We start from the raw sequence: 108,072 nt of genomic DNA, 5'->3' as shown, positions 1-108,072 counted from the left end.
CGCGGCCGGGTGAGCCCGGGGGGGGGAGGCTGGCGCGGGTGGGGGGTGGGGGTGCCCACCACACGGCGCGCGGGGGCGGGGGGGGGGGGGGGGGGGGGGGGCCCCCCCCCCCCCCCGTCGGGGTGTTACTTGATGATCTTGGTGACGCGACCGGCGCCGACGGTGCGGCCACCCTCACGGATGGCGAACCGCAGGCCCTCCTCCATGGCGATCGGCTGGATCAGCTCGACCGTCATCTCGGTGTTGTCGCCCGGCATGACCATCTCGGTGCCGGCCGGCAGCGTCACGACGCCGGTGACGTCGGTCGTCCGGAAGTAGAACTGCGGACGGTAGTTGTTGAAGAACGGCGTGTGACGGCCACCCTCGTCCTTCGAGAGGATGTAGACCGAACCCTCGAAGTTGGTGTGCGGGGTGATCGAGCCGGGCTTCACGACGACCTGGCCGCGCTCCACGTCCTCGCGCTTGATGCCGCGCAGCAGCAGACCGACGTTGTCGCCGGCCTGGCCCTGGTCGAGCAGCTTGCGGAACATCTCGACGCCGGTGACGGTGGTCTTGGTCGACGACGGACGGATGCCGACGATCTCGACCTCCTCCGACACCTTGACGATGCCGCGCTCCACGCGACCGGTGACGACGGTGCCGCGACCGGTGATGGTGAAGACGTCCTCGACCGGCATGAGGAAGGGCTTGTCGACCTCACGCTGCGGCTCGGGGATCGCCGTGTCGACGGCGTCCATGAGCTCCATGAGCTTGTTGCCCCACTCGGCGTCGCCCTCGAGGGCCTTCAGCGCCGAGACGCGGACCACGGGGACGTCGTCGCCCGGGAACTCGTACTCGGACAGCAGCTCGCGGACCTCCAGCTCGACGAGCTCGAGGATCTCCTCGTCGTCGACCATGTCGGCCTTGTTCAGCGCCACGACGATGTAGGGGACGCCGACCTGGCGGGCCAGGAGGACGTGCTCCTTGGTCTGCGGCATCGGGCCGTCGGTCGCGGCGACCACCAGGATGGCGCCGTCCATCTGCGCCGCACCGGTGATCATGTTCTTGATGTAGTCGGCGTGCCCGGGGCAGTCGACGTGCGCGTAGTGACGGTTCTCCGTCTGGTACTCGACGTGGGCGATCGAGATCGTGATCCCGCGGGCCTTCTCCTCGGGCGCCTTGTCGATCTGGTCGAAGGCCGACGCCTCGTTGAGGTCCGGGTACTTGTCGTGCAGCACCTTGGTGATCGCCGCGGTCAGCGTGGTCTTGCCGTGGTCGATGTGCCCGATGGTGCCGATGTTGACGTGCGGCTTGGTCCGCTCGAACTTGGCCTTGGCCACTGGGTTCCTCTCCTCGTGGTCTCGCGTAGTGCGCGAACTCTGGGGTGGGCTTGCTGGGGGTGCCGGGCGGGGACGTGCCCCGCCCGGCGGGTCACTCGCCGGTGGCCTTGGCGATGATCTCCTTGGCCACGTTCTGCGGGACCTCGGCGTACGAGTCGAACACCATGGTGTAGCTCGCCCGCCCCTGGGTGCGGCTGCGCAGGTCGCCCACGTAGCCGAACATCTCCGAGAGCGGGACCAGGGCCCGGACGACGCGGGCGCCGGAGCGCTCCTCCATCGCCTGGATCATCCCGCGCCGGGAGTTCAGGTCGCCGATGACGTCACCCATGTAGTCCTCGGGCGTGACGACCTCGACGGCCATCATCGGCTCGAGCAGGGCCGGGCTGGCCTTGCGGGCGGCCTCCTTGAAGACCATCGAGCCGGCGATCTTGAAGGCCATCTCCGAGGAGTCGACCTCGTGGTACTGGCCGTCGACGAGGGTCGCCTTGACCCCGACCATCGGGTAGCCGGCGAGGATGCCGTACTGCATGGCGTCCTGCATGCCCTGGTCGACCGAGGGGATGTACTCCTTCGGGATGCGGCCACCGGTGACGGCGTTGACGAACTCGTAGGTCGGGCCGTCACCGCTGACCTCGAGCGGCTCGATGCTGACCTGCACCTTGGCGAACTGGCCGGACCCACCCGTCTGCTTCTTGTGGGTGTAGTCGACCTTCTCGACCGCCTTGCGGATGGTCTCGCGGTAGGCGACCTGCGGCTTGCCGACGTTGGCCTCGACGCGGAACTCGCGCCGCATGCGGTCGACCAGGATCTCCAGGTGGAGCTCGCCCATGCCGGAGATGACCGTCTGGCCGGTCTCCTCGTCGAGGCGGACCTGGAAGGTCGGGTCCTCCTCGGCCAGCTTCTGGATGGCGGTGCCGAGCTTCTCCTGGTCGCCCTTGGTCTTCGGCTCGATGGCGACCGAGATGACCGGGGCCGGGAAGGTCATCGACTCGAGGATCACCGGGTTCTGCGGGTCGCAGAGGGTGTCACCCGTGGTCGTCTGCTTCAGGCCGACGACGGCGACGATCTGGCCGGCGCCCACGCCCTCGCGCTCCTCGCGCTTGTTGGCGTGCATCTGGTAGATCTTGCCGATCCGCTCCTTGCGGTCCTTGGTGCTGTTGAGCACCGGGGACCCGGAGTTGAGCCGGCCCGAGTAGACCCGGACGTAGGTCAGCTTGCCGAGGTGCTGGTCGGTCTGGATCTTGAAGGCCAGCGCCGAGAACGGCTCGTCCTCGTCGGCGTGCCGCAGGACCTCGGTCTCGCCGTCGAGGGCGGTGCCCACGATGGCCTCGATGTCCAGCGGGCTGGGCAGGTAGTCGACGACCGCGTCGAGCAGGGGCTGCACGCCCTTGTTCTTGAACGCCGTGCCGGTGAGCACCGGGTTGATCTGCGCGGCGATGGTCGCCTTGCGGATGGAGGCCTTGAGCTGGTCGACGGGGATGTCCTCGCCGCCCAGGTAGGCCTCCATGATCGCGTCGTCGGTCTCGGCGATCGTCTCGAGCAGCTTGTCGCGGTACTCGGCGGCCTGGTCGGCGAGCTCGGCGGGGATCTCCTCGATGGCGTAGTCCTCGCCCATCTTGGTCTCACCGCGCCAGGTGAGCGCGCGCATCTGCACCAGGTCGACGACGCCGATGAAGTCGGCCTCGGCGCCGATGGGCAGCTGCAGCACGGCCGGGTTGGCGCCGAGCCGCTCGACCATCATGTCGACGCAGCGGAAGAAGTTCGCGCCGGTCCGGTCGAGCTTGTTGACGAAGCACATGCGCGGGACGCCGTACTTCTCCGCCTGCCGCCAGACCTGCTCGGTCTGCGGCTCCACGCCGGCGACACCGTCGTAGACGGCCACGGCACCGTCGAGCACGCGCAGGGACCGCTCCACCTCGACGGTGAAGTCGACGTGCCCCGGGGTGTCGATGATGTTGATGTCGTGGTCGTTCCAGGAGCACTTCGTCGCGGCGGACGTGATGGTGATGCCGCGCTCCTGCTCCTGCTCCATCCAGTCCATCGTGGCCGCGCCGTCGTGGACCTCACCGATCTTGTAGTTGATACCGGTGTAGAAGAGGATGCGCTCGGTCGTCGTGGTCTTGCCCGCGTCGATGTGCGCCATGATCCCGATGTTGCGGGTCCTGGCGAGCTGGGCCTTGGGGTCGGCCATTCCTCACTCCTCTTTGTCTCTGGTCCGCGTGCGGGGTCCGGGGGTGGCCCGGCGTTCCCGCCGGCGGGTGCTGGTGGACGGGGGTGTCACCAGCGGGGGTGCGACTACCAGCGGTAGTGCGCGAAGGCCTTGTTCGACTCGGCCATCTTGTGGGTGTCCTCGCGGCGCTTGACCGCGGCACCGAGGCCGTTGCTGGCGTCGAGCAGCTCGTTCATGAGGCGCTCGGTCATCGTCTTCTCACGGCGCGCCCGGCTGTACTGGATCAGCCAGCGCAGGCCGAGGGTGGTGCTGCGGGAGGCGCGGACCTCGACCGGGACCTGGTAGGTCGCGCCACCGACGCGGCGGCTGCGGACCTCGAGGGCCGGCTTGACGTTGTCCAGCGCGCGCTTGAGCGTGACCACCGGGTCGGTGTCGGTCTTGGCGCGGCAGCCCTCCAGGGCGCCGTAGACGATCGACTCGGCGACCGAGCGCTTGCCGTCGACGAGGACCTTGTTCACCAGCTGGGTGACCAGCGGCGACTGGTAGACCGGGTCGTTGACCAGCGGACGGCGCGGCGCGGGGCCCTTGCGCGGCATGTCAGCTCTTCTCCTTCTTCGCGCCGTACCGGCTGCGAGCCTGCTTGCGGTTGCGGACACCCTGGGTGTCGAGCGACCCGCGGATGATCTTGTAACGCACACCCGGGAGGTCCTTCACGCGGCCGCCGCGCACGAGCACCATCGAGTGCTCCTGCAGGTTGTGGCCGACGCCCGGGATGTAGGCGGTCACCTCGATGCCACTGGTGAGGCGGACGCGAGCGACCTTGCGGAGCGCCGAGTTCGGCTTCTTCGGCGTCGTGGTGTACACGCGGGTGCACACGCCTCGACGCTGAGGGGAGCCCTTCAACGCCGGGGTCTTGGTCTTCTCGACCTTGTCCTCGCGGCCCTTGCGGACCAGCTGGTTGATCGTGGGCATGGGTGGCCTGGATCTCCTACCTGCGCTGGGTCGTGCTGTGGACGGTGCTGCTGTCGTGTCGCCGGTGCCGGTCCTGCCGGGGTCGTCCGCCCTGGTCGCGAGCCACTCACCGGTCCCCGCGGTCGGGCGTGTCGCCTTCCCCAGGACCGGCCGGCGGTCGTACCGGACAGGTCGCCCCCCGCGACTCGGCGCCGCCACCTCCGGACACCGTCCTCCGTGGACGGCCCACCGGGGCGGACCCGCGGCCTGGAGGCGGACCTCCGGACACCCAGGCGCACCGCGAACGGGAGCAGGCCCAGGGCACCCTGGGCACGGCTGACCACGATACCCGCGTGCTGGGAGGCGGTCAAAGCCGGGTCCCGGGAGCCGAGCGGGCAGGGTCTGCCTGCCACCCGGGCCCGTTCGACGGGGACAACGACACGGGCGCGCCGGCCATTCCCGGCGGCCGCGGGGACCGTGCCGCACGGCCCCGGGGGGAGGCCGCACCATACCGCGGCCGGGCCGGCGCGCCAGGGGACGACGCGTGCCGGCAGGCCCCCGGTGGGCGCGCGACTGTCAGCCCCTCCCCCTACCGTCGGTCCCAACAAGACCACTCACCGCTACGGAGGTCCTGGTGCTGATCGACACGGCGCGCGAGCTCAAGGCGCGGCTGTCCGCCCGCATGGCCGAGGGCTTCCCCCCGGTCCGGGCCAGCGACCTCGGCGGCCGCGTGTGGACGCGGCCGGCCATCGGGCTGGCCCCCGTCGCCCCCGGGCGGGTGCACCTGGCGATCCGCGTGGCGGCCGAGGCCGACGCCCGGGTGCTGCTCACCGACCTCGCCGACGCGGTGCGCGCGGAGATCGACGTCCGGGTGACCGGGCCGATAGTGCCGCTGTCCTCCCCCACCCCGGCCGAGCTCCAGCAGCGCACCCGCCCGCTGCACCCCGGGCTGTCGGTGGCCCACCCCGCCGTCACGGCCGGGACGCTGGGTGGCTTCGTCCGGGTGGACGGCCGGCTGGCGATCCTGTCCAACAACCACGTCCTCGCCGCCAGCGACGCCGGCGCGGTCGGCGACGCGGTGCTGCAGCCCGGACCGGCCGACGGCGGCGTCCCGGCCGACCGGGTGGCCACGCTGACCGCCTTCGAGCGCTTCACCGCGGGCCGCAACAGGGTCGACGCCGCCGTCGCCGTCCTGGACGCGGGCATCGAGGCCGAGCCGGGCCGGGTCCCCGGCGGCCCGCTGGCCGGCACCGTGGCCGACGGGGAGGAGGTGGAACCGGACGAGGAGGTCGAGAAGGTGGGTCGCACCACCGGGCACACCCGCGGGCGGGTCACCGCCGTCGAGGTCGACGGGGTCGCCGTCCAGTACGACGACGGCGTGCACGTCTTCGACGACCAGATCGAGATCGAGGGCCTGTCGGGGCCCTTCTCCGCCGGCGGGGACAGCGGGTCGGTCATCTGGCGCAGCGCCGACCGCGTCCCGCTGGGCCTGCTGTTCGCCGGCAGCGACCAGGGCGGCAGCAACGGCGCCGGGCTGACCTTCGCCAACCCCCTGGCGACCGTGCTGGCCACCCTGGGAGCGGAGTGGGTCGCCTCCTGACCCCCTCCTGAGGCCGTCCCCCAGGTCAGGGGGATGTCGCTCCGGGCGGGAACGAGGCACCATGGGGAGGTGACCGAGCCCGCACGGCCGTCCGGGACCTCCCTCGTCCCGGGCACCCGGCGCGCGGGCGTCAGCGAGGAGACCTCGTGACCGACCGTGCCGCCGCCCGTGCCGCCAAGGGCGTCCTCGCCCACCAGCTCTCCGCCCAGCCGGGGGTGGTCGGCATCGGCCTGGCCCGGCGGGACAGCGGCTACGTCGTCAAGGTCGACGTCGCCGACGCCGACGCGGCCGGCCTGGTCCCCCGCGACGTGGACGGCGTCCGGGTCGTCACCGAGGTCGTCGGGGTGATCCGCCCGCTGCGCAGCCGCACCGCCTGAGCCTCGGGCCCGCCCGCGCGCACCCGCTACGGTCGCCGGAGGCGCCGACGCGGGCGCCGCCGACCAGAGGAGTGCAGGTGCGCATCGGCATCCAGGCCAGTTACGCGGGGGGATTCCAGGAGACGGCGGCGGAGATCGTCGACCTCGAGGCCGCGGGGCTCGACCTCGCGATGTGCGCGGAGGTCTACACCTTCGACGCCGTCAGCCAGCTCGGGTACCTGGCGGCCGTCACGCAGCGGGTCGAGCTGATGAGCGCGATCCTGCCCATCTACAGCCGGACGCCGGCCCTGACGGCGATGACCGCCGCCGGGCTGGACTTCGTCTCCGGCGGGCGGTTCACCCTGGGCCTGGGCGCCTCCGGCCCGCAGGTGATCGAGGGCTGGCACGGCGTCCCCTACGACGCCCCGCTGCAGCGCACCCGGGAGGTCGTGGAGATCTGCCGGCAGGTGTGGCGCCGCGAGCGGCTCGTGCACGAGGGGCCGAAGTACACGGTGCCCCTGCCGGCCGAGCAGGGCACCGGCCTGGGCAAGCCGCTGAAGCTGATCAACACCCCGGTGCGCGAGCGCATCCCGGTGATGCTCGCCGCGCTCGGTCCCAAGAACGTGGAGCTCGCCGCCGAGATCGCCGAGGTGTGGGAGCCGATCTGGTTCATGCCCGAGCGCGCCGACGACGTCTGGGGCGACTCGCTGCGGGCCGGGAAGGCCAAGCGGGACGCCGCGCTCGGGGACCTGCAGGTGATCTGCGGCGTCCCGGTCGCGATCGGCGAGGACGTCGACCACCTGCACGACCTGGTGCGGCCGCAGCTGGCCCTCTACGTCGGCGGCATGGGCGCCCGGGGCAAGAACTTCTACAACGACCTCGCGCGCCGCTACGGCTACGAGGAGGCCGCCACCACCGTCCAGGACCTCTACCTGGACGGCAAGAAGGACGAGGCGGCCGCGGCACTGCCCGAGGAGTTCGTCCGCAAGGTGTCGCTCATCGGGCCGGAGTCCTACGTGGCCGAGCGGGTGGCCGCCTACGCGGAGGCCGGCGTCACCACCATCGCGCTGCAGCCCCTCGACGACAGCCGCGAGGGTCGGCTGCGGACGGTGGAGACCATGCGGAAGCTGGCCGACCGCTAGCCCGGCGTTGCGTCACGTGACGCAGCCGCTCCACTGACACGCGGAAGGGCCCCGCAGATCTCACGACCTGCGGGGCCCTCCTCATGTGCTACCGGGGATCAGCCCCGCCAGTCGTACTCCTCGAGGCGCACGGCCTCACCGGAGCCCGACCCGAAGACGTCCGGGCTGTAGTACTGCCCGTCGTCGTACCCGGCCATCGTGTAGACGGCGGCGCGGGCCTCCTCGGTCGGCTCGACCGTGATGTTCCGGTAGCGGCTGATGCCCGTACCCGCCGGGATCAGCTTGCCGATGATCACGTTCTCCTTGAGGCCGAGGAGCGAGTCGCTCTTGCCCTGGATGGCGGCGTCGGTGAGCACCTTGGTCGTCTCCTGGAAGGAGGCGGCCGACAGCCACGACTCGGTCGCGAGCGAGGCCTTGGTGATGCCCATGAGCACCGGACGGGCCGAGGCCGGCTCGCCGCCCTCGGCGACGACGCGGCGGTTCTCGGTCTCGAACAGCGTCCGCTCGACCAGCGCACCGGGGAGGAACTCCGTGGCGCCCGAGTCGATGATGGTCACCCGCTTCAGCATCTGGCGGATGATCACCTCGATGTGCTTGTCGTGGATCGACACGCCCTGGCTGCGGTAGACCTCCTGGACCTCGCGGACCAGGTGCAGCTGCACCTCGCGTGGGCCCATGATCCGCAGCACCTCGTGCGGGTCCACCGCCCCCTCGGTGAGCTGCTCGCCGACCTCGACGTGGGTGCCGTCCTCGACCCGCAGCCGCGACCGGCGCGACAGCTTGTCGTAGACGACCTCGTCGGAGCCGTCGTCCGGGGTGATCGTGAGCTTGCGGAACTGCTCGCCGTCCTCGATCCGGACGGAGCCGGCCAGCTCGGCGATCGGGGCCTTGCCCTTGGGGACGCGGGCCTCAAAGAGCTCCACGACACGCGGCAGACCGTGGGTGATGTCCTCACCCGCGACACCACCGGTGTGGAAGGTGCGCATCGTCAGCTGGGTGCCGGGCTCACCGATCGACTGGGCGGCGATGATGCCGACCGCCTCGCCGACGTCGACGAGCTTGCCGGTGGCCAGCGACCGGCCGTAGCAGGTGGCGCAGGTGCCCAGCAGGGACTCGCAGGTCAGGACGCAGCGGACCTTGACCTCGGCGACGCCGGCATCGACCAGCTGGCCGATCAGCACGTCACCCAGGTCCTGGCCGGCCTGCGCGATCAGCGTGCCGTCCTCGGCCACCACGTCGGCGGCCAGGGAACGGGCGTAGACGCTGGTCTCGACGTGCGCGTCCCGGGTCAGGACACCGTCGACGACGGTCGCGATCGGCATGATCACGCCGCGCTCGGTGCCGCAGTCCTCCTCGCGGATGATGACGTCCTGGGAGACGTCGACCAGCCGGCGGGTGAGGTACCCGGAGTCCGCGGTCCGCAGCGCGGTGTCGGCCAGACCCTTGCGCGCACCGTGTGTGGAGATGAAGTACTCCAGCACGGACAGACCCTCCCGGAAGTTGGCCTTGATCGGCCGCGGGATGATCTCGCCCTTCGGGTTGGCCACCAGGCCGCGCATGCCGGCGATCTGGCTGATCTGCATCATGTTGCCTCGGGCGCCCGAGTTGACCATGACCCAGACCGGGTTGGTGGTCGGGAAGTTGTCCACCATCGCCTGCGAGACCTCGGCCCGCGCGCGGGTCCAGATCTCGATCAGCTCGCCACGGCGCTCGGCGTCGGTGATGACACCGCGCTCGTACTGCCGCTCGATGCCGCGCGCCTCGGCCTCGTGCCGGTCGAGGATCTCCTGCTTGGCCGGCGGGGTGACGACGTCGTCGATGGCGATCGTGACGCCCGAGCGGGTGGCCCAGCGGAAGCCGGCCGACTTGAGGGCGTCCAGCGTCGCCGCGACCTGCACCTTGGGGTAGCGCTCGGCGAGGTCGTTGACGATCGCCCCGAGCTCCTTCTTCGGCACCTGGTAGTTGACGAAGCGGTAGTCCTCGGGCAGGGCCTCGTTGAACAGCACCCGGCCCAGGCTGGTCTCGACCAGCGCCGGGGCACCCGGGGTCCAGTCCTCGGGCTGGGTCCAGGGCTCGTTGACCTTGCCGTTGTCGACGCCGAACACCTCGTCGAGGCGGATCAGCGCGCGCTCCTGCAGGGCCAGGGCGCCCTTGTCGAACGCCATGATCGCCTCGGCCGTCGACCCGAAGGCCGCCGGACGGCCACCGTCGGCCTGGTGCCGGCTCGGCACCAGGGTGGTCAGGTGGTACAGGCCCAGCACCATGTCCTGGGTCGGCGCGGTGATCGGGCGACCGTCGGCCGGGCTCAGGATGTTGTTGCTGGACAGCATGAGGATGCGGGCCTCGGCCTGCGCCTCCGCCGACAGCGGCAGGTGGACCGCCATCTGGTCACCGTCGAAGTCGGCGTTGAAGGCGGTGCAGACCAGCGGGTGGATCTGGATGGCCTTGCCCTCGACCAGCTGCGGCTCGAAGGCCTGGATGCCCAGGCGGTGCAGCGTCGGCGCCCGGTTCAGCAGCACCGGGTGCTCGGTGATGACCTCCTCGAGCACGTCCCAGACGACGGGACGGGCGCGCTCGACCATGCGCTTGGCGGACTTGATGTTCTGCGCGTGGTTGAGGTCGACCAGCCGCTTCATGACGAAGGGCTTGAACAGCTCCAGCGCCATCTGCTTGGGCAGGCCGCACTGGTGCAGCTTCAGCTGCGGGCCGACGACGATGACCGACCGGCCGGAGTAGTCGACGCGCTTGCCGAGCAGGTTCTGCCGGAACCGGCCCTGCTTGCCCTTGAGCAGGTCGGACAGCGACTTGAGCGGGCGGTTGCCCGGGCCGGTGACCGGACGGCCGCGGCGGCCGTTGTCGAACAGCGCGTCCACGGACTCCTGGAGCATCCGCTTCTCGTTGTTAACGATGATCTCGGGCGCGCCGAGGTCGAGCAGCCGCTTGAGCCGGTTGTTCCGGTTGATGACCCGGCGGTACAGGTCGTTCATGTCGCTGGTGGCGAAGCGGCCACCGTCGAGCTGCACCATCGGGCGCAGGTCCGGCGGGATGACCGGGACGCAGTCCAGCACCATGCCCATGGGCGAGTTGCGGGTCTGCTGGAACGCCGCGACGACCTTGAGCCGCTTGAGGGCCCGCAGCTTGCGCTGGCCCTTGCCGTTGCGGATGGTCTCGCGCAGCGAGGCGGCCTCGGCGTCGAGGTCGAAGTCGGCCAGCAGCTTCTGCAGGGCCGCGGCACCCATGCCGCCCTCGAAGTACTCGCCGAACCGGTCGCGCAGCTCCCGGTACAGGCCCTCGTCGGCGATGAGCTGCTTGACCTCGAGCTTGCGGAAGGTGTCGAGCACCTCCTCGAGGCGGTCGATCTCCCGCTGGGCGCGGTCGCGCAGCTGGCGCATCTCGCGCTCGCCGCCCTCGCGCACCTTGCGGCGGACGTCGGACTTGGCGCCCTCCGCCTCGAGCTCGGCCAGGTCGGCCTCGAGCTTCTGCTGGCGGGCCTCGACGTCGGCGTCGCGCCGGCTCTCGAGGTTGTGCTTCTCCGCGCTGATCTCGGCCTCGATGGTCGGGAGGTCGCGGTGGCGCGCCTCGTCGTCGACCGAGGTGATCAGGTAGGCGGCGAAGTAGATGATCTTCTCGAGGTCCTTGGGCGCCAGGTCGAGCAGGTAGCCCAGGCGCGAGGGGACGCCCTTGAAGAACCAGATGTGGGTGACCGGCGCGGCCAGCTCGATGTGGCCCATCCGCTCGCGGCGGACCTTGGCCCGGGTCACCTCGACGCCGCAGCGCTCACAGATGATGCCCTTGAAGCGGACGCGCTTGTACTTGCCGCAGTAGCACTCCCAGTCCCGCGTGGGACCGAAGATCTTCTCGCAGAAGAGACCGTCCTTCTCCGGGCGCAGCGTCCGGTAGTTGATGGTCTCGGGCTTCTTCACCTCACCGTGCGACCACTGGCGGATGTCGTCGCCGGTGGCCAGACCGATGCGGAGCTCGTCGAAGAAGTTGACGTCGAGCACTGAGTGGACCCCTTTCCCGGGGCTCGTTACTGCACTTCTAGTCGTTGGCTGGGGACGCCGGCCGGCCCGTCACGCAGAGGGCCGGCCGGCCGCCGATCACACGTCCTCGACGCTGGAGGGCTCGCGGCGGGACAGGTCGATGCCCAGCTCCTCCGCGGCCCGGAACACCTCGTCGTCGGTGTCGCGCAGCTCGATCGCCTGCCCGTCGCCGGAGAGGACCTCGACGTTGAGGCAGAGCGACTGCAGCTCCTTGAGCAACACCTTGAACGACTCGGGGATGCCCGGCTCGGGGATGTTCTCGCCCTTGACGATGGCCTCGTAGACCTTGACGCGGCCCAGGATGTCGTCGGACTTGATGGTCAGCAGCTCCTGCAGCGCGTAGGCCGCGCCGTAGGCCTGCATCGCCCAGCACTCCATCTCACCGAAGCGCTGGCCACCGAACTGCGCCTTACCACCCAGCGGCTGCTGCGTGATCATCGAGTAGGGGCCGGTCGACCGGGCGTGGATCTTGTCGTCGACCAGGTGCAGCAGCTTCAGGATGTAGACGTAGCCCACCGAGATCGCCTCGGGGAACGGCTCGCCGGAGCGGCCGTCGAACAGCCGCGCCTTGCCGGTCTCCTGCACCATCCGGTTGCCGTCGCGGTTGGGGATCGTCGAGCCGAGCAGGCCGATGATCTCCTCCTCGCGGGCGCCGTCGAACACCGGCGTCGCGGTCCGGGTCCCCGGCTCCGCCTGGCGCGCCTGCTCGGGCAGGTTGGCCGCCCACTCCGGCGTGCCCTCGACCTGCCAGCCGGACTTGGCGATCCACCCGAGGTGGGTCTCCAGGACCTGGCCGACGTTCATCCGGCCCGGGACACCGAGCGGGTTGAGGACGATGTCCACCGGGGTGCCGTCCTCGAGGAACGGCATGTCCTCCTGCGGCAGGATCTTCGCGATGACGCCCTTGTTGCCGTGGCGCCCGGCGAGCTTGTCGCCGTCGGAGATCTTGCGCATCTGGGCGACGTAGACCCGGATCAGCTCGTTGACGCCGGCGGGCAGCTCGTCGCCGTCCTCGCGGGAGAACACGCGGACGCCGATGACCTTGCCGGACTCGCCGTGCTTGACCTTCAGCGACGTGTCGCGGACCTCGCGGGCCTTCTCACCGAAGATCGCCCGCAGCAGCCGCTCCTCGGGGGTCAGCTCGGTCTCGCCCTTGGGCGTGACCTTGCCGACGAGGATGTCGCCGGGGACGACCTCGGCACCGATGCGGATGATGCCGCGCTCGTCGAGGTCGGCGAGGACCTCCTCGGAGACGTTCGGGATGTCCCGGGTGATCTCCTCGGCACCGAGCTTGGTGTCGCGGGCGTCGACCTCGAACTCCTCGATGTGGATCGAGGACAGGACGTCGTCCTGCACGAGGCGCTGCGACAGGATGATCGCGTCCTCGTAGTTGTGGCCCTCCCACGGCATGAAGGCGACGAGCAGGTTCTTGCCCAGCGCCATCTCGCCCTGGTCGGTGCACGGCCCGTCGGCGATGACCTGGCCGACCTCGACCCGCTGGCCCTCGTCGACGACGGGGGTCTGGTTGATCGAGGTGCCCTGGTTCGAGCGGCGGAACTTCAGCAGCCGGTAGGTCTGCCGGGTGCCGTCGTCGGCCATGACGGTGACGTAGTCGGCGGTCGAGTCCTCGACGACACCGGCCTTCTCCGCCACGACGACGTCGCCGGCGTCGACGGCGGCCCGCAGCTCCATGCCGGTGCCGACCAGCGGCGCCTCGCTGCGCAGCAGCGGGACGGCCTGACGCTGCATGTTCGCGCCCATGAGCGCGCGGTTGGCGTCGTCGTGCTCGAGGAACGGGATCATCGCCGTCGCGACCGAGGTCATCTGCCGCGGCGAGACGTCCATGTAGTCGACCTGCTCGGGCGACAGGTAGTCGACCTCGCCGCCCTTGGTGCGGACCAGGACGCGCTCCTCGGCGAACCGGCCCTGGGCGTCCAGCGGCGAGTTGGCCTGGGCGACGACGAAGCGGTCCTCCTCGTCGGCGGTCAGGTAGTCGATGTGGTCGGTGACGACGCCGTTCTCGACCCGCCGGTAGGGGGTCTCGATGAAGCCGAAGGCGTTGACCCGGCCGTAGGCCGACAGCGAGCCGATCAGGCCGATGTTCGGGCCTTCCGGGGTCTCGATCGGGCACATCCGGCCGTAGTGGCTCGGGTGCACGTCGCGGACCTCCATGCCGGCCCGCTCACGGGACAGACCACCCGGGCCCAGCGCCGACAGGCGGCGCTTGTGGGTCAGGCCCGCGAGCGGGTTGGTCTGGTCCATGAACTGCGACAGCTGGCTGGTGCCGAAGAACTCCTTGATGGAGGCGACGACCGGCCGGATGTTGATCAGGGTCTGCGGCGTGATCGCCTCGACGTCCTGGGTGGTCATCCGCTCGCGGACGACGCGCTCCATGCGGGAGAGGCCGACCCGGATCTGGTTCTGGATCAGCTCGCCGACGGTGCGCAGGCGGCGGTTGCCGAAGTGGTCGATGTCGTCGACGCCGTGGTCGGGCTCGCCGGCGTGCAGCCGCACGACGTACTCGATGGTGGCGACGATGTCGTCCTCGGTCAGCGTCAGGGTGCCCTGCGGGACCTCGACGCCGAGCTTCTTGTTCACCTTGTAGCGGCCGACCTTCGCCAGGTCGTAGCGCTTCGGGTTGAAGAAGAGGTTCTCCAGCAGCGCCTGGGCGCTCTCCCGCGTCGGCGGCTCGCCCGGCCGCAGCTTGCGGTAGATGTCGAGCAGCGCCTCGTCCTGCCCGGCGATGTGGTCCTTCTCCAGGGTGGCGAGGACGGTCGGCGACCACTGGAAGTGCTCGCGGATGCGGTCCTCGGTCCAGCCCAGCGCCTTGAGCAGCACCGTGACCGGCTGGCGGCGCTTGCGGTCGATGCGGACGCCCACGGTGTCGCGCTTGTCGACGTCGAACTCCAGCCACGCACCACGGCTGGGGATCACCTTGGCGCTGAAGACGTCCTTGTCGGAGGTCTTGTCCAGGGTCTTGTCGAAGTAGACGCCGGGGCTGCGCACGAGCTGCGAGACGACCACGCGCTCGGTCCCGTTGATGACGAACGTGCCCTTGTTCGTCATGATCGGGAAGTCGCCCATGAACACCGTCTGGCTCTTGATCTCGCCGGTGGTGTTGTTCATGAACTCGGCGGTGACGAACAGCGGCGCCGCGTAGGTCATGTCCTTGTCCTTGCACTCCTCGAGGGACGCCTTGACGTCCTCGAAGCGCGGGTTGGAGAAGGACAGCGACATCGAGCCGCTGAAGTCCTCGATCGGGGAGATCTCCTCGAGGATCTCGGCCAGGCCGCCGACGGCGGTCGCCTGCTCCTCGGGCGAGAGGGTGGCGCGCCACTCGGGGCTGCCGACCAGCCAGTCGAAGGACGCGGTCTGCAGGGCGAGCAGATCCGGCACCTCGAGGGGCTCGGAGATCTTCGCGAACGAGACCCGGAGCGGAGCGCCGGGGATCTTCTGCTGGTCGGCCTCTCCGGTGCGGGGGCCGGCCTGGGGAGTCTGGTTCTGCTGGCCGAAGCCGCCGGACTCGGTCGTGCTGGGGGAGATGCTGGTGGGGCGAGAGCCTGCCAAGATGCGTCCTTCCAAGGACCTCACGACGTGCGGGCGGTGGGTGCGGGTTCGTCCTGGGTCGTCGTCGGTGATGGCGGGGCTGTCCGCGGCGTCCGGCCCGCTCGGGGAACGGGTGTCGCCCAGGTGCCGGGAGGGGATCCCGGGCAGCCCAGGTGACCCGTCTCGGCGGGCAGGCAGTCAGGGGGCAGCGCAACAGAGAACCCTACCCCTGCTCGCGCACGCTGTCCACGTCGGGGGTGGGGTGACGCTGACCCCACTCCCGGGAAGGACGGCGTCCGGCAGACCGGGCGGCGTTCCGCGCGGCCATGATGCCAGCCCGGGGGCCCCGCTGTCTCCGCCACGCCGCGGGGAACGCGGGCCGGCCCGGCCCGCGGCCCCCGGATCAGCTGGTCGTGAGCAGGGAGAGGTCGCTGATCTTCCAGTCGCCGTCGACCCGCGCGAGCTGCACCTGGACGGTCTGGGTGCACGACTGCGCGCCCTCCGGGGTGACCGTGCACTCGGAGCCCTCGGGGGCGGGCTGGGTCCCGCTGTTGACCGACTCGACGACGTACTGGCCGAACACGACGACGGTCGCGCTGTCCTGGTCGTCGGAGACCTGCTGCAGGCCGACGTCGAGCACCTCGTACCGGGTGGTGGCCGACACCTGCTCGTAGGTGTCGACGATCCCGCCCTGGGACAGGTCCTGCTCGTACTGGTCGCGCAGGTCGCCGGTCAGGACGTCGAGCTTGCGCTGCACGCTGCCCTCGGAGTCCCGGTAGTCGTACGCGTAGAGGGCCTCCACGTCCTCGCGCGCCGCGGCGAACACCGACGGCGAGACGGACGCGGGGTCCAGCCGCTGCCAGGCGAGGAAGCCGACCAGTCCGGCGGCGAGCACGCACAGCAGCGCGAGGGCCGCCACCACCGGCAGCCGGCGACGACGTCGCGGCGACGGCCCCGCGACGGTCCGGGCAGGGCGCCCGGCGCGGGCACGGCGGGCTCCGTGCCGGGCGGGCGCGTCCTCGTCGGCGGTCCCGGTGCCGCCGGTCCCGTCCGGAGCGGGAGCCGGGGTCCTGGCCGGCGAGACGGCCGCGGCGTCGCCGCCCACCGGGCCGGAACGGGCCCGGCGCCGGCCGGCGGTCGCCGCGGTGAGCGCCCCCTCCGCCGGCGTCACCGCCGCAGGGGCCTCGGTGACGGGGACCTCGGCGACGGGGACCTCGGTGACGGGGGCCTCCGCGATGGGGGCCTCCGGTGCCGCCTGGGCGCGGGGTTCCTCCCGGTCCCGGCGGCTGCCGGCCACCCTGGGGCGCGGGGACGGGCGGGGGCGGTCCGCGCGCGGGCGCGGCGTGGGGCGGGGGCGCTCCCCCGGGGTCTCGCTCACGCCGGTCACCTCCCCGAGATCCCGGACAGCAGCCAGCGGCCGTCCTCGCGCACGAGCTCCACCTGGATGCGGTAGCGCAGCACCTGGGCCTGCGGGCCGGCCGTGCTCCGCTGGGTCGACTGGATGACCAGCAGCACGGTGCCGGAGTCCTCGTCGGCGCTGACCACGCCCGCGCCGACGACCTCGGTCTGCACGACCGCCTGGGCGTCGACCAGCTCCTGCCGCCGGTCCTGCAGCTGGGCCAGGGACTCGTCGCGCAGGTCGCCGGTGGCCACGCGGCGGACCTGCTCGATGTCGTCGTCGATGGTCACCGCGTCGAAGGAGGTCAGGTCGACGATCCCCGAGCGGGCCGCCTGCAGCACCTGCACGTAGCTGTCGGTGCGCACCGGCGACCCGTCCTCGCGGGTCAGCCACAGCCACCCGGCCGCGGCGAGCAGCAGCACGAGCAGCACCGCGAGGACCGGCACGAGCGGGACCGACAGCCGGCGGCGGGCGCGCGGCGGGGTGTCGCCGGCGGCGTCGCCGTCGTCCGGCGACTCCGCGGGGGACCCCGCGGGGGTGGCGTGGCGGGCCCGCCGCCGGCCGCGCCGGCCGGCCCGCGCGGCCCCCGCGGGGGGGGCGGCCGCGGTGCCCTCGTCGGGGGTCGTCCCGGTGTCCTGCCCGGCGCGCGTCACCGCGTCCTCCTCTCGGCCTGTGCCGTGTCGAGTGCTCTGGGTGATGAGCATGACGTACTCAGCCCGCCGTCCGTGCGAAGGGGCGGGCACCGAGCAGGTCGCCGAGGACGTCATCGACCACCGACGCCACCGGCGCGCCGACGCCGGCCTGGCCCTGCGGGCCGGGCGAACCGACGCCGCCGTCGCGGCCGATGTTCTGCTCGCCGCGGATGTTCGAGCCCGACTCGTCGACGCCGTCGCCCGGGGTCGGGTCGGCGCCGTTCACGACGTCGCAGCGGACGGAGTCGACGTCCAGCCCGGCGACCGACGCGGGGCCGGACAGCTGACCGGTGGGGACGTAGCCGCTGGTGCAGGCGCGCGGGTCGTCGCTGTTGAGCACGAGGCCGAAGTGCGCGCGCATCGTGCCGCCGTCGTCGCGGACGACGCTGAACCCGCCGCTGACGGCGTCGGGGTAGGTGACCAGCATCTGCTCGACGCCGTCGAGGCGCGGGATGGTGACGCCGTTGAGGACGTCGAGGTGGCGCACCAGGGAGCCCAGCCCCGGCCCTGCGTCGTCCACCAGGTCCTGCAGCGCCGCCCCGGCGTCGGGTGCGTTGACGACCAGGCCGCGCAGGTCGGGGTCGATGTCGACCAGCGTGTCGCTGACCGCGCGCAGGTCGGCGGCCCACTGCTCGATCGCCGAGCGGCTCCCGGCCTGCGTCCGCAGCACGGTCTGCCCGTCGGTGATTAGCTGCAGCGTCTGCGGCAGCGACTCCTCGGCGCGGGCCAGCAGCAGGTCGCCGTTGTCGATGAGCCGGGCCAGGTCGTCGCCGGCTCCGGCGAAGGCGCGGCCGAGCTCGTCGACGACGACCCGCAGGTCCTCCGGGTCGATCGAGGTGACCAGCTGGTCCACGTTGAGCAGCAGCTGCTCGACCGGGATCGGGATGGCCGTGCGCGACTGCGGGATGACCGCGCCGTCGGCCAGGTACGGCCCGTCGGCGGTGGCCGGGCGCAGGTCGACGTACTGCTCGCCGACCGCGCTGCGGGTGGCCACGACGGCGTCGGTGTCGGCCGGGATCGGGTCGGCGTCGGGGTCGATGGTCAGCGTGACCCGGACGCCGTCGTCGGTGAGCTGCATGTCGCTGACCCGCCCGACGGCGACGCCGCGGTAGGTGACCTCGGCGTTGACGAAGATCCCGCCGGAGTCGGCGAAGTCGGCGGCGACGTCGTAGCCGCTGCCGAGCAGCACCCGGTCGAGGCCGACGTAGTTGAAGCCGACGTAGGAGATGCCCAGCAGCGCGACCGCGGTGAACGCCAGCAGCTGCAGCTTGACCTTGCGGGTGATCACGGCGTGCCTCCCGTCGGGATGCCCGGCAGGCCGGGCGGGCCGGCCGGCGCGCCGCCGCCGCCGAGGACGGTGCCGGCCAGCCCGCCCAGTCCCGGGGCGAGCGACTGCGCCGGCGAGGACGAGCCGGTGCCGGTGCCGGTGCCGCCGGAGTTGGCCGGCGGGGTGCCGGCGCTGCCGCAGGTGTCGCCGGCCAGGTCCTGCGGGTCGAGGGTCTCCAGGCCGCCGGTGACCGGGTCGACGACGTAGCGGCAGAGCAGCTCGCGCAGGTCGAGGTTCAGGCTGGCGGTCATGTTGGTGAACAGCCCGTAGCCGCCGGTCCGCGCGTCGGGCCGGTACTGCAGCGCCGACAGCGAGCTGGCCGGGAACGGGTAGGTGAGCAGCAGGTCCAGCGACTCGGCGAGGTCGGGACCCGCGGCGGCCAGCTGGGTGAGGATCGGCTGCAGCAGCTGCAGGTCGGCCACGGTGTCCGCGCCTGCCTGGTCGATGACCCGCGTGCCGACGTCGCCGAGCCGGGACAGGCTGTCGAGCATCGAGACGAGCAGGTCACGCTGCTCGGTGACGACGTCGAGGCCCGGTCCGATGGTGTCCAGCGCCGTCTCGATGGTCTCCGTGCGGGCGGCGAGGGACTCGGCCAGCGCGTTCACGCTGTCCAGCGCCCGGCCGATCTCGTCGCGCTGCTGGTCGAGGCCGGCGATGAACGTGTCGAGCTGGGTGAGGGTGGCGCGGACGGCGTCCTCGCGGCCCTCGAGGGCGTCGCCCAGCTCCCGGCTGATCGTCTGCAGCTGCGCCAGCCCGCCGCCGTTGAGCACCAGCGACAGCGCGCCGAGGAGCTCCTCGACCTCGACGTTGCGGTTGGTGCGGTCCAGGCCGATGAGTGCGCCGTCGGTGAGCTCGCCGGTGGGCGTCTCGGTGCCCGGGGCGGCCAGCTCTACGTACTTCTCCCCCAGCAGCGAGGACTGCTGGATCATCGCGACCGCGTTGGCCGGCAGGTCGACGTCGCCGTTGATCTCGACGGTGACCAGGGCGGTCCAGTCCTCCCCCAGCGACACGTCCTCCACCCGGCCGACCGGGACGTCGGCGACGCGGACGCCGGCCTGCGGGACGAGGTCCAGGACGTCGAGGAACTGGATCTGCACCGTGTAGGGGTCGTCGCCGACGTCGGCGCCGCCGGGCAGGTCGAGGGAGTAGGCGCCGCGGAAGCCGCACCCGGACAGCAGCAGCACCCCGGCGCCCAGCGCGGCGGCCCGCCGGCCGAGCCCGGTCACGGCTGCGCCCCCGGCACCAGCGGCAGGCCGACCAGCGGGGTGCCGCCGGCCTGCGGGGCGGCGCTGCGACCGAACAGCGTGCCGAGCAGCTCCTGCAGGTCGGGCACGCCGTTGCCGTTGAGGTCGTCGAGCTGCCCGTCGTTGCCGGGGTCGCCCGAGAGCAGCCGCAGGCAGATCTGCTCGGTCGGCGGCAGCTGGAGGAACGCGCTCAGGTCGGTGAGGCTCACGCCGGTGATCTGGAGCCGGCCGGCCTGGGCCAGCAGCTGGCAGACGGTGACCTCCGGGTTGGCCGCCCCCAACGAGTTGTCGCGGGTGTCGAGCGTGCCGTAGTCGGGGTTGTAGGCGTGCGCGACGTTGCCCAGCGCCGCGGGGGCGACGTCGAGCACCTCGGCCAGCGCCTGCCGCTGCTGGACCAGGGTGAGGGTGACGTCGGCCAGCCGGTCGACGTTCGTCGTCAGCAGCGCGGTGTTGGTCTGCACGAACGTGGCGATCTCCCCCAGCGCCTGGGACAGCAGCTGCACCGCGGCGGCGAGGTCCTCCCGCTCGCCCTCGAGCTGGGCGGCGACCGCGGCCATGTTGTCGTTGAACTGGCCGACCTGGGTGTCGATCGTGGCCAGCGCCGAGGTGAACGCCTGCAGGTTCTCCACCGAGCCGAACAGGTCGTCGCGGTTCTCCGACAGCGTCTGCACCGCGGTGGAGAACCCGGTCAGCGTCCGGTTGAGCGCGTCGCCGTTGCCCTCGAGGTTGTCCGCGCCGGTGGCCAGCAGGTCCTGCAGGGCGCCGTCGGCGTTGGCGCCGGTCGGGCCGAGGGCGGCGGAGAGCTCGTCGAGCGCGCCGTAGACCGCGTCCAGCTCGACCGGGGTGGCGGTGCGCGACAGGTCGAGCTCGGCGCCGTCCTCCATCGTCGGGCCCCCGTCGTAGACCGGGGAGAACTGCACGTACCGGTCGCTGACCAGCGACGGCGCGAGGATGACGGCGTCGGCGTCGGCCGGGATGTCGTACTCGTCGTCGACGAGCATGTCGACGCGCACCCGGTCGCCCATCGGGACGACGTCGGTGATCTCGCCGACGTCGATGCCGAGGACCCGCACGTCACCGCCGGGGTACACGCCCACGGCCTGGCCGAAGTACGCGGTGACCCGGATCTGGCCGGCCGGCCGCAGGACCGTCCAGCCGACCGCGCCGACCAGCACGAGCGCGGCGGCCAGCGCCACGCCGCGCTGCAGGGACCCCGTCACTGGCCCTCCTCGCAGGAGACGAGACCCCCGGGCACCTGGGCGGCGCCCCCGCAGAGCACCGACCCGACGGCGCCGGGCAGCAGGTTCTCGACGAAGCTGTCGAACCAGCGGCCGTTGCCCAGGGTGTTGGTGAAGACCCGGACGAAGGGCGCCAGGTTGGCGACGGTCTCCCCGAGGGCCTGCCGGTTGCGCGACAGGATGTCGGTGACGGCCGCCAGCTGCTGCAGCGCCGGGGTGAGGGCCTCGCGGTTGTCCGCGACCAGCCCGGTCAGCTGCTGGGCCAGCGTCTGGGTGTTGGTGAGGATCGAGTCGATGAGCGCCCGGCGCTCCTGCACCTCGGTGAGCAGCGTGTTGGAGTCCAGGATCAGCTGGGTGAACTCGCCGTTGCGGTCGGCCAGGACCTGGGTCACGTCCCGGGTGGCCGACAGCAGCTCGCGCAGCTGGGCGTCCCGCGAGGCGATGGTGTCCGACAGCCGGGCCAGCCCGTCCAGCGAGGTCCGCACCTCGTCGGGGGTGTCGGCGAAGGTCTCCGACAGCACCTGGAAGGAGCTCGCCAGCTGGGCGGTGTCGATGTCGTCGACGGTGGTGGACAGGTCCGCGAAGGCCTCGACGACGTCGTAGGGGGAGGCGGTGCGCTGCAGCGGGATGCGCTGCTCGGGGTCCAGCGGCGTCGCGCCGCGCGGGACCAGTGCCAGGTACTTCGCCCCCAGCACCGTCTCGATCCTGATGGCCGCCTCGGACCGGTCGCCGACGAACGCGTCGCGGACGCGGAACTCGACGGTGACCGCGCCGTCCTCCAGCGCCAGGCTCTCGACCTGGCCGACCTTGACGCCGGCGACGCGCACCGGGTCGTCGGGCCGGAGGCCCGCGGCCTCGGAGAACTGGGCGCGGTAGACGGTGCCGCCGCCGATGAGCGGCAGCGACTGGGCGTTGAAGGCGAGCAGCACCAGCAGCGCGATCAGCGAGAGGCTGACCGCCCCGATGACGACCGGGTTCCGGTCGCGGAACGGCGTCGCCGGACGGCGGGCCATCAGCACCCCCTCGCGCCGGAGGACAGCCCACCCGCGGGGATGGTGCTCGGCTCGCTCGCGCCGGGCAGGGTGACCGTCCCGGACGCCCCGCACATGTAGAAGTTGAACCAGCTGCCGTTGACGGCGGTCCGCGTGATCAGGTCGATCTTGGTCGGGGCGAGCTGCAGGAAGTCCTCCAGGACGTCGCCGGTGTCGGCGAGGTTGCCGGCCAGGTCGCCGAGGCCCTCGATGTCCGCGGCCAGCGGCGCGCGGGCGTCCTCGAGCAGCCCGGCGGTGCTGACCGCCAGACCGTCGATGGTCTGCAGCGAGTCGAAGATCGCGTCGCGGTCCTCGCTCAGCCCGGAGACGAACTGCTGCAGCGAGACGACCAGCGACGACAGCTGCTCGTCCCGGGCGGCGACGGTGCCCATCACCGAGGTCAGGTTGTCGATGACGCTGCCGATGACGGCGTCCTTGTCCGCCAGGGACGACGTCAGCGAGCCGACGTGGCCGAGCAGGCTCTCCACGGTGCCGCCCTCGCCCTGGAACACCTGGATGATCTCGAAGGACAGCCGGTTGACGTCCTGCGGCGACAGGGCCTGGAACAGCGGCCGGAACCCGCCGAACAGCGTGGTGAGGTCCAGCGCCGGCGTCGTCTGGGCCAGCGGGATGGTGTCGCCCTCCTCGAGGGTGCGCCCGGCCGACCCCTCTCCCTCGGTCAGCGCGACGTACCGCTGGCCGACGAGGTTGCGGTAGCGGATGGTCGCCAGCACCGAGGTGGGCAGCGGGACGTCGGCGTCGACCGCGATGGACACCTCGGCCACCGGCCGCTCGGCCTGGTCGGACAGGCCGATGGCGGTCACCTGGCCCACCCGGACACCGGCGATGCGCACCTCGTCGCCCTCCACCAGGCCGGCGACGTCGGCGAACTGCGCCCGGTACTCCAGCGGCTCGCCGTAGCCGGCGTTGGTGATGGTGCTGACCAGGACGTAGCTGGCGAGCACGGTGACCAGCGCGAAGACGGCCAGCTTGGTCAGCGGCGCGGCGAGCCCCCTCATCGCAGCGCCACCTGGGTCCCGCGCAGCAGCGGCGCCATCGTGGAGGCGGCCAGGTCGGAGACCTCGCCGGGGTCCACGCCGGTCTGGTAGCCGAGGATGCTGCGCACGAAGTCCAGCTCCGCCGTCGACCCGGCCAGCTGCCCCGGCACCGAGTTCCCGAAGGCGGACAGGTCGGTGGTCACGTTGCCGTCGGGCTCGCCGGCGCCGGCGGGGACGTCCTCGGGTCCGCGGCCGCCCAGGCAGTTGGGGTTGCCGCTGTACGGGTTGTCCACCGAGTCGACGCCGTCCACCGGCGGCACCGGGCAGTAGTACTCGCCCCGGTCGGCGGCCGCGATGATCGCGTCGATGTCGTCCAGGCCCTGGCAGTCGGGCCCGGACCGGTCGAGGTAGGCCGGCTGGTCGCCGGGCTGGTACGGGTTGCGCGGCGGCAGCGTCACGGTGATGTCCAGGTTCAGCGCGGGGTCGCCGTCGCCGCCGAAGGCCTCGGTGATCATCGGCTTGAAGCGGGCCAGGCCGTCGAGCAGGCACGGGTACTCGGGCGAGTACTCGGCGAACAGGCCGAGCACCGGCCGCGAGGTGGCGGCCAGCGAGATGAGGCTCTGCTCGTTGGTCTCCAGGAAGCCGGCCGCGGTCGCCGACGAGGCGCCCACGACGGTGAACGTGCGCCGCAGCTGCTCGGACTGGTCGACCAGCGTCCGCGAGGTCACCGCCAGGTCGTCGAGCACCGCGAGCAGGTCGTCGGCGGCCGAGGTGTAGGTGTCGGCGACGTCGGCCAGGCCGCTGATGTCGGCCTGCAGCTCGGGCAGCACGGTGTTGAGCTCGCCGACGTAGCTGCCGATCGCGGCGAGGTTCTCCCCCAGCCGGTCGCCGCGGCCGCGCAGCGCCGAGGCCACCGCGCCGAGGGTGTAGCTGAGGTCCTGCGGCTGCACCGCCCGCAGCAGCGGCAGCAGGTCGTCGATGACCCGCTGCAGCTCGACGGCGTTCTCGGTGCGGTCCTGGCCGATCTCGTCGCCGTCGGCCAGCCGCTCCCCCGAGGGCTGCTCGGGCACCACCAGCGACACGTAGCGCTCGCCGAACAGCGTCTTGGGCAGCAGCCGGGCGGTGACGTCGGCGGGGATCCGGTCCAGGTACTCGGGCCGGATGGCCAGCTCGATCGTCGCGCCGTCGGCCCCGGCGTCGACCGAGCGCACCTCGCCGACGATCACCCCGCGCACCCTGACGTCGGAGGCCTCCTGCAGCTGGTTGCCCGCGGTGTCGGCGTGCAGCACCACCCGCGCGGTGTCGGTGAACGCCTTGGTGTAGAGCGCCACGGTCAGCGCCAGCAGCATCACCAGGACGACGAGGAACGCCACGCCCTGCAGCCGACGGCGCACCACCGCGCCCCTGCCCCCGCTCATCGCCCGCTCACCCCGCGATCCGGACGGTCGTCGTCGAACCCCAGATGGCCAGCGACAGGAACAGGTCGATGACCATGACCGCCACGATCGAGAAGCGCACCGCCCGGCCCACGGCGAGGCCGACCCCGGCCGGGCCGCCGCTGGCCCGGTAGCCGTAGTAGCAGTGGCTCAGGATGATCACGACGGCGAAGACGAGCACCTTGACGAACGACCACAGCACGTCCTGCGGTGGCAGGAAGAGGTTGAAGTAGTGGTCGTAGGTGCCGGCCGACTGCGCGTACGCCTCGGTGGTGATGGTCCGGGTGGCGAAGTAGCTGCTCAGCAGGCCGATGACGTAGAGCGGGACGACCGCGACGAACCCGGCGACGATGCGGGTGGTCACCAGGAACGGCAGCGAGGGCACGCCCATGACCTCGAGGGCGTCGATCTCCTCGTTGATCCGCATGGCGCCGATCTGGGCGGTGAAGCCGCAGCCGACGGTGGCCGACAGCGCCAGGCCGGCGACCAGCGGGGCGATCTCCCGGGTGTTGAAGTACGCCGAGAGGAAGCCGGTGAACGCCGAGGTGCCGAGCTGGTCCAGCGCCGCGTAGCCCTGCAGGCCGACCTCGGTGCCGGTGAAGAACGACAGGAACGCGATCACGCCGACCGTGCCGCCGATGACCGCCAGCGCGCCGGTGCCGAAGGTGACCTCGGCCAGCAGCCGGAACGTCTCCCGCTTGTAGCGGCGCAGCGTGCGCGGCGTCCAGCCCAGCGCGCGGCCGTAGAAGGACAGCTGGTCGCCGAGGTCCTCGAGGGTGTCCATCGGGCGGCCGTAGACGCGGCGGACCAGCCGGCGCGCGCCGACGCGGACCCGGTCGACCGGGGAGAGCAGCGCCATCGGGTCACTGCCCCTTCGGCGGGACGAGCTGGAAGTAGATCGCCGTCATCACGAAGTTCACGGCGAACAGCAGCAGGAAGGTGATGACCACCGACTGGTTCACCGCGTCGCCGACGCCCTTGGGCCCGCCGCCGGCGCGCAGGCCCTTGTAGGAGGCGACGATCCCGGCGATCAGCCCGAACACGAGGGCCTTGATCTCCCCGGACCAGAAGTCCTCGACCTGCGCGAGCGCGCCGAACGACGCCAGGTAGGCGCCCGGGGTGCCGCCCTGCAGGACGACGTTGAAGAAGTAGCCGCCGGCCACGCCGACGACGCTGACCAGGCCGTTGAGCAGGGTGGCGACGACCATCGCGGCCAGCACGCGCGGGACCACGAGGCGCTGGACCGGGTTGATCCCGAGCACCTCCATGGCGTCGATCTCCTCGCGGATCTTGCGGGCGCCGAGGTCGGCGCAGATGGCCGAGCCCCCGGCGCCGGCGATGAGCAGCGCGGTGACGATCGGGCTGGCCTCGCGCAGCACGGCCAGCACCGAGGCCGAGCCGGTGAACGACTGGGCGCCGAGCTGGCGGGTCAGCGAGCCCAGCTGCAGCGCGATGACCGCGCCGAAGGGGATCGCCACCAGCGCCGTCGGCAGGATGGTCACGCTGGCGACGAACCAGGTCTGCTGGACGAACTCGCGCAGCTGGAAGGGCCGCCTGGGCAGCGCGCGGAAGGTGTCGAGCGCGAAGGCGAACAGCGTGCCGCTGGCCCGCAGCGGCCGGACCGGGGAGAGCTTCCCGTCGAGCAGGCCCGGCGCCCGCGGCTTCCCGGTGGCCGTCACCGGCCGTCCCGCGGGCCGGGCAGGGCGCCGCCGGCCGCCGTCGCGCCGACGACCTGCGAGGTGTCCCGGTGCCGCCCGGTGGCGTCCGTCGTCGGCGCGAACACGCCGGCGTCGACCTGGGCGAGCAGGTCCTCGGGCAGGGAGGCGCGGATTGCCGTGGCGGTGGCCGGGTCGAACTGGTGCAGCATGCGGGCCACGCGCTCCTGGCGGCGGCGCTGGGCGCGCCGCTCGGGCAGGCCCGGGGAGGGGTCCAGCTGCGGCGGGACGGCGTCGCCGCCGACGGCGCCCTTGGGCCCGACGCCGTTGTGCCGGTCGCCGCCGCGGGCCTGCAGGGCGGCCATCTCGGCCTCGACCTGCGCGACGTCCTTCTCCTCGCTCATGCCGATCGGGCCCTCGCGGCGGCCGTTGAGGAACTGCTGGACCACCGGCTCCTGCGAGGTGAGCAGCTGCTCGCGCGGGCCGAACATCGCCAGGTGCTTGCGGTAGAGCAGGCCGAGGTTGTCGGGCACGGTGCGGGCGGTGCCGATGTCGTGCGTGACGATGAGGAAGGTGGCGTCGATCTGCGCGTTGAGGTCGACGATCAGCTGGTTGAGGTAGGCGACGCGGACCGGGTCCAGGCCCGAGTCCGGCTCGTCGAACAGGATGATCTCGGGGTCGAGCACCAGCGCGCGGGCGAGGCCGGCGCGCTTGCGCATGCCGCCGGAGATCTCGCCGGGCAGCTTCCCCTCGGCGCCCTGCAGGCCGACCATGTCCATCTTCTCGAGGACGATGCGGCGGACCTCGGACTCGCTCTTCCTCGTGTGCTCCCGCAGCGGGAAGGCGATGTTGTCGAAGAGGTCCATCGAGCCGAACAGCGCGCCGTCCTGGAACAGGACGCCGAACAGCTTGCGGACCTCGTACAGCCTGGCCTCGCCGCACCGGACGATGTCGGTGTCGGTGATGACGATCGAGCCGCGCTCGGGCTTGAGCAGCCCGACCAGCGACTTGAGGAAGACCGACTTGCCGGTGCCCGAGGGGCCCAGCAGCACGGAGATCTCCCCCGGCGGCAGCGTGAGGGTGACGTCGCTCCAGATGTTCTGGCTGCCGAAGGACTTGGTCAGCCCCTCGACCTGGACCGCGACGCCCACCGTCGACCTCCTCGCCCGTGTCCGGGGCCCGCGCGCGGCGGGAGCCCCGGGACCGCGTCCCGTCGCGGGTCCCCGTGCGCCGGGGACACCGCCTCCTCGTACTCACGGGTAACGAGGACCGGAGGGGGAGGTTACGTGGGTCACTCGTCGGACGTGACACCGGTCGCTGTCACACCACCCCACCGAGGGGGGCGGACGCGACAGGGGCCGCCCTCCCGGAGGAGAGCGGCCCCTGTGGCGTGCTGGGTGGTGCTGGCCCCCGGCTCAGGCCGGGGACGGCGTCACTTGATGGTGACGGTGGCGCCGGCGCCCTCGAGAGCGGCCTTGGCCTTCTCGGCGGCGTCCTTGGCGACCTTCTCCAGGACCGGCTTCGGCGCGCCGTCGACCAGGTCCTTGGCCTCCTTGAGGCCGAGCGAGGTCAGGCCGCGCACCTCCTTGATGACCTGGATCTTCTTGTCGCCGGCGGCCTCGAGGATGACGTCGAACTCGTCCTGCTCCTCGGCGGCGGGGGCACCGCCGTCACCGGCACCACCGGCGGCCGGGGCGGCCGCGACGGCGACGGGGGCAGCCGCGGTGACCTCGAAGGTCTCCTCGAACTGCTTCACGAAGTCGGACAGCTCGAGCAGCGTCATCTCCTTGAACGCGTCGAGCAGCTCCGCGGTGGACAGCTTGGCCATGATCTCTCCTTCTGGGGTCAGTCGGTGCTGGCCGCGGTGTCCGCGGCGTCAGCGGAGTCGGTGGTGGTGTCGGCAGCAGCGGTGTCGGCGGCAGCGGAGTCGCCCTCGGCGGGCTTCTTCTCCTGCAGCGCGGCGGCCAGGCGGGCGACCTGGGACAGCGGGGCCTGGAACAGCCCGGCGGCCTTGGTGAGGTTGCCCTTCATCGCGCCGGCCAGCTTGGCCAGCAGCACCTCGCGGGGCTCGACGTCGGCGAGAGCGGTGACCTCGGCGGGGCCGACGGTGCGGCCCTCGACGACGCCGCCCTTGACGACGAGCAGCGGGTTGGCGCGCGCGAAGTCGCGGATGGCCTTGGCGGCCTCGACGACGTCGCCCTCGATGAAGGCGATCGCGGTCGGGCCGTTGAGCAGCGGGGCCAGGTCGGTGTGGCCGACCGAGTCCGCCGCCCGCTTCGTCAGGGTGTTCTTGACGACGGCGTAGCTGCTGCCCGCACCGAGGGAACGCCGCAGCTGGGTCAGCTGCGACACGGTCAGCCCGCGGTACTCGGTGAGCACGGCCGCGCTGGACTTCTGGAACCGCTCGGTGATCTCGTCGATCACAGCGGCCTTCGCCTGCGTGGGCATGGGCCTCCTCTCGTCGGACGGGTGACCACCCGTGCGTCGTACGAGAGCGGGCGATCGGGGCCCGGAGACGAGGAACGCCCCGGCGCAGGGCGCACGGGGCGAGGGACGCGGGCACGGGGCGCCGCGGCGATCGAACCGTCCTCCTGCGCGGGCCGCCCGGGGATCCGGGACCTTCGATCGCACGCGGGCGTGCGACGACCAGCGGTCGTGGGGGGAACGTCGACCAGCGTACACGGTGCCGCGCGGGCGCCGCTGTCGCCGTCCTCACCCGCGGCCGGGCCCGGCGACCTCCGTGGGTGGCCCCCTCGCAGGGCCCCGCCGCGAGCGTGCGAGCGGTGGGGGGCGAGGGGGTCCTCCATCAGGCGGTGGGCTCGTCCACCGTCAGGTTGCGGGTGCGGTTCGGGTCGACCGGGATGCCCGGGCCCATCGTGGTGGAGATGGTGACCTTCTTCAGGTACCGGCCCTTGGCCGCGGCCGGCTTGGCGCGCAGCACCTCGTCGAGGGCGGCGGCGTAGTTCTCGACGAGCTTGGCCTCGTCGAAGGAGGTCTTGCCGATCACCAGGTGCAGGTTGGCCTGCTTGTCGACGCGGAAGTTGATCTTCCCGCCCTTGATGTCCGCGACGGCCTTGGTGACGTCGGGGGTCACGGTGCCGGTCTTCGGGTTCGGCATCAGGCCACGGGGGCCGAGGATGCGGGCGATCCGGCCGACCTTGGCCATCTGGTCGGGCGTGGCGATCGCGGCGTCGAAGTCCAGGAAGCCCTCCTGGATGCGGGCGATCAGGTCGTCCGAGCCGACGACGTCGGCGCCGGCGGCCTCGGCCTCGGCGGCCTTGTCGCCGGTCGCGAAGACGATGACGCGGGCGGTCTTGCCGGTGCCGTGGGGCAGGTTGACCGTGCCGCGGACCATCTGGTCGGCCTTGCGCGGGTCGACGCCCAGCCGCATGGCCACCTCGACGGTGGCGTCGTAGGTGGTCGGCGAGGTCTCCTTCGCCAGCCCCGCCGCCTGCAGCGGGCTGTACAGGGTCTCGCGGTCGACCTTGGCGGCCGCCTCGAGGTACTTCTTGCCGTGCTTCGCCATGGTGGTTCCTCTCCCCCGCCGCGGGTGCGGGGATCGCGTGGTGTGCGGGCCTGGCGCAGGCCCTCCCACAGGTGCACGGGGCTCGGACGGGCCCCGGGTGGTGCAACGCCGCCGGTTCCCGGCGGCTTCCGTCAGCCGGTGACGGTGATGCCCATCGACCGGGCGGTGCCGGCGATGATCCGCTCGGCCTCGTCCAGCGAGTTGGCGTTGAGGTCGGGCATCTTCGTCTGCGCGATCTCGCGGACCTGGTCGCGGGTGACCGTGGCGACCTTGGTCTTGTGCGGCTCGCCCGAGCCCTTCTCGACACCCGCGGCCTTGAGCAGCATGCGGGCGGCCGGCGGGGTCTTGGTGACGAAGGTGAACGAGCGGTCCTCGTACACCGAGATCTCGACCGGGACCACGTTGCCGCGCTGCGACTCCGTGGCGGCGTTGTACGCCTTGCAGAACTCCATGATGTTGACGCCGTGCTGGCCGAGCGCCGGACCCACGGGCGGCGCGGGGGTGGCCGCACCGGCGTTGATCTGGAGCTTGATGACCGCGGTCAACCGCTTCCTGGGGGGCATGACTTCCTTCTCGTGTGACTCAGGCTCGAACGGCCGGGGTGGTGCTCGGGCGCACTCAGATCTTGGCGACCTGGGTGAACGACAGCTCGACCGGCGTCTCCCGGCCGAAGATGGAGACCAGCACCTGCAGCTTCTGCTGCTCGGCGTTGATCTCGTTGATGGTCGCCGGGAGGGTGGCGAACGGGCCGTCCATGACGGTCACCGACTCGCCGATCTCGAAGTCGACGACGGCGGTCGGCGCGGACGCCGCCGCGGGCGAGGCCGCCTCGGCCGCCTTGGCCGCCTGCGGCGGGGCGTCGGGCACCAGCAGGTTGACGACCTCGTCGATCGACAGCGGCGAGGGCCGCGAGGTGGCACCGACGAAGCCGGTGACGCCGGGGGTGTTGCGGACCGCGCCCCAGGACTCGTCGTTGAGGTCCATCCGGACGAGCAGGTAGCCGGGCAGCTTCTTCCGGTTGACCTGGGTGCGCTTGCCGTTCTTGATCTCGGTGACCTCCTCGGTGGGCACCTCGATCTGGAAGATGTAGTCCTCCATGTCCAGCGACTGGATGCGGGACTCGAGGTTGGTCTTCACCTTGTTCTCGTAGCCCGCGTAGGAGTGGATGACGTACCAGTCGCCGAACTGGGTCCGCAGGGTCCGCTTGAGCGTCTCGCGCGGGTCCTCGTCCGCGGCCTCCGCCTCGGCCAGGGCCTCGGTCACGACCGGGTCGTGGTCGGGGGCCGGCGCGGCCAGCGGGTCGCCGACCAGGCTGTCGCGGCCGCCGCCCTCGACCGCGGGGGTCACGTCGGCGACACCGGTGGCGGTGTCCTGGTCGGCGGTGTCGACCGAGCCCTCGGCGGAGCCGGCCTCGTCCGCGCCGGTCTCGAGGTCGACGCTGCCGCGGACGTCCATCCGCTGGTCGTCGAGGTCGATGGCCTCGACGTCGCTGTCGGTGTCGAAGGGCTCGCGGGGGTCGGTCACGGGGTCTCTTCCTTGTCGGGTGCGGTCAGGCGCAGGGGGCGGTCAGCCGAAGACGGCGAGCACGCCCTGCGCGAAGAGGACGTCGAGGCCCGCGACGAGCGCCACCATGAACGCCACGAAGAGGATGACGACGGTCGTGTAGGTGATCAGCTCCCGGCGCCCGGGCCAGATGACCTTGCGGAGCTCGGCGACGACCTCGCGCAGGAACCGGCGCAGGTTGCGCTTCTGCCGGACCTCCTCGGCGCGCGCCCGCTGCGCGGCGGCCCGGGACCGGGTGCCGGAGCCCTCGGCGGCGCGACCGGCGGGACGGCTGCCGGTGGCCTTCTCGCGGGCGGGGCGCCGGGTGCGCGGGGCGGCCGGCTCGTCGTCCTCGTCGTCGCCGGTGGTGATCCGGCCGCCGCGGCGGCGGGCCGGGGCGCTGACGACCTTGTCCTCGTCGGCCTCGGCCTCGGCGGCGACCTCGGCCTCGGCGGCCTCCAGCTCGGCGGCGTCCTCGACGCCCGGGGCCTCGCGGTCGAGCTGCTCGTCGGACAGCTCGGCGTCGGAGGCGGTGCGGGGGTCCTCCCCGCGGCCCGGCTTCTCGCTCACTGCGCCTCGCTCGCGTCGTGGTTGGTGGCCGCTGCTGTCGGGCCGTCTGGTGTGGTGCTCGCCGGCCGGCGACCGCGTCCGGGGAGCCGGTGCGCGGTCGTGCCGGGTCGTGCTGCCCGCCGGCACGGGCCGGCGGCACGGGCAGGGGTGACAGGACTTGAACCTGCAGCCTGCGGTTTTGGAGACCGCTGCTCTGCCAATTGAGCTACACCCCTTGGCGCCCGGGGCCGGTGACCCCGGGCTGCCCCGGGACGGTCGGGCCGCGCCCTCGGCACGCCGGTCCCGGGAGGATCCGGGGCACGCCGGTGGCGGGGTCGAACGCCCCAGGGTTGCCAGTGTACGGGACCGCGGGACCGGTCCGTGACCGCGCTCCGGAGGACCTCCCGCGCGGGGGTCACCGGGGCGGCGCCGTCGGCGGTGGTACCGCGGGCCGTGCCGCGGAGGACCGGGAACTGACGGGCCCCGGCGGCGTGGCGCCTGACACGATGGACCCATGACCGCCGTCTCCCCGTCGGAGTCCGCCCTCTCCCCCGCCGAGCGCCGCGTCTCGCGGCGCATCGGGTCCATCGCCGAGTCCGCCACGCTCGCGGTGGACGCGAAGGCCAAGGCGCTCAAGGCGGCGGGCAAGCCGGTCATCGGCTTCGGCGCCGGTGAGCCGGACTTCCCGACGCCGGACTACGTCGTCGAGGCGGCGATCGCCGCGGCCCGGCAGCCGGCGATGCACCGCTACACGCCGGCCGGCGGCCTGCCCGCGCTCAAGGAGGCGATCGTCGCGAAGACGGCGCGCGACTCGGGCCTGACCGTCACGCCGGCGCAGGTGCTGGTGACCAACGGCGGCAAGCAGGCCGTGTACGAGGCGTTCGCCACGATGCTCGACCCCGGCGACGAGGTCCTCGTGCCCGCGCCCTACTGGACCACCTACCCGGAGGCGATCCGGCTGGCCGGCGGCGTGCCGGTGCCCGTGGTCGCCGACGAGGACAGCGGCTACCTCGTCTCGGTCGAGCAGCTCGAGGCCGCGCGCACCGAGCGCACCAAGGTGCTGCTGTTCGTCTCGCCGTCCAACCCGACCGGCGCGGTCTACCCGCCCGACCAGGTCGAGGCCATCGGCCGCTGGGCCCTGGAGGCCGGGCTGTGGGTGCTCACCGACGAGATCTACGAGCACCTGACCTACGGCGGGGTCACCGCGCCGTCGATGCCGGTCGTGGTCCCCGGGCTCGCCGACCGCTGCGTCGTCGTGAACGGGGTGGCCAAGACCTACGCGATGACCGGCTGGCGGGTCGGCTGGATCGTCGGCCCCGCCGACGTCGTCAAGGCCGCGACCAACCTCCAGTCGCACGCCACCTCGAACGTCGCCAACGTGTCCCAGGCGGCGGCGGTGGCCGCGCTGACCGGCGACCTGTCGGCGGTGGACGCGATGCGGACGGCATTTGACCGGCGCCGGAAGACGATCGTGTCGATGCTGCGGGAGATCCCCGGCATCACCTGCCCCGAGCCGCAGGGCGCCTTCTACGTCTACCCGTCGGTGAAGGGCCTGCTGGGCCGGCCGATCAACGGCCGCACCGCGTCGAGCAGCGCGGAGTTCGCCGAGATCGTGCTGGAGGAGGCCGAGGTCGCCGTCGTCCCCGGGGAGGCCTTCGGCACGCCGGGCTACGTGCGGATGTCCTACGCGCTCGGCGACGACGACCTGGCCGAGGGCGTCGGCCGGCTGCAGCGCCTGCTGAGCTGACTCAGTCCGGCAGGTCGTCCTCGTCGAGGGCGCCGGCCGCCACCAGCACCTCGGTGGCGGCCGGGAGGTCGGCCAGCGCCTGCGCCAGGTCGGCGGGCGTGGCGATCCTCCACGCGTTGACCTGCACGTAGCAGCGCAGCGCCGCGTCGAACTCCGCGGCGCCGGCGGCCTGCCGGGCGGCCAGCAGCGCGGCGCCGCCCTTGCCGTAGACGACGTCGAAGTAGCTGCCGGTGTCGGAGAACTCGTCCATCGCCGCGCCGACGTCGCCCGGTGCGGCCAGCGTCGCGTCGAGCCGCTCCTGCGGCACGTCACCGTCGCTCTCGGCGTAGGTCGCGAAGGCCTCGTCGAGCCACGGGTCGCGGAACTGCGAGCCGCCGACCATGCCGTAGAACCACATGTGCGCGACCTCGTGCTCGAGCACGACCCGGCTGGCGCCGGCGAGCAGGATCGAGCTCGGGTACTCGATGCCGCCGCCCGCGTCGGGCAGCAGCGGCACGGTGAGCGTGTCGTACGGGAAGGGGCCGAACCGGTCGGCGAGGGCGGTCACGTCGTCGCTGGTCCAGTCGGCGAGCTCGCCCGGGCCGGTGCGCGAGTCCGGCAGCACCCCGGTGGTGATCTCGACGCCGTTCGGCGAGGTGAGGGTGGCGGTCCGGAAGTCCCCGGCGGCGACGCTGACGTCGCGGGCGACCGGCTCGTGCGAGGTCCAGGTGCGCCGGCCGTCCTCGGGCGCGGAGGGCTCGTCCTGGTCGCCGGTCATGAGGACGACGAGGTCCTCGGGCGCCGAGACGCTGACCGTGGTGTCGGCGACCGGGCTGGTGGCGGTCTCGCCGAGGATGCCGACGAACGGGTCGCGCGCCCAGCCGACGCCGGGCTCCCAGGCCAGCAGCGGGAAGCCGCTGGCCCACCAGGACACGTCCTCGGCCGTGCCCAGCCGCTCGAAGCCGCTGCCGCCGAGGGAGACGGTGAAGTCCAGCTCCACCTCGGTGGACGCGCCGGCCTCCAGCTCGCCGTCGAGCTGGAGCACGTAGAGCCCGCCCGGGCCCTCGGCGCCGGCGTCCTCGTAGCCGGCCTGGTCGACGTCGTCGCCGCGGACGTCGTCGACGGTGATCCGGTTGCCGAGCTCGGCCGCGCCGGGGCTGTTCGGCACCAGCCGGAACACCATCTCGTCGGTGGCGCGGTCCGGGGTGAAGACGACGTTCTCGGTGCCGGTGACGGTGCGCCCGTCGTCGGAGAGCCGGAACTCCAGGTCGACGACCGGGCGGTCGGGGTCGGGCTCGGCGCGCTCGGCCGGGCAGTTCGGGGCGTCGTCCCCGCCCTCGGACGACCCGGGCGACGACGGCGCCGCCGACGGGGACTCCTCGGCGGCGAGCGTCTCGGTGAAGGAGGTGCCGCAGCCGGCCAGCAGGAGCAGCGCCGCGGCCGCGGCCGGCAGGGCTCTCCGGGGGGTCATGCCAGTGCGACGGTGGCGCGGGCGAGGGACAGCACCTTCTCGCCGCCGCTGGTGACCGTGAGGTCCACGCGCACCCGGTCGCCGTCGAGGACGGCACCCACCCGGCCGCGGACGGTGACCTCGGCGCCGGTGTCGTCGTCGGGCACGACCACCGGGCGGCCGAAGCGGACCTGGTACTCGACGACGGCGCCCGGGTCGCCGGCCCAGTCGGTCACCGCGCGGGCGGCCAGGCCCATCGTGAGCATCCCGTGGGCGATGACGCCGGGCAGGCCGACGCCGGTGGCGACCCGGTCGCTCCAGTGGATGGGGTTCAGGTCGCCGGAGGCGCCCGCGTAGCGGACGAGGTCCGCGCGGGTGACCCGGTGCGTCTGCTCGGGCAGCTCGGTACCGACGGCGACGTCGGCGGCCCGCAGCCGGGCGCTCACGCCGTCCCCCGGGCCACGAGCATCGAGGTGGCGGTGCAGACGGCCTCGCCGTCCTCGGTGGCGACGTCGACGCGGGTGGTGAGCAGGTCGTTGCCGGCCACGCTGCGCACCGCCTCGATCGTCGTGGTGCTCACCAGCCGGTCGCCGGCGCGGATCGGCCGGTGGTGGGTGAACCGCTGCTCGCCGTGCACCACCCGGCTGTAGTCGAGGGCCACGTCGGGATCCTCCAGCACGACGTCGGCCGCGCCCAGGGTGACCACGATGGCGAAGGTCGGCGGCGCGACGACGTCGGGGTGCCCGAGCGCGCGGGCGGCGTCGGCGTCGGTGTGCACCGGGTCGGCCGCACCGACGGCGGCGGCGAACTCGGCGATCTTCGCGCGGCCGACCTCGTAGACGGCGGAGGGCGGGTAGCTGCGCCCGACCAGTCCTGCGTCCAGCGCCACTCCCGCCCTCCCTCGCTCCTCGCGGACCGGCGTCAGCGGGTCTCGCGGTGGACCGTGTGCTTCTTGTCCCGCGGGCAGTACTTCTTCAGCTCGAGCCGGTCGGGGTCGTTCCGCCGGTTCTTGCGGGTGATGTAGTTGCGGCTCTTGCACTCCTGGCAGGCCAGGGTGATCTTCGGACGGACGTCGGTGGCTGCCATGGGGCACTCCTCGCCTTGTGCGGACCGGCCCGGAGGCCGGGGACCGTGGCGGCGGGTGCCGACACGGCGACGGACCCCGGGGTACGGGGTCCGTCTGGGGTAGCGGTGACCGGATTTGAACCGGTGACACAGCGATTATGAGCCGCTTGCTCTGCCAGGCTGAGCTACACCGCCGGGAAGACCGCGCGGCCCGGTCTCGCGACAGGACCGGTGGGTCGGAGCCCCTTTACGGAATCGAACCGTAGACCTTCTCCTTACCATGGAGACGCTCTGCCGACTGAGCTAAAGGGGCGTGCTCACTGAGCCGGAGGGAACTCTACCCCACCGTCTCCGGCGGTCTCGCACCCCCTCCGGGGTGTGCCGGACGACTGTAACAGTCAGGCGCGGACGAACAGACGGCGGTGCTGGGCGCCGGGCGCGGCGGACCGCACGCCGGTGCGCGCGAGCAGCCACTTCTCCAGCATCTCGTCGGCCAGCGGCCGGCTGACCAGGAAGCCCTGGAGCTTGTCGCAGCCCATCTCGGTGAGCAGCTTGCGGGTCAACTCGTCCTCGACGCCCTCGGCGACCACGCGCAGGCCGAGGTTGTGCGCGAGCTCGATGATCGAGCGGGCGATGAACGACTCGCCCTGGCTGGTGGACATCCCCAGCACGAAGGACTTGTCGATCTTGACCTCGTCGATCGGCAGCTGCCGCAGCTGGGACAGCGACGAGTAGCCGGTCCCGAAGTCGTCCATCGACAGCCGCAGGCCCAGGGCGTGCAGGTCGGTGAGGACGGTGCCCGAGCGCACCGAGTCGTCGACGACGCTGCCCTCGGTCAGCTCCAGGATGAGCAGCTCCCCCGGGACGCCGTGGCGGCGCAGCGCCCGCTGCACCCGCTCGACCAGGTCCGGCTCGGCCAGGCAGCGGGCGGAGAGGTTCACCGCGACCGACAGCGCGATGTCCTGGTCCAGCCACCGCCGGCAGCGGGCCAGCGCGAGGTCCAGCACGTGGTCGGTGAGCGGGCCGATGCGGCCGATCTGCTCGGCGAGGTGGATGAAGTCGTCCGGCGGGATCGCGCCGAAGCGCGGGTGCGCCCAGCGGACGAGGGTCTCCACCGAGACGATGTCGGAGGTCCGGGCGTCGATGATCGGCTGGAAGACGACGCTGATCTGCCCGTCGGCCATGGCCTGCTCGAGCTCGGTGCCCAGCTGCAGGCGGCGCAGGCTCTGCTGGTCCAGCACCTGGTGGTAGCTGGCGACGCCGCCGCTCTCGGAGGCGGCCGCCAGCAGCGCGACGTCGGCCCGCTGCATGAGCGTGCCGGAGTCCGTGCCGTGGACCGGTGCGGCCGCGACGCCGACGGTCAGCGTGACCTCCAGGTCCAGGCCGGCGACCCGCGCCCGGGTGGAGGTGGCCTCGCGCAGCCGCCGGGCGGCCCGCTCGGTCGCCGGCAGGGACAGGCCGGGCAGGAGGACGGCGAACTGCTCGCCCTCCATCCGCGCGACGAGCGCGTCCGGCGGCGCGTGCTCGCGCAGCAGGCCCGCGGTGACCAGCAGCAGCTCGTCGGCCGCGGCGTGGCCGAGGGTGTCGACGATCTCGGTGTGGTTGTCCAGCGCGGCGAGGACCAGGCCGGCCCGCGCCCCGACCGGGTCGGCGCCGAGCATCTGGTCGATCTCGGCGGCCAGCCGCTGCCGGTTGGGCAGGCCGGTGAGCCGGTCGTGGTCGGCGTCGTAGCGGATCTGGGTGAGCAGCTGCTGCTGGCGGATCGCCGCGTTGACGTGGGTCAGCATCGAGTCCAGCGCGGAGCGGTCGCTGCCGGAGAAGGACACGACGTCGCTGCGCCGGTCGCACACCTCGAGGTAGCCGGGCTCGCCGGCCGCCGTCGCCACGGGGGCACCGAGGACCTCCTGGGCGCCGCGGCGGGCCAGGGCGGCGGACTCGGCGGGCGTCGCGCGGCCGGCGGCCACCAGGACCGGCTCGGAGGACCCGGGCGTCAGCACCCGCTGGCGCAGGACGTCCTCGGGGTCGGCCGGTCCGTCGTACCAGGTGACGCCGCCGTCGCCGGCCACGACCAGCCGCGGCGGCTCGTCGAGGTAGGGCGGCAGCCACAGCGCGACCTTGTCCGCGTTGAGCAGCTCCTGGACGGCCTGGACGATCTGCATCGGGCCGTCGGCGTCCGGCCGCACCTGCTCCACCCGCCGGGCGAACTCGTAGACCTGCTGCACGGTCCGCCGCTCACGCAGCGCCGAGGCCGAGAGCCGGAACACCGCGATCATCGCAGCGAGGACGGGGAGGAGGAGCAGCCAGGCCCAGCCGTTGGACCGAGCCAGCAGCAGAGCCCCCACCCCTGCGGCGACGCTCAGCGGCCCGACGACGAACTGCGGCACCAGCGCGCCGATCCAGAACCGACGGTCGAGCCGGCCGTCGGTTAGCGTGATGATGGCGGCGACGCAGAGGGCCGACACGACGTCCGCGATCGTGACCGCCACGATGAGTGCCGCCCACGTGAGGGGCGAGTCGATGTCCGACGTGGGGAAGAGGCGGAGCACCGCCACCGCCGCGGTCACCTCGAGAACGGCGAGCGCGACGTTGAAGACCGTCTTCATCGGCGCGTAGCGCTGGCGGACGAGGACGAGGAGGACCGCGGCACCGCGGGCAACGGCGGCCCACAGGCCTCCGACCTCGACCAGTGCGATGACGACGACCAGCTCCATGGGCGTCACCTGGAAGGTCTGACGCCGGACCTCGAGGTCGAGTTGCACCGACTCGGTGATGACGAAGGAGACGAACACCGCCACCAGCCAGACCACTGACGGGATCTGCCAGGTGGACGGCAGGACGAGAGCGCCGAGGGCCAGGGCCAGTGCAGCCATGGCGCCAATCGGCACCCACGGCTGGGGAGTCTTGATGGCAGGCTGCGTCGGAGCGGGAGCCACGGGCTCGCAGCGCTCGACGGCATGGGCCTGGGGCTCGGCCAACGTGACCCTGTCTGCTGGATGGGGCGGGCGTCGGCAGAGGCTAACAGCGGACGATGTGTGCGTCCTCACCCTTCGGGGGCGGTCGCCGGAGATCGGCGACCGCCACCCGCGAAGAGCACCTAGCGGTCACACACCCCAGCGGTTCCCGCGACCCCAACGGTTCCCGCGACCCCAACGGTTGCCGCGACCCCAACGGTTGCCACGCGCAGACAGGACCGTGGACGTGGTGGTGCCCATGACGCCTCCTCAGGCTTGGAAAAAGACAGCTGTCAGCTGCGGCTGTCACCCAGGCGCGGGGGCAGAGCGTCGTTCGAGTACGGACCGCGCCCGGAACCTTCGTTTCCCTCACTCGGGCGAGGCAAGCACGGAGCATCACGAACGGGTGACGGCCCGTAGTGTCACTACAGAATGTAGTTGTTGATCAGCGGTTCGTCACCGGCACGGGTGACAGGTGGTGCCCGTGTGATCGACCGGGTCTGTGGACGACCGTCCGCCCGAGGCGCGCCACACCTACGCTGCGCGCCGTGCGGGGAGGCGGGCGGCCGGGCGGCGGCGAGGCGGAGCGCGGCTCCGCGATGCCCTTCGTCCTCGTCTGCTGGCTGGTCGCCGCGTTCATGGCGCTCGGCGCCGTCGCCGCGTCCGACGCCTTCCTCGAGCACCAGGACGTGCAGGCGGTGTGCGACGGCGCGGCACTGGCCGCCGCCAACCGGGCCGACGACGGGCGGATCTACGCCACCGGCGTGGGCGCGGCGCTGCCGCTGACCGGCGAGACGGCGCGGGCCGCCGTCGCCGACCACCTGGCCGACGGCGGGACCGCGCTGGACGCCTGGTCGGCGGAGACCGACGGCACCGAGGTCACGGTCCGCTGCACGCGGTCGGTGCGGATCGCCTTCGGCTGGCTGTTCCTCGGCGGGCGGCCGCTGGAGGTCACCGCGGTGGCCGGCGCGCAGGCCCCGACGCTGCCCTGAGGCCGGCCCCGGACCCGGAACGCGGAACGGCCCCCGACCTGCTGGTCGGGGGCCGCTCTGCGAGGGGTGGCGGGTGAAGGATTCGAACCTTCGTAGGCTAAGCCGACGGATTTACAGTCCGCTCCCATTGGCCACTCGGGCAACCCGCCGTGGACCCACGGGGAGAGCGTACAAGACGGGCCGGCGACGGCCCGACGAGGTCCCGTCGCGGGTCCTCCGCGCGGGGTGAGGAGCAGACATGGCCGACTCGTCCTTCGACGTCGTGAGCAAGGTCGACCACCAGGAGATCGACAACGCGATCAACCAGGCGGGCAAGGAGCTCGCCCAGCGCTTCGACTTCCGCGGGACCAACGCCAGCATCGCCTGGGCCGGGGAGAACGGCGTCCTCCTCCAGGCCGACACCGAGGAGCGGGTCAACGCCGCCCTCGACGTCTTCAAGGACAAGCTCGTCAAGCGCGGCATCTCGCTCAAGGCCCTCGACGCCGACGAGCCGCAGTCCTCCGGCAAGGCCTACAAGCTGTCGGCGCGGATCAAGCAGGGCATCGAGTCCGACGTGGCCAAGAAGATCGCGAAGATCATCCGCGACGAGGGTCCCAAGGGCGTCCAGGCCCAGATCCAGGGCGACCAGCTCCGCGTCAGCGGCAAGAAGCGGGACGACCTGCAGGAGGTGCAGCGGCTGCTGCGCGCGCAGGACCTCGACGTCGCCCTGCAGTTCGACAACTACCGCTGATGCATCGCACCGTGGCGGGACGATGACGGGCCGAACCGCCGCTGCCGCACTCCTCCGCGCGGTCGACCCGCAGGTCGGTCACGCCACCGAGCCGGTGTGCGCGCCGGTCGGCCTCGTCGTGGGGCGGGTGCTCGGGCTGGTCGCGGCGCCGACGACGCCGGCGAGTCCACGCTGCTGCAGACGCCCGTCGGGCTTCTCCCGCACGGGGTCGGCCATCCCGAGTCGGTCGTCGGCCGAGGTGGACGCCTTCGGGCCGACCGGCCGCGTCGACGCGTTGCCGTCTCGGTCGTCCTCCGGTCGGCGGCGCCGCCCGGCGCTGGCGGCCCCGACCCGGCGTGCCCGGATGCCGGTGGTCGCCCGGCACCGCGGTGCGGGCACCCGACGTGACCACCGACAGGGCCGGGTGATGCGGTCCCGCCCGGGGGCCGCGGCCCCCGACGTCGAGCGCGGTCAGGACGTCGTGTACTCGACGTGCAGGACCGGGGCGCGCGCCGCTCCCCCGTCGAACGACTCGGCCACCCGGGTACCGGTGCCGGTGACGACCAGCACGAGTGCGTTGCCGCTCGCCCAGCCGGGGCGCGCCACGACCTCCTGCACGATCGGCCTCAGACTCGGCGTTCGCTGGTCGGCCGCGCGGGCGCCCACCGTCGGCCACGACGCGGGCGCCCACGTCACGGTGGCAGTGGTCTTGCCCCGCGAGGAGATGGTGCGCGCCGTGGTGGTGAACGCCGCGGCGTTGTCCGCCGCCTCCCCCGCCACGGTGAGACTCGCTCCCGCGGTGGAGGCCTCGTCGACCTGGAACTGCACCCAGGCGTCGGTGATGGTCGCTCCCCGGGGCACGGTGACCCCGGTGAACCGCATCGCCACCGTCTGCGCCGCCGTGCCGTCCTGGCCGAGGTTGAGGTCGCCGCTGGTGAGGGACACCGCGCCGGTCGAGGTCCGCTCCTCGGCGTCGTCGGTGCCGGCCCGGACGGGGACGTCGAGCACTGCGGAGCCACCACCGCCGCCGCCGGACGACGCCGTCACGGTGACGGTCACGTCGTCGGAGGCCGTGAGCTGCCCGTCGCCACCCGTCAGCCGGAGGACGTACGTCCCGGCCGCCGAGAAGGTCGCGGTCGTGTCCTGCGCAGCGGCGTTCGCGAACGTCACGGTGCCCGGGCCGCTGACCCTCGACCACGCCGCCGTCACCGCGGCCCCCTCCGGGTCCGTGATCGTCCCGTCCAGGGCGGCCGGTGCAGGCAGCGTGACGGCGAGGTCGGGGCCGGCGCTCACGGTCGGCGGGGTGTTCGCCGGCGGGGTGCCACCACCGCCACCGGTGAGCCCGGGGATGGCGATCTCGTACAGCCGGCCGTCGTTGAAGGTGTCCTGGTTGGTGTCGTTGTCGACGCCACGGTCGACGATGTAGGCGTTCTGGCCGCTCGAGCCGTTGCTCGGCGGGGCGAGGGCGATGCCCGCTCCGCTCTTCATCGTGAAGGGGAGCTTGACGATGTTGAGCAGGTTGCCCGCCAGGTCGACCTCGTAGAGCTGGTTGCTCGGGTCGTCCAGCACGAACATCGTGTCCCGGAACGGGTTGTAGGCGATGCCCTCGGGGTCGCCCGCGCCCATGTTGCCGACGTTGATCTGGCGTACCACGGTGTCGCCGGTTCCGTTGAACACGCGGTCCGGGCCCGGGTCGTAGACGAAGACCCGCTTGCCCTTGCCGTCGACGAGCAGCAGCTGCCCGTTCCGCGTGGGCTCCAGGTCGACGGCCACGTCCTCTGCGTCGTTGCGCGGACCGAGGTCGAGGAAGGAGACGGAGGAGGACGTCTGCGAGTCGTCAGCCGTTCCGTAGCGACCGTCGCCACCGCGATCCACCTCGAAGACCCGGGCCTGGTCGTCGTCGGTGACGAACAGCCGCTCGGGGAGGGAGGAGGCGGGCCGGAAGCCGACGCCGGTCGGCTCGTTCGAGTACGCCACCGTGTTGCTGCCGGTCTCCAGCAGAGCGCCGCCGAGGCCGGCGACGAAGAGGTTCGTGCCCTGCCACACGTTCTTCGGGTAGGCGGTCCCCCTCTCCTCCACCTCGCCGTCGCTGATGATCAGCCGACCGGACCGCGAGTTGTAGGTGATCCCCGACGGGTCGGGGCTGGGGTGGACCCAGGTGGAGTTGGGCCCCCCGGTCCACGTGGTCTTGACCAGCGTCGCGTTCACCACGGCCGCCTGAGCGGGGGCAGCCGGTGCGGCGGCCAGACCGCCCAGGACGAGGGCGGTCACGAGCAGGATGCGCGCCGTGCGGTCAGGGGTCACTTCGATCACCCCGTACGGTCGACTACAGCCGACGAGGGTCCGTCGGCACCGGAACGGACGTCAACGGACCCGCGCGGCCTCAGGGGGGTCTGTCGCGACGCGCCGACGAGCAATGCACACCGTCGCGGTGCCGGGTCGAATCGGTCGGGACGACCACCTGCGGGAGCACTGGTCGTCCTCGTCCTCCTGGTGGAGACGTCCGGAGGGCGGAACACCGCAGCGGGACAGCCGGGCGGGCCGGTGCCGGGCTCCAGCCGCTCGGGCGCCGGGTGCGGGGCACTGCGCCACGGGCGAGCCCGTCGCAGGACCGGCCGAACCGCGGACGGCGACCGCCCCGATCGGGCGGTCGCCGTCCGCGGGCGTACGACCCTCCGGCGGGGCCGGTTACCGTGGAGGGGATGGTCCTCCACGGGAGCCGGCGGACCGGTGGGGAGTCCGGGGACGGCGCAGCGCGCCGCGACGGCTCCGCCGCCGCCGGCCACGACGCAGACGCCGCGGGCTCCCTGCCGCCCGCGGGCACACGGCACGACGCGCTCGTCTACGACTCGGCCTCCGACGTCGCCGCCGCGGCCGCGCCGTGGCTGCTCGAGGGCCTGGCGGCCGGGGACGCGGCCGTGATCGCGACCGGGCCGGAGACCGCCGGCCCGCTGTGGGAGGCCGTCGGCCGGGACCCGCGGGTGGTCGTCGTCGAGCGGGGCGAGCTGTACCGGTCCCGCACCCCCACGGCGATCACGGCCTTCCGCCGGTTCGCCGAGCGGCACGCCGCGTCCGGCCGGCTGGTCCGGTGCGTCGGCGAGGTCGACTTCGGCGCCGGCCCGGCCGACTGGCGCGAGTGGCAGGCCTACGAGTCGGTCATCAACGACGCGTTCGCCCCGCTGCCGCTGTGGGGGCTGTGCGTGTTCAGCTCCGCCCTCCCCGACCCGCTGCTGGCCTCCGCACTGCACACGCACCCCGGCGTCGTCACCCCCGACGGCCGGGCGGCCAACCCCGAGTACGTCGACCCGGCCGCCTACCTGCGGGCCCTGCCGGTGCCCGACGAGCCGCTGGAGGCCACCGCCCCGGCGCTGGCCGACGACGACATCAGCGACTACGCCGGCCTGCGGCACGCCGTCCGCGCCCGCCTGGACGCCGTCGACGGGCCGGCCGACGTCCTCGAGGACTTCCTCATGGCGGTCGACGAGATGACCTCCAACGCGGTCCGGCACGGCTCCCCGCCGGCGGGGCTGCGGCTGTGGACGGCGCCCGGGCGGCTGGTGGCCACGATCCGCGACTCCGGCCGCGGCCTGGACGACCCGTTCGCCGGCTACGGGCCCGCGCACGGGGAGGACCTGTCCCACGGCGGGATGGGCCTGTGGCTGGCCCGCCAGCTGTGCGACCACGTGGCGATCCGCCGCGACGACGCGGGCACCAGCGTCCGCCTGTCGACGTCCTGGGCCTGAGGCCGGCTCAGCCGCAGCCGGACTCCCCCGCCATCCGCTCCAGCCGGGCGATCCGCTGGGCCATCGGCGGGTGGGTGGAGAACAGCGCCGCCAGCCCCGCGGCGCGGACCGGCGCCGCGATCATGAGGTGGCTCTGCGCGACCAGCCGGTCGTCGGCGGGCAGCGGGCGGGCCGTGGCGCCGGCGGAGATGCGGCGCAGGGCGCTGGCCAGGGCCAGCGGGTCCCCGCTGAGGCGGGCGCCGTCGGCGTCGGCCTCGTACTCGCGGCCGCGGGTGACCGCCAGCCGCACCAGCCCGGCGGCCAGCGGGCCGAGCAGCACCAGCAGCAGGGTCCCGAGGACGCCGCCGTCGCGGTCGTCGTCGGAGCGGCCGCCGAACAGCGTGGCGAACGTGGCCAGGTGCGCCAGGTAGGTGACGACGCTGGCCAGGGCGCCGGCGACGCAGCCGACCAGGACGTCGCGGTTGCGGACGTGCGAGAGCTCGTGGGCGAGCACCGCCCGCAGTTCCCGGCGGTCGAGCAGCTCGAGGATGCCCTGGGTGCAGCAGACGGCGGCCCGGCGCGGCGTGCGCCCGGTGGCGAAGGCGTTGGGCTGGTCGGTGGGGCTCACGTAGAGGCGCGGCATCGGCTGGCGGGCCTGGGTGGCCAGCTCGCGCACCATCGCGTACAGGCCCGGCGCCTGCGTCTCGGTGACCGGGAAGGCCCGCATCGCGCGCAGGGCCAGCCGGTCGGAGGAGTACCAGGCCCAGCCGTTGACCCCGAGCGCGACGACGAGCGCCACGAGCAGACCGCCCTGCCCGCCCACCAGTGCCCCGGCGGCGAGGGCGAGACCGGCCACCAGGCCGAGGAGGAGCGCCGTCCGCACCCCGTTGTCCCATCGCCGCACGCCCCGGTGAACGGAACGGCCGCGACCGCCGTTCCCGGCCCCGCGCTGCGACCCCCGTCACGGACGGGAGTGGAGCGGAACACCGGTCCGTCGGGGAGGGTTGGTGTCGAGAGTGCCGCACTCGGCGACGGGTCCCGTGAGCTGCCTCACAGGACCGGCACGGGAACCCGGCCCGTAACCTGAGCCGTCGGAGGTAAACCTGATGACCGTCACCGGATCGCCCCTCACGCCCGGCAGCTCGGCCCCCGGCGGGCTCGTCAAGAGCGTCGTCGAACTCGACCGCGTCGTCATCCGGCTGGCCGGCGACTCGGGCGACGGGATGCAGCTGACCGGGAACCGGTTCACCAGCGAGACGGCGGCCTTCGGCAACGACCTGTCGACGCTGCCCAACTTCCCCGCCGAGATCCGCGCGCCGACGGGGACCCTGCCAGGCGTCAGCTCCTTCCAGCTGCACTTCGCCGACCACGACATCATGACGCCGGGCGACGCCCCGGACGTGCTGGTCGCGATGAACCCCGCGGCGCTCAAGGCCAACCTCTCCGACCTGCCCGGCGGCGGGCTGGTGATCGCCGACAGCGACGAGTTCACCCCGCGCAACCTGGCGAAGGTCGGCTACGCGACCAACCCCCTCGAGGACGGCTCGCTCGACGGCTGGCAGGTCGTCGCCGTGCCGCTGACCTCCATGACCCTCGAGGCGCTCAAGGACTCCGGGCTCGGCAAGAAGGAGGCCGAGCGGAGCAAGAACATGTTCACCCTCGGCCTGCTGAGCTGGATGTACCACCGGCCCACCGAGGGCACCGTGCGCTTCCTGGAGCGGCAGTTCCGCCGCAAGCCGGAGATCGCCGCGGCGAACATCGCGGCCTTCCGCGCCGGCTACAACTACGGCGAGACGACCGAGGCCTTCGCCGTCTCCTACGAGATCAAGCCGGCCCCGATGGCGCCGGGCCGCTACCGCAACATCTCCGGCAACCAGGCGCTGGCCCTCGGGCTGGTCGCCGCCGGGCAGCGGTCGGGCCTGCCGGTCTTCCTCGGCGCCTACCCGATCACCCCGGCGTCGGACATCCTCCACGAGCTGTCCCGGCACAAGGCCTTCGGCGTGCGCACCTTCCAGGCCGAGGACGAGATCGCCGGCATCGGCGCGGCGCTGGGCGCCTCGTTCGGCGGCGCGCTGGGCATCACGACGACGTCGGGCCCCGGTGTCTCGCTGAAGTCCGAGACCATCGGCCTGGCGGTCATGACCGAGCTGCCGCTGGTGATCGTGGACGTGCAGCGCGGCGGGCCGTCGACCGGCCTGCCCACCAAGACCGAGCAGTCGGACCTGCTGCAGGCGATGTTCGGCCGCAACGGCGAGGCGCCGCTGCCGGTGATCGCGCCGCGCTCGCCCGCCGACTGCTTCGACGCCGCGCTCGAGGCGTCGCGGATCGCGCTGAAGTACCGGACGCCGGTCATGCTGCTCTCCGACGGCTACCTGGCCAACGGCGCGGAGCCGTGGGCCATCCCGGCCGCCGACGAGCTGCCGGACCTGCGGGTGGAGTTCGCCACCGAGCCCAACGGCGCCACCGCCGACGGGACGCCGGAGTTCCTGCCCTACCTGCGCGACCCCGAGACCCTGGCCCGGCCGTGGGCGGTCCCGGGCACCGCGGGCATGCAGCACCGCATCGGCGGGCTGGAGAAGGCCGACAAGACCGGCAACATCTCCTACGACCCGGCCAACCACGACCTCATGACCCGGCTGCGGCAGGCCAAGGTCGACGGCATCGCCGCCGACATCCCGCCCACCGACGTCGACGACCCCGACGGCGACGCGCGGGTCGCGGTCATCGGCTGGGGCTCCACCTACGGGCCGATCGGGGCCGCCTGCCGGCGGATCCGGCGCTCGGGCCGCAAGGTCGCCCAGATCCACCTGCGGCACGTCAGCCCGATGCCGGCCGACCTCGGCGAGGTGCTGAGCCGGTACGACCGGGTGGTCTGCCCCGAGATGAACATGGGGCAGCTCGCGCTGCTGCTCCGCGCCAAGTACCTCGTCGACGTCCAGAGCCACACCCAGGTGCGCGGGCTGCCCTTCCGGGCCGCCGAGCTGGCCGGGGTGGTCCAGGACGTCATCGACTCCACCACTCCGACCGCCAGCACCGGAGGCCTGCAGTGACCACCTCCCCGCACGTGCACGACCTCGGCATGCCGGGGACGCCGATCGACGACCGCATCCAGCAGGCGATCGCCGACTCGGTCGCCAGCCAGGGCGAGAAGCAGACGGCCCTCAAGGCCAAGGACATGAAGACCGACCAGGAGGTGCGCTGGTGCCCCGGCTGCGGTGACTACGTCATCCTCAACGCCGTCCAGAGCTTCCTGCCCTCGCTCGGGATCGCCCGCGAGGACATGGTCATCGTCTCGGGCATCGGCTGCTCCTCGCGCTTCCCGTACTACATGAACACCTACGGGATGCACTCGATCCACGGCCGCGCCCCGGCCATCGCCACCGGCCTGGCCGCCTCCCGGCCGGACCTGTCGGTGTGGGTCGTGACCGGTGACGGCGACGCGCTGTCGATCGGCGGCAACCACCTGATCCACGCGCTGCGCCGCAACGTCAACATGACGATCCTGCTGTTCAACAACCGGATCTACGGGCTGACCAAGGGCCAGTACTCGCCGACGTCCGAGGTCGGCAAGGTCACCAAGTCCACGCCGATGGGCTCGCTGGACCACCCGTTCAACCCGGTCTCGCTGGCCATCGGCGCCGACGCCACGTTCGTCGGCCGGGCGATGGACTCCGACCGCAAGGGCCTCACCGAGGTGCTGCGGCAGGCGGCCGAGCACGAGGGCACCGCGCTCGTGGAGATCTACCAGAACTGCAACATCTTCAACGACGGCGCCTTCGACCTGCTCAAGGACCCGGCCACCGGCCCGATGTGGACGATCCCGCTGGTCCACGGCGAGCCGCTGGTGTTCGGCCCGGACGGCGCCTCGTGCGTGGTCCGCGACGACTTCGGTGGCCTGCGGATCGCCGAGACCAACCAGGTCGACGCGAGCGAGATCGTCGTCCACGACGCGACCCGCCAGGACCCGTCCTACGCGTTCGCGCTGTCGCGGCTGTCCAGCCAGGACCTGCGGTACACGCCGATGGGCGTCTTCCGGTCGGTGCGCAAGCCCACCTACGACCGGATGATGCTCGACCAGCTCGAGGAGGCCCGCACCGGCGGCGCCGGTGACCTCGACGCGCTGCTGGCCGGCAACGACACCTGGACCGTCTCCGCCTGAGGCGCCTCCGCCGGGCCCGTCTCCCTCAGGGGAGGCGGGCCCGACGCGTCTCCGTGAGCACCCCGGCGAGGACGGGGAGGGCCCTGGTGAGCCGGTCGCGGGACGGGGCGGCGAAGCCCAGGACCAGGCCGGCGGCCGGGTCGTGCGGCCCCGGGCCGGTCAGGTGCCGGGCCAGCCCGTCGACGGCGAGGCCGCGGGCGGCCGCGGCGGCGACCACCGCCTCCTCGGCCGCGCGGTCCGGCAGCGGGACGAACACGTGCGCGCCCGCCGGGTCCCCGGCGACGGCCACGCCCGCCGCGGCCAGCGCCTGCACCACGAGGGCCCGCCGCTCGGACAGCTCCCGGCGCAGCCGCCGCAGGTGCCGGGCCAGGTCGCCCGAGGACGCCAGCGCCGCGAGCAGCCGCTGCCCGGCGCGGGCGGGACGGGTGCCGGTCGCCGTGCGGGCGGCCACGAGCTCCGCCCGCAGGCCCGGCGGCGCCACCAGCCAGCCGGTGCCGAGCGTCGGGCTGACGACCTTGCTGCTGGTGCCGAGGTGCACCACGACGTCGGGGGCCAGGGCGGCCAGCAGCGGCAGCGGGGCGACGTCGTAGCGCAGCTCGCCGTCGTAGTCGTCCTCGAGCACCCACCAGCCCTCGGCCCGCGCGCGGGCGACCAGCGCCACGCGGCGGCCCGCCGACATCCGCCGGCCCAGCGGCCACTGGTGCGCCGGCGTGCAGTAGACCGCGGCCAGCCCGTCCGGGACGGCGTCGACGACCAGGCCGTCGTCGTCGACCGGGCAGGGCACCACCTCGACGCCGGCCGCGCGCAGGGCCCCGGCCGCCCGCTGGTACCCGGGGTCCTCCACGCCGACCCGGCTGCCCGGCGGGAGCAGGCGGGCGACCTCCGTGACGGCGGCGGACGTGCCCGCGGTGGCGAGCACGTCGGCGGGGTCCACCGGCAGGCCGCGGTGCCGCAGCAGGTGCCCGGTGACCGCGGCCTGGAAGGCGGGGTCGGCCGCGGGCTCGGGCGCGGCGTCGGGAGGCTCGTCCCCGGCGGCCCGCCAGGCCCGGCGCCAGGCGGCGCGGTCGAGCACCTCCAGGCACGGCGACCCGGCGCGGAGGTCGACGGCCGCGGGTTCCGGCCGGGTCCGGTCGGCGCGCGGCGCGGGCACCGGCGTCCCGGCGGGGGCGGTGCCGACGACGAAGGTGCCCGCGCCGCGGCGGCCGGCGGCCCAGCCCTCGGCGAGGAGCTGGTCGTAGGCGGCGGCGGTCACCGTGCGGCTGACCCGCAGGGCGGCGGCGAGCTCGCGGGTGGACGGCAGGCGGTCGCCGGGGCGCAGCACCCCGCCGGCGGCCGCGCTGCGGAGGGCGTCGGCGAGCTGCACCGCCAACGGGCGGGCGGAGGTGCGGTCGAGGACGACCGGTGGCATGTCCACGGGCACCTCCGTGCGCGAAGTGGCCTGGTCGATCGGCAGCGTACTGGCCCTTCCGGGAGGCCAATCGGCGCCGCAGGGTGGTCACGTGAGCACCGCGCCGCCGCTGTCCCCCACCGCCCGCAGCACCGTCCGCCGGGGTGCCGGGCGTGCCCGCACCGACCGCGCCGAGCTGCACGCCGTCCTCGACGCCGGGCTGGTGGGCCACCTGGGCGTCGTCCTCGGCGACGCCCCGGTCGTGCTGCCCACCGGCTACGGGCGCCGCGGCGACACCCTCTACCTGCACGGCTCCACGGGTGCGGCCACGCTCCGCGCCGCGGCCGCCGGGGCGCCGGTCTGCTTCACCGTCACCCACCTCGACGGCGTCGTGTACGCCCGCTCGGCGTTCCACCACTCGGTGAACCACCGCTGCGCCGTCGTCCACGGGACCGCGCGCGTGGTGACCGACCCCGAGGAGCGGCTGCTCGGGCTGGAGGTGCTCACCGAGCACCTGGCACCGGGGTCCTGGGCGGCGACCCGGCGGCCCACGCGCCGGGAGCTGGCCGCGACGGCGCTGCTGGCCCTCGACCTGACCGAGGCCAGCGTCAAGGTGCGCACCGGGCCGCCGGTCGACGACGACGAGGACCTGCGCCTGCCGGTCTGGGCCGGCGTGCTCCCGCTGCGCACCGTCGTCGGGGAGCCCGAGCCCTGCCCGCTGCTCCCGGTCGGGACGCCCGTCCCCGACCGGGTGCGCAGCCGGCGGGTGTGACGCCATGACATCGTCGGCCTACCGGCCGACACCGCGGCCAGGTGCCGTCCCGGCCTGCACTGAGCCGGACCCGCCGCCCCTGCGCGGACCCCTCCGGGGCCCACTCGGGGCGGCGACCCGCTATGCGGGTGTCACGCGCAGCAGCAGGTCCTCGCCGCCGCCGTTGTCGGTGGTGACGTACAGCGCGCCGTCGACGCCGAGCCGCGGCGTCCGGATCCGGCCGAAGCGGTCCTCGAGCACCGGCACCCGGAACTGCTCGGTCAGCCGCCCCTCGTCGTCGATCCGCAGCGCGAGCACGCCGGTGTCCTTCTGCACCCCCACGAGCAGCAGCCCGTCGTAGCCGCCCCACGGGGTCCCGCTGAGGAAGTCGGCGCCGCTGGTGGCGATGGTGGGGTCCCCGGACGACCAGACAGCGGGGACGGCGCCGGGCAGCCCGGGGTCGGTCATCGGGACGCTCTCGTCGTAGGAGCCGTCGGCGCCGTCGGGGTCCCAGCCGTAGTTGCCGCCGGGCACCGACCGGTTGACCTCGTCGTCGCGGTCGGGGCCCTGTTCGACGGTGTAGACCTCCCCGGTCCCCGGCCGGACGGCGATGCCCTGCACGTTCCGGTGCCCGTAGCTGAGCAGCAGCCGGGTGGCCGGGTCCGGGTCGCCGGCGAACGGGTTGCCCGGCGCGGGCCCGCCGGTGGCGGCGTCGACCCGCAGGACCTTGCCGGCCAGGGTCGAGCGGTCCTGGGGGTTGCTGCCGACGGCGTTGTCGCCGGTGCCCACGAGCAGCGCGCCGTCGGGCGCGAAGCGTACGCGGCAGCCGCCGTGCCGTCCGGTGCGCTCGTTGACCGGGATGCCGCCGACCAGCGGGTCGGCGACGCGGGTCGCGCGGGTCCAGCCGGCGTCGACGGTCCAGGCGATCACCTGGATCTCCGCGCCGCCGTCCTCCTGCACGCCCTGGCAGGTGTAGAGCCGGCGGTTGACGGCGAAGGCCGGGTCCAGGGTCAGGCCCATGAGGCCGGTCTCGCCGTCGGCGAAGAGGTCGGAGAAGTCGGCGTCGAGCTCCCGGGCGGTGCCGTCGGGCAGCACCGCGGTGAGGCCGCCGCCGCGCTCGTCGAGCAGCAGGGTGCCGTCGGGCGCCTGGGCGACGTCCCAGGGGTGGTCGAGCCCGTCGAGGACGGTCTCGACCTGCAGCTCGGGCAGGCTGCCCGGCGCGGTCACCCCGGCGTCGGGGGCCCCGGTGGCGGCCTCGTCCTCCTGCGCACCAGGCAGGTCGCCGGCCCCGTCGGCTCCGTCGGTCCCGGAGCAGCCGGCCAGCACCAGGACGGCGGCCAGCAGCACGACGCGGGAGGACCTCACGGCGCCGAGCATCCCCGAGCGGCGGGGGGGGGGGGGGGGGGGGGGGGGGGGGGGGGGGGGGGGGGGGGGGGGGGGGGGGGGCGCGCGCCCCCCCCCCCCCCCCCCCCCCCCCCCCCCCCCCTGCTCCCGGTTCCACCCTAGGCGGCGGGCTCGTCGTTGTCCGTCGTGCGCGCGATCGCCACGATCGACACGTCCTCGGGCAAGTTCATGAGCTTGACACCCATGGTGGCCCGGTCCTTGTTGTGCCGCACGCCGTTGACCGGCGTCCGGATGACGCCGCCGCCGGAGGTGATGGCGTACAGCTCGTCGCCGAGCCGGACCGCCAGCGCCCCGACCAGGGCGCCCTTGCGCGCCTTCGGGTCCGCGGTGAGCACGCCCTTCCCGCCGCGGCCCTGCGGCGGGTAGTTCTCGATGCCGGTCCGCTTGGCGAAGCCGCGCTCGGTGGCGACCAGGACGTCGACGCCCTCCTCCACGACCATCATGGACAGCAGCCGGTCACCCGGCGACAGCGAGATGCCGCGCACGCCCTCGGTGGCCCGGCCCATCGGCCGCAGCGTGGCGTCGTCGGCCTTGAACCGGATCGACATCGCCGAGCGGGTGACCAGGAGCAGGTCCTGCTCGGGGTCGATGAGCGCCGCGCCGACCAGCTCGTCGCCCTCGCGCAGGTTGATCGCGATGACGCCGCCGCTGCGCGGGGAGTCGAAGTCCGACAGCCGGGTCTTCTTCACCTGCCCGTTGGCGGTGGCCAGGACCAGGTACGGCGCGACGCCGTAGTCCTTGATCTGCATGACCTGGGCGATCCGCTCGTCCGGCTGGAACGCCAGCAGGTTGGCCACGTGCTGGCCGCGGGCGGTGCGGTTGGCCTCGGGCAGCTCGTACGCCTTGGCCCGGTAGACCCGGCCCTTGGTCGTGAAGAACAGGATCCAGTCGTGGGTGGAGCCCACGAAGAAGTGGTCGACGATGTCGTCCTGCTTGAGCTGGGCGCCCATCACGCCCTTGCCGCCCCGCCGCTGCGACCGGTAGAGGTCGCTCTTGGTCCGCTTGGCGTAGCCGGTGCGGGTGATGGTGACGACGACCTCCTCCTCCGCGATGAGGTCCTCCATCGTCACGTCGCCGTCGTTGGCGACGAACTTGCTGCGGCGGTCGTCGCCGTACTTCTCGACGATCTCCTCGAGCTCGGAGCGGACCAGCTGCCGCTGCCGCTCCGGGGAGTCGAGGATCGCCTGCAGCTCGGCGATGCGGGCCTCGATCTCGGCCAGCTCGTCGAGGATCCGCTGCCGCTCCAGCGCCGCCAGCCGGCGCAGCTGGAGGTCGAGGATCGCGGTCGCCTGGACCTCGTCGACGTCGAGCAGCTCCATGAGGCCGGTGCGGGCGGCCTCGGCGGACTCGCTGTTGCGGATCAGCGCGATGACCGCGTCGAGCTGGTCGAGGGCCTTGGCGTAGCCGCGCAGGATGTGCGCGCGCTCCTCGGCCTTGCGCAGCCGGTACCGGGTGCGCCGGACGATGACCTCGATCTGGTGGTTGACCCAGTTGCGGACCAGCTCGTCCAGGCGCAGCGTCCGCGGGACGCCGTCGACGATCGAGAGCATGTTGCAGCCGAAGGAGGTCTGCAGCTGCGTGTGCTTGTACAGGTTGTTGAGCACGACCTTGGCCACGGCGTCGCGGCGCAGGGTGATGACCAGCCGGCGGCCGACGCGGTCGCTGGACTCGTCGGCGATCTCGCTGATGCCCTGCAGCCGGCCGTCCTTGACCGCCTCGGCGATCGCCTCGGCCAGGTTGTCCGGGTTGACCTGGTAGGGCAGCTCGGTGACGACGAGCTGCACGCGGCCGCGGCTGTCCTCCTCGACCGTGACGACGGCGCGCATCTTCACCGAGCCGCGGCCGGTGCGGTACGCGTCCTCGATGCCCTCGCGCCCGACGATCAGGCCGTGGGTCGGGAAGTCGGGGCCCGGGATCGCCTTCATGCAGGCGGTGAGGGCCTCCTCCGCCTCCGCGTCCGGGTTGTCGAGCATCCAGTAGGCGGCCTCGGCGACCTCGCGCAGGTTGTGCGGCGGCATGTTGGTGGCCATGCCGACGGCGATCCCCGCCGAGCCGTTGATCAGCAGGTTGGGGATGCGCGAGGGCAGGACCAGCGGCTCCTGCGTGCGGCCGTCGTAGTTGGCCTGGAAGTCGACGGTCTCCTCGTCGATGCCGGCCAGCATCTCCATGGCCAGCGGCGTGAGGCGGCACTCGGTGTAGCGCATGGCGGCCGGCGGGTCGTTGCCCGGCGAGCCGAAGTTGCCCTGGCCGTCGATGAGCGGGTAGCGCATCGACCACGGCTGGGCCAGCCGCACGAGGGCGTCGTAGATCGCCGAGTCACCGTGCGGGTGGTAGTTGCCCATGACCTCGGCGACCGGCCGGGCGCACTTGACGTAGCCGCGGTCGGGGCGGAAGCCCTGGTCGTACATGGCGAAGAGGACGCGGCGGTGCACCGGCTTGAGGCCGTCCCGCACCTCGGGCAGCGCGCGGCCCACGATCACGCTCATCGCGTAGTCGATGTAGCTGCGCTGCATCTCCTGCTGCAGGTCGACCGGCTCGACGCGGTCGCGGGCAGGGGTCTCGGTCACTGGTCAGATCTCCACGGGTGAGTGCACAGGAGTGGACGAACGCGCTGGTCAGGCGCCGTTTGGGGGGCCGGGGGGCGGGCGTCGGACGCCGTTTCCCCGGCCCCGGTGCGGCGGCTAGACGTCCAGGAAGCGCACGTCCTTGGCGTTGCGGGTGATGAAGCTGCGGCGGGCCTCGACGTCCTCGCCCATGAGCACGCTGAACAGCTCGTCGGCCGTCGCGGCGTCCTCGAGGGTGACCTGGCCCAGGAGGCGGGTCTCCGGGTTCATCGTGGTCTCCCACAGCTCGCTGGCGTTCATCTCGCCGAGGCCCTTGTACCGCTGGATCATCTCCTCGCGGACCTTGCGGCCCTCCTCCTTGCCGGCGGTGAGCAGGGCATCGCGCTCCCGGTCGGAGTAGGCGTACTGGTCACCCCACTTGCCGCCCCACTTGATCTTGTAGAGCGGCGGCCGGGCCAGGTAGACGTGCCCGGCCTCGACCAGCGGCCGCATGAAGCGGAACAGCAGGGTCAGCAGCAGGGTGCAGATGTGCTGGCCGTCGACGTCGGCGTCGGCCATCAGCACGATCTTGTGGTACCGGAGCTTCGACAGGTCGAACTCGTCGTGGATGCCGGTGCCGAAGGCGGTGATCATCGACTGGACCTCGGTGTTCTTGAGGACCCGGTCGATGCGCGCCTTCTCGACGTTGATGATCTTGCCGCGGATCGGCAGGATCGCCTGGAACATCGAGTCGCGGCCGGACTTGGCCGAGCCGCCGGCCGAGTCGCCCTCGACGATGTAGATCTCGGAGTTGCGCGGGTCGGTCGAGCGGCAGTCGGCGAGCTTGCCCGGCAGCGAGTTGTTGCTCAGCAGGTTCTTGCGGGCGAGCTTGCGGGCGTCCTGCGCGGCGCGGCGGGCGCGGGCGGCCGAGGCGGCCTTGGTGATGATGGTCTTGGCCTCGGTCGGGTTGGCCTCGAACCAGTGCGAGATCTGGTCGTTGCAGACCTTCTGCACGAAGCCCTTGACCTCGGTGTTGCCGAGCTTGGTCTTCGTCTGGCCCTCGAACTGCGGGTCGCCGATCTTGACCGAGACGATCGCGGCCAGGCCCTCGCGGATGTCCTCGCCGGTGAGCTTCTCGTCCTTCTCCTTGAGCAGCTTCTTCTCGACGGCGTAGCGGTTGACGATCGACGTCAGCGCCGCGCGGAAGCCCTCCTCGTGGGTGCCGCCCTCGTGCGTGTTGATGACGTTGGCGAAGGTGTAGACCGACTCGGAGTACGCGTCGGACCACTGCATCGCGACGTCGACCGACATGCGCATGTCGTTCTTGCCGGTGCCCTCGGCGCTGAAGCTGATGACCGAGCGGTGGATCGGCGTCCGCTTGGCGTTGATGTGACCGACGTAGTCGATCAGGCCGCCCTCGTAGTGGTAGGTGACCTCGGTGGCCTCGAAGGCCTCCACCTCGGCACCGGGCTGCGGGGCGACCTCGGCGACCGACACCTCCTCGGCCACGCCGGTCTCGGCCTTGCCCTGGCCGGGCCGCTCGTCGCGCAGGACGATCTTCAGGCCCTTGTTGAGGAAGGCCATCTCCTGCAGCCGGCGGCTGATGGTGTCGAACGAGTAGGTCGTCGTCTCGAAGATGCCGCCGTCGGCCCAGAAGGTGATCTGGGTGCCCTGCTTGGAGGTCGGGCCGACCTCCTCCAGCGTGCCGGGCTTGGCGAACTCGTAGGCCTGGTGCCACTCGCGGCCGTCCCGCCAGATGCGGACGTCGAGCGCGGTGGACAGCGCGTTGACGACGGTGACGCCGACGCCGTGCAGACCGCCGGAGACGCCGTAGCTCTTGCCGTCGAACTTGCCGCCCGCGTGCAGGACGGTCATGACGACCTCGACGGTCGGCCGCTTCTCCACGGGGTGCACGTCGACGGGGATGCCGCGGCCGTTGTCCTCGACGCGGACGCCGCCGTCGGCCAGCAGGGTGACGCGGACGGTGTCGCAGAAGCCGGCCAGCGCCTCGTCCACGGCGTTGTCGACGACCTCCCACACCATGTGGTGGAGGCCGCGCTCACCTGTGGAGCCGATGTACATGCCGGGCCGCTTGCGGACCGCCTCGAGCCCCTCGAGGACGGTGATGGAGCTGCCGGAGTAGGAGTTCTCGGTCTTCGGTCGAGCGACCACGTGGGGCCCTTCTGTCGCGCTCCCGGCATGCGGGCACCTCTCCTCCGAGAGGGGCCCCGGGGGCGCACAGCGCCGCTCAGCCGGATGCTGGGGATTCCTGTCCTCCATGTTACCGGGTCCACCGACAGAAACCGCGTCGCGCGGGCCCTCAGGCCGCCCCTGCGCCACTCGCGGCTCGCGACGTACCACCGGTGTTGCCCCCGGGGTCGACACGCCCGCCCAGGGGCCGCTGGGCCGGTCGACCGGACGGCACCGTCCGCCGGCGACTCCCAGACTGGTCGACATGCAGCCGGCAGCGCGGCCCCTCACCTGTCTGGTCACCGGTGCGACCGGTTACGTCGGCGGCCGGCTGGTCCCGGAACTGCTGGCCGCCGGCCACCGCGTCCGGGTGTTCACCCGCTCGCCGCGCAAGCTGCGCGACGTCCCCTGGCGGGACCGCGTCGAGGTCGCCGAGGGCGACGCCGCCGACGCCGACGCCGTCCGCCGCGCCTGCGAGGGCGCCGACGTCGCCTACTACCTCATCCACGCGCTGGCGATCGGCCGCGAGTTCGAGGAGCGGGACCGGCGCACGGCACAGGTGATGGCCGACGCGGTGCGGGAGGCCGGCGTCGGGCGGCTGGTCCACCTGGGCGGGCTCGAGCCGCAGGACGAGGAGCTGTCCCCGCACCTGCGCTCGCGCGCGGAGGTGGCCCGCATCCTGCTCGGCTCCGGCGTGCCCACCGTCGTGCTGCGGGCCGCGGTGGTCCTCGGCTCGGGCTCGGCGTCGTTCGAGATGCTGCGCTACCTCACCGAGCGGCTGCCGGTCATGGTCACGCCCCGCTGGGTGCACAGCCGCATCCAGCCGATCGCCATCCGCGACGTGCTCCGCTACCTGGTCGGCTGCGCCACGCTGCCGCCGGACGTGCACCGCTGCTTCGACATCGGCGGCCCCGACGTCATGGACTACGCGCACATGATGCAGCGGTACGCCGAGGCCACCGGGCTGCCCCGGCGGCGGATCCTGCCCGTCCCGGTCTTCACCCCGTCGCTGTCGAGCCACTGGGTCGGGGTCATCACGCCCGTGCCCGCGTCGATCGCCCGGCCGCTGGTCGAGTCGCTGCGCAACACCGTCGTCTGCGCCGAGCACGACATCGCGCGGTACGTGCCCGACCCCCCGGAGGGCCTGCTCGGTTTCGACGAGGCGGTGCGCCTGGCGGTGCAGAAGGTCCGCAACAACGCCGTCGACACCCGCTGGACCGGCGCCTCGGTGCCAGGGGCGCCGTCGGACCCGCTGCCGTCGGACCCGGACTGGGCCGGAGGCAGCCTCTACGTCGACGAGCGCACGCGGGAGACCGACGCCTCACCGGACGCGCTGTGGCGGGTGGTGGAGGGCATCGGCGGGGAGACCGGCTGGTACAGCTTCCCGCTGGCCTGGGAGGTGCGCGGCTGGCTGGACCGCGCCGTCGGCGGGGTCGGGCTGCGCCGCGGCCGGCGCGACCCGTCGGACCTCTACGTCGGGGACGCGCTGGACTGGTGGCGGGTGGAGGAGCTCGAGGAGGGCCGGCTGCTGCGGCTGCGCGCGGAGATGCGGCTCCCCGGCCTCGCCTGGCTCGAGTTCCACGTGGAACGTGCCGACGACGGCCGCACCCGGCTGCGGCAGAAGGCGACGTTCCACCCGTTCGGCCTGCTCGGGCAGCTCTATTGGTGGGGCGTCTCGCCGTTCCACGGCGTCGTCTTCGGCAGCATGGTCCGCAACCTGTGCAAGGCCGCGGAGGCGCAGGAGGCGCAGGGCGCGTCCGCCGCCGGCCGCACGGCTGCCTGAGGCAGGACGCGACGTCCTGGCTCACCAGAACGCGTCCTGGCTCACCTCCGACGCCGAGCCAGGACGCAGCACGATCAGCCCGACTGATCCACCGCACCGTCGGCCCACAGGACGCGCCCGCGGTCAGACCAGGAGCTGGGCGGAGGCGAGCTCGCGGTAGAGGGGGCTGGTCTCGACCAGCTCGGCGTGCGTGCCGCGGGCGACGACCCGGCCGCCGTCGAGGACGACGATCTGGTCGCTGTCGAGCACGGTGGACAGCCGGTGGGCGACGACGAGCAGCGCCCGGTCGGCGGCCGCGGCGGCCAGCGTCTCGCGCAGCAGGTTCTCGTTGCGGGCGTCGAGGCTGGCGGTCGGCTCGTCGAGCAGCAGCAGCGCCGGGCGGGCCAGCAGCGACCGGGCGATCGCCAGCCGCTGCCGCTCCCCGCCGGACAGCAGCACGCCCTCGTCGCCGACCGGCACGTCCAGCCCGCGGGCCGAGCGCTGCACCACGCCGGTCAGCCCGACGTCGGCGAGCACCGCCCACAGCTCGTCGTCGCCGGCGTGCGGCGCGGCCAGCAGCAGGTTCTCCCGCACCGTCCCCGCGAGGACCGGCGCCTCCTGCTCGACGTAGCCCAGCTGCCCGCGCAGCGCGGCCCGCGGCAGCTCGCGGACGTCGGCGCCGGCCCACCGGATCGCCCCCCCGGTCAGCGGGTAGAAGCCCTCGACCAGGGCGAGCACCGTGGACTTGCCCGCGCCGGACGGGCCGACCAGCGCCACCCGGCTGCCGGCCGGCACGGTCAGCGACACCCCGCGCAGCACCTCGGTGCCGTCGGGGTAGGCGAACGAGACGTCGTCCAGCTCCAGCAGCGGGACGCCGGGGGCCGGCGCCCGCGGGGCGGTCGTCGCGCCGCCGACCTCGGCGACGGCGTCCCGCTCGGGCTCGAGGACCAGCACCTCCTGGATGCGGGCCAGCGCGCCGAGCCCGGTCTGCAGCTGGGTCCACGCCGAGACCGCCTGGCCCAGCGGCATGACCAGCAGGAACAGGTAGAGGATGAACGCGACCAGGTCGGCGACGGCGATCGAGCCGGTGGCCACCCGGTACCCGCCGAGCCCCAGGACGGCGAGGAACGCGCCCTGCACGGCGATCGACCCGGCCGGCGCGACCAGCGCCTGCACCTTGGCCACCGAGACCCCGGCCCGGTAGGCCCGCGCCGCGCTCTCCCCCACCGCGTCGACCTCGCGCGCGGTGGCGCTGCTGGCCCGGATGGTGCGCACCGCCGACAGCGCCCGCTCGACGGCCGCCGTCATCGCGCCGACCTCCTCCTGGGCCCGCCGCGAGAGCCGGCGCACCCGCCGACTGGTGCTGACCACCACTGCCATCCCGACGGCGACCGCGGCCAGCGTGACCAGCAGCAACCAGACGTCGACCAGCGCCATCGCCACCAGCGCGCCGACCCCGACCACCGCGGAGCCGGCCACCTCCACGACGCCGGAGGTGACGGTGGCGCGCAGCAGCGTGGTGTCGGCGCCCACCCGGGACATGAGGTCGCCGGTGCGCCGCCGGTCGTACTCGGCCACCGGCAGCCGCAGCAGCCGGTCGGCCACGGTGCGCCGGGTGGTGAGGACGACGCCCTCCCCGGTGCGCTGCAGCAGGTAGGACTGTCCCGCGTTCAGCACCGCCCCGGCGACCAGGACCAGCACCAGCGCGGCGACGGCGGGCAGCAGCGGCCGGCCCGCGCCGACGGCGGCGATCACCCGCCCGGTGAGCGCCGGCTGGGCCAGCGCCGCGGCCGCGCCGACCAGCGACAGCCCGGCGGCCAGCAGCAGGGGCCGCCGGTGCGGGCGGAGCAGGGGCAGCAGGTCGCGCAGCCCCGCCGCGGCCGGTGGGGCGGCGGCCTCGGCGGCGCTCAGGAGACGCCGGCCAGGGCGGCGACCATCGCGCCCAGCAGACGGGCGTGGTGCTCGATCAGCTCGGGCCGCTGCCCGTCGGGGCGGACCGCGGCGAGGTGGCCGGCGGCCGTCCAGAACTCGTCGCCGTCGTCCGAGGCCATCAGCAGCCCGCGCACGGCCGGGTCGCCGACCAGCCGGCGGACCGCCTCGCCGTCCTCGGCGGTGAGCAGCACCCAGCGGGCGTCGAAGGCCTCGTCGCCGCTGGGCACATGCAGCAGGCCGCCGGTGCGGTGCCGCCAGAACCGGGCCGGGGACAGCCGCAGGCCAGGCAGGGGCAGCAGCACCGGCGCCGCGGTGACCGCCCACTCGGGCACGGTGTAGCGCTTGTCGGTGAAGACGACGTCGAAGGCGACCAGCTCGAGGGTCCCGGCGCGCCCGCGCATCACCCCGGCCGGCCGGTGGTCCTTCGTCGCGCGGACCGGGGCGGTGGTGACCAGCTCGGCGAGGACGGCGTCCTGGGGCGCGGTGCCGTCGGAGATCTCCCAGCCGTGCTGCAGCGCCCAGCCCTGCGCCCCGACGGTGTCGCCCTGGTAGCGGAACACCTGCTCGACGACGCCGGGCGTGCGCTGCCGCGGCGCGGGCGGCGCCCAGGAGACCACCGGTCCGGGGCGTGCCGGCTCGGGGTCCCGGTCGCCGTCGCCCGTCCCGCCCTCACCGAGGTGGGCCGGCTCCTGCCAGCCGTCCCGGTCGCGCGGGTCGTCGTCGCGGGGTCGGTCGTCGTGCGGGCTGCTCATCGGGGCACCGTCCTCATCCGTACGTGTCGCGAGGCCCCCGCCCGCGGACCGACCGCGGACCCTTCTTCCAGCTGGGGGCCGTCGGTCCGACAACGCGCAGCCGGGTCACCACGTCCCCGCCGACCTGGGCGCGCAGCCGGGCGAGGATCGTCGGGGCGAGCAGCCGCAGCTGGGTGGCCCAGGCGGTGGACTCCGCGACGACGAGCAGCTCGCCCTCGGTCAGCGTCTCCGGGCGGCAGTGCGCGGCGATGTCGGGGCCGACCAGCGCCGACCAGCGGCCGAACACCGCGCCGACGCGGGTCTGCTCCGACCAGTCCTGGGTGCTGACCAGCGAGTCGACCAGCCGCGCCAGCGGCTGCGGGTCGTCGTCGCCGGGGCGCGGGCCGGTCCACCGCCGCCGCGGGCCGGCCACCCGGCGGCGGGTGGGCGCCGGGCGGGCCGCCGACGCGGCCCGGGCCGCCTCCAGCGCGGCGCGGGCGATGTCGCTGGGCCGGGCCGGCCGCTCGTCAGCCACCGTGGACCTCCTCGCCGGTGCCGGCCGCCTCGACCAGCGTCGCCGTCCCCTCGCCCACCTCGACCCGGGCGCCGCGGAGCTCGTCGGGCACGTCGTCGAGCACGGCGGCCGTGATGAGCGTCTGCTCGGCACCCCGGGCGACCTCGGCCAGCGCCGCCCGCCGGCCGGCGTCCAGCGTGGCGAAGACGTCGTCGAGCACCAGGATCGGCTCCTCGCCGTCGGCGCGCAGCAGGCCGAAGCAGCCGAGCTTGAGGGCGAGCGCCAGGGACCAGGACTCGCCGTGGCTGGCGAAGCCCTTGGCCGGGGCGGGGCCCAGGTGCAGGACCAGGTCGTCGCGGTGCGGGCCGACCAGGGTCATCCCCCGGTCCACCTCGTCCCGGCGCCGCTCGGCCACCCGCTCGCGCAGCGCCGCCGACAGCTCGGCCGCCGAGGGCGTCGCGGCGCCCTCGGCCAGCGGGGCGCCGTCGCCGGCCAGCGGGACGGTGCTCGCGTAGCCCAGGCCCGCGACCGCCGCACCCGCGCCGGCCACGGTGGCGTAGGCGCGGGCGACGTGCGGCGCGAGGTCGGCGACCAGCGCCAGGCGGGCGGCCAGCAGCTGCCCGCCGAGCTCGACGAGGTGGGCGTCCCAGACGTCGAGGGTGGCCAGCGCGTCACCGCGGGCCATCCGCGCGGTCTTGAGCAGGGCGTTGCGCTGCTTGAGCACCCGCTCGTAGTCGCTGCGCACACCCGCCAGCCGCGGCGTGCGGCTGACCAGCAGGTCGTCGAGGAACCGGCGCCGCTCGGCCGGGTCGCCGCGCACCAGCGCGAGGTCCTCGGGGGCGAACAGCACGCTCTTCACCACCCCGAGGAGCTCCCGCGGGCGCGGCAGCGCGGCCCGGTTCACCCGCACCCGGTTGGCCCGGCCCGGGTTGACCTCCACCTCGACGAGCAGCTCGCGGTCCTCCCGGCGCAGCGCGGCCCGGACGACGGCCTGCCCCGCGCCGTGGCGCACCAGCGGCGCGTCGGCGGACACCCGGTGGCTGCTCATGGTCGCGAGGTAGCCGACCGCCTCGACGAGGTTGGTCTTGCCCTCGCCGTTGCGGCCGACGAACACCGTCGGGCCGGGCCGCAGCGCCAGGTCGACCTTCTCCCAGCTGCGGAAGTCGACCAGCTGTAGGTGCCGGACGTACACCTCAGCCCCGGCCCGGCGGTGAGGTGCTGGAACGGCCGCCCTTCAGGGGCCCGCGCCGAGCGTGCGAGGCGTGGGGGGAAGGGTGGTCCTTCTTCACGCGGGCCGCTCGACCTCCTGCGCCTTGACGGCGTGCACCGCGTGCCCGCCGAACTGCTGGCGCAGCGCGGCGACCGCCTTCATCGTGGGCGAGTCGTCCTGCCGCGAGACGAACCGGGCGAACAGCGACGCCGCGATCGTCGGCATGGGGACGGCGTGGTCGATGGCCTCCTGGACCGTCCACCGGCCCTCCCCGGAGTCCTCGGCGTAGCCGCTGATCTTCTCCAGCTGCGGGTCCTCCTGGAGCGCGCGGACCAGCAGGTCCAGCAGCCACGAGCGGATGACGGTGCCCTGGGTCCAGCTGGCGACGACGCCCGGCACGTCCTCGATCAGGTCGACGGCGGCCAGCAGCTCGTAGCCCTCGCCGTAGGCCTGCATCAGCGCGTACTCGATGCCGTTGTGGACCATCTTCGCGTAGTGGCCCGCCCCCACCGGGCCGGCGTGCACGAAGCCCGCGCCCGGGATCTCCTCCCCCGACGCGTCGGTCGGCGACGGCGGCTTGAGCGCGTCGAACACCGGCTGCACCTTGGCGACGTCGTCCTTCGAGCCGCCGACCATCAGCGCGTAGCCGTTCTCCAGGCCCCACACGCCGCCGGAGACGCCGGCGTCGACGTAGCCGACGCCCTTCTCCCCGAGCATCTCGGCGTGCACCTGGTCGTCGGTGAAGCGGGAGTTCCCGCCGTCGACGACGACGTCGCCCGGCTCGAGCAGCTCACCGAGCTGGCGCACCGTCTCCCGGGTCGGCTCGCCGGCCGGGACCATCACCCACACCACGCGCGGCGCCGACAGCGCGCCGACCAGCGCCTCGAGGCTGTCGACGTCGCGCTTGTCCGGGTGGTGGTCGAAGCCGACCACCTCGTGACCGGCGCGGCGCAGCCGCTCGGCCATGTTGCCGCCCATCTTGCCCAGCCCGATCAGCCCCAGCTGCACGGCTCAGTCCTTCCCTCGCGGTCGTCATGGCACGGGCGCACGCGACGGTGCGGGTGCCCGCGGTGTGCGGTGCCCTCCCCGGCTGCCCGGGACACCTCGTGCGACGTCAGCCCGGCAGACGCACCGGCATGATCAGGTACCGGTAGCTGCCGGGACGCTCCACCGGGCGGTCGCCGCCGTCCTCGTCGTCGGTCGCCGGGTCCTCGACGCCGGAGAGCACCGCGGGCTTGAGCGGGCTGGTGAAGTCCATCCGCGCCCGGCCGGTGTGCACCGCGGCCAGCCCGTCGAGCAGGAACGTCGGGTTGAAGCCGATGGTCAGCGGGTCGCCCTCGAACTCGACGTCGCAGCGCTCCTCGGCCTGGCCCTCGTCGTCGCTGCCGCCGGCGCGCAGCGTCACCTGGCCGGGGGTGAACTCGCAGCGCAGCGGCGTGCCGCGCTCGGCGACCAGGGCGACGCGCTTGGCGGCGTCGGTGAACTGCACGACCGGCAGCGTGGCGTGCGCGGCCGACTCGCTCGGCATGATCGCGCGGTACTTGACGAACTCGGCGTCCAGCAGCCGGGTGGTGGTCTGCCGGTCCTTGCCGGACAGGCCGAGGATGCCCTCGCCGGACCCGGTGGAGGACAGCGAGACCACGATCTCCGGGCCGCTGGTCAGCGTGCGGGCGGCGTCGGCGAGCGTGCGCGCCGGGACCAGCACCGCGGCCGAGATGCCGGGGGTCTCCGGGCGCCAGGCGAACTCGCGCACGGCCAGCCGGTAGCGGTCGGTGGCGGCGAGGGTCACCCGGTCGTCGTCGATCTCCAGCCGGACGCCGGTGAGCATGGGCAGCGTGTCGTCGCGGCCGGCGGCGACGGCCACCTGGCCGACCGCCTCGGCGAACACGTCGCTGTCGACCACGCCGGCCGACGACGGCATCGCCGGCAGCGACGGGTAGTCCTCCACCGGCAGCGTCGGCAGGCTGAACCGCGCGTTGCCGCAGGTGATCGCCAGCCGCGGGCCGTCGGCGCGGACGTCGACCGGCTGCGGCGGCAGCGCACGGGTGATCTCGGCGAGCAGCCGGCCCGGCACCAGCACGCGGCCGCTCTCGCCCGCCTGCACGTCGACCTCCGCGCGTGCGGACACCTCGTAGTCGAAGCCGGAGACCGACAGCTGGCTGCCGTCGACCTCGAGCAGGATGCCGGCGAGGACCGGCACCGACGGCCGCGGCGGGAGGCTGCGCGCCGTCCACGCGACGGCATCCGCGAGCACCTCGCGTGTCACCCGGAACTCCATGACCGACCCACCCCAGCTCTGCACGGCCCACTGCTGTCGTCTGCGCACCCCGGCGCCCGGCGTCCGTGCGGACCGGGAACGGGGCTCTGTGTCTGTTGCGTCGTTCATCGTGCCCGTCGGGGTGTGGATGGGGGAACCCGGGACCCGATCAGGTGGCCGCTCCTGGCTCCCTGCTGCTGTCCCGCTGCGGCCCCGGAGCTCCTCCGGGTCGCAGCGTCCCCACCCCTACTGGGGTTCGAGAAAACCTCGATCTATCTCCCTCATCTCCGTCATCACCGGTGTGGAAGCTGGGGATCGAGGCCCTTCCCGCAGGTCAGCGCCCAAGTCGACATGTTGGCTCGCTGTGGGGAACTCACGTGCGGTTGTTGTCGACACGTGGACATCTCGACGGCCGTGCACAGCCACCGTCGTCCGTCCACGCCGAGTCCCCGCTCCACCCCCCGTCTGTCCCCAGTCCGTGCCCAGGCCGTCGGCGGGCGCGCCGGCCTGCGACGGGTGAGGATGGGGACGACGGCCCGCAGGCGGCACGAAAGCGCAGGTCACCACGGCGGAACGTCGCTGCATGCACACACTGGGGAACCACCTGGGGACGACACCCGGTGCCACTGCTCCCCCGGCCGGTCCGGTCCCGCCGGGATCACGATCTCCCCAGGGTGTGCACATCCCTGGGGACAACTCGTCGCGATGTCGACACCGCGGAGGCCGGTGACCGCCCGGCAGCCGCGCGACGACGGGCGACGACCGGTCCCCGTCGCCGTCCTCCGGCTGTGGACAGCCGGCCCGGTGTCTCCACCGCGGGCCGGGACGACGACGGCCGCCGGGGCCTCGCGTGAGGTCCCGGCGGCCGTCGGAGGGCCTTGGGGCTACTGGCGGGCGCGGCTCTTGATGCGCGCGGTCAGCTCGGTGACCTGGGTGTAGGTCGCCCGGCGCTCGCTCATCAGGTTGGTGATCTTCTTGACCGCGTGCATGACCGTGGTGTGGTCCTTGCCGCCGAAGGAGGCGCCGATCCGCGGCAGGGACAGCTCGGTGAGCTCCCGGCACAGGTACATCGCGATCTGGCGGGCGTTGACCAGCGTGCGGCTGCGGTTGGAGCCCTGCAGCTCCTCCATCGTCACGGAGAAGTACTCCGCGGTCGCGGCCATGATGATCGCCGCGGTGATCTGCGGGCCCTGCTCGTCGCTGATGAGGTCCTTGAGCACCAGCTCGGCCAGCGGCAGGTCGACCTGCTGCTTGTTGAGGCTGGCGAAGGCGGTGACCCGGATCAGCGCGCCCTCGAGCTCGCGGATGTTGGTCTGCACCTTGCTGGCGATGAACTCCAGCACCGGGTCGGGCACCTGCAGCCGCTCGCCGTAGGCCTTCTTCCGCAGGATCGCGATCCGGGTCTCCAGGTCCGGCGCCTGGACGTCGGTGATCAGCCCCCACTCGAACCGCGTGCGCAGCCGGTCCTCGAGCGTCGTCAGCTTCTTCGGCGCCCGGTCGGAGGTGATGACGATCTGCTTGCTCGCGTTGTGGAGCGTGTTGAAGGTGTGGAAGAACTCCTCCTGCGTCCGCTCGGCGCGCTCCAGGAACTGGATGTCGTCGATGAGCAGGAAGTCGATGTCCCGGTAGCGGCGGCGGAAGTCCTCGGCCCGGCCGGAGTGCACCAGGTTGATGAACTCGTTGGTGAACTCCTCGGTACTGACGTAGCGCACCCGCACGTTGGGGAACATCCGCGCCGCGTAGTGCCCGATCGCGTGCAGCAGGTGCGTCTTCCCCAGCCCGGAGTCGCCGTAGACGAACAGCGGGTTGTAGGCCCGCGCCGGGGCCTCGGCGACGGCGACCGCCGCGGCGTGGGCGAACCGGTTGCTGTTGCCGATGACGAAGCTGTCGAAGACGTACTTCGGGTTCAGCCCCGGGTCCAGGCCGGCCGGCGGACGGCGGTCACCGAACAGCGGCACCGCGGTGCCGGACGTGCGGCCGGGGGACCCGCCGCGCTGCGGCCCGGGCTCGTCGGCGCCGTCGGGGACGACGTCCCCGAGGTCGAAGGGCAGCACCTCGGCACCCTCCCCGACGCGCGGGCCGCGGCGGCGGCCGGTCCGCCCGCGGCTCGCGGGGCTCCAGTCGGTGCCGCCCCACTCCCCCACGCCGTCACCGGCGGGCGGCGGGACGTCGGCCGGGGACGGCGCCTCCCGGCGCGCGGCGTCCCGGCGGGCGGCGTCGGCCCGGCCGGCGTCGTAGGGCTCGAAGGGACCGGCCTCGTACGGGGCCGGCTCGTAGGGGCCCGGCTCGTACGGCGCGGGCTCGAAGCCGGCGCGGTCGAGCGGCCGCGCGTCGCTGCGCACCCCGAAGGCGCTGCGGCCGTCGTCGGCCCGCTCGCGGTCCTCGTCGCTGGGGCCGGCGTCGACCGGCGTCCACGGCCGGCGGGTCGGCGGCTCCTCGGGCGCGGGCGCGGAGGCGGGGGTGTCCTCGAGCTGGATGGCGACGCCGATGTCCCGGCCGAGCTGCTCGGACAGCGCCTCGGCCAGCACCCGGCGCATCCGCGACTCGAGCACGGTCTGGGTGAACTCGTTGGGCGCGGCGAGCACGGCGGTGCCCCCGACCAGGCCCACCGGCCGGGTCAGGTTGAGCATCGCGTTCTGCTGCCGGGTGAGGCTGGTCGCCAGCCGCTCGCGGACCGAGTCCCAGACCTCCGCCAGGTCCACCGTGGCATCGGCCATGACCGTGTCCTCCCCTTGCAGTTCGTCCCCGCTGTACGACCTCCGGCGTCCCCAGGAGCCGGCGTCCCCGGTGCCACGGCTGCCCGGGAAGTGGACATCCTGGACACCCGGGTTCCACACCAGTGTCCACAGGCTGTGCACGACCGGCGACATGGCGCCGTGTCGACCTGTGGATGTCCAGGTCGCAGCGGTGTCGTCGCTGGTCGGGAGGGAGGTCGTGATACGGCTCGAGGCGGACTGCGGTCAGGTCGACCGGGTGGTCGGCCCCCGTGCCGGGCGGTCTGCCCGGACCGGAGCGACGGCGACGCTAACAGCCCCGTCCACAGCCCGGCAACGACGTCCGGGGACGCCTGGGACGGCCGGTGTGCGTGTCGTCCGGCGTGTCGCCCCCGGGCGGTCGGCGTGCCGACACCGACCGTCCGCCCGGAGGGTGCAGCCTGGCGGGTCGCCGTCGGCGAGCCGGTCGCGTGACCGGGACCGCGGGATCGGCGTCCTCGGGCGCCGCCGTCCTCGGTTATGCTGGTCGGAGTCTGTGGACCGGGCCGCTGGCACCGGGATCCGCAGCGCCAGCCTCGCGGGGTCCCGCGGAGTGGCCCCGCCGCCTCTCCCGGAGCCCCGCCGCGTGCCTGCCCACCGGCCGGCCGCACCACCGATGTCCTGCCGTAGGAGTACCCCGTGAGCAAGCGCACCTTCCAGCCGAACAACCGCCGCCGGTCCAAGACCCACGGCTTCCGGCTGCGGATGCGCACCCGCGCAGGCCGCGCGATCCTCGCCGGCCGCCGCCGCAAGGGTCGCGAGAAGCTCTCCGCCTGAGGTGCTGCCCGCGCAGGCCCGCCTGCGCCGGCGTCCGGAGTTCACCGCGGTCGTCCGGTCGGGCCGGCGTGCCGGTCGGCCGACCATGGTGCTCCACTACCTCCCCGTCCGACCCTCGGCCCGCACGGCCGGGGGTCTCGGCGTGCCCGGGGACGGCGCGCCCGCCGGGCCCCGGGCCGGGTTCGTGGTCGGCAAGGCGGTCGGCAACTCCGTGGTCCGGCACCGCGTGACCCGGCAGCTGCGCGCCGCCGTGCGCGAGGAGCTCGGCCGGCTGCCCGCCGGCGCCGACCTGGTCGTCCGGGCCCGTCCCGACGCCGCGACGGCGACCTCCGCGCAGCTGCGCCGCGACCTGGCCGCCGGCCTGGACCGGGTGCTCGCCGAGCGCTCCCGGCCGGCGACCGAGCGGACGCGGTCCTCGTGAGCGCCCCCGCGACCCGGCGTCCCGGACCCGTGGCCCGCGCGCTGCTGGCCGCCGTCGGCTTCTACTCCCGCGCGATCAGCCCCGCGCTGCCCCCGCGCTGCCGCTTCGCCCCGACCTGCAGCGCCTACGCCGCCGAGGCGGTCGCTGTCCACGGCGCCGCCCGCGGGTCGTGGCTGGCGCTGCGGCGGCTGCTCAAGTGCGCGCCCTGGCACCCCGGCGGCTACGACCCGGTCCCCGCGCCGCGCGCGGACCGGACACGCCCCGGAACCGGCGGCGACGGCCGCACGTCGATGACAGCGGCACCCGCGGCGCCCGCCGCCGGCGTGCCCGCCCCCGACGGTGCCCGTCGCCCCGCCCCCGAGACCCCGCCGGCGTCCAGCCGGGCCCCGCAGGAGGAGTCCTCCGTTGCTTGACTGGCTCTACACCGCCATCGCCTTCGTCATGAAGACGTGGCACTCGGTGTTCTCGACGTTCCTCGACCCGGCCGCCGGCATCACCTGGGCGCTGTCGATCGTGTTCCTCGTCGTCACCGTCCGGCTGCTGCTGTTCCCGCTGTTCGTCAAGCAGATCAAGAGCCAGCGGGCGATGCAGGAGATCCAGCCGGAGATCCAGAAGCTGCGCAAGCAGTACGGCGCGGACCGCCAGGGCTTCAGCCAGGCGATGATGGCGCTGCAGAAGGAGCGCGGGGTCAACCCGCTGGCCGGCTGCCTGCCGATCCTCCCGCAGATCCCGGTCTTCCTCGCGCTGTTTCACGTGCTGCGCCGGCTGCAGCCCGGTGCCCAGGGCCTCTACAGCTGGAGCGACGAGCTCACCGACCAGGCCGCCAAGGCGGAGCTGTTCGGGGTGGCGCCCATCTCGTCGTCGTTCAACATGACGGGGGCCAAGGCCGAGGCCGTCCTCGCGCTGCCCGGTGTCACCCAGGCCGGTATCCGCACGGTCGCGCTCATCCTCATGGTGGTCATGTGCGTGACGACCTACGTCACGCAGAAGCAGATCATGAAGCGCTCCGGCCCGGTCGAGGGCCAGGCCGCGATGGTGCAGAAGCTGCTGCTCTACGGCATGCCGATCAGCCTCTTCGTCACCGGCTTCTTCTTCCCCATCGGCGTCCTCCTGTACTGGATGACGAACAACCTGTGGACCCTGGGCCAGCAGTTCTTCATCCTGCGCAAGATGCCCCCGCCCGGCAGCCCCGCCGCCAAGGCGAAGGCCGAGGCCGAGAAGCCCGCGATCGACCCGAAGACGCTCGCCCCCAAGCCCGGCGCCAAGCCGGTGCGCGGCAAGGGCGGCCGGCCGGCGGGAGCCGGCGTCGAGCTGACCAAGGGCGGCACCGACGGCGCTGCGGCGGACGGCGCCGCGGCGGACGGCAGCACGGCCGGCGGCACCGCGAACGGCACCGGCAGCGTGAACGGCACAGGCGGCAGTACGGCCGGCGGGGCGACCGCCGCGGGCGGGACCGCCTCCGGCGGCCGCCCCGGCGGGAACCGCACCCCCCGGCCCGCGAACCGCGGCCCGCACGGCCGGCCCGCCGGCACCGGCGGCAAGCGCAAGCGCCGCTAGACCCCGGTCCGCGGCGACGGCGTCCCCGACGCCGGCCGCCGCGGACTCGCCGCGAGGAGCAGCGACCCCGCGCCCTCCGGCCTCCGACCTCCGGGCCCGCCCCGGCTGCCGCACCGACTGGAGGTACCTCCGTGAGCGTCCCGAACCACACCGCACCGGCCGAGACCCCCGACCTCCCCGACGCCGACGACGACAGCACCGACGCCGTCCTCGAGCCCACCGACGAGGTCGCGCCCGCCCCCTCGGGGAACGGCCGCGCCGCCACCGGCACCGACCTGCTCGTCCGCGAGGGCGACGTCGCCGGGGACTACCTCGAGCGGCTGCTCGACATCCTCGACGTCGACGGCGACATCGACCTCGACGTGGAGGGCGACCGGGCCTCGGTCGCCATCGTCGGCGGGGACCTCGACGACCTCGTCGGCTCCGACGGCTCCGTCCTGGAGGCGCTGCAGGAGCTCACCCGGCTGGCCGTCGCGCAGGCCACCGGCGTCCGCAGCCGGCTGATGCTCGACATCGGCGGCTACCGGGCCCGGCGGCGCGCGGACCTCACCTCCAAGGCCGCCGAGGCCGCCCGCCGGGTCGCCGGCACCGGGCAGCCCGAGCGGCTGGCGCCGATGAACCCCTTCGAGCGCAAGGTCGTCCACGACGTCATCGCCGGTGTCAGCGGGGTGCGCAGCGAGTCCGAGGGCGAGGAGCCCAACCGCCGCGTCGTGGTCCTGCCGGAGCGGTGATCGGCACTCCCGTCCCGTCCGCCCCACCCGCCCCGGAGGTCGCCGCCGCCGTCTTCGGGGCGGGGCTGCCCGGCGCCGAGCGCTACGTCGCCCGGCTCGCCTCCGACGGCGTCACCCGCGGGCTGATCGGCCCGCGGGAGGTCCCGCGGCTGTGGGAGCGGCACGTGCTCAACAGCGCGGCCGTCGCCGAGGCCGTGCCCGAGGGGGCCCGGGTGGTCGACGTCGGCAGCGGCGCCGGCCTCCCCGGGATCCCGCTCGCGCTGGCCCGGCCGGACCTGCGGATGACCCTGGTGGAGCCCATGGCCCGCCGGGTCGAGTTCCTCGAGGAGGTCGTCGCCGAGCTCGGCGCCCCGTGGCGGGTGGTCCGCGGCCGCGCCGAGGAGCGCTCGGTGGCGACCACGGTCGGCCCGGTCGACGTCGTCACCGCCCGGGCGGTCGCCGCGCTGCCCCGGCTGGTCGGCTGGAGCCGCGGCCTGCTGCGGCCGGGCGCCCAGCTGGTGGCCCTCGTCGGCGCCCGCGCGGTGGAGGAGCTGCCCGCGCTGCTGCCCGAGCTGGAGGCCGCGGGCATGCGCGACGTCCACGTCCGGGCTGTCGGCGCGGAGCTGGGGGACGCTGCCACTACCGTGGTGGTGATGACGCGGGGCCGACGGTGAGGCCCCGCGGGACGACGACGGCGTTCCACGTGGAACGCGTCCAGGTACCCGTCCCGTTCCACGTGAAACGGGTCGGCAGGGAGGACCCGCGATGACCGACCCGGGCCAGCGGCTGCGCAGCAGCCTCGCGGCCGACTCGGCGGCCCACTCCGGCGGGGACTTCGACAGTCCCATCGCGATGGAGGCGCTGCGGGCCACCCGGGTGCTGCACGCCGCCGACCAGGAGCCGTTCCCCGCACCCGGACGCATCCGGGTCATCACCGTCGCCAACCAGAAGGGCGGCGTCGGGAAGACCACCTCGACGGTCAACCTGGGCGTGGCGCTGGCGCTCTACGGCCTGCGGGCGCTGGTCATCGACCTCGACCCGCAGGGCAACTCCAGCACCGCCCTCGGCGTGGAGCACACGGTGGGGACGCCGTCGATCTACGACGCCCTCGTCGGGGACAGCTCGCTGGCCGACGTCGTCCACCCGACGACGGCGAGCCCGAACCTGCGCTGCGTCCCGGCGACGATCGACCTGGCCGGCGCGGAGATCGAGCTGGTCTCCGTCGTCGCCCGCGAGTACCGGCTGCGCCGGGCGATCGAGGGGTACATCCACGGCCTGCCCGAGGACCAGCGGCCGCACTACGTCCTCATCGACTGCCCGCCGTCGTTGGGCCTGCTGACGCTCAACGCGCTCGTGGCCGGCGACGAGGTGCTCATCCCGATCCAGTGCGAGTACTACGCGCTGGAGGGCCTGGGCCAGCTGCTCAACAACATCGAGCTGGTGCGCGCGCACCTCAACCCGGGGATCGCCGTCCGCACCATCCTGCTGACGATGTACGACGGCCGGACCAAGCTCGCCGACCAGGTCGCGGAGGAGGTCCGCAGCCACTTCGGGGACCTGGTGCTGGCGACGGTCATCCCGCGCAACGTCCGGGTGTCCGAGGCGCCGGGGTACGGGCAGTCGGTGCTCACCTACGACCCGGGCTCGCGGGGCTCGACCAGCTACGTGGAGGCCGCGCGCGAGCTCGCCGAGCGCGGTGTCGGCCTGGAGCCGATCGACGTCCGGCCGATGGGCCCCCCGCCGCCGCCTCCCGCGCCGGCGACCGCGCCCATGCCCGCCGTCCGGCCGGGCGCCGCGCGGCCCGCCGACCCGGCGTTCGCCGGCACCGACGCCGCCGTCCTGCCCGTTCCCAGCTCCGTCGACGAGGAGACCCGATGAGCAAGCGTGGCGGCCTCGGCCGGGGTCTCGCGGCGCTGATCCCCACCGCCCCGCCGGTCGAGCAGCCGACGCTGCCCGAGACCGACGGCCCGGCTCCCGCCGCCTCCGAGGCGGGCGGGACGCCCGGGGCGGGTGGGGCGCCGGCACCGGTCACCCTCCTGCCACCGGCGGCGCAGGCGGCCGCCACCGTCGCCGCGCAGGCCGCGTCGTCTCCCGGCACGGCGGCCGTCGGCGTCCCCGGCGCGCAGCTGCGCGAGGTCGCCGTCGGCGACGTCGCCCCCAACCCGCGCCAGCCGCGGCAGGTCTTCGACGACGAGGCGCTCGAGGAGCTCACCCACTCGGTGCGCGAGTTCGGCCTGCTGCAGCCGATCGTCGTGCGCGAGCGCACCGACGGTGACGACGGGGCGCCCTACGAGCTCATCATGGGCGAGCGCCGGCTGCGGGCCGCCCGGGCAGCCGAGCTGGAGACGGTGCCGGCGATCGTCCGGGACACCGAGGACGACGCCCTCCTCCGCGACGCGCTGCTGGAGAACATCCACCGCGTCCAGCTCAACCCCCTGGAGGAGGCGGCGGCCTACCAGCAGCTGCTCGAGGAGTTCGGCGCCACCCACGAGGAGCTGGCGCAGCGGATCGGCCGCAGCCGCTCGCAGGTCACCAACACCATCCGGCTGCTCAAGCTGCCGGTGAAGGTGCAGACCCGGGTCGCCGCCGGCGTCATCTCCGCCGGGCACGCGCGGGCGCTGCTGGGCCTCGACGACGCCGAGGCGCAGGAGGCCCTGGCCGCCCGGATCGTCGCCGAGGGGCTGTCGGTGCGGGCCACCGAGGAGGCGGTCGCGCTCGCCGTGGCCGAGCAGCCGGCCTCCCGCCGCCGCGCCCGCCGGATCAGCGCGCCCGGCGTGGAGGACCTCGCCGGCCGGCTCTCCGACGTCTTCGAGACGAAGGTGAAGATCCAGATCGGCCGGGCCAAGGGCCGCATCGTCGTCGAGTTCGGCTCGGTGGACGACCTGCAGCGCATCATCGGCCAGATGGCGCCGGACCTGACCGGCCGTCGCGAGGAGCAGTAGGACCCACAGACACGAGAGAGGCCGGTTTCCGTCACCGACGGAAACCGGCCTCTGTCGCGTCGGTTCAGCGGGCGCTGCGGGCCCGGCGGGTGAGCAGCCCGGACAGGACCTCGCCGAGATCGTGCCCGGCGGCCTCGACCGCCATGGGGAACATCGAGGTCTCGGTCAGCCCCGGGGAGACGTTCACCTCGAGGAAGTGCACCTCGCCGTCGGGCGAGACGATCGCGTCGGTGCGGGACAGGTCCGCGAGGCCCAGCGCCCGGTGCACCCGCACCGCGACGTCGGCGGCGCGGGCCGCGACCTCGGCGGACACGCGGGCCGGCGCGTGGTACTCGGTGAGCCCGGGCGTGTAGCGGGCGGTGTAGTCGAAGACGCCGGACTCCGGGACGATCTCCACCGCGGGCAGCGCCTGCGGCCCCTCCCCCAGGTCGACGACCGACAGGGCGAGCTCCACGCCGTCGACGAACCGCTCGACGAGCACGGTGTCGCCGTAGGCGAAGCAGCTGACCATCGCCGCGGGCAGGTCCTCGACGCGCGTGACCTTCTGCGCGCCCAGCGCCGAGCCGCCCGAGGCCGGCTTGACCATCAGCGGCAGCCCGAGCCGGGCGACGATGAGGTCGAGGACGGCGCCGGCACCCAGCTCGCGGAAGGTGCTGTGCGGCAGCGCCACCCAGTCCGGCGTCGTCACCCCGGCCGTGCGCACGACCGACTTGGCGGCGGGCTTGTCCCAGGCCAGCCGGCAGGCCGCGGCCGGGGAGCCGACGTAGGGGACGCCGGCCAGGTCGAGGACCGCGCGCAGGGCGCCGTCCTCGCCGGTGGCGCCGTGCAGGGCGATGAACACCGCGTCGGCGGGGGCGGCGGCCAGACCGGGCAGCAGCTCGGCATCGGCGTCGCGCAGCTCGGCGTCGACACCGACGCGGGCCAGCTCCTCCACCACCTGGGTGCCCGAGGACAGGCTGACCTCGCGCTCGAAGGTCAGGCCCCCGGCCAGGACGACGGCGCGCAGCGGGGTCTCTTCGACCTCGGGGGCGGCCGGTGCGGCGGGGTCGGTCACGGGTTCGGTCACGTCAGTCCTCGATCCGGTCGCTGCTGGCGGGGCCGACGATGGTCTCGGCGGTGCTGCCGGTCCGGCCGACGGCGCGGAAGGTGCCGGTGTCGACGGCGTCGAAGGTCGAGTGCAGGTCCAGCTCGGCCTCGATCACCCGGGCCAGCCGGCGCACGCCCTCCCGGATCTGGTCCGGCTCGGGGTAGCAGTAGGACAGCCGCATGTACTCGCGGCCCGACCCGTCGGCGTAGAAGCCGATGCCCGGGACGTAGGCCACGTGCGCGCCCACCGCCCGCGGCTGCATGAGCTTGGCGTCCAGGCCGTTCGGGAGCTTCAGCCACACGTAGAAGCCGCCGTCGGGCCGGGTCCAGGTGGTGCCGGGGGGCATCAGGGCGTCGAGCGACTCCAGGGTGGCGTCGCGCCGCTCCCGGTACAGCTCGGTGAACAGCTTGATCTGCTCGCGCCAGGGCTGGGTGTCCAGGTAGCGGGCGACGGCGTACTGGGTGAGCGAGGGCGGGCAGAGCACCTGCGCCTCGGTGGCCAGCACCAGCTTCTCCCGGACGGCGAGCGGCGCGAGCACCCAGCCCACCCGCAGGCCCGGGGAGAAGGTCTTGGAGAACGAGCCGAGGTAGATGACCCGCTGCGCGTTGCGGGCCCGCAGCCCGCGCATCGGCTCGTGGTCGAAGCCGAGCAGGCCGTAGGGGTTGTCCTCGATGACCAGCAGGTCGTACCGGTCGGCGATGTCGATGATCGCCTGGCGGCGCGGCTCCGACAGCGTCACGCCGGCCGGGTTGTGGAAGTTGGGCACCGTGTAGAGGAACTTGACCCGGTCGCCGTTGGCCCGGCACTCGAGCAGCGCCTGCTCCAGCGCCTCCGGGACCAGCCCGTCGTCGTCCATGGCGACGTGCTCCACCCGCGCCTCGGCGGCCTGGAAGACCCCGAGCGCGCCGACGTAGGACGGGCCCTCGGCGAGGATGACGTCGCCCGGGTCGCAGAAGACGCGGGTCACCAGGTCCAGGGCCTGCTGCGAGCCGACGGTCACCACGACGTCGCTGGGCGAGGCGTCGGTGATGCCCTCGAGGGCCATGACGTCGCAGATGCGCTCGCGCAGCCGCGGGTCGCCCTGGCCGGAGCCGTACTGCAGGGTCTGCGCGCCCATGCCGCTGACCAGCTCGCCGATCATCGAGCCGACGGCGTCCAGCGGCAGCGCGGTGACGGCGGGCATGCCGCCGGCCAGCGAGACCACCTCGGGCCGGCTGACGACGGAGAAGAGTGCGCGGATCTCCGAGCTCTTCATGCCGTGCGTGCGGGCTGCGTACCGGTCGGCCAGCGGGTCCAGCCGCGGGTGGCGGGGCACCACGTGCCCGTGCTGCTGCGGCGGTGTGCGGTGCGGCTGGCCGTGCGACGGCGGGAGAGGGGCCACGGACCGAGTGTAGGGAGGCCGCCGCGCGCGCCCGTCCGACACGGCGACTGAGACGGACCCGTCACACCTGGGGCGCCAGGCGCCCCAGCCGTCACACCTTCTGCGGGAGGACGAACGTGCCGGTGGGCGGGTCGGCCTCCGCGGGCAGGAACAGCCGCTGGACGGCGGCCAGCACCGCCGAGGCCACGGTGCCGCGGAGCCGGGCGTCGAGCAGCAGCAGCCGGTCGACCGGGTGCGACAGGTAGCCGACGTCGAGCCGGACGGCGGGCATCCGGGTCATCCGCAGCAGGTCCCAGGTCTTGGGGTGCCCGCCCAGGTCGAGCATGCCGGTGCGGGCCACCACCTCGCGGCGGGCCAGGTCGGCGAAGCGCTCCCCCACCGTCGACGACGTCCCCGAGCCGGTGCCGTAGTAGTAGCTGGCCACCCCGCGGGCGTGCGGCGAGTCGTAGGCGTCCAGGTGCAGGGAGATGAACAGGTCGGCGCGGGCGTCGTTGGCGAACGCGGTCCGCTCGGCCGGCAACGGGTTCTGCTCGCGGCCGCGGGTGAGGTAGACCGTGGCGCCGGCCGCGGCCAGCCGCCCCTCGATCCGGCTGGCGAGGTCGAGCACGAGGTCGGCCTCGGTGGTCTCGCCGGCGGCGAAGCCGGTGTCGGCGCCGCCGTGCCCGGGGTCGACGACGATGCGCCGGCCGATCAGGTGCGGCCCGCTCTCGACGAACTCGGCGCTCTGCCGCAGCAGCTGGGGGCGCCCGCCGGTCACCTTGCGGCCGAGCTGGCGCAGCGCCCGCAGGGTGGCGGGCCCGCAGGTGCCGTCGGCGGTCAGCCCGTAGTCGCGCTGGAAGGCCCGCAGGCCGGACTCGGTCTCGCGGCCGAAGATGCCGTCGGCGCGGCCGGCGTCGTAGCCGAGCTCGAGCAGCCGCTCCTGCAGGTTGGTGACGTCGTCGCCGCGCACGGGCCGCTCGGGGTCGTGGTGCAGCAGCCGGTCGCCCAGCGACCAGCGCGCCTCCGACAGCGCCCGCCAGGTCTCCTCGCCGACCCGGCCGTCCACCGACAGCCCGCGGACCTGCTGGAAGTGGCGGACGGCGAGCGCGGTGGCCTCGTCGTAGACGCCGTCGGCGGGCCCGGCGCTGTCGGTGGGCTGGAGCAGGCCCAGGCTGCGCAGCGCGGCCTGTACGTCTGCGACGGCGGCTCCGTGGCTGCCCGGACCCAGCGGCTGCATGTCGCTCTCGCTACCCATCGTGCCCACGATTGTCGCCTCCGCGACGCCTCCCGGCCCAGCCGGGGGTCCCGCCCGGCAACGGCGAGGGCCCGCCTGGGACGTTCCCCAGACGGGCCCTCGGGAGCCGTGTGTCGGAGCCTGCGACTCAGATGTAGTCGGCGAGGTCCGAGAGGATCGCGCCCTTCGGCTTGGCGCCGATGATGCTCTTGACCGGCTTGCCGCCCTGGAACACCGTCATCGTCGGGATCGACATGACCTGGTAGTCGCGGGCGATCTGCGGGTTCTCGTCGATGTTGAGCTTGGCGATCGTCAGCTTCTCGCCGTGCTCCTTGGCGATCTCCTCGAGCACCGGGGCGACCATCTTGCACGGCCCGCACCACTCGGCCCAGAAGTCGACGAGGACGGGCTTGTCACTGCCCAGCACCTCGTTGGCGAAGGTCGCGTCGGTCACCGTCACGGTGTTGCCTGCCATGGTCGTTCTCCTCTGTCGCGGTCGAGGTCTGTCGGCCTCCGCGGGGAGTAACCCGCGGAGGGGGTGCGGTATGCCCGGGGCGGTGACGTGCGGGAACGGCCCCCTCGCAGGGTCCGGCCGCGAGCCAGGTGACGTGCTGGAACGGCCCCCTCGCAGGGTCCCGCCGCGAGCCTGCGAGCGGTGGGGGGCGAGGGGGTCCTTCATCAGCGCTCGTCGAAGGTCTCGGCCAGCCAGCGCTCGGCGTCGATGGCCGCCGCGGCGCCGGTGCCGGCCGAGGTGATCGCCTGGCGGTAGACGTGGTCGACGACGTCACCGCAGGCGAAGACGCCGTCGATGTTGGTGCGGGTGGAGGGGTGCTCCACCTGGATGTAGCCCTCGTCGTCGAGCTTGAGCTGCCCGGCGAACAGCTCGCTGCGCGGGTCGTGGCCGATGGCCACGAACACGCCGCTGACCGGGAGCTCCTCGGTGCTGCCGGTGACGACGTCGGTCAGCTGCACGCCGGAGACGGTCCGGTCACCGAGCACGTCGGTGACCTGCTTGCCCAGCGCCCAGCGGATCTTCTCGTTGTCCTGCGCGCGCTTCTGCATGATCTTCGAGGCGCGCAGCTCCTCGCGGCGGTGGACGACGGTCACCGTCTTGGCGAAGCGGGTGAGGAAGGTGGCCTCCTCCATCGCCGAGTCGCCGCCGCCGACCACGACGATGTCCTGGTCGCGGAAGAAGAAGCCGTCACAGGTGGCACAGGCGGAGACGCCGTGGCCGAGCAGGCGCTGCTCGTTGTCGAGGCCCAGGTACCGGTACTTGGAGCCGGTGGCGACGATGACCGCGTGCGCGAGGGTCACCTCGTCGCCGACCTTGACCACCTTCGGTGTGGCGGTGAGGTCGACCTCGGTGACGTCGCGGGCGACCAGCTCGGCGCCGAAGCGCTCGGCCTGCTGGCGCATGTCCATCATCAGCTGCGGGCCCTGGATGCCCTCGGCGAAGCCGGGGAAGTTCTCCACCTCGGTGGTGGTCATCAGGGCGCCGCCGAACTGGGAGCCCTCGAAGACCAGCGGGTGGAGGTTGGCCCGGGCGGCGTAGACAGCCGCCGTGTAACCGGCGGGACCCGATCCGATGATGACCAGGTCACGGACGCCGTCGTGCTCCGCGGGCGGGATCACGGGCGACTGGACCTCCGTGGTCGTCGCGGGGCCAGGGGTGGGCTGGGGGTCGATCACGCGTGGCACAACGCCGCATCGTAGGGCGGGATTCCCGTGATCAGGGCGCTGACGTGCAGGTCACTCCCCCGCGGCGGGGGTGACGGCGACCTCGGCCAGGTCGCCGGCGAAGCCGTCCCCGGCGGGGACCAGGCCGGTCACCCACACCAGGACGTACTGCGCGGTCACCGGCTCGTCGAAGGCGAGGTCGGTGGTCCCGTCGACGCTGCCGGAGGTGGCCACGGCGAAGGAGTCGAGGTCGCCGTCGGGGGCCTCGCCGGTGCGGACCTCGACGTTGATCCCCGGGGTGGTCGTGGTCAGCGTGACGCCGCCGATCGCCTGGGCCGAGCCGAGGTCGTAGACGACGCCGACGCCGGGCTTGAGGTTGCCGAAGTCCGCCGAGCCCCGGTAGGTCAGCGTGGACCAGGTGGTGGCCGGGTCGCCGTCGTGGGTGGCCGGCACCTCGTCGGTGTTCTCCGGCTCGCCGTCGCCGAAGGGGTCGAAGACGGTGGCGTCGCGGATCGTCAGGGGCGTGCCGGCCTCCGGTGCGGGGGCGGCGCTGTCCTCGGCGGGCGCGCTGCTGGACGGGACCACCGGCGTGCCGGGCCGCTCGTCGACGTTCGTGGCGACCGAGAGCAGGTTGGTGCCCACCCACCAGGCGAGCAGCACGACGACGACCAGGGCGGCCAGCAGCAGGCCGGCGACCAGGAACCGGCGGCGGCCGGGCGAGCCCCCGGCGTCGTCCCCGTCCTCCTCGTCGACCGGCTCGCCGACGGCGTCGACGTCGTGGGGGTCCTCGGCGGGCACCGGCGGGAGGGCGCGGGCGGGCCCGAGCGGCACCGGCGGCAGGGTGTCCGGGTCGAGCCGCTGGGGTCCCCCGGCGTCCTGTGCCGCCACGGTGGGGGCCTGCTCGGCGTCGCGGTGCTCGCGCAGGCGCCGCAGCCAGCCGCTGTCGCTCTCGTCGCGGCCGCGGACCGGCACGGCCGAGGACCGCGGGCGATCGGCGAGCAGCGCGGCCATCGCCGCGGCGCTGGCCAGCCGGGCGCCGGGCTCGGTGGAGCGGACGCGGCGGACGAGCGCAGCGAGGTCGGGCTGGGCGATGACCGGGGCGGCGGCGGGGACGCCGTCGGGTCCGGGGACGCCGGCCTGCCGGCCGGTGAGGCAGTACTCGAGCAGCGCGCCGAGGGCGGCGATGTCCTCCTGGACGGTGCCCGTGGCGGCGGGGACGGCGCGCAGGCCGACCAGCCCGTTGGGCCGCAGGACGACGGTCTCGGGGCTCAGGCCGCCGACGGCCAGGCCCACCCGGTGCGCCTCGGCGACGCCCTCGGCCAGCCGGCGCAGGACGGTCCGGGCCTCCCGTTCGCCCATCGGCCCGGACCGCAGCCGCTCGGCGAGGGTCTGCCCCTCGATCCACTCGTTGACGACGTAGGCCACGCCGGTCTCGCCGCCGCTGCCCTCCGAGGCGTCGTAGACCATCGCCAGCGCGGGGGTGGCCAGGCCGCCGGCGGTGAGGGCGCGGGCGATCCAGGCGCGCGCCGGGGGGCCGCCGGGGACGTGCACGCGGATGGCGACGTCGCGGTTGAGGATGCGGTCCTTGGCGCGCCAGCAGTGGATGACGCCGGTCGAGGTGCGTTCCTCGGGGCCGACCTCGTCCAGCGGTCGGTACCGGTCGGGGAGGCCGGTGATCGTCGCCGTCATGGACGTGTCCGACCCCCTGTCCGCTCCCCCCGGCTGCGCGCTGCCCCGGGGACGCCGTCCGTGCCCGCCGGTCCGCGGCTCACCCGCGGCCCAGCCGCGCGCGGACGGCGGCGAGGGGTTCCCGGAGCTCCGGGACGCGGGCGAGCACGAAGCCGGCGAGGGCCGTGACGCCGACGACCACGGTACCGATCAACAGGGTGCCGAGCGAGCCCGTCAGCGACGTGCCGAACGCGTCGTGGGTCACCCGGACCACGACCCACCCGGCGCCGGCGGCCACCGCCGCGGCGAGCACCATCCGCAGCACCGGGCCGAGCGCGCCGCCCCGCGCCACGCCCGGCTCGGCGCCGAGCTGCCGGCGCAGCGCGAGGTGCCCGAGCACCCAGCCGGCGAGGTAGGTGAGGCTGGTGGCCAGCATCAGCCCGGCGACGACGTGCTCGGGCTCGACCAGCGCCGGGACCAGCAGCAGCAGCGGCACGCGGACGAGGACCATGCCGACCTGGATCAGCGTCGGCGTCCGGGCGTCCTTCATGGCGTAGAAGACGCGCAGCTGCAGGAGCGTGACGGCCATGGGCAGCAGCCCGAACGCGCCGACGGCGAGGGCCGCGCCGATGCCCTGCGCCTCGTCGACGGAGGTGTTGCCGCGGGCGAAGGCGACGGCGCCGAGCGCCGGGCCGACGACGGTGAGCGCGGCGGCCACCGGCAGCAGCCCGAGCGCGGACAGCCGCGTGCCGAGGGAGAGGTCCTGGACGACGCCGGGGACGTCGTTCCGCGCGGCGGCGCGGCTCATCCGCGGCACGAGGGCGGTGAGCAGCGCGACGCCGATGATCCCGTAGGGCATCTGGAACAGCAGGCTGGCGTAGGCGAACGCGCTCGAGCCCAACCCGCCGTCGCGGGCGGCCGCGTTGGCCACGCGGGTGGCCACCACGACGCCGACCTGGCTGACCGCCACGTACAGGACCACCCACAGGCCCAGCCCGCCGACCTCGCGCAGCCCGGTCTGGCGCAGGCTCCACCGGGGCCGCAGCGGCACGCCGGCCCGGTGCAGCAGCGGCACCAGCACCAGCGCCTGGACGGCGATGCCGAGCAGGGTGCCGCCGCCGAGCAGCCACACCTGGCCGGGGGTGATCGTCTGCGGCTCGAGGTCGCCGGGCCCGCCGGCCATCAGGAACAGCACGCCGGTGGCGATGACGACGACGTTGTTGAGCACCGGCGCCCACGCCGGCGGCCCGAAGACCCCGCGCGAGTTGAGGATCGCCTGCGCCAGCGCGCCGACGCCGTAGAAGACGATCTCCACCAGCAGGATCCGGGCCAGCCAGTTGGCCAGCCGTACCTGTTCGGGGTCGTCCTCGATGCCGTACAGCGCCGTCAGCGCCGGTGCGATGACGACGGCGACCACGGTGACCACCAGGAGCCCGGCGATCGCCACCGTGGACAGCCGCTGCGCGTAGGCGACGCCGCCGTCGCGGTCGCGCTCCTGCGCGTGCACCAGCAGCGGCACGATCACCGAGGTGAGGACGCCGCCGAGCAGCAGCTCGTAGACGATGTTGGGCAGCGTGTTGGCGGTGTTGTAGGCGTCGTTGACCAGCCCGACGCCCAGCGCGGCGGCCAGCACGACCGTGCGCAGCAGGCCGGTGATCCGGGAGACCAGCGTGGCCACCGCCATGGTCCCGGCGGCGCGCAGGAGGCCGCGGCTGCCGCCGGGGGCGCCCTCCCGCTGCTGCGCCTCCTCCTCGGTCTCGCCCTCGGGCCGCGGGACCGGGGGCAGGTGCAGGATCGGGATGACCTGCGTCTCGTCGGCCGGGATGAAGCGGCGCCGCACCGGCGGGGGCACCGGCGGCAGCGGCCGGGGAGCGGGCCGGACGGCCGCGGGCGGGAGCGCCTCGGCCCCGGGGACCGCCGGGCGCCGTCCGTCGGCCCGCGCCCCCGGCTGGTCCCCGGTGCTGGGCGCCCCGGGCGGCCGGGGCCGGGCCGGCGGCACCGGGGGCATGGCGCGGCGGGCCGCCGGGGTGCCCGGCAGGCCCGAGCCCGGCGGCGGGGCGACCGGGTAGGGCGGCGGGGGCAGCGGCCGGGACCGGTCGCGCTCCGGCGCGGGTCCCGCCGCCTCCGGGGACGCCGCCGCGGGAGGCGGGGAGGACACGGGCGGGGGCACCGGCGGCAGCGGGCGCGCCCCCGGCTCCCGGGCCGGTGCGTCCTCGTCGCTGCGGGGGTGGCCGGTCACACCGGGCTCCGGCTGGGCGGGAAGGCGGCCCCGGCGCCGTCGGGCAGTTCCTCCTCGGGCCGCCCGCGGCGGCGGAGGAAGAGGACCCCGCGGCGCAGGAACAGCAGCCCGAGCAGGACGGCGGCGCCGATGGTGATCGACAGCGAGATCGTCCCGTAGGCGGTGCTGCGGACCTGGATCGCGACGTCGTCGCCCAGCGGGCCGCCGGCGGGGGTGGTGAGGCTGGCGGTGACGGCGAAGCGACCGGACTGGCGCACCTCGGTCGGGACCTCCAGCGTCGTGCGCTGCTCGGGCGCGAGCTCCTGCGCGTCGAGCTCGCCGATGGTCAGGCCGACCTTGTCGCGGGTGCGCGCCTCCACCAGCACCCGCACCGCGAAGGGCAGGTCGTTCTGCACGGTGAGCACCAGCGGCGCGTCGCTGGAGGCCAGGCTGTAGGTGCCGTCGGCGGGGGCGACCAGCGTCACCCGCTCGCGCAGCCCGGCCAGGGTGTCGCGCACGTCCCCGGCGGCGGTCGTGAAGCCGGACGGGTCGTCCCGCCAGGCCACCGAGGCGGCCCGGGCCAGCGCGGCGTCGTACCCGGCGAGGACGGTGGCGGGCTCCTCGACGACGGCGCCGGCGAGGTCGTCGCGCAGCGCGGTCGCGGCGACCAGCCCGGCCACGCCGGCGGGGTCGAGCACCGCCGCGCCGGCCTGGTCCACCGGCGTGCCGGCGTCGGCGACCGGGCCCGCGGACAGGTCGGTCAGCGACGCCGGGCGCAGCCCGGGCAGTGCGGTGTCGGTGATCATCGCGGCGACCGTCTCGGGGTCGGGGTCGACGTCGCGCGGCGGGGCGACCAGGACGCTCTGGCCCGCCGGGGTGGCGGGCGTCTGCTGCGAGACCAGCACCAGCTCGGCGACGTAGCGCTGCTCGGCCACCCGCGGGCCGCCCTCGGCGGTGTCGGCCGTGCCGACGACGGAGGACAGCCCCGCGTCGGCCACCAGGGCCTCGACCGGGCCGTCCGTGCCGGGCACCGTGGTCCGCGCGGCCGCGCCGCCGCCGGGGATGCCGAGCGCCGCGTCGCCGTCGCTCAGCGCGCTGGAGGCGACCACCACCTGCTCGACGCCGCCCTCCCGGAGGGTCGCGAGGGTGTCCGGCCGCAGTGCCCCGCCGGCCGCCCAGGTCAGGTCGGTGCGCGGGGTGACCCCGAGGACGTCGGCCAGCAGCGCGGCCCCGGCCGGCCCGGGCGAGGCGCCGGAGACCACGCCCCCGCCCTCCGGGGTGTCGCCCTCCGCCCCGGGTGCGGCGCCGGGCAGCGCGCGGGTGAGCGCGGCCTCCAGGCCCGCGGCCTGCAGCGCGTCGGCGTCGACGTCGCCGTAGGGCAGGGCGAGCACCGGGTGGTCGGCGGCCACGGCGCGCAGCCGCTCCAGCCACGCAGCGGCGGCCTCGGTGCCGGTGCCGGCGTCCTCCTCGCCGCCGACGTCGTAGGGGCCCTCGGCCATGACCGAGAGCTCCTCGACCAGGGCGGGGTCCACGGCGAGGGTCACCGGGGCCAGGGACGTGGCCGCGGGCGGGACCGCGGCAGGGAGCCGCTCGACGGCGGAGAGCGCGCGGTCGAGCCGGCCGCCGTCGGAGACCGCCTCGGCCAGGCCGTCGTCGACGAACCGGCCGGAGGCGTCGCGGTGGCTGCGCTCGGCCAGCGGCCACAGCCAGGCGACGGCGGTGGCGGTGGCCGGCGGCGCGCTCTGCTGCACCACGTGGGTGCGGACCTCGCCCACCCGGCTCGGCTCGCCGTCGGCGGTGGTGCCGTTGACGTTGACCAGCACGGGGTAGACGCCGTCGCGGTCCAGCGCCAGGTCGGCGGTGGTGACGGTGACGGTGAACGGCGCGGAGTCGCCGGGGGCGAGCGGGCCGGGCAGCGGCTGGAACGGCGTGGTGAACGCGGTGGCCGGGTCGGGGTCGGCGTCGGCGGCGAGCAGGTCGGCGCGGGTGGTGACGGCCAGGCCGCGCTGCAGCCGCACGCCGAGGTCGGTGATCGTCTCGGTGCCGTCGTTGGTGAGCGTGCCGGCCAGGGTGATCGTGCCGCCGGGGGCGACCGTGCGCGGGTCGAGCCGGGTGAGGTCGACGGTGACCGGCCGCTCGGGATCGGTCGCGGGCGCGGCCGGCGGTGCCGGGGTCGCCGGGGCCGCGGCGGCGGGAGCCGCGTCCGGGACGAGCGCGGGGGCGGCGGCGAGCGGCAGGGCCAGCAGGGCCGCCGTCAGGACGCGGGTCACCGTCCTCCCGCGCCGGCCGGCCCCGGACCGGGGGGTGCTGTGCCGAGGATGGACGTCGCGGTCCGGGTCACGCACTGTCGGCGAGCAGCGCGGGCGCCCGCTCGACCAGCGCCCGCTCGTCGGCGTAGGCCAGCCGGTCGGACAACTCGTCGAGGGGGACCCAGGCGACCTCGGTCACCTCGACGTCGGCGTCGGACAGGGCGCCTCCGATGGCGCGCAGCAGGAAGTGGTGCACGGTCTTGTGCACGCGGCGGCCCTCGGCGACGAACCAGAAGTCGATGATCCCGAGCGGGGCGAGCACCTCGCCGATGATCCCGGTCTCCTCGGCGACCTCCCGGACGGCGGTGTCCTCGGGGGTCTCGCCCTCCTCGATGTGGCCCTTGGGCAGCGACCACAGCAGCCGGCCGCGGCGGTCGGTGCGGCCGATCAGCGCGGCGCGCGGGCCGGAGATGCCGTCGTCGGCGACCACGAGGCCCCCGGCGGAGGTCTCGTCGACCCGCCGCAGGCGGCGGCCGGGACGCCCGCGTCCGCCGGTGCCTGCCATGCCAGGAGGGTAGCGCGAGCCGCCGCACTACCCTGGCTCGTCGTGTCCGAGGAGCGGAAGAGTCGTCCGGCCGCCGTGGACGTCCCCTCGGCGGTGCAGCAGACCGTGCGCGAGCTGGTCGAGGTCTCGCCCGTGCTGGTGGAGCTGGGGGAACGCTTCGCCGCGGCCGGGTTCGAGGCCCACCTCGTGGGCGGGTCGGTGCGCGACGCCCTGCTGGCCGCCGGCAGCGGCGCGCCGACGCCGCCCGGCGACCTCGACGTCACCACCGACGCCCGGCCCGAGGAGGTGCTCCGGCTGCTGCGCGGCTGGGCGGGTTCCACGTGGAACCAGGGCATCGCCTTCGGCACCGTGGGCGCCGAGGTGCGCGGCACCCGGCTGGAGATCACCACCTTCCGCGCCGACCGCTACGACCGCGAGTCCCGCAACCCCGAGGTGGCGTGGGGCGAGTCGCTGGTCGACGACCTGGCCCGCCGCGACTTCACGGTCAACGCGATGGCGGTGTCCCTCGGCCCCGACCGCACGGTGACCGACCCGTTCGGCGGCCTCGGCGACCTGCTCGCCCGCCGGCTGCGCACCCCGGGCGCGGCGGCGGACTCCTTCGCCGACGACCCGCTGCGGATGCTGCGCGCGGTGCGCTTCGTCGCCCAGCTCGGGCTCACCCCGGACGACGACGTGGTCCGCGCGATGACCGACATGTCCGGGGAGCTGGCGCGGATCACCCCGGAGCGGGTGCAGGCGGAGCTGTCCAAGACGCTGCTGCAGGACGCCCCCCGGGCGGCGCTGGAACTCCTCGTCTCCACCGGCCTGGCCGACGTCGTGCTGCCCGAGCTGCCGGCGCTGCGGATGGAGATCGACGAGCACCACCAGCACAAGGACGTCTACTCCCACTCGCTGACCGTGCTCGACCAGGCGATCGCGCTGGAGAAGGCCGACCCGGACGCGGAGTCGCCGGACCTGGTGCTGCGGCTGGCGGCGCTGCTGCACGACGTCGGCAAGCCCGCCACCCGCCGGCACGAGCCGCGCGGCCGGGTCTCCTTCCACCACCACGAGGTGGTCGGCGCGAAGCTGGTGCGCAAGCGGCTGACCGCGCTCCGCTATCCCAAGGACGTCGTCGAGGCGGTCGCCCGGCTGACCTTCCTGCACCTGCGGTTCCACGGCTACGGCCGCGGCGAGTGGACCGACTCCGCGGTGCGCCGCTACGTCACCGACGCCGGCGACCTGCTCTCCCGGCTGCACAAGCTGGTCCGCTCGGACTGCACCACCCGCAACCGGCGCCGGGCCGCCGCGCTCTCGGCCACCTACGACTCGCTCGAGCGGCGGATCGCCGAGCTGTCGGCGGCCGAGGACCTCGCGCGGGTGCGGCCCGACCTCGACGGCAACGCGATCATGGAGATCCTGGGCATCCCGCCGGGCCGCGAGGTCGGCGAGGCGTGGACGTACCTCAAGGACCTCCGCCTGGAGCGCGGCCCGCTCGGGCCCGACGAGGCCGAGGCCGAGCTGCGCGCCTGGTGGGCCGCCCGCTCCTGACTCCCCCGGACGGGTGGCCGCGCCGCCCGCGCCCCTCCCCGCGCCCCGCGTCCGCCGGTAGGACGGACGGCCGGACCGCGAACGGGGGCACGGGTGCACGGGGGAACGCAGGACGGGCGCGCTGTGCGCGCGCCGTGGCCCTCGGAGGGGCCCGCGGAGCGGCCGTCGGGCCCCTGGCCGCCGCCCCTGCCGCCCCCGCCGGGCATCCCGTCCTCGCCCACCGGCCGCGTGCCGCGGTGGGTGCTGGACGAGGCGGCCGGCCGTCCCGCCGACCCGGTGCCGTGGCGCGCCTGGGAGGGTGGCCCGCCGCCCCCGCGCCGCCGCTCCCCCGCCGTCCGCGGCGTGCTGGCCGTCGTCCTGGTGCTCGCGCTGAGCCTCGGCGCGGCGGTGCTCGCCGGCCCGCGCCCGTGGCCCTGGGAGTCCTCCTCCGGCTCCGCCGGCGCCGGGAGCCCCGCGGCCCCGGCGGCGGACCGGCCCACGCCCGGCCACGAGGCCGCGGACCTGCCGCTCGGCGCGCCGCCGCCGGCACCGGCCGGCGGCACCTTCGCCTTCGTCGAGCACCAGGCCGACGGCGTCACGCCGGTCGCCTACGACCCGTGCCGCCCGGTGCACTGGGTCATGCGGCCCGACGGCGCGCCGCCGGGCGCCGCGGGGCTGGTCGAGGAGGCGCTGACCCGGCTGTCGGCCGCCACCGGCCTGCGGTTCGTCCCCGACGGCACCACCGACGAGGGGTACACCGACGACCGGGCGGTGTTCCAGCCCGACCGCTACGGCGACCGCTGGGCGCCGGTCCTGGTCAGCTGGGCCACCCCGGAGGAGGTGCCCGGCCTCGGGGGCACGGTGGCGGGCCTGGGCGGCAGCCAGGCGGCCGCCGCGGCCGGCGGGCCGTGGGTGTTCGTCACCGGCGCGGTGACCATCGACGCCGGCTGGGCCGCCGGCGCCGCGGGATCCCCCGAGGGCCGGGCCGCGCTGCGCGCCGTCCTCATGCACGAGTTCGGGCACGTGCTGGGCCTGGACCACGTCGACGACCCGGCCGAGCTGATGGCCCCGCGCAACGACGGCCAGGTGGACTTCGGCCCCGGCGACCTCGCGGGCCTGGCACGGCTGGGCCGCGGCGCCTGCGAGCCGGGCCTCTAGACCCGCACCGGCGCCGCGCTGCGCCGCAGGAACGCGACGGCGGTCAGCCCGTACACGGCGCCGACGGCGAGCAGCACCGGCACCGACACCCCCGAGGCCGGCAGCACCAGCGCCCCGGCCACGAGCGCGGCGACGTAGGTGACGTTGACCAGGGTGTCGTACACGGAGAACACCCGCCCGCGGACGTCGTCGGCGAGCACCTCCTGCAGCGTGGTGTCGACGCACACCTTCACGCCCTGGGCGACGAAGCCGAGCACGAACCCGCCGGCCACGATCCCCGGCGGCGCGAAGGTCAGCCCGAGCAGCGGCTGCAGCACCCCGCCGGCGGCCAGCAGCAGCGCCGTCCACCGGCGGCGGCCCAGCCGGCGCACCGCGGCCGGGGTGACCAGCGCCGCGAGCAGCGTGCCCACCGCCCCGGCGCCCACCACCTGCCCCAGGCCGACCAGCCCACCCGGGAACAGCGGCCCCGACCCCTCCGCCAGCGGGCCGCGGTACAGCAGCAGCGAGATCAACGTCAGCACGCCGTAGCAGACCCGGTGCCCGGAGATCGCCAGCAGCGCCGCCGTCGCCGGTGGGTGCGCGAGCACGTCCCGGACGCCGTCGGCCATGCCGCGCAGCACCTGCCGGGCCGTGAACCGGGCCGCGCGGGTGGCGCGGTCGGGACCGAGGTGGGCCCGGCCGAAGCCCGCGACGACCGCCGCGGCCGCGAGGTAGGGCAGCGCCGCGGACAGCGTCACGGCCGCGTAGCCGGCGTCCCCCGCCGGCGCCAGCTGCAGCAGGCCGACCGCGGCCGCCCCGCCGACGACGGTCGCCACCGCCCCCGAGGTCGTCGACAGCGCGTTCGCCGTCACCAGCACGCCGGCGTCGGCGGTGTGCGGGAGGCCGGCCGACAGCGCCGACAGCACGAACCGGGTGACCGAGAAGACGGCGAGCCCGGCGACGGCGAGCGGCAGGCCGCCGGCCCCGGTCACCACGAGGGCCGCGACGACGGCGACCAGGCCCGCGCGCAGCACGTCGGCGTGCACCAGCACCTGCCGGCGGCTCCACCGGTCCAGCCAGACGCCGGCGAAGGGGCCGAGCACCGAGTACGGCATCAGCAGCACCGCGAACCCGGCCGCGACGGCGAGCGGGTCGGTGGCCCGCTGCGGGTTGAACAGCACGCTCCCGGCGAGCGAGGCCTGGAAGACGCCGTCGCCGAACTGGGCCAGGAGCCGGGTGGCCAGCAGCCGGCGGAAGTCCTCCCGGCCGAGCAGGAGCCGCACGGTCGGAGCGGCCCGCGTCACCGGCTCACCCTACGGTGCGCTCCCGCCCTCCCCCGGGCCCCGGACTGTTGCACACTGGACGGGATGTCTCCGGTGCCCTCACCCGAACCCGAGTCCGGCCCGCCCATCCGGCGGGCCACGGGCCGACGCCGTGCGCCGGTGCCGCGGCTGTCCACCGGCACCCTCGACGACGTCGTCCCCGGCTCGCTGCTCGTGGCCATGCCCGGGCTCACCGACCCGAACTTCGCCGGCACCGTCGTCTACGTGCTCGACCACAACGACAGCGGCACGCTCGGCGTCGTCCTCGGCCGGCCCAGCCAGGTCGAGATCCGCGACGTGCTGCCCGGCTGGTGCGACCTCGCCGTCGAGCCGGGCGTCTTCCACGTCGGCGGCCCGTGCGAGACCGACACCGCGCTGTGCCTGGCCAGCGGCCCCGGCGCGGCCGGTGAGGGCGAGGGGCTGCGGCGGGTGGCCGGCGACGTCTACCTCGTCGACCTCGACGCCGACCCCGGCTCCCTGGAGAGCGGCCTGTCCGGCCTGCGGGTGTTCGCCGGCTACGCGGGCTGGTCGCCCGGCCAGCTGGCCGCCGAGGTCGCGGAGGGCGCCTGGGCGTGCGTGCCCGGCACCCCGGGCGACGTGCTCAGCGAGCTGTCCGGACCGCAGCTGTGGCGCGCGGTCCTCGCCCGGCAGACCGGCCGCCTGGCGGTGCTGTCCACGGCACCGGCCGACCCCTCCGCGAACTGACACGCCGCGGGAGGACGGTCCGGGGCGCGCACCCCGACGCCGTCTGGTAGGAATGACCCCGGAGGGGGCGGTCTGGGGAAGAGGCCGCCCCCTCTTCCCATGTCCGGGCCCGGGTGAAGCCGCCCCCGGTTCAGATGCCGACCGCCGCCGCGACCTCCGGGTGCGCCGCCGCGTCCACCGTCTGCCCGTCCTCCGGCAGGGCGATCGTCCGCGGCCCGTGGTCCGACAGCGTCACCGTGACCTCGGTGTCCTGACCGGGCAGCGGGGTCACGTACTGCAGCAGCAGGCCGGTGGCGTCGTCCACGGTGACCGTCCAGCCGGCCTCCCCCGCGTAGACCGTGGCCAGCCGGCGGTCGACCGAGCGCTGCCCCTCCCAGGTGTGCTCCCCGCCGAGGAAGGCGGCGGCGTCGTCGGCCTCGGGGGCGCCCAGGTTGAGCACCACGGCCACGAGGACGTCGGTCAGCGGCACCGCGTCGGGCCCGGTCGCGAGCGCGCGGCTGACGAACGGGACGTCGGGCCGGCCGGCGGCGGCGAGCGCGTCCGGGAGCCCCGGGACGTCGCCGAACCAGATCCGGTCGCGGGTGAAGAACAGCGTGCGGGTGTCGTCGGGGCGCCCGTCGCCGTAGGTGGTCACCGCCTGCGCCCGGCCGGCGGAGCCGGCGAGGTCGACCTCGCCGCTGAGGCGCAGCAGGCCGCCGTCGCCGAAGGACGCGGCGACCTCGACGTCGGCGCCGCCCTCCTCCGAGTCCTGCGCCAGCAGGCCGGCGAGCACCTCGGCCTCCTCGGCGGTCACCGGGTCGCCGGGCTGCCGGTCGGCGGGGTCGTCCGAGCACCCGGCCAGCAGGACCGCCAGCAGGACCAGCGCGATCGCGAGCAGGCGGCGCGGCATGGCGGTCAGCGTAGGCAGCCCGGCGGCACCGGTCCCCCGACAGGCCGCAGGCCCGCCCCCCGGGTCGGGGGACGGGCCTGGTGACGTGATGGAACGGCCTACCTGCAGGGTCCCGCCCCGAGCTGGGGGTACCTCCCGCTTGCGGGGGACAGCGAGGGGTGGGGGGCAGGTAGGTCCTTCCTCAGCGCTCCACCTCGCCGCGGATGAAGGCCTCCACGGCGTCGCGGGCCTCGCTGTCGCTGTACTGCACCGGCGGGGACTTCATGAAGTACGACGACGCCGACAGGATCGGGCCGCCGATCCCGCGGTCCTTGGCGATCTTCGCCGCGCGGACGGCGTCGATGATGATGCCGGCCGAGTTCGGGGAGTCCCAGACCTCGAGCTTGTACTCCAGGTTCAGCGGGACGTCGCCGAACGCGCGGCCCTCGAGGCGGACGTAGGCCCACTTGCGGTCGCTCAGCCACGGCACGTGGTCCGACGGGCCGATGTGCACGTTGTCGGTGCCCATGTCGCGGTCGACCTGGCTGGTGACGGCCTGGGTCTTGGAGATCTTCTTGGACTCCAGGCGCTCGCGCTCGAGCATGTTCTTGAAGTCCATGTTGCCGCCGACGTTGAGCTGCATCGTGCGGTCGAGCTGCACGCCGCGGTCCTCGAACAGCTTGGCCAGCACCCGGTGGGTGATGGTCGCGCCGACCTGGCTCTTGATGTCGTCGCCGACGATCGGGACGCCGGCGGCGGTGAACTTGTCCGCCCACTCCTTGGTCCCGGCGATGAACACCGGCAGGGCGTTGACGAACGCGACGCCGGCGTCGAGGGCGGCCTGCGCGTAGAACTCGGCGGCCCGCTGCGAGCCGACCGGCAGGTAGCAGACGAGGACGTCGGCGCCGGACTCCCGAAGCGCCGCGACGACGTCGACCGGCTGCTCGTCGGACTCCTCGATGGTGGCCCGGTAGTACTTGCCCAGGCCGTCGAGGGTGGTGCCGCGCTGCACGGTGACGCCCAGCGGCGGGACGTCGGTGATCTTGATGGTGTTGTTCTCGCTGGCGACGATGGCCTCGGAGAGGTCACGGCCGACCTTCTTGGCGTCGACGTCGAACGCCGCGACGAACTGCACGTCCGAGACGTGGTACTCGCCGAAGCGGACGTGCATGAGGCCCGGGACCGAGGTGGTCTCGTCGGCGTCGCGGTAGTAGTGCACCCCCTGAACCAGCGAGGCGGCGCAGTTGCCGACGCCCACGATGGCGACCTTGACAGCTCCCATGGGTTTCCCTTCTCCCTGGACCGGGTGGTCCGTGTCGCGGGACCGTTCCGGTCCTGGCGGTGGCTGCCGGTCGAGCAGGACAGCCGTGGTGCCTGTTGTGCGGTGTCGGTGGGGTGCGGCCCGCCCGGGGGCGACCTCACCCCTCGCTGGGCGGCGGGCGCTCACCGCCGGGCCCCGGCTCGGGCCGGCGCCGCTCGCTGTCGATGAGCTCCGACAGCCAGCGCACCTCCCGGTCGACCGAGTCCAGGCCGTGGCGCTGCAGTTCCAGCGTGTAGCGGTCGAGCCGTTCGCGGGTCCGCGCCAGTGAGGACCGCAGGCCGTCCCGCTGCCGTTCGACCGTGCGGCGGCGCCCCTCGAGGATGCGCAGCCGCACGTCGGCGGCGGTGTGCCGGAAGAAGGCGAGGTGGACGCCGAAGAGCCTGCCGTCGTCGTACGCCTCGGGGCCGGCCTGGCTGACCAGCTCCGCGAAGCGCTCCTTGCCCTCCGCGGTGATCGTGTAGACCACCTTCCCGCGCCGGCCGGTGAGCGGCGGTGCGTCGGCCGGGAGCGGCGCGCGCCGGTCGGACTCGTCGGTGCTGACGAGCCCGGCAGCGTGCAACCGCTTCAGTGCGGGATACAGCGAGCCGTAGGAGATGCTGCGCAGGCCCCCCAGCACCTCCGCGAGCCGTTTCCGCAGCTCGTAGCCGTGCATCGGGGACTGCTGCAGCAGTCCGAGGATGGCGAACTCGAGCATCTCGCCCCCCGTCGGCCCCTGCCGTTCGATGTATCGAGACGATACATCGGGAGGTGAACCGATGGGCAACCCGAGACCCCTCCCCGATCGGGCAGGGCGCGCACGCACGGTGACGACGGGCCCGGGCGCGGGCGGACCTGCGTACATTGACGGCCGTGCCCGGACGTCGCTCCGTCGTCGACTACTCGCTGCAGAGGCGGGCCGTCCTGGCGGACGTGCACGCCGGCCGCACCGGGCTGTTCGAGGTCTGCGACGCCAGTCCCTACCTCACCCGCGCCGCGAGGTACCACGGCGAGCAGACCGACGACCCGTGCCCGGTCTGCCGCCGCGAGCGCCTGACGTTGGTCAACTACGTCTACGGTGAGGGGCTGGGCCACGTGTCCGGGCAGGCGAAGACCGAGGCGGAACTCGCCCGGATGGACGCCATGCAGGAGGAGTTCTCCGTGTACACCGTCGAGGTGTGCCGCGGCTGCGGGTGGAACCACCTGGACTGCTCCTACGTGCTCGGGACCGAGCCCGAGCCGGGGCGGCAGCCGCGCCGGCGCCGCCGCGCTGCCACGGACTAGGACCGCCGGCCGCACGGTTGCACACCGGCGGACCCGTCCGTCACACCCGTCCCGGGAGGACGGCGCGCCTGCGCGTCCTCCCCGGGCACCACAGGTAACGACGCCACGCTGGGCCGGACCCGATCCGCCCACCGACACCCGAGGAGGGGCTGCCTGGTGCCTCCCCACGACGAGACCACGCCGGTCGGGCCGTCCGGCGGCCCGCCGCGACGCCCGCCGGCCGCCCGCGCGACCGGTGGCTCCGGACCCGCCGGCCGCGGCCGCACCTCGGCCGCGCGGTCGGGCGGCTCCGGCGGCACGCGTCCCGGCGGCTCCCGGCCCACCGGCTCGCGTCCCGCGGGCGGCAAGCCCGGCGGCAAGAAGGCGCGCACGAAGAAGCAGCGGCGCCGCCGCGGGCTGAAGGTCGCCCTCGGCACCCTGCTCGGCCTGCTGGTGCTGCTCGGCGTCTTCGTCGGCGTCGTCTACGCCACCACCGAGGTGCCCGACCCGAGCTCGGTGCAGCGGTCGCAGACGACGGTCGTGTACTACGCCGACGGCACCACCGAGATGGCCCGCCTCGGCGACACCAACCGGCGGGACGTCACGCTCGACCAGGTCTCGGAGCCCGCGCGCAACGCGGTGCTGGCCGCGGAGAACCGGAACTTCTACTCCGACCCCGGCATCAGCTTCACCGGCATCGTCCGGGCGGCGTGGAACAACCTCACCGGCGGCTCGACGCAGGGCGGCTCGACGATCACGCAGCAGTACGTGAAGAACGCCATCCTGCAGAACTCCGACCAGACGTTCGCCCGCAAGTTCCAGGAGCTGTTCCTGGCGATCAAGCTGGACAACAACCACGACAAGGACGAGATCCTCGAGAACTACCTCAACACCATCTACTTCGGCCGCGGCGCCTACGGCATCGAGGCCGCGGCCAACACCTTCTTCGGCGTCCCGGCGGCCCAGCTGACGCCGCAGCAGGGCGCGGTGCTCGCCGTCCAGATCCGCAGCCCCAGCTCCTACGACCCGGAGTCCAACCCGGAGGGCGCGCAGGACCGCTGGGGCCTGGTCCTCGACGCGATGGTCGAGGAGGACTGGATCACCCAGGCCGACCGCGACGCGTCGGTCTACCCGCCGGTGCTGCCCAGGCCGCAGTCCTCGGCCCTGGGCACCCCGACCGGGCCCGAGGGCCTGGTCGTGTCGCGGGCGATCTCCGAGCTCGAGGCGCGCGGCTACACCGAGGAGCAGATCCAGGCCGGCGGCCTGCGGATCACCACGACCGTGGACAAGGCCACCCAGGACGCCGCGCTCGCCGCGGTGAACGAGGTCATGGACGGCGAGCCGCGGGAGACGCTGCGCCAGGCCCTGGTCGCCGTCGACCCGCGGACCGGTGCGGTGCGCGCCTACTACGGCGGGGACATCGGCGCCGGCGACGGCGCGGTCGACTACGCGCAGGCCCGCCGCCAGCCCGGCTCGTCGATGAAGCCCTACGTGCTGGCCACCGCACTCGACCAGGGCATCAGCGTCACCTCGCGCCGGGACGGCAGCTCGCCGCAGACCTTCCCCGACCGCGAGGCCCCGGTGCGCAACTCCGGCGGCGCCTCGTGCCCGGCCTGCACCCTGGTCGAGGCGATGACCCGCTCGCTCAACACGACGTTCTACGGGCTGGCCTACGAGGTGGGCCCGGAGAACGTCCGCGAGACGGCGCTGGCCGCGACCGGCCTGCCCGACACCTGGCCGGCCACCGGCTCGCTGCTCGACGACAAGACGACGCTGGCCGCCCCCGACTCCGGGGTCACCGGCTCCTCGATCGGCATCGGCGAGTACGAGATGCGCCCGATCGACCAGGCCGTCGGCTTCGCCACCTTCGCCAGCGGCGGCGTGCGGCACGACGCGTTCTTCGTCAACCGGGTCACCGACAGCGAGGGCACCGTCCTGCTGGAGAACGGCGCCCCTGCCGGTGAGCGGGTCATGAGCGAGGACGTCGCGAACGACACGACCTTCGCGCTGGAGGGCGTCGCGCAGTACTCGCGCCGGGCGCTCGACGACGGCCGCGAGGTGGCCGCGAAGACCGGCACCCAGGGCATCGACGCCGACGACAACTCCGACGCCTGGATGGTCGGCTACACCCCGTCCCTGTCGACGGCGGTGTGGATGGGCACCGACGGCTACCAGCCGATCCGCAACTCCGACGGCGCGATCATCTACGGCTCCGGCCTGCCGGGCGCGATCTGGCAGGAGTTCATGGACACCGTGCTCGCCGGCACCCCGGAGGAGGACCTGCCCGACCGGCCGGTCATCCGCGGGGACACGGGCGAGGGCGTCCCGGCGCCGGAGACCCAGGCGGCCCCGACGACGCAGTCCGCGCCGACGACCCAGTCCGCGCCGCCGACGCAGGCGACGCCGACCACCCCGGCCACGCCGACGGAGACCACCCCGCCGGACGACGGGACGACCGAGGAGGAGCCGAACGACCCGACGGTGCCCACGGTGCCGACGCCGCCGCCGTCGCCGGTCACCCCTCCGCCGGCGGGCGGCCAGCCGACCGCCCCGACGCAACCCGGGCAGCCGGCACCCACCACCCAGCCGCAGCTGACCGGCTGACCCGCCCGGCAGACTGACCGGGTGAGCTCCTCCTCCACGGGCCCGTCCGCCCCGGCCGACCAGCCGGCGGACGGGCCCGCGGCGTCTCCGGCGTCCGCGGCCCCGGCACCGGTGCCCCCGGGGCGTCCGGACCGGGTGGTGCCGACGTGGTCGGACCCGGTCGCCGCGCAGGCCGCCGAGGCGGTGGGCGGGCCGTGGGGGCGGCACGCGGTCACCGGCCGGGCGCTGTTCTGGACGCCGCTGCGGATCTGCCTGCTCTACGCCACCGTGGTCCTGGCGGCCGCGTGGCTGAAGCAGGCGCCCTGCGCCGACGGCAACTGGGCCGGGTCGGTGCAGTACACCCACTTCTGCTACTCCGACACCGTCCCGCTGTTCACCCTGCACGGCCTGGACACCGCGGCGGTCCCCTACCTGGACTCGGCGGTCGAGTACCCGGTGCTCACCGGCGCCTTCATGGCGCTGGCCGCGCTGCTGGGCCGGGCCTACGGCGACCTCGCGACGGCGGCCGGGCTGCTGCCGCAGGTCCCGCCCGTGCAGGCCTACTACGTGGCGACCTGCCTGCTGTTGACGCTGTGCGCGTTCCTCCTCGTCCGGGAGGTGGTGGCGCTGGCCGGGCACCGGCCGTGGGACGCCGCGATGGTCGGCCTGTCCCCGCTGCTGCTCGTGCACGCCTTCACCAACTGGGACCTGTTCGCCGTCGCGCTGGCAACCGGCGGGCTGTGGGCGTGGGCGCGCAACCGGCCGGTGCTCGCCGGCGTGCTGCTCGGCCTCGGCGTCGCCGCGAAGTTCTACCCGCTGCTGCTGCTCGGGGCGCTGTTCCTGCTGTGCCTGCGGGCCGGGCGCATGCGCGAGTGGCTGCGCGCTGCCGTCGCCGCCGGGGTCGCCTGGCTCGCCGTCGACCTGCCGGTGGCGCTGCTCGCGCCGGAGAACTGGTCGCTGTTCTTCCGGCTCAACACCGCCCGCCCGGCCGACCCGGACAGCATCTGGAACGTCCTGATCACCGCCTCCGACGGGCGGTTCCTCGACGGCCCGCTGCCCGAGGGGACGCCGCCGGTGGTGCTCAACACCGTCGTCGCGGGCTGCGTGCTGCTGGTCTTCGCCGGCCTGGGGTGGCTGGTGCTGCGCGCCCCGGTGCGGCCGCGCGTGGCCCAGGTCGCCTTCCTGCTGGTCGCGGCGTTCCTGCTGGTCACGAAGGTGTGGAGCCCGCAGTACTCGCTGTGGCTGCTGCCGCTGGCGGTCCTGGCCCGGCCGCGCTGGCGCTCGCTGCTGCTCTGGCAGGCCGTCGAGGCGGTGCTGTGGGTGGTGCGGATGCTCTGGTACCTCGGCACCGAGGACCGCGGCGTCGGCGTCGAGTGGTTCTTCCTCGCGGTGACCGCGCGCGACCTCGCCGTCGTCGTGCTCATGGGCCTGGTGGTGCGCGACGTGCTGCACCCCGACGGCGACGTCGTCCGCACGAGCTGGCCCGGCGTCGACGACCCGGCCGGCGGCCCGCTGGACGGCGCCCCCGACCGGCGCACCCTGCGCCGGCGGGTGCCCGCCTAGCCGCGCAGCGCCGCGCGGACGAGCGCGACCTCCTCGGCGTGCGCGGCGGCGTCCCCGGGCGTCTCCAGGACGACGGGGCAGTCGGCGGCGCGCGCCACCTCGAGCAGCAGCTCCAGCGGGATCTCCCCGTCGGTCAGCGGCGCGTGCCGGTCGCGGCCGGAGCCGTGCGGGTCCCGGCTGTTGTTGAGGTGCACGAGGTCCAGCCGCCCGGTGACGGCGCGGACGTCGGCGACGGCGGTGGCGAGGTCCCAGCCGGCGGCCCAGGCGTGGCAGGTGTCGAGCACGAACCCCGCGCCGAACTCCCCGACGGCGTCCCACAGCCGGGCCACCGCGCCGAGCTCGCGGGCCATCGCGTTCTCGCCGCCGGCGGTGTTCTCGATGAGCAGCGGCAGCGGGAAGCCGCCGTCCTCGGCCTGCCGCGCGAACGTCTTGCGCCAGTTGTCGAACCCGGCGGCGGGGTCGTCCTTGGCGAGCACGTGGCCGCCGTGCACGACCATCCCGCGGGCGCCGATCGCCGCCGCCGCCCGCGCGTGCACCGCGAGGTTCTTCCGGCTGGGGATGCGGATCCGGTTGTTGGTCGAGGCCACGTTGAGCACGTACGGCGCGTGCACGAAGACGGCGACGTCGGAAGCGAGCAGGTCCTCGGCGTCCGGGCGCGGCGGCGGCGCCTTCCAGCCCTGCGGGTCGCCGAGGAAGACCTGCACGCCGTCGGCGTCCATCTCCGCGGCCCGGGCCAGCGGCCCGCCCGCGTCCAGCTCGTCGTCCCCGGTCAGGCCGGGGCCGACGTGTACGCCGATCGGGTGCTCCGCCACCCCGGCGACAGTAGTTCCGCCCCGGCCGGGGACCCACCCGTATCGCGCAGGTCACGTCCTCGTTGGGACACGTGACGGCGGACACGCGCGGGCGGTGGTGCGCGCCGTGACCACGGGGACGCAGACGGAGGGGACGCAGGGGATGACGACGGGGACGGCGACCACCGGCACGGTGCGGCGGGTCGCGCGGCGGTTCCTCGCCGCGCTCGCGCTCGTGGTGGCCGCCGTCCTGGGCGGCGCGGTCCTGCTGCCGCCCGCCGCGAGCGCCGCCCCGTCGGCCGCCGTCGACATCCGCGACCTCACCCCGCCGCTGGTCTCGGTCGACCCCGGCGGCACGGTCACCTTCACCAACCGGATCGAGCCGAAGACGGTGCAGGTCGGCGGCGGCGGGCTGCTGCCCTCGCTGGTCACCGTGCAGGTGTTCACCGACGTCACGCTCGGCCTGCCCTCCGGGCCGGAGCCGCTGCCGCAGGACGCGAGCGTCACCGAGCGCTTCGACAGCACCTGCCTGACCTGCACGATCACCTACACGTACCGGGTCGTCGTCCCGGACACCCCGATCGCCGGGAGCGTGCTGAACACCGTCACCACCCGGGCGCTGAGCACGCTGCCGCAGACGCAGCCGGTCACCTACGACGGCCGGCAGACGACGGTGCAGATCGGCGTCCCGACGCCGTTCCTCGTCAACACGCTGCTGCCGCTGCCGAACCTGCCCTCGGTCGGCTTGCCGCGGCTGCCGACCGTCGACGTCCCGCTGCCCTCCCTGCCCTCGCTCCCGGCGCCGGCCCCCATCGACCCGACCGCGCCGCAGGTCCCGGCCGCCGCGCCGACGGCCCCGGCGGCCGCGCGGGGGGTCGACGGCGACGCCTACTCCTACGACCTCGGCGGCGGCGCGGCGCGGATGGCGCCCTCCGGCGGCGGGTCCGCGGCCTTCGACCCGTCGCGGCTGCCCGGGGCCGGCTCCCCGTCCGGCACCGCGTCCGGCAGCGGCGGCACCGACGGCTCCGGCGGGGTCGCGGGCGGCTACGACGGCGCCGCGGTGCCGGTCCTCGGCGAGCTCGGCAGGCTCGACGGCGGCGCGCTGGACGAGGAGAGCAGCACCGTGACTGCTGATGGCGCCTCCTCCGGTCCGGCCCTGCCGCCCGCCGCGCTGGTCGCCGTCGTCGCCCTGGCCGGCAGCACCGCCGCGCTGGTCCGCACCTCCCGGGCGGTCCGCTCCCGCTGACCCCGGCGGGCGCCGGTGGGGGCGCTGGTATCCTCGGGGGGCGCGTCCCGTGTGCCGTCCGAGGCAGGCAGGGCGCGCGACGCGTGTACGACCCTCCTGCTGCAGACGTCCTGCAGCCGCCCAGACCAGAGGAGGTGGGGTTCTCCGTGCGTCACTACGAACTGATGGTCATCCTCGACCCCGACCTGGAGGAGCGCACGATCGCTCCCTCCCTCGACCGGTTCCTGACCGTCGTCACCAACTCCGGTGGCACCGTCAAGACCGAGATCTGGGGCCGGCGCCGCCTGGCCTACGAGATCAAGAAGCACGTCGAGGGCATCTACGCCGTCGTCGACATCCAGGCCGAGCCCGCCGCGGTCGCCGAGCTCGACCGGCAGCTCAACCTGAACGAGTCGGTCCTGCGGACCAAGCTGCTCCGGCCCGAGGTCCACTGACCATGGCCGGCGAGACCGTCATCACCGTCATCGGCAACCTGACCTCCGACCCGGAGCTGCGGTTCACGCCGTCGGGGGCCGCGGTCGCCAACTTCACGGTCGCCTCGACGCCGCGCACCTTCGACCGGCAGTCGCAGGAGTGGAAGGACGGCGAGGCGCTGTTCCTCCGCTGCAACGTCTGGCGGCAGGCGGCCGAGAACGTGGCCGAGTCCCTCACCCGCGGCTCGCGGGTCATCGTCTCGGGGCGCCTCAAGCAGCGCTCGTTCGAGACGAAGGAGGGCGAGAAGCGCACCGTCGTCGAGCTCGAGGTCGACGAGATCGGTCCCTCGCTGCGCTACGCCACCGCGAAGGTCACCCGTGCCTCGCGCGGTGAGGGTGGCGGCGGCGGTGGCGGTTTCGGCGGCGGTGGCGGTGGCGGCGGTTTCGGCGGCGGCGCGAGCGACCCGTGGTCGACGCCCGCCGGCCCGTCCGACGAGCCTCCCTTCTGACAGAAGGACCCTCTCGCCCCCCACGCCGCGGGCCCCTGCGAGGGGGCCATCCACACCCCAGATCTAGTCGTACCTGGAGAACCCAGTGCCCAAGCCCCCCGTGCGCAAGCCCAAGAAGAAGGTCTGCCAGTTCTGCAAGGACAAGGCGACCTACATCGACTACAAGGACACGACGCTGCTGCGGAAGTTCATCTCCGACCGCGGCAAGATCCGTGCCCGCCGCGTGAGCGGCAACTGCAGCCAGCACCAGCGGGACGTCGCCACGGCCGTCAAGAACAGCCGTGAGATGGCCCTGCTGCCCTACACCTCGACGGCGCGCTGACCATGAGCACGATGAAGCTGATCCTGACGCAGGAGGTCACCGGTCTCGGGTCCTCCGGTGACACCGTCGAGGTCAAGGGCGGCTACGGCCGCAACTACCTCCTGCCCCGCGGCCTGGCCATCGTCGCCACCCGCGGTGCCGAGAAGCAGGTCGAGTCGCTGCGCCGGGCGCGTGCCGCCCGCGAGGTGCGGTCGCTCGATGAGGCCCAGGCCGTGGCCGGCCGCCTCTCCGGCCTGACCGTCCGGGTGCCCGCCCGCGCCGGTGACGGCGGCCGCCTGTTCGGCCGCGTCACCACCGCCGACGTCGCCGCGGCCGTCACGGCCGCCGGTGGCCCGGAGCTGGACCGCCGCCGCATCGAGCTGCCGAGCAGCATCAAGACCACCGGCAAGCACACCGTCACCGTGCGGGTGCACCCGGAGGTCACGACGACCCTCCCCATCGAGGTCGTCGCCGGCTGAGAACGCCGCAGCACCGCCCGCGAGGGGCGTCGGACACCCGTCCGGCGCCCCTCGCGGCGTCTCGGGGGCCGTGCCGGACTCCCCGGGGCCCCTGAGCCCCCGGACCGCGGCAGGGGGGACGCCGCGGGCCCGCCGGACGGCGTCGCGGGCGGGCTCCCGGTGCCGGTGGGCGCCTGTGACGGCTGCGCCGGGCGGGACGACACGACACGCCCGGCGCCCCCGGCGCGCCGACTTTCTCGTGTCCACAGCCGGTGGGCGGCCGGGACGCAGGTGACGCCCGCGGGACCGCGGCACGACGGGCCGGTGTCCTCCCTGTCTCCACATGTCGACTCCGGCTGTCCACCGACTTGTCCACAAGTTGTGCAGAACGCGGCCCACACGGGTGTTGGACGGGTCCGTCCCCGCTTCCTACCGTCGTCTCCTGCGCCGGACCTCCGCGAACTGTCGGTGGCTCCGGGTAGTGATGTCCTCGAACGCGTGTTCGAGCGGCACGCGAGGCGTCCTGGTGCTTCCCCCACCGGGCCCCGGCCGGGCGGCCGGGGTCTGTACGCGCGCGCGTGCCCCGAGGAGAGGGAGGTACCCAGGTGGCGGTGGCCGACGACTTCAGCCGGCCGCAGGCGACGGCGCCGGAGTACGACCGGCAGCCGCCGCAGGACGTCGCGGCCGAGCAGTCGGTGCTGGGCGGCATGCTGATGAGCAAGGACGCCATCGCCGACGTCGTGGAGCAGCTGACCGGCAACGACTTCTACCGGCCGGCGCACCAGTTGATCTACGACTGCATCCTCGACCTGTACGGCCGGGGTGAGCCGGCCGACGCGATCACCGTCGCCGCAGAGCTCAACCGCACCGACCAGCTGTCGAAGATGGGCGGCGCGGTCTACCTGCACACCCTCATCGCCTCGACGCCGACGGCGGCCAACGCGGGCTACTACGCCCAGATCGTGGCCGAGCAGGCCACCCTGCGCCGCCTGGTCGAGGCCGGCACCCGCGTGGTGCAGCTGGGCTACGGCGCGGCCGGCGGGCGGGGCGACGTCGACGACATCGTCGACCGCGCGCAGCAGGAGATCTACGAGGTCACCGAGAAGCGGATGAGCGAGGACTACTCGCGCCTCGAGGACGTCCTGCAGCCCACGATGGACGAGCTCGACGCCATCGCCTCCCGCGGCGGCACCGCCCGCGGCGTGCCCACCGGCATCCGCGACCTCGACGAGCTGACCAACGGGCTGCAGGCGGGCCAGATGGTCGTCATCGCCGCCCGCCCCGGTGTGGGCAAGTCGACCCTGGGGCTGGACATCGCGCGGTCGGCCACGGTCAAGCACCACATGCCGGCCGTCATCTTCTCGCTCGAGATGAGCAAGCACGAGATCACCATGCGGCTGCTGTCGGCCGAGGCGAAGGTGCCGCTGCACCACATGCGCGCCGGCACGCTGTCCGACGAGGACTGGTCGAAGCTGGCCCGCCGGATGGGCGAGGTGGCCGACGCCCCGCTCTACATCGACGACTCGCCGAACATGACGATGATGGAGATCCGGGCCAAGGCCCGGCGGCTCAAGCAGCGCAACGACCTCAAGCTCGTGGTCATCGACTACCTCCAGCTCATGACGTCGGGCAAGCGCGTCGAGAGCCGCCAGCAGGAGGTCTCGGAGTTCTCCCGGGCGCTGAAGCTGCTGGCGAAGGAGCTCGAGGTCCCGGTCATCGCGATGTCGCAGCTCAACCGTGGGTCCGAGCAGCGTCAGGACAAGAAGCCGATGCTGTCGGACCTCCGTGAGTCCGGCTCGATCGAGCAGGACGCCGACATGGTCATGATGATCCACCGCGAGGACATGTACGAGAAGGAGAGCCCTCGGGCCGGCGAGGCCGACATCATGCTGGTCAAGCACCGCAACGGCCCGACGGCCAACGTCACCGTCGCCTTCCAGGGCCACTACAGCCGCTTCGTCGACATGGCCAACTGAGACGCGGCCGACCGAGAGGCCGCGCCTACGCGCAGGAGGGCCCGGGACCGTCGTGGTCCCGGGCCGTCCGTGCGCAGGGGTCAGGAGACCGCGACGCGGGCCAGGCTCTCCGCGCGGGCACGGATCTGCCCGCGCGCCATGTTCACCGTGCCGGTCATCCCGTACACGGTTCGGTTGAGCGCGGCCAGCGAGGGGTCGGCGGTCCTCAGCGTCGCGGCGCCGTGGATGGGCACGTCGACGTCCGGCCACTCGGTGTCGGGCGTGATCTCGTCCAGCGGCGGGATCGGGAACGGTGGGATGAGATACCCGGTGACGGCGACAGCCACCGTCGTCCCCGCGGGCAGGTGCACCACCTCCCGCACGTCGAGGACCCCGACGCCGTCGTGGCGGACCAACAGGAAGTCGGTGCCGACGACCCGGCCGCCGACCATCGGCCCGTCGGTGATGGTCCCCTCGACGCCCACGTCGATCCGCAGGCCCTCGGGCACCACCCCGATGGGCACCATCCCGCTCACCGCCGCCTCCAGGACGTAGCCGTCCATGTCCCCTCCCTCGGTCGACGCCACGGGTCCATGGGAACCCCGTCCGCAGTGCGTGGAGAAGGGGAACCGGCGGGTCTCCGGGGGGACGCGGACGCGCCGCTCCCGGACCGCCCGTGCGGCGCCATCGTGTCCCGACGCTGTCTGTCGCCGCGGTGTTCCACGTGGATCACCGAGCGCGACGTTGCAGCGACACACCGTCGCACTGCAACGTCGTGACCCGGGTGGCGCCCGCTCGTTGGTCCGGGCCGAGCACCGCCGAGCCCGGCCGTGTCCTCGACCGACCGCTCACCGTCGAGAGGCCAACGCGTGACGACCCTGCCCGAGCACCCCCGCACCGACGAGCCCGCGGCCACGCACAGCCGCCGCCGCTTCCTCACCTACCTCGTCGCCGCTCCGACGCTCGCCGTCGCCGCGCAGGTCGTCACCGACGTGGCCGGCCCGGCGACCGCCCAGGCGCTGCCCTCGCTGCCCGCGCCGGCCGAGCTCCTCGACCTCGGCGACGCGCTGATCCTCGCCGGGAAGCCCACCGAGGACCTCATCGTCGTCACCGTCGACGAGCGGGGCCGGGTCGGGCTGGCGCTCCCCCGCGCCGAGGTCGGCCAGGGCATCACCACCGCCGTCGCCATGCTGCTGGCCGACGAGCTCGACGTGCCGCTGGACCGCGTCGACGTCACCCTCGCCGACGCCCGCCCCGAGCTGGTCTTCAACCAGCTCACCGGCGGCTCCAACACCATGCGCAGCGTCTACGGCCCGGTCCGGCGGGCGGCCGCCGTCGCCCGCGCCCGGCTGCTGGCCGCCGCGGCCCTCCGCTGGGGCACCACCCCGGGCTCGCTCACCGTCACCGACGGCGTGGTCAGCGGCCCCGGCGGGCGGACCGCCACGTACGGCGAGCTGTCGGCCGCCGCGGCCGACCGGACGCTGGCCGTCGCGCCGGCCTCGCCCAAGCCCGCGTCCGCGCAGCGGGTCGTCGGCACGCCCACCAGCCGCACGGACGCCCGCGCGATGGTGACCGGCCGGCAGCGCTACACCCTCGACCTCGACGTCGTCCCCGGCGCGCTGCCGACCATGCTGCGCCGCCCGCCGACGATCAACGGCACCGTCCGGTCGCTGGACAACGAGGCGGAGGTCCGGGCCATGCCGGGCGTCGTCGACGTCGCCGTGGTGCCCACCGGGGTCGCCGTCCTCGCCGAGACCTTCGGCCAGGCCCGCGACGCCGTCGCGGCCGTGCGGGCCACCTGGGGGCCGGGCACGGTCGACGGCGAGGACGACGAGTCGATCCGGCGGAAGCTGCGCGCGGTCACGCCGCCGCCGCTGGCCCCGGGCCTGCTGGTGCGGACGGTGGATGCGGAGTTCGACTTCGCCTTCGTCAGCCACGCGCCGCTGGAGCCCAACTGCGCCATCGCGCACGTGACCGCGGACCGCGCCGAGATCTGGTCGCCGCTGAAGTCGCCGATCGTCGCGCAGGAGACCATCGCCGCCGAGCTCGGCCTGCCGGTGTCCCGGGTGACCGTCCACGTCGTCCAGGGCGGCGGCTCGTTCGGCCGGCGCCTGTTCTCCGACGCCGCCCTGGAGGCCGCGCGGGTGTCGAAGGCGACGGGGCGGCCGGTCAAGCTGCTGTGGTCGCGGATCGACGACATGCGCCACGGCCGGGCCCGCGCCGCCAGCCACCACCGCATCCGGGCCACGCACGCCGCCGGGGACGTGCTCACCTTCGAGCACCGGGTGGCCAGCGTGGAGACCGACTTCGGGCACGGCCTCGGCGAGATCCTCACGTCGGTCGCCGCGAGCCTCCCGGTGGGCGGGAACGCCTCGTTCGCGCAGACGGTCTTCCTCACCACCGTGCACTCGCCGTACCACTTCGGTGTCACCACGCAGACCCTGGCCGAGGTGCCGCTGCAGATGCACACCGGCAGCTGGCGCTCGGTGTACTCGGCCAACACCCGCGGGGCCGAGGAGGTCGTCGTCGACGAGCTCGCCGCCGCCACCGGCCGCGACCCGGCCGAGTTCCGCCGCCGCTTCCTCAAGGAGGACCGCTACCGCGCCGTTCTGGACAAGGTCGTCCAGGAGGGGCAGTGGGGACGGCGGCTGCCGCGCGGCCGCGCCCAGGGTCTGGGCTTCCACGCCGAGTACAGGGGCTGCACCGCCTGTCTGGTGGAGATCGACGCGCACGACCCGCAGCGCCCGCGGGTCACCCGGGCGACGATCGCCGTCGACGTCGGGAAGGCGGTCAACCCGCGCGGGCTCGAGGCGCAGATGCTCGGCGGGCTCACCGACGCCATCGGCACCACGCTGCGCGCGGGCCTGCACGTCGTCGACGGGCTGCCTCTCGAGGGCAGCTACAGCCAGTTCCACTACACCCGGCAGGCCGACTCGCCGGCCGACGTCCGGGTCTTCGTCATCGACAGCAGCGACGAGCCCGGCGGGGCCGGCGAGCTCGGCGTCCCGGCCGCGGTCGGCGCCGTCGCCAACGCCTACGCCCGCGCGACCGGGACCAGGCCGCGGTCGTTCCCCCTCGTCTTCCCGGTCGACTTCGAGCCCTTCCCCCGCTGAGGAGCGCCCCGTGCCCACCTACACCTTCCAGCTCAACGGCGAGACGGTCACCGTCGACGCCCCCGCCGACCTGCCCCTGCTCTGGGCGCTGCGCGACAAGCTCGGCGTGACCGGGCCGAAGTACGGCTGCGGCATCGACGTCTGCAAGGCCTGCACCAGCCACCTCGACGGCGAGGCGATCCGCCCGTGCGTCACCCCGACGGCGGAGGTGGCCGGCCGCGAGGTCACGACCATCGAGGGGCTGGCCGACGGCGACCGGCTGCACCCGGTCCAGGAGGCGTGGCTCGAGCAGGACGTCGCGCAGTGCGGCTACTGCCAGCCCGGGCAGATCATGGCCGCGGTCGCGCTGCTGCGCCGGACCTCGGACCCCACCGACGAGGAGATTGACGAGATCCAGAACGTCTGCCGGTGCGGCACCTACGTCCGCATCCGCGAGGCGATCAAGGCCGCGGCCGCGCGGATGTGACCGCCCGTCCGGGGGGGCGGGGGGGGGGGGGCCCCCGCCCCCCTCCCGCGTCCGCGGGTGCGTGACCTGCGAGGACGCCACCCCTAGGCTCCCCGCCCGTGACGGGGACACGGGGACGACGGCTGGGCGCCGCGGGCGC

The 108,072-nt window shown here is 74.1% G+C and carries 90 protein-coding genes and 4 tRNA genes; 33 read left to right on the top strand and 61 right to left on the bottom strand.

Features of this window, described 5'->3' with window-relative positions:
- Positions 1-125 precede the first annotated feature (125 nt).
- The 4 genes from tuf to rpsL all read right to left on the bottom strand — a co-directional run bounded on the left by tuf (position 126) and on the right by rpsL (position 4,461).
- Positions 126-1,319: an elongation factor Tu gene (gene tuf / locus ACI8AR_RS16370; RefSeq protein WP_456929503.1), complete on the bottom strand. Its 1,194-nt coding sequence runs from the start codon at positions 1,317-1,319 to the stop codon at positions 126-128.
- 91 nt (positions 1,320-1,410) lie between these two features.
- Entirely contained in the window at positions 1,411-3,510 is a 2,100-nt protein-coding gene (fusA, locus tag ACI8AR_RS16365) for an elongation factor G (RefSeq protein ID WP_457051952.1), read from the bottom strand.
- A gap of 104 nt (positions 3,511-3,614) precedes the next feature.
- Positions 3,615-4,085 carry a 30S ribosomal protein S7 gene (gene rpsG / locus ACI8AR_RS16360; RefSeq protein ID WP_075013303.1) on the bottom strand — a complete coding sequence of 157 codons (471 nt, stop codon included), beginning with the start codon at positions 4,083-4,085 and terminating at the stop codon, positions 3,615-3,617.
- A 1-nt stretch (position 4,086) separates the two neighbouring features.
- A complete protein-coding gene (gene rpsL, locus ACI8AR_RS16355) occupies positions 4,087-4,461 on the bottom strand; it encodes a 30S ribosomal protein S12 (protein WP_012950487.1) in 375 nt (124 codons plus the stop codon).
- Between the two features lie 613 nt (positions 4,462-5,074).
- Between rpsL and ACI8AR_RS16350 the strand changes: the two genes are divergently transcribed.
- From ACI8AR_RS16350 to ACI8AR_RS16340, 3 genes are all read left to right on the top strand, one after another.
- Positions 5,075-6,040, top strand: coding sequence for a hypothetical protein (locus ACI8AR_RS16350; RefSeq protein WP_457051951.1), 966 nt, complete (start codon positions 5,075-5,077; stop codon positions 6,038-6,040).
- Positions 6,041-6,186: 146 nt separating this feature from the next.
- Entirely contained in the window at positions 6,187-6,417 is a 231-nt protein-coding gene (locus tag ACI8AR_RS16345; RefSeq protein ID WP_456937818.1) for a hypothetical protein, read from the top strand.
- Positions 6,418-6,494: 77 nt separating this feature from the next.
- Positions 6,495-7,538, top strand: a complete 1,044-nt coding sequence (locus tag ACI8AR_RS16340; protein WP_456929506.1) for an LLM class F420-dependent oxidoreductase — start codon at positions 6,495-6,497, stop codon at positions 7,536-7,538.
- Positions 7,539-7,636: 98 nt separating this feature from the next.
- On the opposite strand, the gene ACI8AR_RS16335 is transcribed toward ACI8AR_RS16340, so the two are convergent.
- The 20 genes from ACI8AR_RS16335 to ACI8AR_RS16240 all read right to left on the bottom strand — a co-directional run bounded on the left by ACI8AR_RS16335 (position 7,637) and on the right by ACI8AR_RS16240 (position 32,000).
- Positions 7,637-11,542, bottom strand: coding sequence for a DNA-directed RNA polymerase subunit beta' (locus tag ACI8AR_RS16335; RefSeq protein WP_457051950.1), 3,906 nt, complete (start codon positions 11,540-11,542; stop codon positions 7,637-7,639).
- Positions 11,543-11,638: 96 nt separating this feature from the next.
- Positions 11,639-15,148: a DNA-directed RNA polymerase subunit beta gene (gene rpoB, locus ACI8AR_RS16330; protein ID WP_457051949.1), complete on the bottom strand. Its 3,510-nt coding sequence runs from the start codon at positions 15,146-15,148 to the stop codon at positions 11,639-11,641.
- A gap of 382 nt (positions 15,149-15,530) precedes the next feature.
- Positions 15,531-16,505, bottom strand: a complete 975-nt coding sequence (locus ACI8AR_RS16325; protein ID WP_457051948.1) for a hypothetical protein — start codon at positions 16,503-16,505, stop codon at positions 15,531-15,533.
- A gap of 5 nt (positions 16,506-16,510) precedes the next feature.
- On the bottom strand, positions 16,511-17,179 hold the full coding sequence (locus tag ACI8AR_RS16320; protein WP_457051947.1) for a hypothetical protein: 669 nt from the start codon (positions 17,177-17,179) through the stop codon (positions 16,511-16,513).
- A gap of 58 nt (positions 17,180-17,237) precedes the next feature.
- On the bottom strand, positions 17,238-18,506 hold the full coding sequence (locus tag ACI8AR_RS16315) for an MCE family protein (RefSeq protein WP_457051946.1): 1,269 nt from the start codon (positions 18,504-18,506) through the stop codon (positions 17,238-17,240).
- Positions 18,503-19,771 carry an MCE family protein gene (locus ACI8AR_RS16310; RefSeq protein WP_457051945.1) on the bottom strand — a complete coding sequence of 423 codons (1,269 nt, stop codon included), beginning with the start codon at positions 19,769-19,771 and terminating at the stop codon, positions 18,503-18,505. Before ACI8AR_RS16310 ends, ACI8AR_RS16315 begins: the two co-directional genes overlap by 4 nt.
- On the bottom strand, positions 19,768-21,009 hold the full coding sequence (locus ACI8AR_RS16305) for an MCE family protein (protein WP_457051944.1): 1,242 nt from the start codon (positions 21,007-21,009) through the stop codon (positions 19,768-19,770). Before ACI8AR_RS16305 ends, ACI8AR_RS16310 begins: the two co-directional genes overlap by 4 nt.
- Positions 21,006-22,040 carry an MCE family protein gene (locus ACI8AR_RS16300; protein ID WP_457051943.1) on the bottom strand — a complete coding sequence of 345 codons (1,035 nt, stop codon included), beginning with the start codon at positions 22,038-22,040 and terminating at the stop codon, positions 21,006-21,008. Before ACI8AR_RS16300 ends, ACI8AR_RS16305 begins: the two co-directional genes overlap by 4 nt.
- Complete coding sequence (locus ACI8AR_RS16295) at positions 22,040-23,077, bottom strand: MCE family protein (protein ID WP_457051942.1); 1,038 nt, start codon at positions 23,075-23,077, stop codon at positions 22,040-22,042. The genes ACI8AR_RS16300 and ACI8AR_RS16295 overlap by 1 nt, the downstream gene beginning before the upstream one ends.
- Positions 23,074-24,474: an MCE family protein gene (locus ACI8AR_RS16290; RefSeq protein ID WP_457051941.1), complete on the bottom strand. Its 1,401-nt coding sequence runs from the start codon at positions 24,472-24,474 to the stop codon at positions 23,074-23,076. The genes ACI8AR_RS16295 and ACI8AR_RS16290 overlap by 4 nt, the downstream gene beginning before the upstream one ends.
- Positions 24,475-24,481: 7 nt before the next feature.
- The gene (locus ACI8AR_RS16285; RefSeq protein WP_457047904.1) at positions 24,482-25,351 is read right to left on the bottom strand and encodes an MlaE family ABC transporter permease; all 870 of its coding nucleotides are present in this window, start codon (positions 25,349-25,351) and stop codon (positions 24,482-24,484) included.
- Positions 25,352-25,355: 4 nt separating this feature from the next.
- On the bottom strand, positions 25,356-26,171 hold the full coding sequence (locus tag ACI8AR_RS16280; RefSeq protein WP_457051940.1) for an MlaE family ABC transporter permease: 816 nt from the start codon (positions 26,169-26,171) through the stop codon (positions 25,356-25,358).
- A complete protein-coding gene (locus ACI8AR_RS16275; RefSeq protein WP_457051939.1) occupies positions 26,168-27,298 on the bottom strand; it encodes an ABC transporter ATP-binding protein in 1,131 nt (376 codons plus the stop codon). Before ACI8AR_RS16275 ends, ACI8AR_RS16280 begins: the two co-directional genes overlap by 4 nt.
- A 281-nt stretch (positions 27,299-27,579) precedes the next feature.
- A complete protein-coding gene (gene rplL, locus ACI8AR_RS16270; RefSeq protein ID WP_456929520.1) occupies positions 27,580-27,975 on the bottom strand; it encodes a 50S ribosomal protein L7/L12 in 396 nt (131 codons plus the stop codon).
- A gap of 17 nt (positions 27,976-27,992) precedes the next feature.
- A complete protein-coding gene (rplJ, locus tag ACI8AR_RS16265) occupies positions 27,993-28,595 on the bottom strand; it encodes a 50S ribosomal protein L10 (RefSeq protein WP_457044446.1) in 603 nt (200 codons plus the stop codon).
- Positions 28,596-28,953: 358 nt separating this feature from the next.
- Positions 28,954-29,673 carry a 50S ribosomal protein L1 gene (gene rplA, locus ACI8AR_RS16260; protein WP_456937986.1) on the bottom strand — a complete coding sequence of 240 codons (720 nt, stop codon included), beginning with the start codon at positions 29,671-29,673 and terminating at the stop codon, positions 28,954-28,956.
- A gap of 131 nt (positions 29,674-29,804) precedes the next feature.
- The gene (rplK, locus tag ACI8AR_RS16255) at positions 29,805-30,236 is read right to left on the bottom strand and encodes a 50S ribosomal protein L11 (RefSeq protein WP_387987792.1); all 432 of its coding nucleotides are present in this window, start codon (positions 30,234-30,236) and stop codon (positions 29,805-29,807) included.
- Between the two features lie 55 nt (positions 30,237-30,291).
- A complete protein-coding gene (nusG, locus tag ACI8AR_RS16250; RefSeq protein ID WP_456937987.1) occupies positions 30,292-31,197 on the bottom strand; it encodes a transcription termination/antitermination protein NusG in 906 nt (301 codons plus the stop codon).
- Between the two features lie 42 nt (positions 31,198-31,239).
- A complete protein-coding gene (gene secE / locus ACI8AR_RS16245) occupies positions 31,240-31,785 on the bottom strand; it encodes a preprotein translocase subunit SecE (protein WP_457051938.1) in 546 nt (181 codons plus the stop codon).
- Positions 31,786-31,927: 142 nt separating this feature from the next.
- Positions 31,928-32,000 (bottom strand) — tRNA-Trp (locus ACI8AR_RS16240).
- Between the two features lie 278 nt (positions 32,001-32,278).
- Here ACI8AR_RS16240 and ACI8AR_RS16235 point away from each other — a divergent pair.
- Positions 32,279-33,511, top strand: coding sequence for a pyridoxal phosphate-dependent aminotransferase (locus tag ACI8AR_RS16235; protein ID WP_456949073.1), 1,233 nt, complete (start codon positions 32,279-32,281; stop codon positions 33,509-33,511).
- Between the two features lies 1 nt (position 33,512).
- Here the strand turns inward: ACI8AR_RS16235 and ACI8AR_RS16230 are convergent, their stop codons facing one another.
- The 7 genes from ACI8AR_RS16230 to ACI8AR_RS16200 all read right to left on the bottom strand — a co-directional run bounded on the left by ACI8AR_RS16230 (position 33,513) and on the right by ACI8AR_RS16200 (position 38,875).
- On the bottom strand, positions 33,513-34,961 hold the full coding sequence (locus ACI8AR_RS16230; RefSeq protein ID WP_457051937.1) for a M1 family aminopeptidase: 1,449 nt from the start codon (positions 34,959-34,961) through the stop codon (positions 33,513-33,515).
- Positions 34,958-35,386 (bottom strand): MaoC/PaaZ C-terminal domain-containing protein, encoded by a 429-nt coding sequence (locus ACI8AR_RS16225; protein WP_457051936.1) that lies wholly within the window; start codon positions 35,384-35,386, stop codon positions 34,958-34,960. Before ACI8AR_RS16225 ends, ACI8AR_RS16230 begins: the two co-directional genes overlap by 4 nt.
- Positions 35,383-35,829 carry an FAS1-like dehydratase domain-containing protein gene (locus ACI8AR_RS16220; protein ID WP_456937992.1) on the bottom strand — a complete coding sequence of 149 codons (447 nt, stop codon included), beginning with the start codon at positions 35,827-35,829 and terminating at the stop codon, positions 35,383-35,385. Before ACI8AR_RS16220 ends, ACI8AR_RS16225 begins: the two co-directional genes overlap by 4 nt.
- Positions 35,830-35,861: 32 nt before the next feature.
- A complete protein-coding gene (rpmG, locus tag ACI8AR_RS16215) occupies positions 35,862-36,026 on the bottom strand; it encodes a 50S ribosomal protein L33 (RefSeq protein WP_387987806.1) in 165 nt (54 codons plus the stop codon).
- Between the two features lie 100 nt (positions 36,027-36,126).
- A tRNA-Met gene (locus tag ACI8AR_RS16210) sits at positions 36,127-36,200 on the bottom strand.
- Between the two features lie 45 nt (positions 36,201-36,245).
- A tRNA-Thr gene (locus ACI8AR_RS16205) sits at positions 36,246-36,318 on the bottom strand.
- 85 nt (positions 36,319-36,403) lie between these two features.
- Complete coding sequence (locus ACI8AR_RS16200) at positions 36,404-38,875, bottom strand: putative bifunctional diguanylate cyclase/phosphodiesterase (protein WP_457051935.1); 2,472 nt, start codon at positions 38,873-38,875, stop codon at positions 36,404-36,406.
- Between the two features lie 629 nt (positions 38,876-39,504).
- On the opposite strand from ACI8AR_RS16200, the gene ACI8AR_RS16195 reads away from it, so the two are divergent.
- Positions 39,505-39,948 (top strand): pilus assembly protein TadG-related protein, encoded by a 444-nt coding sequence (locus ACI8AR_RS16195; protein WP_457051934.1) that lies wholly within the window; start codon positions 39,505-39,507, stop codon positions 39,946-39,948.
- Positions 39,949-40,015: 67 nt separating this feature from the next.
- Here ACI8AR_RS16195 and ACI8AR_RS16190 read toward each other — a convergent pair.
- Positions 40,016-40,097 (bottom strand) — tRNA-Tyr (locus ACI8AR_RS16190).
- A gap of 89 nt (positions 40,098-40,186) precedes the next feature.
- Here ACI8AR_RS16190 and ACI8AR_RS16185 point away from each other — a divergent pair.
- Positions 40,187-40,678: a YajQ family cyclic di-GMP-binding protein gene (locus ACI8AR_RS16185; protein WP_387987812.1), complete on the top strand. Its 492-nt coding sequence runs from the start codon at positions 40,187-40,189 to the stop codon at positions 40,676-40,678.
- Positions 40,679-40,756: 78 nt separating this feature from the next.
- On the opposite strand, the gene ACI8AR_RS16180 is transcribed toward ACI8AR_RS16185, so the two are convergent.
- Both ACI8AR_RS16180 and ACI8AR_RS16175 read right to left on the bottom strand, forming a co-directional pair.
- The gene (locus ACI8AR_RS16180; protein WP_457051933.1) at positions 40,757-40,894 is read right to left on the bottom strand and encodes a hypothetical protein; all 138 of its coding nucleotides are present in this window, start codon (positions 40,892-40,894) and stop codon (positions 40,757-40,759) included.
- Positions 40,895-41,128: 234 nt separating this feature from the next.
- Positions 41,129-42,961: a PKD domain-containing protein gene (locus ACI8AR_RS16175; RefSeq protein WP_457051932.1), complete on the bottom strand. Its 1,833-nt coding sequence runs from the start codon at positions 42,959-42,961 to the stop codon at positions 41,129-41,131.
- Positions 42,962-43,359: 398 nt separating this feature from the next.
- On the opposite strand from ACI8AR_RS16175, the gene ACI8AR_RS16170 reads away from it, so the two are divergent.
- Complete coding sequence (locus tag ACI8AR_RS16170) at positions 43,360-44,400, top strand: anti-sigma factor RsbA family regulatory protein (protein ID WP_457051931.1); 1,041 nt, start codon at positions 43,360-43,362, stop codon at positions 44,398-44,400.
- A gap of 7 nt (positions 44,401-44,407) precedes the next feature.
- On the opposite strand, the gene htpX is transcribed toward ACI8AR_RS16170, so the two are convergent.
- The gene (gene htpX / locus ACI8AR_RS16165) at positions 44,408-45,283 is read right to left on the bottom strand and encodes a zinc metalloprotease HtpX (RefSeq protein WP_457051930.1); all 876 of its coding nucleotides are present in this window, start codon (positions 45,281-45,283) and stop codon (positions 44,408-44,410) included.
- A 202-nt stretch (positions 45,284-45,485) separates the two neighbouring features.
- Here htpX and ACI8AR_RS16160 point away from each other — a divergent pair, with 202 nt between their 5' ends.
- Entirely contained in the window at positions 45,486-47,429 is a 1,944-nt protein-coding gene (locus tag ACI8AR_RS16160) for a 2-oxoacid:acceptor oxidoreductase subunit alpha (protein WP_457051929.1), read from the top strand.
- Positions 47,426-48,538, top strand: coding sequence for a 2-oxoacid:ferredoxin oxidoreductase subunit beta (locus tag ACI8AR_RS16155; protein ID WP_456937998.1), 1,113 nt, complete (start codon positions 47,426-47,428; stop codon positions 48,536-48,538). The genes ACI8AR_RS16160 and ACI8AR_RS16155 overlap by 4 nt, the downstream gene beginning before the upstream one ends.
- A gap of 25 nt (positions 48,539-48,563) precedes the next feature.
- Here the strand turns inward: ACI8AR_RS16155 and pdxR are convergent, their stop codons facing one another.
- Positions 48,564-49,946, bottom strand: coding sequence for a MocR-like pyridoxine biosynthesis transcription factor PdxR (gene pdxR / locus ACI8AR_RS16150; protein ID WP_457051954.1), 1,383 nt, complete (start codon positions 49,944-49,946; stop codon positions 48,564-48,566).
- A 91-nt stretch (positions 49,947-50,037) separates the two neighbouring features.
- Here pdxR and ACI8AR_RS16145 point away from each other — a divergent pair, with 91 nt between their 5' ends.
- A complete protein-coding gene (locus ACI8AR_RS16145; protein ID WP_457051928.1) occupies positions 50,038-50,697 on the top strand; it encodes a pyridoxamine 5'-phosphate oxidase family protein in 660 nt (219 codons plus the stop codon).
- A 120-nt stretch (positions 50,698-50,817) separates the two neighbouring features.
- Here the strand turns inward: ACI8AR_RS16145 and ACI8AR_RS16140 are convergent, their stop codons facing one another.
- From ACI8AR_RS16140 to gyrB, 3 genes are all read right to left on the bottom strand, one after another.
- Positions 50,818-52,041, bottom strand: coding sequence for a PQQ-dependent sugar dehydrogenase (locus ACI8AR_RS16140; RefSeq protein ID WP_457051927.1), 1,224 nt, complete (start codon positions 52,039-52,041; stop codon positions 50,818-50,820).
- 137 nt (positions 52,042-52,178) lie between these two features.
- Entirely contained in the window at positions 52,179-54,647 is a 2,469-nt protein-coding gene (gyrA, locus tag ACI8AR_RS16135) for a DNA gyrase subunit A (RefSeq protein WP_457051926.1), read from the bottom strand.
- Between the two features lie 114 nt (positions 54,648-54,761).
- Positions 54,762-56,795: a DNA topoisomerase (ATP-hydrolyzing) subunit B gene (gene gyrB / locus ACI8AR_RS16130; RefSeq protein ID WP_457051925.1), complete on the bottom strand. Its 2,034-nt coding sequence runs from the start codon at positions 56,793-56,795 to the stop codon at positions 54,762-54,764.
- 283 nt (positions 56,796-57,078) lie between these two features.
- On the opposite strand from gyrB, the gene ACI8AR_RS16125 reads away from it, so the two are divergent.
- Positions 57,079-58,596, top strand: a complete 1,518-nt coding sequence (locus ACI8AR_RS16125; protein WP_457051924.1) for an SDR family oxidoreductase — start codon at positions 57,079-57,081, stop codon at positions 58,594-58,596.
- Between the two features lie 123 nt (positions 58,597-58,719).
- On the opposite strand, the gene ACI8AR_RS16120 is transcribed toward ACI8AR_RS16125, so the two are convergent.
- From ACI8AR_RS16120 to dnaA, 7 genes are all read right to left on the bottom strand, one after another.
- The gene (locus ACI8AR_RS16120; RefSeq protein WP_457051953.1) at positions 58,720-60,426 is read right to left on the bottom strand and encodes an ABC transporter ATP-binding protein; all 1,707 of its coding nucleotides are present in this window, start codon (positions 60,424-60,426) and stop codon (positions 58,720-58,722) included.
- Positions 60,427-60,482: 56 nt separating this feature from the next.
- Positions 60,483-61,259, bottom strand: coding sequence for a hypothetical protein (locus ACI8AR_RS16115; protein ID WP_457051923.1), 777 nt, complete (start codon positions 61,257-61,259; stop codon positions 60,483-60,485).
- Between the two features lie 13 nt (positions 61,260-61,272).
- Entirely contained in the window at positions 61,273-61,773 is a 501-nt protein-coding gene (locus ACI8AR_RS16110; protein ID WP_457051922.1) for a DUF721 domain-containing protein, read from the bottom strand.
- The gene (recF, locus tag ACI8AR_RS16105) at positions 61,766-62,944 is read right to left on the bottom strand and encodes a DNA replication/repair protein RecF (RefSeq protein WP_457051921.1); all 1,179 of its coding nucleotides are present in this window, start codon (positions 62,942-62,944) and stop codon (positions 61,766-61,768) included. Before recF ends, ACI8AR_RS16110 begins: the two co-directional genes overlap by 8 nt.
- A gap of 93 nt (positions 62,945-63,037) precedes the next feature.
- Complete coding sequence (gnd, locus tag ACI8AR_RS16100; RefSeq protein WP_457051920.1) at positions 63,038-63,970, bottom strand: phosphogluconate dehydrogenase (NAD(+)-dependent, decarboxylating); 933 nt, start codon at positions 63,968-63,970, stop codon at positions 63,038-63,040.
- A gap of 106 nt (positions 63,971-64,076) precedes the next feature.
- A complete protein-coding gene (dnaN, locus tag ACI8AR_RS16095) occupies positions 64,077-65,228 on the bottom strand; it encodes a DNA polymerase III subunit beta (RefSeq protein WP_456939048.1) in 1,152 nt (383 codons plus the stop codon).
- An 875-nt stretch (positions 65,229-66,103) separates the two neighbouring features.
- Positions 66,104-67,936, bottom strand: coding sequence for a chromosomal replication initiator protein DnaA (gene dnaA / locus ACI8AR_RS16090; protein WP_457051919.1), 1,833 nt, complete (start codon positions 67,934-67,936; stop codon positions 66,104-66,106).
- Positions 67,937-68,611: 675 nt separating this feature from the next.
- Here dnaA and rpmH point away from each other — a divergent pair.
- The 8 genes from rpmH to ACI8AR_RS16050 all read left to right on the top strand — a co-directional run bounded on the left by rpmH (position 68,612) and on the right by ACI8AR_RS16050 (position 74,379).
- On the top strand, positions 68,612-68,749 hold the full coding sequence (gene rpmH, locus ACI8AR_RS16085) for a 50S ribosomal protein L34 (protein ID WP_040338882.1): 138 nt from the start codon (positions 68,612-68,614) through the stop codon (positions 68,747-68,749).
- A gap of 1 nt (position 68,750) precedes the next feature.
- Positions 68,751-69,170 carry a ribonuclease P protein component gene (gene rnpA, locus ACI8AR_RS16080; protein WP_457051918.1) on the top strand — a complete coding sequence of 140 codons (420 nt, stop codon included), beginning with the start codon at positions 68,751-68,753 and terminating at the stop codon, positions 69,168-69,170.
- Positions 69,167-69,583, top strand: coding sequence for a membrane protein insertion efficiency factor YidD (gene yidD, locus ACI8AR_RS16075; protein ID WP_457051917.1), 417 nt, complete (start codon positions 69,167-69,169; stop codon positions 69,581-69,583). Before rnpA ends, yidD begins: the two co-directional genes overlap by 4 nt.
- Positions 69,576-70,727: a membrane protein insertase YidC gene (gene yidC, locus ACI8AR_RS16070; RefSeq protein ID WP_457051916.1), complete on the top strand. Its 1,152-nt coding sequence runs from the start codon at positions 69,576-69,578 to the stop codon at positions 70,725-70,727. Before yidD ends, yidC begins: the two co-directional genes overlap by 8 nt.
- Positions 70,728-70,858: 131 nt before the next feature.
- On the top strand, positions 70,859-71,458 hold the full coding sequence (locus ACI8AR_RS16065; RefSeq protein ID WP_457051915.1) for a Jag family protein: 600 nt from the start codon (positions 70,859-70,861) through the stop codon (positions 71,456-71,458).
- Positions 71,455-72,111, top strand: coding sequence for a 16S rRNA (guanine(527)-N(7))-methyltransferase RsmG (gene rsmG / locus ACI8AR_RS16060; RefSeq protein WP_457051914.1), 657 nt, complete (start codon positions 71,455-71,457; stop codon positions 72,109-72,111). Before ACI8AR_RS16065 ends, rsmG begins: the two co-directional genes overlap by 4 nt.
- Before the next feature lie 91 nt (positions 72,112-72,202).
- On the top strand, positions 72,203-73,315 hold the full coding sequence (locus ACI8AR_RS16055) for a ParA family protein (protein WP_457051913.1): 1,113 nt from the start codon (positions 72,203-72,205) through the stop codon (positions 73,313-73,315).
- A complete protein-coding gene (locus ACI8AR_RS16050) occupies positions 73,312-74,379 on the top strand; it encodes a ParB/RepB/Spo0J family partition protein (protein WP_457051912.1) in 1,068 nt (355 codons plus the stop codon). Before ACI8AR_RS16055 ends, ACI8AR_RS16050 begins: the two co-directional genes overlap by 4 nt.
- A gap of 64 nt (positions 74,380-74,443) precedes the next feature.
- Here the strand turns inward: ACI8AR_RS16050 and ACI8AR_RS16045 are convergent, their stop codons facing one another.
- From ACI8AR_RS16045 to ACI8AR_RS16005, 9 genes are all read right to left on the bottom strand, one after another.
- Positions 74,444-75,445: a D-alanine--D-alanine ligase family protein gene (locus ACI8AR_RS16045; RefSeq protein WP_457051911.1), complete on the bottom strand. Its 1,002-nt coding sequence runs from the start codon at positions 75,443-75,445 to the stop codon at positions 74,444-74,446.
- A 1-nt stretch (position 75,446) separates the two neighbouring features.
- Entirely contained in the window at positions 75,447-76,847 is a 1,401-nt protein-coding gene (locus ACI8AR_RS16040) for an aminotransferase-like domain-containing protein (RefSeq protein ID WP_457051910.1), read from the bottom strand.
- Positions 76,848-76,938: 91 nt separating this feature from the next.
- Positions 76,939-78,081 carry an N-acetylmuramoyl-L-alanine amidase gene (locus tag ACI8AR_RS16035; RefSeq protein ID WP_457051909.1) on the bottom strand — a complete coding sequence of 381 codons (1,143 nt, stop codon included), beginning with the start codon at positions 78,079-78,081 and terminating at the stop codon, positions 76,939-76,941.
- Positions 78,082-78,208: 127 nt separating this feature from the next.
- Positions 78,209-78,535, bottom strand: coding sequence for a thioredoxin (trxA, locus tag ACI8AR_RS16030; RefSeq protein WP_387988625.1), 327 nt, complete (start codon positions 78,533-78,535; stop codon positions 78,209-78,211).
- A gap of 203 nt (positions 78,536-78,738) precedes the next feature.
- On the bottom strand, positions 78,739-79,692 hold the full coding sequence (gene trxB, locus ACI8AR_RS16025; protein WP_456937201.1) for a thioredoxin-disulfide reductase: 954 nt from the start codon (positions 79,690-79,692) through the stop codon (positions 78,739-78,741).
- A gap of 117 nt (positions 79,693-79,809) precedes the next feature.
- Complete coding sequence (locus ACI8AR_RS16020; protein WP_457051908.1) at positions 79,810-81,426, bottom strand: hypothetical protein; 1,617 nt, start codon at positions 81,424-81,426, stop codon at positions 79,810-79,812.
- A gap of 79 nt (positions 81,427-81,505) precedes the next feature.
- The gene (gene murJ / locus ACI8AR_RS16015; protein ID WP_457051907.1) at positions 81,506-83,644 is read right to left on the bottom strand and encodes a murein biosynthesis integral membrane protein MurJ; all 2,139 of its coding nucleotides are present in this window, start codon (positions 83,642-83,644) and stop codon (positions 81,506-81,508) included.
- Positions 83,641-85,893 carry a DUF6049 family protein gene (locus ACI8AR_RS16010; RefSeq protein ID WP_457051906.1) on the bottom strand — a complete coding sequence of 751 codons (2,253 nt, stop codon included), beginning with the start codon at positions 85,891-85,893 and terminating at the stop codon, positions 83,641-83,643. Before ACI8AR_RS16010 ends, murJ begins: the two co-directional genes overlap by 4 nt.
- Before the next feature lie 67 nt (positions 85,894-85,960).
- Positions 85,961-86,437: an NUDIX hydrolase gene (locus ACI8AR_RS16005; protein ID WP_387988621.1), complete on the bottom strand. Its 477-nt coding sequence runs from the start codon at positions 86,435-86,437 to the stop codon at positions 85,961-85,963.
- Positions 86,438-86,479: 42 nt separating this feature from the next.
- Here ACI8AR_RS16005 and ACI8AR_RS16000 point away from each other — a divergent pair, with 42 nt between their 5' ends.
- Both ACI8AR_RS16000 and ACI8AR_RS15995 read left to right on the top strand, forming a co-directional pair.
- Entirely contained in the window at positions 86,480-87,964 is a 1,485-nt protein-coding gene (locus ACI8AR_RS16000; RefSeq protein ID WP_457051905.1) for a CCA tRNA nucleotidyltransferase, read from the top strand.
- A gap of 123 nt (positions 87,965-88,087) precedes the next feature.
- Positions 88,088-89,101, top strand: a complete 1,014-nt coding sequence (locus ACI8AR_RS15995) for a matrixin family metalloprotease (protein WP_457051904.1) — start codon at positions 88,088-88,090, stop codon at positions 89,099-89,101.
- Here the strand turns inward: ACI8AR_RS15995 and ACI8AR_RS15990 are convergent.
- The gene (locus tag ACI8AR_RS15990; RefSeq protein ID WP_457051903.1) at positions 89,098-90,384 is read right to left on the bottom strand and encodes an MFS transporter; all 1,287 of its coding nucleotides are present in this window, start codon (positions 90,382-90,384) and stop codon (positions 89,098-89,100) included. The genes ACI8AR_RS15995 and ACI8AR_RS15990 overlap by 4 nt on opposite strands.
- Positions 90,385-90,522: 138 nt before the next feature.
- On the opposite strand from ACI8AR_RS15990, the gene ACI8AR_RS15985 reads away from it, so the two are divergent.
- On the top strand, positions 90,523-91,107 hold the full coding sequence (locus ACI8AR_RS15985) for a YqgE/AlgH family protein (RefSeq protein WP_457051902.1): 585 nt from the start codon (positions 90,523-90,525) through the stop codon (positions 91,105-91,107).
- A gap of 130 nt (positions 91,108-91,237) precedes the next feature.
- Here ACI8AR_RS15985 and ACI8AR_RS15980 read toward each other — a convergent pair whose 3' ends face one another.
- From ACI8AR_RS15980 to ACI8AR_RS15970, 3 genes are all read right to left on the bottom strand, one after another.
- Complete coding sequence (locus ACI8AR_RS15980; protein WP_457051901.1) at positions 91,238-91,996, bottom strand: hypothetical protein; 759 nt, start codon at positions 91,994-91,996, stop codon at positions 91,238-91,240.
- 181 nt (positions 91,997-92,177) lie between these two features.
- On the bottom strand, positions 92,178-93,257 hold the full coding sequence (locus ACI8AR_RS15975) for an inositol-3-phosphate synthase (RefSeq protein WP_457051900.1): 1,080 nt from the start codon (positions 93,255-93,257) through the stop codon (positions 92,178-92,180).
- A gap of 136 nt (positions 93,258-93,393) precedes the next feature.
- The gene (locus ACI8AR_RS15970; RefSeq protein ID WP_456937192.1) at positions 93,394-93,990 is read right to left on the bottom strand and encodes a PadR family transcriptional regulator; all 597 of its coding nucleotides are present in this window, start codon (positions 93,988-93,990) and stop codon (positions 93,394-93,396) included.
- A gap of 155 nt (positions 93,991-94,145) precedes the next feature.
- On the opposite strand from ACI8AR_RS15970, the gene ACI8AR_RS15965 reads away from it, so the two are divergent.
- The 3 genes from ACI8AR_RS15965 (at position 94,146) to ACI8AR_RS15955 (ending at position 98,681) form a co-directional block, all read left to right on the top strand.
- Positions 94,146-94,556, top strand: coding sequence for a DUF5318 family protein (locus ACI8AR_RS15965; RefSeq protein WP_456927699.1), 411 nt, complete (start codon positions 94,146-94,148; stop codon positions 94,554-94,556).
- A gap of 156 nt (positions 94,557-94,712) precedes the next feature.
- The gene (locus tag ACI8AR_RS15960) at positions 94,713-97,139 is read left to right on the top strand and encodes a transglycosylase domain-containing protein (RefSeq protein ID WP_457051899.1); all 2,427 of its coding nucleotides are present in this window, start codon (positions 94,713-94,715) and stop codon (positions 97,137-97,139) included.
- A gap of 138 nt (positions 97,140-97,277) precedes the next feature.
- On the top strand, positions 97,278-98,681 hold the full coding sequence (locus ACI8AR_RS15955) for a glycosyltransferase family 87 protein (protein WP_457051898.1): 1,404 nt from the start codon (positions 97,278-97,280) through the stop codon (positions 98,679-98,681).
- On the opposite strand, the gene ACI8AR_RS15950 is transcribed toward ACI8AR_RS15955, so the two are convergent.
- Positions 98,678-99,493, bottom strand: a complete 816-nt coding sequence (locus tag ACI8AR_RS15950) for a deoxyribonuclease IV (RefSeq protein WP_457051897.1) — start codon at positions 99,491-99,493, stop codon at positions 98,678-98,680. The genes ACI8AR_RS15955 and ACI8AR_RS15950 overlap by 4 nt on opposite strands.
- A gap of 106 nt (positions 99,494-99,599) precedes the next feature.
- On the opposite strand from ACI8AR_RS15950, the gene ACI8AR_RS15945 reads away from it, so the two are divergent.
- The 6 genes from ACI8AR_RS15945 (at position 99,600) to dnaB (ending at position 104,375) form a co-directional block, all read left to right on the top strand.
- Positions 99,600-100,718 (top strand): hypothetical protein, encoded by a 1,119-nt coding sequence (locus ACI8AR_RS15945; protein WP_457051896.1) that lies wholly within the window; start codon positions 99,600-99,602, stop codon positions 100,716-100,718.
- Positions 100,719-100,864: 146 nt separating this feature from the next.
- Positions 100,865-101,152, top strand: a complete 288-nt coding sequence (gene rpsF, locus ACI8AR_RS15940) for a 30S ribosomal protein S6 (RefSeq protein WP_387988608.1) — start codon at positions 100,865-100,867, stop codon at positions 101,150-101,152.
- A 2-nt stretch (positions 101,153-101,154) separates the two neighbouring features.
- Complete coding sequence (locus tag ACI8AR_RS15935) at positions 101,155-101,640, top strand: single-stranded DNA-binding protein (RefSeq protein WP_387988607.1); 486 nt, start codon at positions 101,155-101,157, stop codon at positions 101,638-101,640.
- A gap of 85 nt (positions 101,641-101,725) precedes the next feature.
- The gene (rpsR, locus tag ACI8AR_RS15930; protein ID WP_073422051.1) at positions 101,726-101,962 is read left to right on the top strand and encodes a 30S ribosomal protein S18; all 237 of its coding nucleotides are present in this window, start codon (positions 101,726-101,728) and stop codon (positions 101,960-101,962) included.
- Positions 101,963-101,973: 11 nt separating this feature from the next.
- A complete protein-coding gene (rplI, locus tag ACI8AR_RS15925; RefSeq protein WP_457051895.1) occupies positions 101,974-102,420 on the top strand; it encodes a 50S ribosomal protein L9 in 447 nt (148 codons plus the stop codon).
- A gap of 590 nt (positions 102,421-103,010) precedes the next feature.
- On the top strand, positions 103,011-104,375 hold the full coding sequence (gene dnaB / locus ACI8AR_RS15920) for a replicative DNA helicase (protein WP_456903469.1): 1,365 nt from the start codon (positions 103,011-103,013) through the stop codon (positions 104,373-104,375).
- An 80-nt stretch (positions 104,376-104,455) separates the two neighbouring features.
- Here dnaB and ACI8AR_RS15915 read toward each other — a convergent pair whose 3' ends face one another.
- Positions 104,456-104,917, bottom strand: a complete 462-nt coding sequence (locus ACI8AR_RS15915; protein ID WP_457051894.1) for a DUF3237 family protein — start codon at positions 104,915-104,917, stop codon at positions 104,456-104,458.
- 306 nt (positions 104,918-105,223) lie between these two features.
- On the opposite strand from ACI8AR_RS15915, the gene ACI8AR_RS15910 reads away from it, so the two are divergent.
- Together ACI8AR_RS15910 and ACI8AR_RS15905 are read left to right on the top strand one after the other, a co-directional pair.
- The gene (locus ACI8AR_RS15910) at positions 105,224-107,467 is read left to right on the top strand and encodes a molybdopterin cofactor-binding domain-containing protein (RefSeq protein WP_457051893.1); all 2,244 of its coding nucleotides are present in this window, start codon (positions 105,224-105,226) and stop codon (positions 107,465-107,467) included.
- Between the two features lie 10 nt (positions 107,468-107,477).
- Complete coding sequence (locus tag ACI8AR_RS15905) at positions 107,478-107,933, top strand: (2Fe-2S)-binding protein (protein WP_457051892.1); 456 nt, start codon at positions 107,478-107,480, stop codon at positions 107,931-107,933.
- The last annotated feature ends 139 nt before the right edge of the window (positions 107,934-108,072 follow it).

It is taken from the genome of Geodermatophilus sp. SYSU D01036, from assembly GCF_054050435.1.
This window is presented reverse-complemented; position numbering and strand designations above follow the sequence as displayed.

Bases quoted from the DNA above. Each gene is read 5' to 3' on its own strand.
- ACI8AR_RS16295 (WP_457051942.1), bottom strand. From the start codon at position 23,077: ATGAGGGGGCTCGCCGCGCCGCTGACCAAGCTGGCCGTCTTCGCGCTG.
- ACI8AR_RS15975 (WP_457051900.1), bottom strand. From the start codon at position 93,257: ATGGGAGCTGTCAAGGTCGCCATCGTGGGCGTCGGCAACTGCGCCGCC.
- ACI8AR_RS16020 (WP_457051908.1), bottom strand. From the start codon at position 81,426: ATGACGGCGACGATCACCGGCCTCCCCGACCGGTACCGACCGCTGGAC.
- ACI8AR_RS16290 (WP_457051941.1), bottom strand. From the start codon at position 24,474: ATGAGCGGGGGCAGGGGCGCGGTGGTGCGCCGTCGGCTGCAGGGCGTG.
- ACI8AR_RS16125 (WP_457051924.1), top strand. From the start codon at position 57,079: ATGCAGCCGGCAGCGCGGCCCCTCACCTGTCTGGTCACCGGTGCGACC.
- ACI8AR_RS15970 (WP_456937192.1), bottom strand. From the start codon at position 93,990: ATGCTCGAGTTCGCCATCCTCGGACTGCTGCAGCAGTCCCCGATGCAC.
- rpsG (WP_075013303.1), bottom strand. From the start codon at position 4,085: ATGCCGCGCAAGGGCCCCGCGCCGCGCCGTCCGCTGGTCAACGACCCG.
- ACI8AR_RS15980 (WP_457051901.1), bottom strand. From the start codon at position 91,996: ATGCCGCGCCGCCTGCTCGCGATCGCGCTGGTCCTGCTGGCGGTCCTG.
- ACI8AR_RS16285 (WP_457047904.1), bottom strand. From the start codon at position 25,351: ATGGCGCTGCTCTCCCCGGTCGACCGGGTCCGCGTCGGCGCGCGCCGG.
- fusA (WP_457051952.1), bottom strand. From the start codon at position 3,510: ATGGCCGACCCCAAGGCCCAGCTCGCCAGGACCCGCAACATCGGGATC.
- pdxR (WP_457051954.1), bottom strand. From the start codon at position 49,946: ATGCCACCGGTCGTCCTCGACCGCACCTCCGCCCGCCCGTTGGCGGTG.
- ACI8AR_RS16050 (WP_457051912.1), top strand. From the start codon at position 73,312: ATGAGCAAGCGTGGCGGCCTCGGCCGGGGTCTCGCGGCGCTGATCCCC.
- ACI8AR_RS16300 (WP_457051943.1), bottom strand. From the start codon at position 22,040: ATGGCCCGCCGTCCGGCGACGCCGTTCCGCGACCGGAACCCGGTCGTC.
- rplK (WP_387987792.1), bottom strand. From the start codon at position 30,236: ATGCCCCCCAGGAAGCGGTTGACCGCGGTCATCAAGCTCCAGATCAAC.
- rplA (WP_456937986.1), bottom strand. From the start codon at position 29,673: ATGGCGAAGCACGGCAAGAAGTACCTCGAGGCGGCCGCCAAGGTCGAC.
- rplJ (WP_457044446.1), bottom strand. From the start codon at position 28,595: ATGCCCACGCAGGCGAAGGCCGCTGTGATCGACGAGATCACCGAGCGG.
- ACI8AR_RS16055 (WP_457051913.1), top strand. From the start codon at position 72,203: ATGACCGACCCGGGCCAGCGGCTGCGCAGCAGCCTCGCGGCCGACTCG.
- ACI8AR_RS16115 (WP_457051923.1), bottom strand. From the start codon at position 61,259: ATGAGCAGCCCGCACGACGACCGACCCCGCGACGACGACCCGCGCGAC.
- rpmG (WP_387987806.1), bottom strand. From the start codon at position 36,026: ATGGCAGCCACCGACGTCCGTCCGAAGATCACCCTGGCCTGCCAGGAG.
- ACI8AR_RS16035 (WP_457051909.1), bottom strand. From the start codon at position 78,081: ATGGGTAGCGAGAGCGACATGCAGCCGCTGGGTCCGGGCAGCCACGGA.
- ACI8AR_RS16005 (WP_387988621.1), bottom strand. From the start codon at position 86,437: ATGGCAGGCACCGGCGGACGCGGGCGTCCCGGCCGCCGCCTGCGGCGG.
- rplI (WP_457051895.1), top strand. From the start codon at position 101,974: ATGAAGCTGATCCTGACGCAGGAGGTCACCGGTCTCGGGTCCTCCGGT.
- trxA (WP_387988625.1), bottom strand. From the start codon at position 78,535: ATGGCAGGCAACACCGTGACGGTGACCGACGCGACCTTCGCCAACGAG.
- rpsL (WP_012950487.1), bottom strand. From the start codon at position 4,461: ATGCCCACGATCAACCAGCTGGTCCGCAAGGGCCGCGAGGACAAGGTC.
- dnaA (WP_457051919.1), bottom strand. From the start codon at position 67,936: ATGGCCGATGCCACGGTGGACCTGGCGGAGGTCTGGGACTCGGTCCGC.
- ACI8AR_RS16180 (WP_457051933.1), bottom strand. From the start codon at position 40,894: ATGGCCGACCCCGTGCGGGAGAAGCCCGACGGGCGTCTGCAGCAGCGT.
- ACI8AR_RS16200 (WP_457051935.1), bottom strand. From the start codon at position 38,875: ATGGCTGCACTGGCCCTGGCCCTCGGCGCTCTCGTCCTGCCGTCCACC.
- ACI8AR_RS16185 (WP_387987812.1), top strand. From the start codon at position 40,187: ATGGCCGACTCGTCCTTCGACGTCGTGAGCAAGGTCGACCACCAGGAG.
- ACI8AR_RS16170 (WP_457051931.1), top strand. From the start codon at position 43,360: ATGGTCCTCCACGGGAGCCGGCGGACCGGTGGGGAGTCCGGGGACGGC.
- ACI8AR_RS16235 (WP_456949073.1), top strand. From the start codon at position 32,279: ATGACCGCCGTCTCCCCGTCGGAGTCCGCCCTCTCCCCCGCCGAGCGC.
- ACI8AR_RS15915 (WP_457051894.1), bottom strand. From the start codon at position 104,917: ATGGACGGCTACGTCCTGGAGGCGGCGGTGAGCGGGATGGTGCCCATC.
- ACI8AR_RS15935 (WP_387988607.1), top strand. From the start codon at position 101,155: ATGGCCGGCGAGACCGTCATCACCGTCATCGGCAACCTGACCTCCGAC.
- ACI8AR_RS16160 (WP_457051929.1), top strand. From the start codon at position 45,486: ATGACCGTCACCGGATCGCCCCTCACGCCCGGCAGCTCGGCCCCCGGC.
- rplL (WP_456929520.1), bottom strand. From the start codon at position 27,975: ATGGCCAAGCTGTCCACCGCGGAGCTGCTCGACGCGTTCAAGGAGATG.
- ACI8AR_RS16230 (WP_457051937.1), bottom strand. From the start codon at position 34,961: ATGACCCCCCGGAGAGCCCTGCCGGCCGCGGCCGCGGCGCTGCTCCTG.